The organism is Tropicimonas sp. S265A (assembly GCF_049800835.1).
In the GTDB taxonomy this organism is placed as follows: domain Bacteria; phylum Pseudomonadota; class Alphaproteobacteria; order Rhodobacterales; family Rhodobacteraceae; genus Dinoroseobacter.
Genome location: NZ_JBNAFU010000001.1, coordinates 561,053 through 675,104 on the forward strand (window position 1 = coordinate 561,053; position 114,052 = coordinate 675,104).

Genomic DNA, 114,052 nt, shown 5'->3' on the forward strand with positions numbered 1-114,052 from the left:
TATGGTCGACGTTTCCGACAAGGAGGTGACAGACCGCATCGCCACCGCGAGGGGCGCGGTCATAATGCTGCCCGAAACGTTAACTATGATCATGGAGGGGCGCGCGAAGAAGGGCGATGTGCTGGCCGTTGCACGGCTGGCCGGGATCATGGGATGCAAGAAAACCGCGGAGCTTATCCCGCTATGTCACCCGCTGCCGATCACCAAGGTCGCGCTGGAGTTGCGCCCGGACGACGCCCTGCCCGGCGTCCATATCGAGGCGACCGTGAAGACCTCGGGTCAGACGGGGGTTGAGATGGAAGCCCTGACCGCTGTTACCATCGCGCAGCTGACGCTCTATGACATGGTCAAGGCCGTCGACAAGGGCATGCGCCTGACCGACACGCGGCTGATCTTCAAGGATGGCGGAAAATCAGGAAAGTACGAGGCGGAATGAGCACGTTGACCCCCGTTTCAGAGGCGCTGGACGCGCTGTTCAAACTCGTTTCGCCCTTGCAGGTCGAAGACGTGGCGCTGGCCGATTGTGCCGGGCGGGTGCTGGCCGAAGACGCGGTCGCCAAGCGTCGCCAGCCACCTTTCGATGCCTCCGCAATGGATGGCTACGCCGTTCAGGCCGACGACGCGCGGCCCGGACGGGAGCTGGAGGTTGTGGGCGAGGCCCGCGCCGGGTTCAGCTGGTCGGGCACGGTCGAGGCGGGTCAGGCCGTGCGCATCTATACCGGTGCCCCCGTGCCTGCTGGGGCCGCGCGCGTGATCATCCAGGAAGATGTGCAGCGCGATGGGGACAAGATCACCCTGCTGGACACGCTTGGGGATGCGGACAACATCCGCCCCGAGGGCAGCGATTTCACCGTGGGCGACACGATCAGTGCGCCGCGCCGGTTGCGCCCGGGCGATATTGCGCTGTGTGCATCCATGAACCTGCCGAGCCTGCGGGTCTACCGCCGCCCCGAAGTGGCGATCATCGCCACCGGCGATGAACTGGTGCAGCCGGGGTCGGAGCCCAACAAGGATCAGATCGTTTCGTCCAACAGCTATGGGCTGAAGGCGATGTTCGAAGCCGCGGGTGCGGTGGTGCGGATGCTGCCCATCGCGCTCGACACGGCCGAAAGCCTCGGTCAGGTGCTGGAACTGGCACGAGGTGCGGACGTGATCATCACCATCGGCGGCGCGTCGGTCGGTGACTATGATCTGGTGGGCGAGGTTGCGGCCTCCATGGGGTTGCAGCGGGAGTTCTACAAGGTGGCCATGCGGCCCGGAAAGCCGCTGATGTGTGGCTTGCTCGGCGGATCGCTTCTGGTCGGGCTGCCGGGCAACCCGGTGTCGTCGATGGTCTGCGGACAGATCTTTGTCGTCCCTGCCCTGCGCGCCATGCAGGGCCTGCCCGCGGAACCCGCCCCGCGCCAGCGCGGGCGCTTGGCGTCTGACGCGGGCAAGAACAGCGAGCGCGAGCATTACATGCGCGCCAAGCTGGAGCTGAGGGATGGCGCGGTCTGGGTGCATCCCGAGAGCCGTCAGGACAGCTCCCTCCTGTCGGTCCTGTCCTGGGCGGACTGCCTGCTGGTGCGTGCGCCCCATGCCGATCCGCTGTCCTACGGCTCAGAGGTCGAATACATTCCGCTTTAACCAACACCGGTCGGACTCCTTTCCAAACCGTTGACACAAAGGGAGAACAAGGGTAGAACTTAGCGCGAACGGCGTGCGATGTTCACCTTTTGGTAACTCCTTTTTGGCTCGGTGAGCACGCAGGCCACAGCGACAAGCCGCAGCATCGCGGCGCCGCATGAGGCTGAGGGAGCAGACATGCTGACGAAAAAGCAGATCGAACTTCTGGAGTTCATTCACAAGCGCATGCAGCGCGATGGTGTGCCGCCCTCGTTTGACGAGATGAAGGACGCGCTGGACTTGCGCTCCAAATCCGGGATCCACCGGCTGATTACGGCGCTGGAGGAACGTGGGTTCATCCGACGGCTGGCACACAAGGCGCGCGCGCTGGAAATCGTGAAGCTGCCCGACGCACTGGCCAACAAGCCCGGAGGGTTCCAGCCCAAGGTGATTGCCGGGGACAAGGCGGACCCGCCCAAGGGCGCACTGCCTGTCGATGCCCTCAACGCGGTCGAATTGCCGGTGATGGGCCGGATCGCTGCCGGCACGCCGATCGAGGCGATTTCCGAAGTGTCGCACCACGTCGCCGTGCCCGGCACGATGATGCGGCAGGATGCCGAGCACTACGCGCTGGAGGTCAAGGGCGACTCGATGATCAATGCCGGGATCAATGATGGCGACATCGTCGTGATCCGCGAAACCGGCGTGGCTGACAGCGGCGACATCGTCGTGGCCCTGGTCGAAGGGCACGAGGCCACGCTCAAGACCTTGCGCAAACGCGGCAATGCGATAGCGCTTGAGGCCGCGAACCCGGCCTACGAGACGCGTGTTTTCCCGGCAGATCAGGTCAAGGTTCAGGGCAAGCTAGTCGGGTTGATCCGGTCCTACTAAGGGGCGGCCTGCGCGGCACGCCCGAAGATTTGCACCATCAGGCTGACCGGGCTGTCGCGCCCGGCCCCGCCAGTCCAAAGGCGCGTGCCATCGTCGGCGCGCGCTTTTTCTATGGTCAGGACCCCATCGTTCTTGGCAAGCGCCAGCGCGCCGGTCTTGCGCAAGTCGCGGATGTCGAAGGTTTGGCAGGCCCCGCGCCGGTCCACGGCTTTGTTCAGGATCACCAGATCGGCCTGCGCGCACACGTCGGTGTAGCGGGCCAGCCCGGTCTTGCCGCGCAACTGCACGATGCGCGTGCCGTCCAGATCGAGCACCGTCTCCATCCCGTCGATGACCAGCCCGGCGCGGGCGGCTGCGGCGGCCTGGTCTACGCCGTCGCCATCGTTTTCCAGCCAGACCCGGGCAGAGAAGCCATCGCCGCGCGGGCGGGACAGGACACGCCCCTCGGGCGTCAGGAGGCCCAGTAATCCGCCGGTTTCCGTGACCAGCAGGGCGGGACGCTCCACCTGCGTCCACAGCGCCAGCGCCAGTGCTGCAGGGGCCAGCCCGGCGATGCGCACCGCGCGCCAGGGGCCGAGTGCTGCGAGAATGCCACCGCCGAGGATCAGGCCCAGCACCCAGCCCTGCGGGCGCGGGACACGGCCCACGGCCCCCTCCCACCCGGCGATGGTGCTGGCGACCCAGAGGATCCAGCGGATCCCGTACTCCGTCGCCATGAGCGGCACCCAGTCCAGACCGAAGGGCAACAGGAACAGCGCGAAAATCGCCCCCGGCATCACCACCATGCCCATCACCGACACCGAAGCGAGGTTCGCGATCAGCCCGTAATGCGCGATAATGTTGAACGTCGCCGCCGCAATCGGCGCCGTCGCGGCCCCCGCGACGAACGACGTAAAGAGCAATGACACCGGTCCGCGCGCCCATCTGGGCACCGCCTGCCACGGCGGCCAGTCTCGCAGCGCGTTATACGCCACAACCAGTGCCGTGGTGGCGGCGAAGGACATCTGGAAACCCGGCCCCATCACTGCCTCGGGGCGCATCATCAGCACGATCAACGCCGCCCAGGCCACGGAGCGCAAGGAGATGGCGCGCCGATCCACCAGCACCGCGATGAGCATCATCGCAACCATGATGAAGGCGCGTTCAGTGGCGACCGCCGCGCCTGATATGACCAGATAGCTGGCCGCGGCGATCAGCGCGCCCACTGCGGCGACTTTCTTCTCCGGCACCCGTAGGGCGAGCCACGGGATCGCCGCGATGCCGGTGCGCAGGATCAGGAACATCGTGCCGGTCAAAAGCCCCATATGCAGACCGGAAATGGCCAGAAGGTGCGCAAGGTTCGTCGCGCGCAAATCCTCTACACGCGCGCTATCGATCCCGGCGCGGTCCCCTGTCAGGATCGCGGCGGCAAACGCCCCTGGCTGGCTCGGGATACGCGCCTGGATGCCAGCACTGAGCGCAAGCCGGAACCGGTAGATCTTGAGCGCGAGCCCCGTGCGTTCGGGCTCGGCCCAGAGCAGCACCGGCACACGCGTGTAGCCAACCGCGCCCAGACGCTCGAACCACGCGTGGCGGCGAAAATCAAACCCGCCAGGTTCCGCCGGGGCGGCGGGCGGTGACAGGTGCGCGGTGGTCATCACCTGCTGTCCCGGCTCGAACGAAACAAACCCCTGATCACCGTGCAACGAGAGCCGCACGCGGTGCGGCGTCCGGTGGGGGGCCGTGTTTTCCAGCCGCACCCGATCGAGGGTCAGGCGCAACGCCCCGCCGTAGGAGCGGTCGATCTCGACCAGTCGGCCTTCGACCGGGCCATAATACCGGTATTCGAGCACCGGAGCGGCCAGCCGCGCGGTGCGTTCGGCGGCAAGCCCATACCCCAAGGCAAGCATCCCGATGAACAGTGCCACAGGGCGCGCGCGCCACGGCCCGCCCAGCCCGAAAACGACGCCCATGCCGCCAAGCACCAGCAATCCGGGCACCGCCCAGGGCGGCGGCTCTGCCGGAGCGATGAAATACGCCAGCGCCCCCACCCCCAGCAGAACGGGCAGCCAGGGAAACAGCGCCCGGCGCAGGTCGACAATGAGCGTCACTTGTCCTGTCCCAGCGGGTTGGCTACAGAGCCTCAACCTTATCGAAACCTTGGTTGCTGAAGGGTTAACGCCCGCAAGATGCGCCGCGCCGCAGCAGACCGACAGGAGCCCCTTGATGTCCGATCCGATCGTCACCCGCTTTGCCCCCTCGCCCACCGGTTATCTGCACATCGGCGGAGCGCGCACGGCGCTGTTCAACTGGCTCTACGCACGCGGCCGCGGCGGAAAGTTCCTGCTGCGGATCGAGGATACCGACCGCGCGCGGTCCACGCCCGAGGCCACGGCCGCGATTTTTCAGGGCCTGCAATGGCTGGGACTGGACTGGGATGGCGATGCAATCAGCCAGGTCGCACGCGTAGACCGCCATGCGGAGGTGGCCCACACGCTGCTGGACGCTGGCAAGGCGTACAAGTGTTTCTCCCCCCAGGAGGAGATCACGGCCTTCCGCGAGGCCGCGCGGGCGGAGGGTCGATCCACCCTGTTCCGTTCCCCCTGGCGGGATGCGGACCCGGCCACCCATCCCGATGCCCCGTTCGTGGTGCGCATCAAGGCCCCGCAGGACGGAGAGACGATCATCCGCGACGAGGTGCAGGGCGAGGTGCGCATTCGCAATGACCAGCTTGATGACATGGTGCTGCTGCGGTCAGACGGCACCCCGGTCTACATGCTGGCGGTGGTGGTCGATGACCACGACATGGGCGTGACCCACGTGATCCGCGGCGATGACCATCTGAACAACGCCGCCCGGCAGATGATGATCTACGACGCGATGGGCTGGGATGTACCGGTTTATGCGCATATCCCGCTGATCCACGGGCCGGACGGCAAGAAACTGTCGAAACGGCACGGCGCGCTGGGGGTCGAACAGTACGAGGCGATGGGGTATCCAGCGGCGGCGATGCGCAATTACCTTGCGCGGCTCGGCTGGAGCCATGGGGATGACGAGTATTTCACCACCGAGCAGGCGCTGGACTGGTTCGATCTGCCGGGAATCGGCAAATCCCCCGCCCGGTTCGACACCAAAAAGCTCGAAAACCTGTCTGGTCAGCATATCGCGGCAGCCGCGGATAATGATCTTGTCGCAGGTGCGGCAGGATATTTGGCGGCCGCAGGACAGGACCCGTTGTCGGACGCGCAGGTGGAGGGTTTGTCGCGTGCGATGTATTGCCTCAAGGAGCGGGCAAAAAATTTCCCTGAACTCCTTGAAAAAGCAGAGTTTATCTTAGCCACGCGGCCAATTGCCCCGGATGAGAAGGCGGCAAAACAGCTGGATGATGTATCCCGTGGTATACTGGCAGAATTGACGCCGCACCTGCAAGATGTTAGCTGGACGCGCGACGCATTGGAGGCCGCCATGGCTGCTTTCGGGGAGGCGAAATCCCTGAAATTCGGCAAACTGGCCGGGCCTCTGCGTGCAGCTTTGGCGGGGCGGTCGGTGACCCCCAGCGTATACGACATGATGCTCGTTCTGGGCCGCGAGGAAACCCTCGCCCGGCTTGGTGACGCAGCGGCATGAGGGATCCGGTGCCTGCCAGCGCATGACCCTCGTGCACCCGGATTAACCGGTCGCAAGACCGACATGCCACGCCCGGCCCGGACCTTTCCGCGCCTCGGTTACAAAGAGGGACTGACATGGCTGAACCACGCACCGCGAAGCTGACATTTGACGGCAAGGAGATCGAATTGCCGATCCTGTCACCAACGGCGGGACCAGATGTCCTGGACATCCGCAAGCTGTACGCCCAGGGCGACGTTTTCACCTACGATCCGGGCTTCACCTCCACCGCCGCGTGCGACAGCACGATCACCTTCATCGACGGCGGCAAGGGCGAACTTCTGCACCGCGGCTATCCCATTGATCAACTTGCGGAAAAGTCGCATTACCTTGAGGTCTGCTACCTGCTTTTGTACGGCGAGTTGCCGAGTGCAGCAGCGCTTGAGAAGTTCGAGACCACGATCACCCAGCACACGATGCTGCACGAGCAGATGGGCAATTTCTTCCGCGGGTTCCGGCGCGATGCACATCCGATGGCAGTCATGGTCGGCGTGGTCGGCGCGATGTCGGCGTTCTACCATGACAGCACCGACATCAACGACCCGCGCCAGCGCGAGATCGCATCACACCGGTTGATCGCCAAGATGCCGACCATCGCGGCCTGGGCCTATAAATACACGATCGGTCAGCCCTTCGTTTACCCGCGCAACGATCTTGATTACGCGTCGAACTTCCTGCGGATGTGCTTTGCCGTTCCGGCGGAGGAATACCACGTGGACCCGGTTCTGGCCCGCGCGATGGACCGGATTTTCACCCTGCATGCGGATCACGAGCAGAACGCCTCGACCTCAACCGTGCGTCTGGCCTCGTCTTCGGGCGCCAACCCGTTTGCGTGTATCGCCGCCGGCATCGCCTGCCTCTGGGGACCGGCGCATGGTGGCGCGAACCAGGCGTGCCTCGAGATGCTCAAGGAAATCGGCTCGCCGGACCGTATTCCGGAGTTCATCGCCCGCGCGAAGGACAAGGATGACCCGTTCCGCCTGATGGGCTTTGGCCACCGGGTCTACAAGAACTTCGACCCCCGCGCGACGGTGATGAAACAATCCGCGGACGAGGTGCTGGACCTGCTGGGGGTGGAGAACAACCCGATCCTTGCCACCGCGAAGGAGCTGGAGCAGGCGGCGCTGGCCGATCCGTATTTCTCGGAGAAGAAGCTCTTCCCGAACGTGGATTTCTACTCCGGCATCATTCTGGAGGCGATGGGCTTCCCGACCTCCATGTTCACGCCGATCTTTGCGCTCTCGCGGACAGTCGGCTGGATCAGCCAGTGGAAAGAGCAACTGGAAGACCCGCAGATGAAGATCGGGCGTCCGCGCCAGCTTTATCTGGGCGATACCGCGCGCGATTACACCGAGATCGAAAGCCGCTGATAAGCGGTACGACCTTCACTGGGACAGTGATCGGAAAAGGCCGCCCTCGGGCGGTCTTTTGCGTTTTGCGGGGCGTTGTGCGCGCGCGTTTGTGGCTGGCCCCGGATGCGGGTACAGTGCCGACATGACGAAATACCTTGCACTCTTCCTGACGATCCTTGCCGCCGCAGGCAGCCCTGTGCTGGCCAAGGGTCCGAACCATTGTCCTCCCGGGCTCGCCAAGAAATCCCCGGCCTGCATCCCCCCCGGTCAGGTCGGCAAGGGGACGGTGTTGCGGCCCGGCACGTACGACCTGCTGGACCGCCCGTGGCGTTTTGGGCTGGAGCGCGGGAAGTCCTATGCGCGGTTCGGTGATATCATTGTCGAGATCAACAAGGACACGCGCGAGGTGCTGGATCTGATCGGCGCCGTCGACGCGATCCTGAACTGAGCCTGATCGCCGCGGCCATCTTGACCGACCACTATTCTGCTGCGACGCGGCGGGCGGCCAGCATGGGTTTGAGGTACCGACCGGTATGGCTTTCGGCGACTTCGGCGACCTGTTCCGGTGTGCCCGTGGCCACGACCTGCCCGCCGCCATCGCCGCCTTCGGGGCCGATATCGATAATCCAGTCAGCGGTCTTGATGACATCGAGGTTGTGTTCGATCACGACAACGGTGTTGCCCTGCTCCACCAACTCGTGCAGCACCTCCAGCAATTTTCGAACATCTTCGAAGTGCAAACCGGTGGTCGGCTCATCGAGAATATACAATGTCCGACCTGTGGAGCGTTTTGCGAGTTCCTTGGAGAGTTTGACGCGCTGCGCTTCCCCGCCCGACAGCGTGGTCGCCTGCTGGCCCACCTTGATATAGCCGAGACCCACGCGCATGAGCGCATCCATCTTCTCGCGGATGCTGGGCACAGCCTTGAAGAACTCCTGCGCGTCCTCGACGGTCATGTCGAGCACATCGGCGATGGACTTGCCCTTGAACTTGATCTCCAGCGTTTCGCGGTTGTAGCGCGCGCCTTTGCAGGTCTCACACTCCACATAGACATCGGGCAGGAAGTGCATCTCGATCTTGATGACCCCGTCGCCCTGACAGGCCTCGCACCGCCCGCCTTTAACATTGAAACTGAACCGCCCAGGCTTGTAGCCCCGCGCTTTGGCTTCCGGCAGACCGGCGAACCAGTCGCGGATCGGGGTGAACGCGCCGGTATAGGTGGCCGGGTTTGAGCGCGGCGTGCGCCCGATCGGGCGCTGGTCGATATCGATGACCTTGTCCAGATGCTCCAACCCCTTGATGCTCTCGCAGGGCGCCGGGGTCTGACGCGCGCCGTTGAGACGCATGGAGGCGGTCTTGAACAGCGTCTCAATCGTCAGGGTCGACTTGCCTCCGCCGGACACGCCACTGACGCAGACAAACTTGCCGAGCGGGAAATCAACCGTGACGTTTTGCAGGTTGTTGCCGGTGGCCTTCTTGACCGTGACCTTCTTCTTGTTGCCCTTGCGACGCTCGGCGGGCACGGCAATCTCGCGCCGTCCGGCCAGATAGTCGCCCGTGACCGAGGTTGGCGTCGCCATGATCTGATCGGGCGTGCCGTGCGCCACGACCTGACCGCCATGCACACCTGCCCCCGGGCCGATGTCGAAGACGTAATCCGCCTCACGAATGGCTTCTTCGTCATGCTCGACCACGATGACGGTATTGCCCTGATCGCGCAGGTTCTTCAGCGTGATCAGCAGCCGGTCATTGTCCCGCTGGTGCAGACCGATGGAGGGTTCATCCAGCACATAGAGAACGCCCGTCAGACCCGATCCGATCTGGCTGGCCAGCCGAATGCGCTGGCTTTCGCCGCCCGAAAGGGTGCCTGCCGCGCGCGACAGTGACAGGTATTCGAGCCCGACATTGTTCAGGAACCCGAGGCGTTCGCGGATCTCCTTCAGGATCGCGCGGGCGATCTCGTTCTTCTGGGGCGTCAGGGCGTCCGGCACGGTCTCGCACCAGGCATAGGCCTCACGGATCGACATCTGCACGACCTGCCCGACATGCAGCAGGGTGTCGGGTTTGCCGATCTTGACCGCCAAAGCCTCCTCACGCAGGCGGTAACCGCCGCAGGTCCCGCAGGAGCGGTTGTTCTGGTACCGCTCGAACTCTTCACGAATCCACGCGCTGTCGGTCTCGCGGTAGCGGCGCTCCATGTTCGGGATCACACCCTCAAATGCCCGGCTGACTTGATAGACGCGGCCACCTTCATCGTAGCGGAACGAGATTTCCTCGTCGCCCGAGCCGCGCAGGAAGACCTGCTGCACCTTTTCGGGCAGCTTTTTCCAAGGGGTCTTCGGGTCGAACGCGTAATGCTTGGCGATGGCCTGAATGGTTTGCAGGAAATAGGGCGACTTGCCCTTGCGCCACGGGGCGAGCGCGCCGTCCTCCAGCGTCAGCGACTGGTCCGGCACGACGAGGCGTTCGTCGAAGAAAAGCTCCACCCCCAACCCGTCACAGGATGGGCACGCACCGAAGGGCGCGTTGAATGAAAAAAGGCGCGGCTCGATCTCGGGGATGGTGAAGCCGCTGACCGGGCAGGCAAAATTCTCGGAAAACGTGACGCGTTCGGGGTCCCCCTCTTTCGGGGCGGTCTCAAGGATCGCGATCCCGTCGGCCAGATCGAGCGCGGTGCGGAAACTGTCAGCCAGCCGGGTCTCCAGCCCCTCTTTCACCACGAGGCGGTCGACCACCACATCGATATCGTGGCGGAACTTCTTGTCGAGTGTGGGCGGCGTGTCGAGGTCGTAAAACTCGCCATTGACCTTCACGCGCTGGAAGCCCTGCTTGCGCAGTTCCAGAAACTCCTTGCGGTATTCGCCCTTGCGGTCGCGCACGATGGGGGCGAGCAGGTAGGCGCGCGTCCCCTCCTCCATCGCCATGACGCGGTCGACCATGTCCTGCACTTGCTGGGCTTCGATCGGCTGCCCGGTGGCCGGGCTGTACGGGGTGCCGACGCGCGCGAACAGAAGGCGCAGGTAGTCGTAAATCTCGGTTACAGTCCCGACAGTGGAGCGCGGGTTCTTGGAGGTCGTCTTCTGCTCGATGGAGATCGCCGGGCTCAGACCGCTGATATGATCCACATCGGGCTTTTCCATCATGTCGAGGAACTGCCGCGCATAAGCGCTGAGGCTTTCGACATAGCGGCGCTGGCCCTCGGCATAGATCGTATCGAAGGCGAGCGAGGACTTGCCCGAGCCCGACAGGCCGGTGATCACAACCAGTTCGTCGCGCGGAATATCCACGTCGATGGACTTCAGATTGTGCTCGCGCGCGCCGCGCACTTCGATTTTCTTCAGCTCAGGCATGGGACCCCCGGTAACGGCTCGTTTACAGATAGGCGGTCGCAGCCGAGTCTCCAATCGAAAAGTGAGAACAGAGCGGGAACGCGCTAGCAGGTCCTGCGCGACCGCAGGAGGTGCAATCCCGCATGCGTTGCAAAGCCCATCACCAGTACGGCAGCGAGGGTGATCAACATCGACGTGTAACCCATTGTGGTCGCGACAAAGAACAGAACGGGCGTACCAAGCGTGTTGCCGATATTGCCGGTCTGCGCCATGCCACCATTCGACAGCGCGCGGTCCGCGCCGGTTGCGTTCAGAAAGGGCACCGCGGCAAACCCCGCGCCCTGCGCAAGCCCAAGGGCGGCGGCAAGCGCAAGGCACAAGGCCGGGTGCCCCTGCCACATGCCGAGACACAGCGCCAGAACCGCCGCGCTTAGAAAGCTGAGCTGCACAACGTAAACCGGCGATACCCGCCGCATCAGCCACACCCCCAGCGTCATCGAGGCGACGATGCTGATCAGCGGCATCGCACCCAGAACCAGAGCGCGGGATCCGGGGTCGAGATAGGGCGGCAACAGCGTCAGCAGGCTGACATAGCTGAACGTATAGAACAGCCAGCCTGCCGCGGGCGCGCCGATCCGGGGCGAACTGTAGATTTGCGCATGACGACCAAGGATGGCGCGCAGCTTCGGCACGTGCACATCCCCCCCGGTTTCCCGCGGAAGAACGCGCGCCAGCACCACGGCAAAGCCGGCCATGAATGCCCCGTGCGCTGCAAACAGCACGGGCACCCCATACCGGTCCACGAGGGGCAACCCGCCCCACACCAGCACCGTGAAGGCCACGCCGAAAAATGTGCCCCAGAGCGACAGGGTGACGCCCTGATCCTGCGGGCGGCTTATCCCGGCGATCAGGGTCGGCGCGGCAACGACAATCGCCAGATGGGACAGCCCCTCCACCACGCGGCTGGCCAGAAACAATGGCAGAGCAGGTGTTGCGGCCTGCACAAAAGACATGGCCGCCCCCAGCCACAGGCCCCAGATCATGGCGCGGCGCAGCGTGACCCGGGCGACAACGACCCCGGCGGTCACGCCCAGCACGATGCCCACGCCGCCGACAAGTGACACGGCCCACCCAAGAAGCGCCCCGACCTCGGGGTAAAGTGCCCCGAGCCGGTTGAACACCACGCTGACCTTGCCATACTGCGCTGCCGCGCCCAGCCCGGCGAGCCAGAGCAATCCCACGAGTCTCCAGTCGGTGCGGACGGGGCCAACAATCATGCCCAGCACCTACCGCAGGCCGGGGCAAAACCCCAGCGCCTCTTTTGTGCAGAAATACCTCCGGCGGAGCCAACCTGAGCGCGCCCAGCGCGCGAGGCAAGACCCTTGCGGCCCCGCGGGGCCGCTCTGCTGTCTCAAGCCACAAGTACGAGGGTTAGAAGTGAATGGCGCGTCCGTAGGCGTCGAGCACGCTTTCGTGCATCATCTCGCTGAGCGTCGGATGCGGGAAGACGGTTGCCATGAGGTCTTCTTCGGTGGTCTCCAACTGCCGTCCGACCACGTAGCCCTGGATCAGTTCGGTCACTTCCGCGCCAACCATATGCGCGCCCAGCAACTCGCCTGTGCCCGCGTCGAACACCGTCTTGACCATACCCTCCGGCTCGCCGAGAGCAATGGCCTTGCCGTTTCCAATGAAAGGGAAGCGGCCGACCTTGACCTCGAACCCCTGCTCCTTCGCCTGCGCCTCGGTAAAGCCGACGCTCGCCACTTGAGGGTGGCAATAGGTGCAGCCGGCAATTGCCTCGGGCTTGACCGGGTGAACGTTGTTCTTGCCCGCGACCAGTTCGGCGACCATGACGCCCTCGTGGCTGGCCTTGTGCGCAAGCCAAGGGGCCCCCGCCAGATCACCGATCGCGTAGATGCCTTCGACCCCGGTACGGCAATAAGCGTCCGTCGCAACGTGCGTTTTCTCCACGCGCACGCCGAGCTTTTCCAAACCGAGCCCTTCGGTGTTGCCGACAATGCCCACGGCGGAGATGACCGTGTCGAACTCTTCCGTCGTGGTTTTGCCCGCCTGTTCGATATGCGCGGTGACCTTGCCCTTGCCGCGATCGAGCTGCTTAACCATCGCCTTCTCGCGGATGGTCATGCCCTGCTTCTCAAACTGCTTTTTCGCAAAGCCGCTGATCTCGGCATCCTCGACCGGCAGGATGCGGTCCATGACTTCCACCACGGTCGTGTCCGCGCCGAGCGTATTGTAGAAACTGGCAAACTCGATCCCGATGGCACCTGATCCGATCACGAGGAGTTTTTTCGGCATCCTTGGGGGGACAAGCGCGTGCTTGTAGGTCCAGACCAGATCGCCGTCGGCCTCCAGCCCCGGCAATTCGCGGGCGCGGGCCCCGGTGGCGAGGATGATATTCGGGGCGCGCAGCTCCTCCCTGCCTTTGTCGGTTTTGACTGAGACCACGCCTTTGGCGGGTACGGTCGCCTCCCCCATCAAAGCGGTGATCTTGTTCTTCTTCAACAGATGTCCGACGCCGCCATTGAGCTGCTTCGCGACGGCGCGGGAGCGGGCGACAACGGCGTCGAGGTCATAGCCGATCCCGTCCGCGCTCAGGCCAAATTCCTTGGCGCGGTGCATGAGGTGGAACACTTCGGAAGACCGCAGCATGGCTTTCGTCGGAATACACCCCCAGTTGAGGCATATACCGCCCATGTGCTCACGCTCGACAATGGCGACCGACAGGCCAAGCTGTGCGGCCCGGATTGCGGCCACATAGCCACCCGGCCCCGCACCGATCACCACAAGGTCAAAGGATTTCGCCGCCATATCCGCCTCCCGCAGAGTGCCCGAAGAGATTGGTTTAACCCTAAACCAACCGACTCATGCGGGCAAGGCGCTCTCCTCCTGAAGCCGCCGTACAACTGCGCCATAACCGCCTTCGGACAGGAACCCGGACTCGTCCGGGTCGCTGGGTCGGCCCAAGGCCGCGTTGCGGAACGGAAACCTGCCGAACCGGCGAATGACGTCGCGATGGGCGCGCGCATGAAGCAGCGTCGTGCCGTCGCTTTGCGGCATCCGGTCCATGATCAGGCGCACGGCACGGTTCTGGTCGGTCGGGATTTCGGAGTGTTCCAGCGGAAGGTAGTAGAACTGTCGCTGCGGTTCCGGCACACGCATGTCGAACCCACGCGCGATGCCAAGCTTGGCTGCCTGCAAGGCCATCGGATCGGTCTTGAACGCGCGCGCCGACCCGCGAAACATGTTTCGCGGAAACTGATCGGTCAGGATCAGGTAGGCCAGCGTGCCCTGGGGGCACCAGCACCAGTCCCGCAATCCGCCGGTCGCGGCGGCCTCCCAAGCGGCACCGAAGCGGTCGCGAATGGCCTGGTCCAGCGCATCCTCCTGCGCATACCACCTGTCTTGCCCCACCTCGGTCAGCCAGAACGCGAGCACATCGTCAAATACTGTCATGGATCACCTCCCCCCAGACTAGGTGGGGCGTGCAGGTTATGGGTCAATAGGTCGGGTTCAGGAGGCGGCGGCGGCCTCCTCGTCCGCCTCGTAGGCTGCCTCCTGTGCGTAGACCATGGCGACAGGCGACGCTGCGGGCGAGACGGCGGTGAAGCTGCCGGTTTCCTCGGTGGCAATGGACGGGCGGCGCGACATTCGCCACACGGCGTAGCCTGACAGCCCCAGCATCAGCACAAAGATGTAAACGAAGAAGCCGGACGCACCGACCCAGTCCATCAATGCCGCGGTGACGAATGGTCCGCTGACCGCGCCCACCCCGTTGACGAACACCATGCGTCCGGCGGCGGAAGCCATATCCTCATACGCGAGATAATCGTTCGTATAGGCAACCAGAAGCGCATAGAGCGGGTTGGCCATACCGCCCAGCAGAAAGGCAGTCGCAAGCAGGCCGGGATAGCCCCCGACGCCGATCCCCGCCAGCGCGGCCGCAAAGCAGCCCACACAGGCGACGCACAGGATAAGCACGCGGCGGTCCATCCGGTCGGAAATCCAGCCGATGGGGAACTGCAACAGCATTCCGCCCAGATAGATCGCGGCCACGAAAGTGGAGATCTGCGCCGCCGTCATGCCGGCCGTGGTGCCAAAGACCGAGGCCATGCCAAAGAGCGCGGAGAAGACACCGCCCATCAGGAACAGCCCCACGATCCCGAGGGGGGAAGCGCGAAACACCTCCCAAAGGGAAATCGGGCGGCTCGATTCGAATACCGGCGCAGGGGTCACGGACAACAGGATCGGCGCGAAAGAGATCGAAACGAGGATGGAGGGCAGGATGAACAGCACGAAACCGCTTGCATCCCCGCGCGCCACAAACCCCTGTGCGACGACAAATCCGGCCATCATCACCACCCCGTAGATGGACATGGCCGTGCCGCGCGTTTCGTTCGGCGTGGCATTATTGAGCCAGGATTCGGCGGTCACGAACACGCCGGCAAAGCAGAACCCGACGACAAGCCGCAGGACCACCCACGCATAAGGCTCTGTAAAAACGGGAAAGAGGATCATCGCAGCCGAGATCAGCGACCCAAGTGCAGCAAACACGCGGACGTGCCCGACGCGGCGGATCAACTCAGGCGTAACGCGCGATCCGCCCAGAAACCCGGCGAAGTAGGCAGCCATGACGAACGCCATCGCCTGGGTCGAGAACCCTTCGATCGCCCCGCGCACACCAAGCAGCGTCGCCATGATCCCGTTGCCGATCATCAACAGCAGAATGCCCAGCAACAAAACGCCGGAGGTTCGAAATACGATCAGCATGGGACGGACTCCGCGCGGGACGATGGAACGGGGATGTCAGACATGCGCGGCAAGGTCCAAGTCGGAAGCGACGCACCGGTGACGATTTTTGGCATTGCCATGCGGACTATCGCGGGAAAGTGGCGCGGTTGACGGGGCTCGAACCCGCGACCCCCGGCGTGACAGGCCGGTACTCTAACCAACTGAGCTACAACCGCGCGTGGGGGGCGGGATAGGACAGTTGCGCAGACCCGTCAATGGCAAAACGCGCGAAGTCCCCGAAACCCGGTTTTATGCGTTTCACATCCCCACAAGAGCCAACTGAGAACATCCTGGTTCGGATCGGAACCGCGGGCACGGGGCGCCGCAGCAGGCATTCGGGCTTTGGGGAAGTGGCGCGGTTGACGGGGCTCGAACCCGCGACCCCCGGCGTGACAGGCCGGTACTCTAACCAACTGAGCTACAACCGCGCGTGGCGTGGTGATTACGCCAAGCCTGCTGCGCGGTCAAGCGCGCACGGTCTGGCAAGGGAAGGTTTCGCGCCGCGCCGTGCCATCATGTGCCGGGCCGGGTCACTCCGGGCTGTCGGGGTCCGGCCGGGCAAGGGCCACCGCCCCGCTCAGGGTCACATCGCGGCGCGGAAACGGCACCTCGACCGCATGGGTCTGGAACTTGTCCCAGATGCGCAGCAGCACGTCGCTGGTCACATTGGCCACGCCGTTCTCGGGATCGTTGATCCAGAAGCGCAGTTCAAGGTCGATGGCGCTGTCTCCGAACCCGCGCATCAGGCATCTCGGCGCGGGGTCCTTCAGGACGCGGGGCACCTCTGCGGCGGCCTCCACGCATAGCTGCCGCGCCAGCGGGATGTCCGCAGAATAGGCCACTCCGACCGGGACCCGGCGGCGGATCGGTTTTGACGTATGCGACCAGTTGGTCAGCGGGTTGGCCATCAGGATCTCGTTCGGGATCAGGGTCTCTGTCCCGTCGCGCGTCATCACCGCGACATAGCGCGTGGTCATTTTTCGTACCTGCCCGTAGGTCGGTCCGCTCAGGGTTTCGACCTCGATCACATCGCCGGGGCGCACGGATTCGTCGGCCAGCAGCGAATAGCTGGCAATCAGGTTTTCGATTGTGCGCCGCAACGCCAGACCGACGCCGACGCCAATGGCGCCCGAGAAAATCGCGAACGCCGTCAAGTCGATCCCAACGGCCGAAATGGCAACGATGACAGCGATGAACAGCAGAACCAGGCGCAGCAGACGGATCAGCAGCAGCCGCAGGGCCGAGCTCATCTTGCCGGCCCGCGCCAGCCGCCGTTCGACCGTGCCGGTGATAGCGTTGGCCGCCCAGATCAGGATCGCGGCGAGGATCAGCGCCTTGACGATGCTCCAGGCGCTGATTTCGACCGCGCCGACCGTTAGCGCCGTGGCCTGCAACCATTCAATCACGACATCCAGCAGCCCGACGGCGTTGAGCGCGGCAACAACCCAGGCAGACCACGAAAAAACCCGGCTCCAATAGGCCGACGGGATGAAGATCGACACCGTGTTGATGACGATGAACGCAAACAGCAGGCTGGAGACGAGCCGCAGGAACGGGATCGGCATCCCGAAGCTTTCGAACCCTGTGCGTGTCAGGCTCAGAAAGATCACCCAGACAACGGGCAGCGAGATGGACGCGATCGTGCGCAGCAGCCGTTCGATCCGCAGGCCGTAGGGTTTTTCCGCGCCGAGCCCTTCGAGCAGGCGTTTGAACCGCCGGTGCAGCCCCCATGCCAGAACGAGGGTGATGGCGATGGCCGCGAGCTGATAGGCGGAGGCAAATGTCAGCAGGTTGGCATCGAGCCACTGAAAGGCGCCTTGCAGCCAGGCGGCAATCGCGGCGGCGACGTCTTCGACCTCCTGCTCGATGATTGTCTGGTCGGTTTCGTCCATATCCCAAGCTCCCCGGGGCGTCACGGCGCCCGCGCCTGCGCGGCGCGGTTCCCCAGTTTCGGACCTGCGCGCGCGATAGTCCACCTGTTTGCCCCCCTGCGTGGGGTGGCGGGTGGGCGCGCTGCGGATCGGCGGGACCAAAGCCATCCCTGCAAGAGACCCGGTGGCGGGCCGTTGCGCAAAATACTGCTGGTGCTGCGGCAAAGCCGCGCGCGGCACCTCCCTGGGCCCCGGCGTGTGGTACGCTCTGACGGCTGACTAACGGCTCATTTCCCCAAATACCCCTTTAAACGACACGTTTCTTGAAACGGCCCGTTGCGGGCCTTGCCTGAGCAAAGGACTTGATTGATGCGATTTGTACCCTGTGCGGCACTTGCCGCAACACTGGCGGCTGCGTATTCGCCCGCCTCCGCCACGACCCTGTCCCTCGACTTTCTGCAATCCGTGGCAAACGGCACCCATGTGGCCGCGCCCCTGCCGCCGACCGTGGCGGATGTCGTGACGCCGCTGGCCCGGGTGGCCACGCCGGATTACGGCGGCACGAATGATGACCCGGCGGGGGCGAACCGCCCCAGTCCGCGCGCGCTTTCCAACGCATTGAGCGTGCCGATGAACGTGCAGCCCGACCCCATCCCAATGTCCAATCTCGCGGTGGCGTTTTCGCAACTGATGGCCAGCCACGAAATCGCCCGTTCCCCGGCCGGGGGACCCGACCTGAACATCGAGGTGGCCCCGGACGATCCGGTGGCGACCTCCATCGGCGGGGTGCCGGTGATGCGCCAGACCCGGTCCCTGTTCGTGGGAGGGGGCGCGCAAGGGCCACGCGAACAGCTAAACGACGTGTCGCAAGAGTTTGACGGCAGCACGATCTACGGCAGCGACGCGGCCACGCAGGACCTGCTGCGCCGCAACGATGGCAGCGGCAAGCTGTTGCTGGATGCCGATGGCGGGCTGCCGATCATCGGCGGGCGGCGCAAGAGCGGAGATGTGCGCGCCGATGAAAACCTGGTTCTGCAAAAGCTGCACGAGGTGTTCAACAAGGACCACAACCGCATCGCGGAGGAGATCGCGGCGGGGTGCAGCGCGAACGGGCTGTCGTGCTCGGGCGACGAAATCTTCTACAGCGCGAAACAGATCGTCACCGCGCGCCAGAACACGATTTACTATGACGAGTTCCTGCCGATCTTCCTTGGCACCGATGACCTGATGTCTCTGGTCCCCGACCAGTCGCTGCTGCAAGGCGGGCCGCGGGTGTTGAACGAGTTTACCACAGCTGCGGGCCGGATCGGCCACACGCAGGTGCCCGCGACGATCACCGCGGCCCTGCCGGGCGAAACACCACGCAGCGAGAAGATCGAGGATTGTATCTTCTCGGAAGCCTGTCTGGCGGGCGAGACACTGGGCGCGCTTTTGTTCGGGGCCGCGACGCTGGAGGCCAGCCCGATCGATACGGTGGTGACGGATGGGCTGCGCAATGGCCTGGCATTCGGTTTCGGGTCGCCGCTGCTCATCGACCTGTTCGCGACCAACATCAACCGCGGGCGGGATCACGGGCTGGCCGATTACATGGAAGTGCGCGCCGCCCTGGGATTTGCCGACGCTCCGATAGAGACGCTGCTGAGCCAGGAGATACTGGACCTGTATGGCAACGAGGACATCGATCTGCTGGTGGGGCTGTTCGCGGAAGCCAAGAACGGAGGGTATCTGGGCGAAACCGGCAAGGCGCTCTGGGCCTTGCAGATGGAACTTCTGCGCCCCGACACGCCGGACTGGATGGGGCACTGGACAAGCGGTCTGACCATGGCGCGGCTGATAGCCGACAACACCGAGGTCATGGAAGGCGATTTCGCCGTCTCGGCCTTTCTGGCCCCGGTTGCGCCGGTGCCCCTGCCCGCGCCGCTCGCCATGCTGGGCGTCGGGGTTCTGGGTCTGGCGGCCATGCGGCGCCGCGCGCGGAGTTGATGCACCCACGCTGATCCTGACGCATAAACGGTCCTCCGCCAGCACTGGCGGGGGCCCTTTGCACGCTCGGGACAGGGGCGCGTGCTGCATCCCGGTGGCGCTGTCCTGCGCGGCGGGTTAGTGTGCGCCCAAGCTGCGCACAGGGGCGCGCGCCACGAAGAAAGACGTACCCGGTGACCAACACGCTTCCGACGGTTTATCTGCATATCGGCCACAGCAAGACGGGCACATCCGCCATCCAGAACCTGTTCACGCTGAACCGGGACACCTTGCAGACGATGGGGATTTGCTATCCCGATCACCGGGATGTACGCGAGGCCGAAGCGGGCAAGATCTCTTCCGGGAATATCCTCTGGCGGTCCGGTGATGTGACCGCACTCGCAGAAGAAATCCTCGACAACCTGAAGCGCAACCCCGGGTATGCGCGATACGTCTTCTCCAGCGAATACATGTTCTTGCCGTTTCTGGACGTGCTGCCCTTGCTGCTGAACGCACGCCATGAATATCGCTTGGCAATCCTCCTGGCGGTAAGAGAACCGATGGAAATGCTGGCCTCCTACTACTCGCAAGTCGTGAAGCGGCACGGCTTCTTTGGGGAGATCGAAGAAATAGTTGACCACCAGACCTTCCTTCTGCACGCATCGAATGTTCTACAGGCGTGCACGTCCGAGGCTGTTGCTGTCCATGTGTTCAACTACTCGATGCTGCGCAGCAAGATCACCGAATGTATCTTCGAGGCAATTGGGGTCGATTGGTCAGAGCTTTCCGAGTTCGGCGGGAATGAAAATCGCATTGTGAACCGCTCCCTGACACACGAGGAAACCAAGCTCATCAAGGCCCTGAACAAGGGATTGGGGGCCGACATCGGATCTTTGTGTTCGGATGCACTGGTTGAGCGTCACCCTGACATTCCCGCCGAGGCCGAACCGATCCCCCCCAAGATCGCAGCCGCTTTCGCGGCCAGGAACATGGACGCGGCAAACCTGATCAACGCGTTTCTGCCGGCTGGCCATGAACTCAGACCTGACCGGGCCGCCACCGGGCACGACGCGACGTTCGCACCGCTGTCATCCTGCCAGCTGGAAACTGTGTGCGAGGTTCTCAAGCCTTTCGTGACGCGCGTTGATGTCGAAAAGCTGTTGGAAGACAGACGAAGACTGCAGGAGGACCTGCAGCAAGCGCGCGAAGAGATCAATCTTCTGAGCGGCGACTTGAAGCACGCGCGCAAGTATCCCTGGAAATATGTGCGGCAAGCAGCGGCGATGCGGCTGCGAACGCCCGACTAGTCCCCTAGGGGTCCGGCGTGTATTCGAGCAGGTCGCCGGGCTGACAGTCCAGTGCCGTGCAAATCGCATTGAGGGTGCTGAAGCGGACGCCGCGGGCCTTGCCGGAGCGCAGGACGGACAGGTTCTGTTCCGAGATACCGATCATGGCGGCCAGCTCGCGCGAGGTCATCTTGCGCTGCGCAAGCGCCACGTCGAGGCGCACGATGATCGCCATCTCAGATCACTTCCCGGTGGTCTTGCCACAGGGCGGCGCCCAGCACGAAGGCGTGCGCCGTGAAAGTCGCCAGGAGCGCGGCGATGATCGTCGAAATCTCCGCCGACCCGACGGAGATCGCGAGCGCGCGCTGGCCGTCGGGGAAGTGCCAAGTGGCCACCACGGACCCGAGGGCATGGGCAAGCACGCCCCAGATCAGCATGATCCACAGCAGCCGCGCCGCAATGCGAGCGGCGCGCGTGGCCGCGACCAGATCGGGCGTCCCCAGAGCAGCAAAGATCTGCCGCCCCTGCCAGACGACAGCCGCCCAGATGCCGATCTGCACCAGCACAAGCGCCGCCAGCCCATGGGACTGCCAGTCGCGCAGCTCCGCCATGCCATAGCCGATATTGCCTGCGAGCATCTGCCCGAGGGCCGGGGTGTCCACGATCATCCAGACCGCGACCACGCCTCCTGAGAGGAGCACGACACCAAAAATCACGCGCAAGGCGCGCTCCAAGAGCGCGGCGGAGCGCAGGAAGGGCTGCGTTTCGACGGACATCAACCTGATCCTCTATTGATTCATGTTAAACATTAATATCTACATGTATAAGAACAACCTCAAGGGGGTCAATCATCATGATGTTGAAGTCTTATGCCGTTGCCCTCGCGGCCAGCGTGATCGCGGCGGGATGCGGCAGCGTGGCGCCCACGGGCATGCTGGCAGCGGCGCGCCTTGATCCGCTGACGACGCCGCCCGGCAAAATCTCGGTTGCGGTGCGTGTACCGACGCAGGTTCGGCTGGCGGAGGGCGATGCGGGCCTCTATCTGGCCTTTGCACCAGATGACCCCCAACAAGCCGCGCCGATTGCAACGACCGTGCCGCTGCGTGTCCTTGCGGACACTTCTGGCCCGCGCGCCGCGACTTCGGAAGACGTTGTTTACGTGTTCGGGTTCAGCCCGGACGCCGCGGCTGAGATTGCAGCAACGCAAGCAGAGATCACCGCCCTGCGGGAGGGCGGTGTCATGGGCACAGGCACGCTGAGCGTTGCGATCACCGGCGGATGCCTGACCGCGCCGCTGCCGGAGGGGGCGCTGCCGGTTGCAACATGGCTGCGCACCGATCCGGCCAATGGGTTCGTGCCGCTGACGCGCAGCACGGACATGCGGGACATGCTGACCGGCACCCGGTTGCCGCCGTGCTGATCGCGATGTTTACCGGTCCGGCAGCGGAATGAACTCCGCATCATCACCGGGCGGCAGGTGGAAGCGGCCATGTTCCCAGTCGCCTGCGCGCCAGGCCTCTTTCGCCTCCTCTATCCGCTCCTTCGACGAGGCGACGAAGTTCCACCAGATGTAGCGCGAGCCTTCCAGCGTTTCACCGCCGAGCAGCATGAGCCGCGCGCCCTGCCCGCCTGCCGTCACGGAGATACGGTCGCCGGGGCGAAAGACCATCATGCGGCCTGCCTCGAACGTGTCGCCCGCCACGGTGATGCTGCCTTCGACCACGTAAATCCCGCGATCCTCGTGATCGTCCGGCAGGGGCAGTTTCGCACCGGGTTGCAACACCGCATCCGCATAGAACATCTCGGACGCGGTCTTGACCGGCGCGCGTTCGCCGTAAGCCGAGCCGAGGATCAGGCGGACCTCTTTCCCCTCCCCCTCCATCATGGGCAGGGCGTCGGCGGGGGCGTGTTCGAACTCCGGCGCGCGGTCTTCGTGGTCCTTGGGCAGCGCGACCCATGTCTGGATGCCGAAGAACGGCATCGGCTCGGTCTGGGTTTCATCATCAGTGCGTTCGGAATGGGTGATGCCATGCCCGGCCACCATCCAGTTCACCGCCCCCGGTTCAATCCAGGCATCCGTGCCGAGGCTGTCGCGGTGGTGCATCCGGCCGCGGTAAAGATAGCTGATCGTCGCGAGCCCGATATGGGGGTGCGGACGCACATCAAGGCCCTTGGTCGGCAGGAACTCTGCCGGGCCCATCTGGTCGAAGAAGATGAAGGGTCCGACCATCTGCCGCTTGGGTGCGGGCAAGGCGCGGCGCACCTCAAGCGCGCCGAGATCGCGGGCGCGCGGGATGATCAGCGTTTCGATCGCATCTACGGCATCGCCGGTTGGGCAATCGGGGTCGAGGGTGGGATTCCAGCTCATTGGGACATCTCCGAAAGGTTCAGGTTGCCCCCAACCTACGATGTCCGGCGCGCAGATAAAGACCGGTGATTACGCAGACTTCGTGCGTGGTTGCACAAAAGCTTGGAGGTTTTCGCCCTCGGCAACCTCGGGTTCGGGGACGCCGATCTGCTCGCGCAGCCCCTTCAGCGCGCTGCGCAGCTTGGTGGGCAGGGGTTTGTTCTGCGCCTCCAGCGTCATTTCCAGCAGCACGGCCGCGCGGTCGAGCGCGAGCGGGGCGGCGATGCCCTGGGGCAGTTCGTTGAGCGCCATGCAGAAGAGCACGAAGTAGGTTTCCGCAAGGCCGGCGGGATCGGGTGTACCGCCCGGGTGGGAGACGGCTATCGATGTGGGTTTCATGAGTGGACCTGAGAACGAAAAAACAAACAAGGCCTGCTAATTATTGCGCTGGCGTCATTCTGTCTGTCCCGTGGTCACGCCACGTTGCGCCCGTCAAGCGAGATGAGACCCGCCCCCACGCCGCGGATCGCCGCCGTGGTGCGGTCCGAGACGTCCAGCTTGCCATAGATGCGGCGAACCAGCGTGTCGACCGTGTGCGGGGACACCCCCAGGATATCGGCAATGACGCTGTTGGATTTGCCGCGCGCGATCCAGGACAAAACCTCGCGTTCGCGCTGGGTCAGGGCCTTCTGATCGCGCAACGGAACCAGTTCGCAATAGCGCAGATGGGCGAATTGCGCGGCGAATTGCAACTCATGCACCTGCCAGGAACTCAGCGCGGTCGCCTCTGGCGTGAAGCCGAGGCCCACATAGCCGTTGCGCATGCTGGGGCCGAACACCTGCAACGCCAGCCCGTCGCCAAGGTTCTGCTTGGCCAACCGGTTCAGAAAGGCCTGCTCGGGCTTTGTGATCTTCGCAAGGCTGGCGACTTCGGACCATTTGAAGGGGCGCGTCGCGCGCGCGGCGAGATCGGGGATCGGATCGACGAGGTAGAGCTGCTCGCCGATATATTCGCGTACCCAGTCCTGCGGAAAGCCGCGCGACAACACCTCGGTCGTGACCTCGCCCGCGCCGCCGATGCCCTGCATGTGATGGTAGCTGACCCGGTCAATGCCGAATGTGTGGACATACGGAAGCACCACGTCCCACATCGCCACGGGCGTTGGGGCCTTACTGATCCCGGAAATATAGGACTCGAGCGCTGACAAATGCGGACCCCGGTTGGAACATCGCCGAAATAGGGACGACAGGTTGACCCGATTAGGCCCTCAGAGTGCCGTTGCGTCAACCTAAAGGATATCGTATCGCCGCGATCGCAACCGGTTGAGCAGTCACAGGACGAGCATTTGAAGAGTATTCACAAAGGCTTCCGGCGCGCGGCGATGGCGGGTGCGGCCTGCCTGATCGCGCTGGAACTGACCTTGCGGTTTGCCGTCGGGCTGGGCGATCCGGTGCTGGCGCGACTGGATGAAACGGTGGAGTATCTGCCCCTGCCCGGCGACTATAGGCGTTTTGGCAACCGGACGCGGATCAACGCGCAGGGGCTGCGCGCGCCGGATCTGGCCGCCACTGGCCCGGCGGCGCGGCTGCTCGTACTGGGCGACAGCGTGATCTACGGAAACCACTTCATCGACCAGTCGGACATCGTGACGGCGCATCTGACCGCGCGGGATGCCTGCGATCTGCCGGTTCTGCCGATTGCCGCATCGAGTTGGGGACCGGTCAATCAGGCGGCTTATCTGGCCGCGCAGGGCACGTTCGGCGCGCGCGCAGCGCTGATTGTCTTATCGGCCCATGACCTGTTCGATATCCCGACGCGGTCGGGACGCGTGGCGCCCTACAGGCTGCGCCCGAGCCTGACAGCCACGGGCGACGCGCTGCGCGCCGTGCGCGAACGGCACCCACCCCCTGCCCCGGCGGATTTCCCGAATGCAGAAACCCGCGCCGAGATGACGCTGGACGCGCTGGACCGGATGCTGGGGCAGATGCGTGGCGACGGCATGAGGGTCGCGCTTGTCTATCATCCGACCCTGCCGGAATGGGATGCGGGCGCGCGCCCGGCAGCAGGTCATTTCGCCGCGTGGGCAGCGGATCGGCGCGTGCCGTTCGTTTCTCTTCTGGACACCATGGCGCGCCCCGGCCCCGGTGCGTACCGAGACGCAATCCACCCCGCGCCAGACGGGGCAAGGGCAGTGGCGGATGCCTTGTGGGATATCGCGGAGCCACTCTTGCCGGTTTGCGAGATCGCTTCGGAAAAGCGTGGTGGGTGATGAGAGACTCGAACTCCCGACATCTTCGGTGTAAACGAAGCGCTCTACCAACTGAGCTAATCACCCGCTGCCCGCCTCCTAGCGCAGCTTGGCCGGCGGGTGCAAGCGTGGTTTTTCGCATAGCCCATTGGAAACCGCAAAAATGGTGACCCGGGCCATGTCGGCGCGCCCGCCGCAACTTGCCGCACCACTGGCCCTGTGCAGGCCGAAGACTGCATATCCACCGATCAGGTAATTTATACATTCAATATCATATACTTAATGAAGTATTCTCAAGTTTTATCTCAGTGTGATCGCAGCGCACGTCGGCACGCAATTCGCGCTGCAGGACCGGGCCGTGGTTTGATGTGCGCCGTCAGACCGGCTAAGACCGGAGGGGATCAGGCACTTGCGACTGAAAGGCCCCGATGTCGTTTAAGGATACAGCTATCTTTGTGCTCGCGGGCGCGGCCTCCCACGTGTGCGCGCCTTTTTCTTCGCGCACGGCCCGGCGGTTCAAAAGCTCTGCCGACAAGCGCGACCCACGGCGCCGCGACAGCACGCCCGCCATCGACGCGACGCCGGTCGGCTTGGACGCAACGCGGGCCGTTCAAGGCACACACGAGTTCGTACCGTATGCTCCGCCTGCTGCAAGCACCCCGGCCGTCCGTCTTATCGCACATTACCTGCCGCAGTTTCATCCGTTCGCGGAGAACGACGCGTGGTGGGGCAAGGGGTTTACCGAGTGGACCAACGTCGGCAAGGCGGTGCCGAACTTCCCGGGCCATTACCAGCCACACTGCCCGATCCATCTGGGGTATTACGACCTGCGAATTCCGGAGGTCATGGAAGAACAGGCCAAGATTGCACGTGAGTACGGGATCGGTGGGTTTTCCTATTATTTCTACTGGTTTGGCGGCAAGACCTTGATGGAGAAGCCCCTGCGGATGATGCTGGAGAACCCGGTGGTCGACATGCCCTTCTGCCTGATCTGGGCGAACGAGAGCTGGACGCGACGGTGGGCCGGGCGCGCGCAGGAGGTTCTGATGGCACAGGAGTATTCCATCGAGGATGCGCAGGCCCTCGTGCGGCACCTCAAGGATTACATGGACGATCCGCGGTATATCCGGATCGATGGCAGACCGGTGCTGGTGATCTACCGCGCGGACATCATCCCGGATGTTGCCGGGATGGCGCAGGCCATGCGGGCAGAGGCCGAGGCACAGGGTTTCGCGGGACTGTACCTGATCGCAGCCCAGAGCTTCGACGTCGGCGCGCCGGAAAAGATCGGGTTCGATGCCGCGATGGAATTCCCGCCCCACCAGATCAAACGCAAGGACATCACCGACACGATGGGGGTCACGAACCCTGATTTCACCGGCGCGATCCTCGACTACGACGTGGTTGTTCAGGCCGCACTGGAGAAGCCGGAGCCCGACTACAAGCTGTTCCGGTCGGCAACGCTGTCGTGGGACAACACCGCACGCAACCAGAATGCCCCGCGCATTCTGGCGAAATTCTCGCTGGACCGGTACAGGCAATGGCTGAGCCACCTGTGCCAGAACGTTCTGAAACGGGACAAGTATGGACCGGACGAGAAAATCGTGTTCATCAACGCCTGGAACGAGTGGGCCGAGGGCACCCATCTGGAACCGGATCGGAAATTCGGCTTCGGCTATCTTGCCGCAACGCATGAAGCCGTGCCAAAGACCACCGAGATGACGTGACACCAAGACAGACCCATCACGCGCGGGCGCGGCCGCGCCCTCCCTTTCCCACAACACTCACGCAAGAAAGCCATTATCCATGACCAAGGACGGTGTCGGAAAACCGGCAGACCTGATCCCCGACGGGGAACGCTACCTGCCGCAGTTTCAGGGCACCATCGAACTGGAGCACCTGCATCGCTATCAACTCGCGCGGCGGCTGGCTTCGGGGTTGGACGTGCTCGACATCGCCTGCGGCGAAGGCTACGGGTCGGAAATTCTGTCGGCGAGTGCAAAATCCGTCATGGGCGTCGATATCAGCGCCGATGCGGTGGCTCATGCCAAGTATCACTACCGCGCCCCGAACCTCTATTTCCGGCAAGGCAGCGCGACGGATATTCCCGTTCCGGATGCATCGGTGGACATGGTCGTGTCGTTCGAGACGATCGAGCATCTGGAAGAGCATGACCGCATGATGCAGGAGTTGCGGCGCGTGTTGCGACCGGGCGGATTGCTGATGATTTCCAGCCCGAACAAGCTCGAATATTCGGACAAGCCGAAATACGACAACCCGTTTCACGTCAAGGAACTTTATACCGAAGAGTTCGTCGCGCTGGTTGGCGGGTACTTCAAGAACATCTCGCACTACGGGCAAAGGCTGAGTGCTGCGTCGCTGATCGCCAACACGGAAAACGCGCCGTTCCAGGTGTTCGCCGGAGGCGGCGTGCGCGACGGGGTGCCGAATGCCCGCTATGATCTGGTGCTGGCCTCGGATGGCGACCTGCCGAAGCTGCCCAATTCTGCCTATGAAATCCCGGGCAGTCCGCTGGAACCCTACGCGGCAGAGGTCACGCTGCAAGACCTGGAAAAGTCCTTCGACGAACTCGACAACGCGCGCGCTACCTCAAACGACATGGCCGCGCAGATCGAAAGCCTGATGGACTACATTCGCCAAGTCACGGAAACGGCCAACTTTGTCCTGCAAGACAAGTGGTGGCGCCGCACCAGACCGCTGCGCAGGATTTCGAACAGCCTTCGCAAGCGCAAGGGAAAACCCAAGAAGGTCTGGCCAGAGAAAATCGAAACGCCCGAGTTTGTCGACGGCAAACTGGTCGAAGGCATGACCGCCCGGGCCGGAACGGAATGGCCTGGCTACTCCGAAATCGATGGCGTTATCCCGCCCTTTGGGCGCTACGGCAATGGTCCGGATGTGCCGGTCGTCAAGTATTCTGACGTGAGCGAAGGTTTCGTCGAGCATATCCCGCACGACACGCTGGACACGGTGGTCAAGACCATTGCGTTCTACCTGCCGCAATATCATCCGTTCCCGGAGAACGATGCGTGGTGGGGCAAGGGCTTTACCGAGTGGACCAATGTCGGCAAGGCACGACCGCTTTTCCCCGGCCACCACCAGCCGCATTGCCCGATCCACCTTGGATATTATGACTTGCGCGTGCCCGAAGTTATGGAGGAACAGGCGCGGCTTGCACGGAATTACGGCGTGTCCGGCTTTGCCTATTACTTCTACTGGTTTGCTGGAAAGCTGCTCATGGAGACACCGCTGGAGCAGATGCTGGCCAACCCGAAAATGGACCTGCCGTTCTGCATGATCTGGGCGAACGAGAACTGGACACGCCGCTGGGATGGCCTGGATCAGGAGGTTCTGATCGCGCAGGACCACTCGCTGGCGGACTCGCGCGCGATGCTGGAATACCTGCGGCAATACATGGAGGACCCGCGCTATATTCGTGTGAACGGCAAGCCCCTGTTCATCGTGTACCGCGCGCACCTGATCCCGGAGTTCAAGGAAACAGTGGAGATGTGGCGCGCGGCGGCCGAGGAAATGGGTCTTGGTGGGCTCTATGTCGTGTCTGCACAGACGTCCGATACCGGCACACCAGAGGCGCTTGGGCTGGACGCATTGCTCCAGTTTCCGCCGCATGCCATCGACGCCAAGAACGTGACCGAATTCGTGGACGACCTCGAGCAGGGGTTCAACGGGGGCGTCTACGATTACGACGATCTGACGGCGAAGGAAGTGTGCCGAAAAACCTCCGATCATCTGGTGTTCCGCACCGCGATGATGTCGTGGGACAACACGGCGCGTCGGGGTCTGAGTGCCTCGGTTTTCACGAATTTCAGCGTAACGCGCTACAACCAGTGGCTGGCCGCGAATGTGGAGCATGCGGCCAAGGATCCCGACCGATCCGACGATGAGCGGCTGGTCTTCGTGAATGCCTGGAACGAGTGGGCGGAGGGCACGCATCTGGAACCGGATCAGAAGCATGGCTACGGATACCTTGAGGCCACGCACAAGGTGATGGCGAATTACGACGTGGCAGCGGGGCCCTTCCTGCGGCCCGACATACCCGATCAGACCGAAGCCAACTACGCTGTCGTGGCCCATATCCACTACCCCGACACCTGGGCCGAGGTGCAGGCGCTGATCGAGGCTCTGCCAACCGGGTCGGTGGATGTCTACGCAACAGCGACGTCGCTTGAAACTGCGCAGATGATCTCGGCCGCGATGCCGTCCGCATATGTGGAGTTGGTCGACAACCGGGGGCGCGACGTCCGGCCGTTCCTGATGACGATGCAACGGATCGCGCATCTGAACTACCGCGCCGTATGCAAGGTACATGGCAAGAAGTCGGTCTACCGCACCGATGGCGACAAGATCCGAAAATCAACGCTGAGCGCATTGATCGACCCTTCGGCAATGGACGCCTTCGATGCGGACCCCGGGTTGGGCATGCTTGCGACGGCGAAATCCGTGATCCGCCATGACAAGCGCAATATGGCGAATAACCGCGCCAACGTGGACGCCTTGGCCCAGGAGATGGGGTTCAGGTTCCGCAATGACCGGTTCGTGGCGGGGACGATGTTCTGGGTCGATCCGGCGGCGATTGCCCCGCTCCTGAAACTGAGTGTGCAGGATTTCGACGTCGAACGCGGTCTGGCCGATGGGACCCGCGCCCATGCGATTGAACGCGTTCTGGTCAATCTGGTCGAACACACTGGCTACAAACTCAAGGCGCTCTGACGCGGCCCCGCGCAAACTGGCCTAGGCAGGGGGTTTGCGCCCCATCAACGCGTGCGCCGCGGGATACGACACGACATGCATTCCGATCTCGGTGAACCCGGCGCGCGCGAGGTGCGTCCAGGCATCCGCCCCGTATTCGGTGTGCACGATATAGTCGGCGCGCCCCATCGACGGATCGCCGTGATAGCTGGGCGGCATGCCAGCCCGTGACCGCGTCAGCCGCTCCACCACCATGGGCACGGTATAACAGAGCCACCCGCCGGGCCGCAGGACCCGCATGCACTGGCGCAATCCGTAGAGCGGATTGGGCACGTGTTCCAAGGTGTCCGAATGCAGGATCACATCGAAACTGTCATCGGTATAGGGCAGGTTCTGGAGATCCACCTCTGGGTAGTCGCCCCGGGTGTAGTTCGGCAGCCCGGCCAGCACATCCGAGATCACCTCCGCCCCGTTCACGTCGAGGATCGTGGCCTCAATCTGGCTTTCGACAAGATCCTTGACCGTTTGCCGGGTTCCCAAAGCCGCGCGGAGCGCGTTGCCAAGCGCGATATGGCGCAGGCTGCCGTGGCAGGCGATGCACCGCTCCCCCTGCTGGCGGTCGATATAGTCGACCTCGTTCGGGGCAAGACCCCATTCCGCGATCAGTGCCGGCCAGAGCACGCGGTTGCTTTCGAACGTCTGCCCACCGCAAATCGAGCATGTCACATGCATGGCTAGGTTCCTTTTGCGAAGATACGCTTCAGTTTCGAGCGCTGTTCGACGGGCTGCGCGGCCAAGGCGTCATTCCGACCGTATTTGGTCACGACGAATACCTCCCGAAACTTTCCGATCACGCCGAGTCTGGGGTCATTCAGGGTAACCATGTTAACCCCGCATCCGGGCGCCCAACCCTGAATAAGCTCTGCAAAATCAGACCCATAGTGAAAGGTCACCAACGCGCCTTCGTCATTGATCGGGTTGCCGTGATATTCCGGCTCCGCCAGATGCTCCACCCCGGTGTCGGTATAGCGGGCGCGGCGCTCGGTCTTGAGCTTTCCCTCGTAGACCGGCGTGGTGAAAATCATCATGCCGCCCGGCTTGAGCGTGCGCTCCATCTCGCGAAAGCAGAGTTCGGGCTCGTTCACATGCTCCAGCACGTCCAGATGACAATGCAGGTCAAAACTTTCGTCCGCAAAGGTCATGCATTCAAGGTTCTCGCATCGGAAGCCGTTATGCATTTCCCCCAAGGCGGCTTCGGGATAGAAATGTGTGCCGACATAGCCTTCCGCCTGTCGCATCATGATGCCCGAAATCGATCTGTCGACGGGAGAGCTTTCGTGCAGCTTGACCGCGCGCCAGTTCGGCGCAAACGTGTTCAGACACCACGCGAAGGCGCGTTCGCGCGGGATCGACTTGCAGTGATCGCAGAGCAGGCCATCTCGGAACCAGTCGGTCTTACTCCGGTATGTGGTGGATTTCTGGCAGACTGGACACTGTCCGTCGAATACATACATGCCGGGCTCGTACCGTTGCGTCAGGTGGGGCGGTCTCAGGCGCGCAGTACGCCCCGTCTGCAGCGCGCTGTCAACGCGATGGACATTCGGGCGGCGCCAGCCTGTGCAGACCAGCGGTATCTGTCCCGGGAAGGCAACACACCGGGGACCAAGTTTCGCCTTGGCACCGATGCGGGCCACCGCTAGGCGTGAGGCATGCACAAGGATCCTGCTCAAGCCCCGCCGCTGATCGTCTTCACCGATCTTGATGGCACGCTTCTTGACCATGACAGCTATTCCTTCGCCCCGGCCCGCCCGGCGCTGGCGGCATTGGCAAAACTTGGCGCGCCGGTTATTCTGGCGAGTTCCAAGACGGCTGCCGAAATCGCACGGTTGCGGGAGGCGCTAGGGCTGTCGGCGTACCCCGCGATTGTCGAAAACGGCACCGGAGTGCTGGCCGCCCATGCCGCGCCCGACGCAGATACCGCCGCCTACGCGCGCCTGCGGGAGGCGTTGGAGACCGTTCCAGCGCACTTGCGCGCCTGTTATCGCGGGTTCGGGGATCTGAGCGTGGCGGAAGTCGCCGCGACCACCGGCCTGCCGGTGGCCGAGGCAGACCTGGCCAAGACCCGCGCAGCCTCGGAACCGGGCATATGGACCGGCGACGCCGCCGGTCAGGCGGCGTTCCTTAAGGCGTTGCGCGTGCAAGGGGTGACGGCGCGGCGCGGCGGGCGGTTCCTGACCCTGTCGTTCGGCGGCACCAAGGCCGACCGCGTGGCCGAGATCACAGGGCAGTACGGCAAGCCGTTCAGCCTCGCACTCGGCGATGCGCCAAACGACGTGGAAATGCTGGAGACCGCCGATTTGGGCATCGTCATTGCAAATCCCCACGCGCCCCCCCTGCCCCCGCTGGCCACCGAGACGCAGGGGCGGATACGCCGCAGCGAGAAACCCGGCCCGGACGGTTGGAACGCGGAGGTTCTACGGGTACTGAAGGACCGGACGTACGAGAGGGGGGGCCGACCGAGTGGCTGATTTTCACCAGAACGGCAACATCGCGACACTGCACAATCTGCGCACGCGCTCGTTGGAAGAACTGACCTACGAGATCGAAGCCTTCTCACACACACGCAAGATCACGTTGATCCTGCCTTGCCTGTACTCCGAACTCGAAGGCCCTGCGCTGCAGAACATCCTGAACGAATTGGCACAGGTGCCGTATCTGCACCGCATTATCATCGGGCTGGACCGCGCGGACGAGGCGCAGTTCCGCCACGCGCGCGCGTTCTTTGCGCAGTTGCCGCAAACCAACGTCGTGATCTGGAACGACAGCCCGCGGATGCTGGAACTGGGCGCGCGGCTGGACGAGATGGGGTTGGCACCGCAAGAACCCGGCAAGGGCAAGAACGTCTGGACCTGTCTGGGCTACCTGATGGCCTGCGCCGACAGCGCGGTCATGGCGATCCACGATTGCGACATCACCACATATGAGCGCGGGATGCTGGCGCGGCTGGTTTACCCCGTGGTGAATCCGACCTTCCCGTATCAGGTGGCGAAGGGGTTCTATCCGCGTATCGGTGACAACAAGATGAACGGCCGGGTCACGCGACTGTTGGTCAGTCCACTGCTGATTGCGTTGAAACGGGTGATCGGGGACCGCGATTACCTCGATTACTTGCGCAGCTTCCGCTATCCGCTGTCGGGCGAATTTGCCATGCGCACGGGGATCCTGCCGGACCTGCGCATCCCGTCTGACTGGGGCCTTGAGATCGGGGTTCTGTCCGAGGCCTGGCGCAATCTGGCGCCCAAGGCCGTCTGCCAGGTGGAGATCAGCGACGCCTACGATCACAAGCATCAGGACCTGAGCGAAGAGGACGCCTCCACCGGGCTGTCGCGCATGTCGACCGATATCTGCAAGTCGATCTTCCGCAAGCTGGCCGCCGATGGCACGACGTTCACGGGCAACACCTTTCGCACACTGAAAGCCACCTACTATCGCAGCGCACTGGACCTGCTGGAGGCGTATTACAACGACGCCAAGATGAACGGTCTGGCCGTGGACAGGCACCGCGAGGAGCAGTCGATCGAGCTTTTTGCAGAGAACATCATGCGCGCGGGCCAGATCTTCATCGACAAGCCGTCCGAAGCGCCCTTCATTCCGACCTGGAACCGGGTGCATGCGGCCGACCCCAGCTTCCTGACAGACTTCAAAGCCGCAGCAGCGGCCGATCTGGACGACTTTTCTCCCCAGGGGTGAACAGGTTAAACCTGACTCGCGTAAGCGGCTATCCGCTCATAAACCGAAAAGCCGCCGCGCCCGGATGGGCAGCGGCGGCTCCACTCGTATAAAGTACTTTAAAAATTCCGCTGCAACGGATACTCGCACAAATCCCACGGTCCATCACCGAACCATGGGTATCGTTAAAATGGCATTTGAGGGCGGTGTCACCAAGTACGCCCTCATTTTACAACTCACGGTAGCAACAATCGCAAGTTCTGCTGTATATTGTGGCAGAAAAGCGGCAAATGCCATCTTGTGGTTCCGTGTCGGCGCCCTGTCAGAACGCAGACCTGACCCTGAAATCGCTCGTTACGGACGGAGATTCGCGTCCCGCTGCGGGGCTATCCCGCGCGATTGGTGATCCAACGGCACTGGTAGGGGGCCATGGGAATGTCACCGCCTTCGACGCGAATATGCTCCCCGGACAGGACATCAACCCAATCCGCGCCTTCGATCAGGTTGATCTCGTGGGGCTGGATCACCACACGCTCGTCACTGACATTGTGCAGCGCAAAAATGGATTGCGCCCGATCGAGGCTTTGCCGCCAGACCCCGAAAATACGCGGATCGAGCGATAGCGTGAACTGCGTGGCATTCGGGTGGAACGCGATCTGGCGGGATCGGGCGCGCAGCCGGGCGGAAAGCGCAGACAGGACCAGCGCGTGCTGGCTGTCGGGATCGTCGAGCTTTGCCTTCAACGCCGGGTATTCCCAGTTGTGCCGGTTGATCGCGCGGTTCATGCCACGCCGGGCCACCTGGTCATGGTCGTTCTGCGTGGCCAGCATGGAGTGGATGTAGAAAGCAGGAATTCCTTCGAGGGACATCACGATTGTCTGGGAGCAGATGAACCGCGCGATGTGGTAATCGTCGCGCCCTTTGAACGTGCCGCCCATTGCCTCGAAAAACGTTATGTTCAACTCATAGGGGCTTTCACCGCCATCGGGCAGCGCGCGCATGGAGACCAGCCCACCCAGATCACGCACCGTCTGGATCACGCGGGCTTTCTCCTCCTCCGGGAGCACGCCTTCGGCCGGGCGCATCCCGATCCCGTCATGTGAGGCCGAGAAATTCAGATAGGCGCAGCCAAGCTGGGCGGGCGGCATACCCCGCTGCCAGCGGTGCAGATACTCGGCAGAGCCCGACATCATTGCGTGCAGCAACAAGGGCGGCAGCGTGAAGTTGTAGACTGCGTGGGCTTCGTTCCGGTTGCCGAAATAGCTGAGGTTTTCCGCGTTCGGAACATTGGTTTCGGTCAACAGGATGATCGGTTCCTGTGCGAAATCGCACAACAGCCGCATCAGCCGGACAATCGCATGGGTCTCCGTCAGGTGGATCGATGGGGAGCCGACGACTTTCCAGATGAACGCCACCGCATCCAACCGGATGATCCGAACGCCATTGTCCACATGCAGGCGCATGATCCGCAGGAACTCAAGCAGAACTTCCGGATTTCGGAAATCCAGATCGATCTGGTCATGGCTGAAGGTGCACCAGACGTGGCGCGGCCCATTGGAGGTTTCCACCTCCTGCAAAAGCGGAGTTGTCCGGGGGCGGACGACCATGGACAGATCGTCTGCCGGGTCCGCCTCGAAAAAGAACCTGTCATAGGGCGCGTGCCCCTGCCGGTAGGCATTGAACCATGCGCCCTGGCTTGAGACATGGTTCAGCACCAGATCAGACATCAGCAGGAAATCCGCGCCAATGCGGTTGATGTCGGGCCAGTCGCCCAAGGCCGGGTTCACCGCGCGGTAGTCGGTGACGGCAAACCCGTCATCCGACGTAAACGGGAAGAATGGCAGGATATGCACCCCGTTGACCACGCCCTGCATGTATTCCAGCAGGAAATCATGCAGAAGGTCGAGCGGCTTGTGCGTGCCATCGACAATCGAATTGCCATAGGTGATGAGCAACGCGTCCTTTTCCGACCACAGGTTGTTGCCGGGCGCGCGCGGGCGCTTGCGGCGCGGGGTTTCTTCGGGGAAGAACGCCTCGATCACCTGGGAGGCCAGAATATCGGCATTCATCTCGGGATAGATCTGGGCCAGAAACTCGGAAACGCGCTGGCTGAGGGAGGTGACAGGCTTGGTCATTCAGGCGGACTCATTTCCGTGCACGGGGGGCCGAGGCCCGTGCGACTCGGGACTTGGGGCGTAAACCCCACCCGCTTAGGAAAAAACCGGGACTGAGAAAAGAGGATCGCGGTCGATTGGGGACGAAAGGAGCACAGAAATGAGCAAGAGCCTGAAAAGGGTGCGCGCCGCGCTGCAATCGGCCGGGCTGAAGGACACCGTGCTGGAAATGCCGTCCGAGACGCGGACCGCAGCCCAGGCGGCCGACGCGGCGGGCTGCACGATCGATCAGATTGCCAAGTCGATCATGTTCCGTTGTGCCGCGACAGGTACAGCGATCCTGTTCGTCACCGCAGGAGGAAATCAGGTGGACGCCGCCAAGGCCAGCGCGTTCGCCGGCAGCCCCCTGGGCAAGGCGGATGCCGCCCTGATCCGTGCCCAGACCGGATTTGCCATTGGCGGAGTGGCCCCCATCGGGCACCTGACACCGCCGCGCGCGTGGTTCGACCCGCGTCTGTTGGAGTTCGACCTGATCTACGGCGCCGCCGGCACGCCCAGACATATCTTCGGAATTGCCCCGGAAACACTTCGCAGCCTGGCACGAGCGGAGCTTGCGTCGTTTACCGTCTAGCGGCGGGGTGGGATGCTCATGCCGGGCCAGAGGGTCGTGCATCATGGTCAATATGGTGGAAACGACCGGAACCGTTTCGTGCATCGCGACCAATGCGCCACAATTATGCCTCTGAAATAACGCATTAATTTTGCCGACTTCGATACACCTGTGCTACTGTTCCGGCTCTTTCAGGAGACGCTCCATGACCCCGCTGATTTCGCCAAAGTCGCTTACGTCCATTTTTACTGCCGCTGCACTTGCGCTTGGGACAGTATCAGTTGCGACGATTACGCTGGCCCCGGATGCGGCCTTTGCCAAGAATGACAAGGGCAACGGAAATGGTAACGGCGGAGGTCGCGGTGGCGGAAGTGACAAATCCGACCGCGGCGGAAAAGGACATGATAAGGCGGAGCGCGGGAGCGGCAAGTCCGGCGGCAGCAAAGGCAACGGGAACCGGAGTGCGAAAGCGAACGGGAAACATGACCCGGCTGGGGCGTGGCGTGAGCTGAAAAAGGAATTCAAGAAAAACGGATCTTCGAACGCATCGCGGAACACCAAGGGTCCGAAAACGCTGGCGGAGGCCGGGCGGCAGTTTCAAAAGGACCTGAAGTCGCTCTTCACCGGCACGACCGACACGCAAAGGCCGAAACGCGCGACCGTCAAACGCGCCACTTTGGTCGACACATCGCCCCGCCCTGCTCCGCGCTTCACGCGCGTACGTGGTGCGCCGGAGGGTAACCTACCCAAGGACAGGGTGCGGACGCGCGACCCGCTGGTTTCAGCGATTACGGACCCTGGCGGGTCCCCCAAGCTGCGCAACCTGAGCGCTTCCGGAGCCGCGGCGGCAGCATTCGCAAACGCGTCGGCGAACAGCAATGTCGGCAAGATCGCGACCTATCAAACAGCGGCCTCGGAATACTACGCGCTGCGCGACGAACTGGCCGAAGCCCGCCGCGAGCTGAGGGCGTTCAACGGCGCTTACGAAGGACGTACCAGCGCCGAAATCGAAATCGATATTGCGAGCCTTGATCCGACGACGCCCGAGTATGCCGAGACTTTGGCCACGCTTGAGGATGAACTAGCAAGGGCAGAAACCTTTGAGACGGAACGTCAGGACCTCAAGGAAGACGTGATCGACCTGCGGCGAGAGACATATGATGCGCTGGAGAGCGCTGAGACCGCTTTCTTCGATGCCTCCAAGGGGCGCGAACTGACACCAGACGCCTTGGGTGATTTTCATGACAACCTTGGCCTGCCCGACCCGACTGCGTCGCGCGCATACAATGACCCCAATCTGACAGAGCCCCAGCGGCGCGACATGCTCGTGGCGCCCGGATCGGAGGGCACAGTCGCCTCTGCGCGCACGCAGGGAGCGCGCTCGAAAGACCGATTGCGCGATCCGTTGGTGGCGGCGATTACCGCTCCGGACGGATCAGACAAGTTGCGTAATCTGAATGCATCTCGCGCCGCCGCCGCTGCGTTTGCCAACGCCTCTCCGAATAGCAACGTCGGCAAGATCGCCACGTATCAGGAGGCGGCCACAGAGTACTACGATACGCGCGAAGACCTGATGGACGCGCGGAGCGCGTTGCGCGACTTCGATCAAAGCTATGACGGGCGGGGCAGTGATGAAGTGCTGCAAGATATCGCTGATCTCGATCCGACAATCCCGGGTTACGAGGAAACGCTGTCAGCACTGGAGCAGGAACTGGCCGTCGCGGAAGCCTTCGAAGACGAACGCGACGGGCTGCTGGACGGGGTGAGAGACGTGCGCCGAGACTTCTTGATTGCAGGCAAGGAGGCCGAAGCCGCGTTTTTTGACGCGTCCAAGGGTGGCGCACTGACGGTTTCTGCGCTCAACGATCTGCACGCAAATTTGGGGCTGCCGACCGCCGCGGACCGCTAGTCTGCGCAAGTGCATCGGTGGCATTCCGCTCGGAGGGATGCGGCCCGCTACAGGCAACACAAGATACAAACCACAACCAAGCCGGTCGCGACCCGCGGGTACGGAGCGCATAAAGTAAATCTTTTTTACATTGACCCCTTGTGTGGCCGGATTGACGCCCCATCTGATGTGATGTGAAACGAATTCACATTCATTGAAACGCACATGGAGCACCAAATGTCATCCGTCGCCACCTGGCCCACGCAAGCCGAAACATGGCTCGACAGCAAAGGCAAACCTGCCTGGATTATCGCCATGGTTCTCGGCTTTATTTTCTTCTGGCCGATTGGCCTCGCCCTTCTCTTCTACATGATCTGGAGCAAACGCATGTTCAGTTGTTCGTCGACCCGCAGCCGCCATATGGACAAGGCCATCGGCTTCAAATCCTCCGGCAACACCGCGTTCGATGCCTACAAGGCGGACACGCTGCGCCGGCTGCAGGACGAGCAGCACGCGTTCGAGGCGTTTCTGGAACGTCTGCGTGCGGCCAAGGACAAGTCCGAGTTCGACCAGTTCATGGAGGACCGGGCGAAGTCCGCGAAAGCCGAAGGTGACAAGCCCGCCGAGGCATAATCCGCCCATCCAATATCGTTGGCCGCCCCAAACGGGGCGGCTATAATTTGTTCCACGACCTGCACCGCCCGAGAGACCATGACCCAGACAACCGCCCTCCCCGACCCGTATACCCATGCCGATCTGTATCGGGATGTCCCCACCAAGCGGCTTGTCGCCTGGGGCGTGGACCTGCTGGCCATTCTGGCGATGACAGTCGTGCTTGTTCCCTTCACCTTCTTCACCGCGCTCTTCTATCTGCCGTTTCTGGCGATGATGGTCAGCTTTCTCTATCGCTGGGTGACGATTGCCCGGGGATCGGCAACGTGGGGCATGCGGTTCACCGCAATCGAACTGCGCGCGGCGGATGGCGGGCGGATGGATGCCAGTCAGGCGTTTCTGCACACGCTTGGCTACCACATCAGCCTTGCAGTTTTCCCGCTGCAACTTGTGTCAATTGCCCTGATGCTGATGAGCGAACGCAAGCAGGGACTGACCGACCACGTGCTGGGCACGGCGGCACTGAACCGTGCAGCCAGCCCGGCCTAGTTCAGCCTGCCTAGAAGGAAATGCCGAGGCCGACCCCCCAGCCTCGGTAATCCTGGCCGAAGTAGTACCGCGCCATCAGGCGCGCTCGGGTTGTCCAGATGAGCCGTGTGTCGGACACATCGAGCTCCAGCCCCGCACCAATACCTGCAAGCCACTCGATCCCGGGAAAGACTGTCGGCCCGCCATCGTAAAGCCCCAGTGATCCGTCAACGACCCAGCGTACCGGTTGGCCGAACGCCCGCCAGTCGCGGATCGGTTCACGGTAACGGGTCCAGAAGCTGGCTACCGATGCATCCGAGGACGCATCGACGTCGGAGGAACTGCCGACAGTCTCGATCTGGAGATGCGTAAACCGACCGGACAGCTCGAATTCATATGCCTCTGTCTTTTTCTCGTAAAGGCCGGACAGTGAGGCCCCGTAGCCTGCGGCAGTCAGCCCGCCATTCACCAGAAAACCCACGTCACGATCAAGTTTGTTCCCGACAAAGAGCGCACCCAGTTCAAGATCGCTGACGATGCGGCCGAAGGTCAGGTGTGCCATGGGACGGATCGTGAAGTTCTCCGTAATGTCGAAATCCCACCCGACACCACCGGTCAGCGCAACCGCGTTCCAGCGCGCGCGGATGTTCGCGCTGTCGGTGCCATTGGAAAAGACGAAGATCGGGTCATAGCGCTGGTACCCGGCGAAGCCTTCGAGATAGAGAGGGAAATCCTCGCTCACCCGAAACCCGCCACCGGTCTGCACGCTGAGCAGATCCGTCGTACCCCCGGTGCCGTCGAGGGAAATCGTGGAGGCCGCGTCGTTCGGTACGGCTATCAGTCCGAAGAGCGCAAGCGCCTCGGAGGCCTTCTCCTCCACCTGGCTGCCAAGGACGTTGACCTCAGGCGGTTGCGCGCGGGCAGGCGCGCCGAGCAAGAGCGCAATGGCCACCGTCATGCCGCCGCACAGGTGCACCCGTCGTCCCGAACCGTTCACAGACTTCATCACTGTCCCGCAATCGCACCCGGTCTTGAGCCGGGCTGTCATTGCCGGGCACCGTGCTCAGAATGGGGCGCGTCGGTCAAGCGACGCGCGGCGTGGCAATTCAACCGGCAAACGGGGTTGGCGGACGCGATTTGGCTTGTTACCGTCCTGTCAAACGCATTCTGTATAGGTGATATGCGCCATACTCTTCCGATAGCGCCGCAATTCTACGTGACGGCTCCGCAGCCTTGCCCCTACCTTGAAGGGCGCATGGAGCGGAAGCTTTTCACTGCATTGCAAGGCGAATACGCCGAAACTCTGAACGACTCCTTGTCGAAACAGGGCTTTCGCCGGTCCCAGAACGTGCTCTATCGGCCGTCCTGCGCGGAGTGCATGGCGTGCCTGTCGGCACGGATAAACGTCGCGGAGTTCACGGCGAATCGCAGCCAGCGTCGGACACGAAATCGCAACAATCACCTCATCCGGGAGGCGACCTCTCCCTGGGCGACGGAAGATCAGTATGCGCTGTTCCGGAAATACCTCGACAGTCGCCATGCCGATGGCGGGATGGCCGACATGGACATCTTCGAGTTCGCCGCGATGATCGAGGAAACACCGGTGCGCTCGCGCGTGATCGAATATGTGGAACCGGGCAGCGATGCCGCCACTCGGCGCGCGGACCGTGCGCTGGCAGGCGTGTGCCTGACGGACGTCCTCGATGACGGGCTGTCGATGGTGTATTCGTTCTATGATCCGGACATGCATGCCAATTCGCTTGGCACTTACATGATCCTCGATCATGTGGAGATCGCGCGGGAGGCAAAGCTGCCTTACGTCTATCTGGGTTACTGGGTGCCCGGCAGCCCGAAAATGGGCTACAAGGCGAGCTTCTCGGGGCTTGAGATTTACAAGGGCGGTGCGTGGCAGCCGATTGGTGATCCGGCCGACCACGAGGAAGAAACCCATCCCCTCTCGGTCGATCCGATTGCCGAACAGGTCGCAAAGATCACCCTGCCCGACAGCCTGCCGACCTCCGACCGCAAGCGCTGAGCCCGAGTCAGGTCAGGTAATTCGACCGGCTCAGGCCGTATTTCGCCATTTTCTCATTCAGTGTTCGGCGCGGCAAACACAGCTCGTCCATCACGGCGGCGATGGAGCCCTTGTGACGACGCATGGTGTTGTCGATCAGCATCCGTTCGAACGCCTCGACATATTCCTTGAGCGGCTTGCCCTCGGTCGTCACGGCAGGTCCGATCTCTGCCCCGACCTCGGCATTGTCGGCCATCAGCAGCGACGCGATGGACCCTGTGCCGCGGCGGGATTGCAGAACCGCGCGTTCGGAAAGGTTGATCAACTGGCGCACATTGCCGGGCCACGGAGCCTGCAACAGTTGCGCGGCCTCCTGCGCGGTGATCTGCGGGGCCTCGCAGCCGTATTCGTCGCAGAACTCCTCGGCATACTGGGTGAACAGCGTCAGGATATCCTCGCCGCGCTGGCGCAGTGGTGGCAGCGTGATCCGCAGCGCGGCCAGCCGGTAGAACAGGTCCGGGCGCAGGCAGTCTTCGATGGTGCGCCCGTCCTGTGCGAGGTTCGAAACCGCGATGATCCGCGTCTCAAGCCCTGCGACCGTGTCGTTCATCAGCGCCAGAAGCCGGGTCTGGCACTCTGCGGGCAGTGCTTCGATATCCTCAAGACACAGTGTGCCGCCGCGGGCCTGCTCGACGAGCGGCAGCGGCATGCCTTCGGCGGCGGGTCCGAACAGCCGTGCGGGCAGGTCGTCACCAGCCGCACAGCTTTGGATGATGAACGGCTTGCCGGCGCGCGGGCCAACTGCATGGAGCGCGTGCGCCACGAGCGTCTTGCCCGTGCCTGTCTCACCGTCGATCAGCACGTGGCCATCCGCCTGACCAAGGTCGAGGATATCTTCGCGCAGGCGCGTCATCACCGGAGAGGCACCAATGAGCTTCTTCATCATGGTGGAGCCGTCGCCCAACTCGCGGCGCAAAGCGCGGTTTTCCAGCGTCATGCGGCGCGCGTCTGCGGCCTTCTTGGCCAGTTGCGTCATCCGGTCGGGATTGAACGGTTTTTCCAGAAAGTCGAAGGCGCCAAGGCGCATCGCCTCCACCGCCATGGGCACATCGCCATGCCCGGTGATCATGATCACGGGAAGCGCGCTGTCGCTGCTCATGAGCTTTTTCAGGAACACCATGCCGTCCATGCCAGGCATGCGGATGTCCGAGAGCACGATGCCGGGATAGCCTGCGTCCAGCGATTTGAGCGCATCCTCTGCGCTTGGGAACGTCTCAGTATCGAAGCCCGACAGGGCCAGCCACTGGCTGATCGACTGGCGCATATCCTGTTCGTCATCGACGATGGCAATTTTCATGGCCTTGGGCATGGCCCGGCTCCTTTTTTCATCTGGCGCTATTCTGCCGCTTGGGGCTGCGCCGTCCAGAGGGGCAGTCGCATCTCGAACGTCGCACCGCCGCCGGCGCGGTTGCGGGCCAGAAGCCGCCCGCCGTGGTCCGATACGATGCCGGACGAAATGGCAAGGCCAAGCCCCACCCCATCACCCGGCTGTTTGGTCGTGTAGAACGGTTCAAAGAGCTGGTCAAAATTCTCGATCCCCGGACCATTGTCGCGCACGGCGAGCTTCGCGCCATCGCCCTCGCTCAGGTCAATCTGGACCGTCGGCTGCTCTGCCCCGCCGGAGGCATCCATGGCATTGCGCAACAGGTTTATGATCACCTGCTCCAGCCGGATCCGGTCGCCCATGACGGTGACGGGTGTTTTGGGCGTCGTTCTTTCAATCTTTACAGAGCCTTGCTTGAGCTGCGGCTCCATGATCGCCAAGGCCGAGGACAGCGCCTCGCGCAGGTCAACGGGCTGAAACGCATCCTCACCCTTGCGTGCGAAGGATTTGAGCTGCCGGGTAATCTTGCCCATCCGGTCGATCAGATCGTCAATCCGCGCGAAGGAACTGATCGACTCGTCCACGCGCTTGCGCTGCATCAGCAGGCGCGCGCCCGCGAGATAGGTTTTCATCGCGGCCAAAGGCTGGTTCAACTCGTGACTGACCGCAGCGGACATCTCGCCCAGAGCCGCGAGTTTCTGGGACTGCGCAAGGGTCTGTTCGGCCTGTTCAAGCGTCTTTTCCACGCGTTCGCGCTCGGCGATTTCCTGCTGTAGCCGTTCATTCAACTGGCGGAGTTCTGCCGACTCGCGCTGGAACAAAAGCGAGGTCGACACGGCCCGGCGGCTCAGCGCGTAAAAGCCCAGTGCGATCAGAATCGCGAAGACCATGATCTCAAGCGCGAGCACCGCATTGACCCGTTCGCGCACCGACGAATAGGTCACGAAAGATGTCAGGCGCCACCCGCGAAACGGCACCAGGGTTTCCAGCCTCAGCACCGCCTCGCCCAGCAGGTATGTCTCCGGTCGGCGGCCCGCCCACTCTTCCGTCGCCTGAATGGCGCGCGCGATGGCCGAGGGCGGGGATTGCGCGCTGAGCGCTTCGTCGAGCATTCGTCCACGCCAGCGCGGCTCTGTCGCGACGATGACCCGACCGGTGCTGTCGGTGACGAGGATCGCGTCGGACCCGCCCGACCAACGGCTTTCCAGCTTGCGCAGGTCCACCTCGACCACCATCACGCCGAGCACGCGCTGGTCATCCTTGATCAGCCGCGAAAACGCGAAGCCGAACGCGCCCGCCTCGGTTTCCGAGATGGTAAAAACCGTCCCGTTGGACCGCAGCGCCTCAACAAAATAGGGCATGTTGCGGTGCTGGGTGCCCAGTTGCGTCCGGTCGGTGGCGGCCACCGTGCGTCCGCTTTCGTTCAAAAGCTCCAGCGAGGCTGCACCGATTTCCTCGCGCAGGGAAATCAGCCGCTGCGAGGTGGCGGCATAGTCGTTCTGGTTCAGTGCGTTGACGATCACCGGGTCGCGCGACAAGAGCAGCGGCACCACCGAGTTGCGCTGCAGTTCCGACACGATGGAGTTCGAATAAAGCGATAGGCGCAGCTCGGCGCGTTCGCGGGTGGTTTGCGTGAACCGCTCGGTCAGCCAGATATTGGTGACGTAGACGACCCCGACCGCCACAAGCGCCAGAAACACCGCGAGCACCCGCGCCGCCACGGTGGCGCGCGACAACGAGTTAGAAAGGTCTGAGCGCTGATCAACCATCGCTGTCAGGGTACGCGCTTGCCCGCGTCCTCACAAGAACGCGGCTCAGGCGGGGCTGAGCGCATCCAGCAGCCCGGTGAAGAGCCGCGCGCCATCCGTGCCCCCGTGCAAGGGCTCATAGGCGCGTTCCGGATGGGGCATCATACCGAGCACACGGCGATTTTCCGAGACGATCCCGGCAATGTCGCGGTCCGATCCGTTGGGATTGTCGACATAGCGGAACGCGACGCGAGCTTCCGCCTCAAGCATATCGAGAGTTCCCGGATCGGCGCGGTAATTGCCGTCATGGTGCGCAATCGGTACCGTAATCTCGTCGCCCTGCGCATAGGTGCCGGTATAGGGCGTGTCAGTCGTCTCGACACGCAAACCCACGGAGCGGCAGATATACTTGAGCGAGGCGTTGCGCATCAGCGCGCCGGGCAAAAGCCCGGTCTCGCACAGAACCTGAAATCCGTTGCACACCCCCAGCACCGGCCCGCCCTTCTCGGCGAAGGCCTTGATTGCCCCTGCCACCGGGGATTGCGCGGCAATGGCCCCGCAACGCAGATAGTCGCCAAAGGAAAACCCGCCCGGTATCCCGACAATATCGATGCCGTCCGGCAGGGCGGTTTCCTTGTGCCAGACCATCACAGGGTCGATGCCGCTGGATTTGCGAAAGGCCTCGGCCAGGTCACGGTCACAGTTGGAGCCGGGAAAGACGATGATGGCGGCTTTCATGGCGCGCGCTCCCTCAGTTGACGAAATCTGTGATGACGGCGACACCCGGCGGGGTCGGCCCGTTGAAGGCGCGCAATTCGGCACTCGTGCCCGAAAGCGGGATTTCCCGCGCGATCAACGGGCTCATGTCCACCCGACCGCTTTCAATCAGGCTCAACAGGCTCGGATAGCGCCACGACGGCATGCCGCGCGTGCCATAGACCGCCAGGTTGCCCTGATAGATTGCCGACATGTTGACCTCCATCCGGGCGGTGTGGCCGATCGGCATGCCGACCTGCACGTGACGTCCCAGCGGGCGCAGACACTCAAGGGAGGCGTTGACGGTTTCAGGAATCCCCAGCGCCTCGATCGCGACATGGGCCCCACCGCCGGTCATCTCTTTGATCCGGGCTGCCACGTCACCCTCCCGCGCGTTCAGCGTGATCTCTGCCCCGTGCTCGGCGGCATGCGTAAGCTTTTCATCGACCACGTCCACCGCGATCACCCGCGCCCCGAGCGCGTTGGCCAGAATGACGGAACTGAGGCCGATCCCGCCGGTGCCGTGCACCGCGACCCATTCGGACCCTTGCAGTGCCGCCCGTCCGGTGAGCGCGTGCCACGCGGTTGTTACCCGGCAGCCAAGCCCGGCCGCCACAGTTGGAGAGAGGGTTTCCGGCAGCCGCGACAGATTGTGGTCAAACGGCACAGCCACGTATTCCGCAAAAGCGCCTGGTTCAACAAACCCGGGCAAACGCTGGTTCGGACAGGTGTTTTGCGCCCCTGACTGGCAAGACGGGCATGTGCCGCAGGCCAGAATGAAAGGTGCAACGACAACGTCGCCGACCTTGTGAGTGGCGCGAGGTCCGGCCTCCACCACCTCGCCGCAGTATTCGTGGCCGCCGATCTGACCGGGTTTGACGCGGGGGTGCTCCCCGACCCAGCCATGCCAGTCGGAGCGGCACACACCGCAGGCCAGTACCTTGAGGACAACGCCATCCTCGGGGCAGACCGGATCGGCCACATCCTCAAGGCTCAGATCGGCGTTGTACGCGCGCAGAACCGCCGCGCGCATCACAGCATCTCCACGCGGTAGCTTTCGATCACGGTGTTGGCGAGCAGCTTTTCGCACATTTCGGATACGGTCTGCTCGGAGGTGCCATCGGCCAGATCAAGTTCGATCACCTTGCCCTGCCGCACACCATTGACGCCTTCAAACCCGAGCGTGCCAAGGGCATGGCGCACGGCCTCCCCTTGCGGGTCCAGAACACCTTGCTTGAGCATCACATGAACACGGGCTTTCATATAACTGATTTCCTTTAGTTAATCAGGGTCGGCTTTGTGATCGGAGTGGCGGATTGTGGCAACACGCCCAGTCGGCGGGCCACTTCGGTATAGGCATCGGCCAGGTTGCCGAGATCGCGACGGAACACGTCCTTGTCAAGCTTCTGGCCGGTTTTCACATCCCACAGGCGACAGCTGTCAGGGCTGATTTCGTCAGCAACGATCAGGCGCTGGTAGTCGCCTTCGAAGACGCGCCCGATCTCGATCTTGAAATCGACAAGCTGGATGCCGACCGACAGCATGCAGCCGGACATGAAGTCGTTTACCCTGAGCGCCAGCGCCACCATATCGTCGAGGTCCTGCTGGGAGGCCCACTGGAACGCGATGATGTGTTCTTCGGACACGATCGGATCGCCAAGATCGTCATCCTTGAAGTAGAACTCGACGATCGGTCGGGGCATCGGTGTCCCCTCTTCGATGCCGAGACGTTTGCAGATGGACCCGGCCGCAACGTTGCGCACGACCACTTCCAGCGGAATGATCTCCACCGCGCGGACCAGTTGTTCGCGCATGTTCAGACGGCGGATGAAATGCGTGGGCACGCCGATGGAGTTCAACCCGGTCATGAAAAACTCGCTCAGGCGGTTGTTCAAAACGCCCTTGCCGTCGATCACGTCCCGCTTTTCGGCGTTGAACGCGGTGGCGTCGTCCTTGAAATACTGCACGATCGTGCCCGGCTCGGGACCTTCATACAGGATCTTGGCCTTGCCTTCGTAGATTTTCTTGCGGCGCGCCATGGGGAGTTCTCCGGATCGCAGGGACACTGGGCCGCGTCCGTTTCGGGGGTGCGCTCGCTATAGGCCAAGGCGTGCGATGCTGCAAGACGCCGCAAGCGGGCTTTGCGCACTTGCAGCAATCCGTCCACGAGGTCATATGAACAGGACGAGACCAGCGCTAGGGGACCACATATGACCACATTCGACGACCGCGAAAGCGCCTTTGAGAACAAATTCGCCCATGACGCGGAAATGCAGTTCAAGGCGGATGCGCGCCGCAACAAGCTTCTGGGCCTGTGGGCCGCCGAACTGATGGGCAAGACCGGGTCCGAAGCCGATGACTATGCCCGTGAGGTCGTGAAGTCGGACTTCGAAGAGGCCGGGCACGAGGACGTCTATCGCAAGGTGTCCGGCGACCTTGGAACGCTTGCTGACGAGGCCACGATCCGCGCCAAGATGGCGGAGCTTCTGGTAGAAGCCAAAGCGCAGATCATGAGCGAAACAAGCTAAGGCCCGCGCGGCGACGCCGCGGCACGCATTAACCACACCCCAACTTGGCGGCCGCCGTTTAACGTGGCCGCAAGTTTCAGCCTGTAGCACGGACGTCCCGGTGGGATGGACCCGCGCCTTACAGGAAAAGGCCCAGAATGACACAGACGCCCCGACCCGACGGCCCCGATGGGCGCCGCGCATGCGCGCGCTTACCCGGTTTGCGCCAGATCCTGCCATTCGGTCTGGGCGCGCTGTGTTTGTGGCTCGTCGCGCAGCGGTGCGAAGGGGTCGGGCTGGCACAGATATTGACTGCGTTGGAGGCGTTGCCGATCACGGCCTGGATCCTTGCGGCGCTGGCCACGGCAGTCAGTTTTTGGGCTATAGGGCGCTACGACGTCGTGTTGCACCGTCATTTCCGCACCGGCCACGACCCGCGCGAAGCCGCCCGCGCCGGACGTGCAGCCATTGCCATCGGGCAAACCGTGGGGTTCGGTCTGGTCACCGGCGCGCTGGTGCGGTGGAAGTGGTTCGAACCACGCATGAGTGTTTGGGACGCCGCACGGTTGACGCTGGCTGTAACGGTTCTGTTCTTGCTGAGTTGGGGTCTCGTGACACTTGTGGCGCTGGCCTTCGTGCCGGTCTTGCCCGGCGGTCCCCTTTGGGCGCTGGCCGCAGCGGCGGCAGCTCTGGCCCTGTGCGCACTCAGCCTTGTGCAGCCGGCGGGCAGCCGGATGAAGTTTCGCTGGCCGTCCCTGCTTGCTGCCGCGCGCCTGCTGGTGCTGACCTTTGTAGATACTGTTTTCGCGGCACTGGCGCTTTGGGTGTTGCTGCCGGGCGCGGTCGATCTGGGCTTCGCACCGGTGTTTGCCGTCTATCTGCTGGCGCTTGGCGCGGCCCTGATCACCGGTACGCCCGGTGGGGTGGGCCCGTTCGAGGTGACCTTGCTGGCCTTTCTGCCCCAGGTCGCCGAGGCGGACCTGCTGGCAGCCTGCTTGGCGTTTCGCCTGATCTACTACGCCCTGCCCGCAACGGTTGCCGGAGCCAGCTTAACCTGGCGGCACCTGCACCCCATGGCCCCCGAACAACAGCCCGACACGACAGAGGCGATGCGGGCAGCCCTTGCGCACCCGCATGCCGAACTGCAACTCGCGCGTCAGCCGGAAAAGTACTTTGCCTGGTCACCCGAGCACCGCACGGGATGGGTGACTGAGCAGGCGGATCAGACGCTGATTGCCCTTTTCGACCCGCTGACCCCTGCCCCGGCAGCCACCCAGTTGGCGGTGCTCGCGGCAGCCGCTGCGGCGGCGGACCGTATACCGGTGCTTTACAAATGTGATCGGCGCATGGCTTCCGCAGCGCGCAATACGGGCTGGTCGGTCACGGCCGTCGCCGAGGATGCGCTCCTTGATCCGGCGACCTTCGATATGTCCGTGCGCGGCTGTAGGCAGGCACGGCGCAAACTGCGCAAGGCCGAACAGGCCGGGGTTGTTGCAAAGGGCGCACATGGACCATTACCGCTGACCGAGATGGCGCAGGTCGCCCGGACCTGGGCGGAAAGCGCAGGCGGCGAGCGCGGCTTTTCAATGAACCGCTTCGCAACCGCGCCGCTGAACGCGCAAAGGGTATTCCTCGCCAGATGGGAGGGGCGACTGGTGGCATTTGCGACGTTTCATGTCACGTCTACCGGTTGGGCGCTGGATCTGGTGCGCCAGACCGACACCGCCCCCGATGGGACGATGCACACTCTGATCCGCGCGGCGCTGGAGGCGGCGAAGGCTGCCGGTGTGACCCGGTTCTCGCTCGCGTCGGTTCCTGTTCAACCGGCGCCGGGGCCCGGTTTTGCCAAGCGTCTGCAACGCCTGCTGGTCGAGAAGAGCGGTGGCGCTGGCCTGCGCCAGTTCAAGGCGAGCTTCGGCCCCCGGTGGGAACGGCGGTACATGGCCGCACCTTCCGCCCCTGCCATGGCGCTTGGGGCGTGGGACATTATCGTTCGCGTGCGGCCGGGCCGCGCGCACCACACTGCGGGCCCCATTCTTCCCATCACGCAGCCCCGTCCCGCGAGCCTGCGCGCGCCTCATGAAGAACATGAGAATTATGAAATTGCCTGAGCCGCGCACGCGTGGCAGAAGGCACCATGTTCCAGACCCGCTCTGATCCCAGGGCGGGATTTGCCGTTTAGAGAGAAGGCCCGCACATGACCGCCGCGTCCCAAACACCGCAAGACCCGCTCTCCGCCCTGCTGGCGGACAAGGGGTATCTTCTGACCGACGGGGCCACGGGGACCACGCTGTTCAACATGGGGCTGTCGTCAGGCGACGCGCCGGAACTGTGGAACACGGATCACCCTGATCGGATCACGGCACTCTACCAGGGGGCGGTGGATGCCGGCTCCGACCTGTTTCTCACGAACTCGTTTGGCGGCAACGCCTCGCGTCTGAAACTGCATGACGCCCAGGACCGCGTGGCGGAGTTGAACCGCGCCGCCGCCGAGATAGGGCGCGAAGTGGCTGACAGGGCCGACCGCACCGTGATCGTGGCCGGCTCCATGGGCCCGACCGGCGAGATCATGGCGCCGATGGGCCCGCTGACCCACGAAATCGCAGTGGAGATGTTCCACGAACAGGCCGAAGGCCTGAAGGCCGGCGGCGCGGACGTGCTGTGGGTCGAGACGATCTCAGCCCCCGAGGAATACGCCGCAGCCGCGGAGGCCGCAAAACTGGCCGACATGCCCTGGGCCGGCACCATGAGCTTCGACACCGCCGGGAGGACGATGATGGGCGTGACCTCTGCCGATATGGTCCGCAACGTCGAGAAACTCGCGCATGGTCCGGTGGCGTTCGGGGCCAATTGCGGTGTCGGTGCGTCCGACCTGCTCCGCACGGTCCTGGGCTTTACCGCCGCCGGGCCGGAGCGTCCGGTCATCGCCAAGGGCAACGCAGGCATCCCGAAATATGTCGATGGGCACATCCACTACGATGGAACGCCCGAACTGATGGCGGAATACGCCCTGCTGGCGCGCGCGTCGGGGGCGTCGATCATCGGCGGGTGCTGCGGCACCACCGTCGAGCATCTACGTCACATGCGGGCCGCTCTGGACAGCAACCCGCTCCGCGCACGCCCCTCGCTTGAGGAAATCGCGACCGCGCTCGGGGGTTTTTCCTCCACCGATGACGGAACCGGCGAGGGTTCCGGCCCGACACGCACCCGCGCGCGCCCGGCCCGCCGCCGCCGCGCGTAGCCTGCAAACCCGTACAGAAGGTCGAAAAACCCGCTCACGATGTCGCAAACCACCGCGTTGACTCGTGTTTTTTCCGTTCACTCTGGCCTAGTGCCGACTGACCGAGCCGAAAGGTAAACCATGGCTGACGAAGAAGACGATATCATCCTGTCGGACCTGTCGGACGAAGATCTGACCCTGCAGATGCATGACGACCTTTATGACGGTCTGAAAGAAGAGATCGAGGAAGGCGTCAACATCCTGCTGGAACGCGGCTGGGCCCCTTACAAGGTCCTGACCGAAGCGCTTGTTGCGGGCATGACGATCGTCGGAAACGACTTCCGCGATGGCATCCTGTTCGTGCCCGAAGTTCTGCTGGCCGCCAATGCGATGAAGGGCGGGATGGCCATCCTGAAACCACTTCTGGCCGAAACCGGGGCGCCGCGTATGGGCAAGATGGTCATCGGCACGGTGAAGGGCGACATTCACGACATCGGCAAGAACCTGGTGTCCATGATGATGGAGGGCGCCGGGTTCGAAGTGGTCGATCTGGGCATCAACAACCCGGTCGAGAATTACATCGACGCCGCCAAACAGGAGGAAGCCGATATCATTGGCATGTCCGCCCTGCTGACGACGACCATGCCCTACATGAAAGTCGTGATCGACACGATGAAGGAACAGGGCATTCGCGAAAACTACATCGTAATGGTCGGCGGCGCCCCCCTGAACGAGGAATTCGGGCGTGCCATCGGCGCGGATGCCTATTGCCGGGATGCGGCGGTCGCGGTGGAAACGGCCAAGGACCTGATCGCGCGCAAACATAATCAGATGGCGGCGCATTAGGGACTTTTCCCGCCCCCGCCCCGTCCCCATATCCTGCAGGAGACATCTGGAGGTCACTCTTGCCACGTTCCCTGCTCTACACCCTGATCCTTGCGCCGCTCGCTGCGGCCGCGCTGACGGTCGCGATCGCGGCGGGGCTGTCTGATCGCGTTGCGCCCGGCGCTGGCGGCGGCCTGATGGCCTTGTCGCTTTTTGCGATGATCGCGGCGGTGGCGATCTGGGTACTGCGCCGCGCGCGGTGACGCCGGATGGAGCTGGATGACGCGCGCCTGACGGAAACCGGCCTGACCAGCCCGGAAACCGGGCAGGTTCTGCTGATTGCCTGCGGGGCACTGGCGCATGAGATCCTGGCGCTGATCCGCGCGAACGGCTGGGACCATCTGAGCCTGTCCTGTTTGCCCGCCAAGCTTCACCTGACCCCTGACGCACTGCCAGATGCGGTGGAAGACGCCGTTCGCCTAGCCGAGGACCGGTTCGACACCATCTTTGTCGTTTATGCCGATTGCGGCACTGGCGGGCTGTTGCAGGCGCGCTGCGCCGCGCTCGGCGTGGAAATGATCGAAGGGCCCCATTGCTACAGTTTCTTCGAAGGCAATGCGGCCTTCGCCGCCCGCGCAGATAGCGAGATGACCGCGTTCTACCTGACCGATTTTCTGGTGCGGCAGTTTGATGCCTTTGTCTGGCGTCCCCTTGGACTGGGCCGGCACCCGGAACTGCGCGACATGTATTTCGGGCATTACGACAGGCTGATTTACCAAGCGCAAACCGAAGCGCCGGAGCTCACGGCCAAGGCGCGGGACTGCGCGCGGCGCCTCGGGCTGCGCTTCGAACGGCGCAAGACCGGCTACGGAGACCTTGAGACTGCACTCGCGCAGCTCTGATCGCGCCAAAACCCGACCTGATACGGAAAAACCGATGTCTCAATCACCGCACGTTTCCCGCGAAGAGCTGTTGTCACTCAGCGGGCTGGAGTTCATGCAAGGAATGCAGGAAGGCACACTCCCTCCGCCACCCATTGCGGTGGAGATGGGGTACCACCTAACGGCGGTCGCCCCGGGCGCGGTGACATTCAGCGGGGCTCCGACAAGCGCCTACACGAACCCGATGGGCGGCGTGCATGGCGGTTGGTACGGCACATTGCTCGACAGCGCGATGGGCTGTGCAGTAATGACGGTTGTCCCGAGAGGGCGAATCTACACGACACTCGAATACAAGATCAACATCACCCGCGCGCTGCGACCGGGCGTCGAAATCAACGCCACAGCCAGCGTTGATCACGCGGGTCGGTCCACCGCGATTGCCCGAGGTGAAATCCGCGGCGTCGCGGACGGCAAGCTCTACGCCACCGGCTCGACCACCTGCATCATCATGGATGCATCCGCCCCCTAGGCGCCTTGCGGCGCATCGGCCACGTCGGCCCAGGGCACCGTAACGCGCGTGTGCTTGCGTGGCACCAGGGCACTCCTATCAACCAGCCGCCCCGACACCTCAAACGTTTCTGAGATGCGCACGATCAGCAGCTTGTTGAAGTGTCGGTCAAGCCGGACGGTGCAGGACTGCCGCGTGTTGTGCGGAACGAGGGTCTTGATCTCGACAAAATCCTTGCCGAGGCGCCCGTCCGACCCCATCGCGTAGCGTTTGTGCAACCGGATCCCGTAAGCCACGGCACCGTAGAGCTCGCCAATATCACCATAGAGGTTCAGATGCTGTCCCGTGGCCTCGAAATAGTCCCGGGCGAGCGAAAGCATGTCCAGAAAGAACGGCACGAGCGCGATGTCCGCCTTGGGAAACCGCTGCCTCAGATCAGCGTCCCTCTCCAGTTCGGCAAGTCTGCTGAAACTGTGGTCTTCCGCGTCGCCGAATTCCTCCCAGGAGATCCACTCATCATCGATCCAGATCGCATTGTGCGGGCCGAGGTCATCCAACAGACATCTCCTTTGCGCCCTGTCTGGCAGACGAGTTGGGGCAAATTGCGGCAGCGCAGCCCGATTACTGGGAAACGCGCCCCCGCGCGCGCAGGACCGAGGTCAAGACGCTTCGCCGCCCTTCTTCGCGCGCGGGCCCGCGGGCCGGATCCGTGTCCGGAACGCTGGGGTGAATGTGCTCGGACCGGTCCGAGCACACCACCCGCCTGCTTCGGTTCAGAAACAGCTTGCCCCAGCCCCGGTTCACCCCCACCGAGGGTGCCGTGACATCGCGGGGGTAGTCCGCGCGCCAGCCGCGCGGCAGATCGAGCCCACATGCCTCCGCCCGCTCCATCATCCAGACAAACGGAATGTTCGACAGCGGGCGCGCCGCATGGCAGCCGGTCAGTTGGCCGCCGATGTCGCCGTGACTTCCGCGGAACCAGACCTGCTCGGCATGACCCTCCCAGCCGGGCGGGCAGCGCCACAGAACCGGTTCGAACGCGCGACGCGTCTCGTGCAGGGCAAGCGCATGAAACCCGTGCCTGACAGCGTGCCCCAGCTGATCCGAATGAAACTCCGTCGCCATGGGAGCGATGCGCCAAAGGCCAGGCGCGCGGAGCCCCAAAGCCTTTACGGTATCCCACACGCCGACCATCTGAATGTCGACATCCCGCTGGCAATACTTCGCGGCAAACCGGTCCCCGTAGCGGCTGGACCGGTGCGCCTGATAGTAGCTGTAGACATATGAGATGAACCGGTCGGAGGCGATGTCGGGGCGCAGCAGCCCATACCGGTCGATCACCCCCGCCAGCGAGCGCACCGCGTACGCCCCGCGTGAATACCCCAACAGGAAAATCCGGTCGCCCGGGCGCCACCGGTGACACAGGAACTGATAGGCCCGCCGGATCTGCCGGTTGATCCCGATCCCGGCCATTACCTCCACCGTCTTGGCCCAGGACGGCCACTGGATACCCGGCTCGTAGAAGATCGTGGTGGTCCGACCCCGGCGCGCACGGATCAGCTTGTAGGCGAGACCGGCATTGGTTTCCTCCCCCGGCATGAGCGAGCTCAACGTCCCGTCAAGGATGACGATGTGATCTGTGCCGTGCTGCGTGTGGCGGTCGAATGCCATGGGGCTCCTCCAGAGGCCACGAGTGTGGACCGGGGCACGCGGCCTCTCCTAACACTATGGGGTCAGACGTGAATTTTCCGTCATCAATCCGTCACACGCGGCAACAAAGCCCCGTGAACCACTGTCATTGATCGCGACCGCGCCCATTCAAGCCTGCACGTCTCCGCGCCGCTGGCAGCGCGCGGCAGCGCGGTTTGGCCACCTCTCAGGCCGCGGTGCGCAGCATCTGCCAGACCCTGTGCGGCGTAAACGGCATGTCCACCTGCCGCACGCCCAGATCCCAGACCGCGTCCTGCACCGCGTTCGCAACAGCCGCCAACGCCCCGACGGTGCCCGCCTCGCCACAGCCTTTCATGCCGAAGATGTTGTTCTTGGACGGCACCGGCTCCGTGAAAAAGGCAATCATCGGAACGCCGTCCGCACGCGGCATCGCATAGTCCATGAAGGAGGCCGACAGAAGCTGCCCGGTTTCGTCGTAGACCACATGCTCCGTCACCGCCTGGCCGATCCCCTGCGCGACGCCCCCATGGACCTGCCCTTCGGCCAGACGCGGGTTCATCAAAGTGCCGAAATCATCGACCACCGTGTACCGGTCCAGCGTGAGCGTCCCGGTCTCGGGGTCGATTTCCAACTCCGCAACATGGGCACCATTGGGAAAGGACCGCCCCGGCAACGTTGCGCGGGCCTGCTGGTGCAGCAAGTCGGTCTGACCGGACGCGCGCGCAAGATCGGCAGCCTCCACCATTGTCAGGAACCTGTTGACCCCGGGCGCACGAAAGGCGCCGTCCTCGAACTTCACGGCGTCCGCATCCACGCCCAACTCACCGGCGACCAGCGGCGCAAAGGCCGCGATTGTCTCGTCCACAACCGCGCGCAATGCCGTGCCCTGCACGGTGACGGAACGCGATCCCCCGGTCCCGCCGCCCTGCGCGATCAGCGCGCTGTCACCCTGCACGATGACCACGCGGTCCGGATCGATCCCGGCCAATTCCCACAGGATCTGACGATAGACGGTTTCATGCCCCTGCCCATTCGACTGGGTTCCGACGCGCAGTTCGACCATCCCGTCATCCCGAAACAGCAATTGCGCGCCTTCACTCGGATCACCGAGGATCGCTTCGATATAATAACAAAGCCCCAGGCCGCGCAGCTTGCCGCGGGCCGCACTCTGCGCGCGTCGACCCGCGAACCCGGCCAGATCGGCTTCGACCTCCGCCCGGTCGAGCAGCCGCCCGAATTCACCGACGTCGTAAGTTTCGCCAGAGGGCGCGGTATAGGGCATGGCGTCGGGCGCGATGAAGTTCTTGCGCCGTAACGCCCACGGGTCGAGCCCAAGCGCGCGGGCCGCGTGGTCCATCGCCCGTTCCAGCGTATAGATCGCCTCGGGCCGCCCCGCGCCGCGATAGGCATCGACCTGCGTGGTGTTGGTATAGATGCCGCGCACACGCATATACGCCGTGCCGACGTCATAAACCCCCGTCATGACCTTGAGCGCAAGGTTGGTCTGGATCGCCTGCGCGAACTGCGAGTTGTACGCACCGAGGTTGTTCAGAACATCGGCGTGGAACGCGACGAGCTTGTGGTCGCCATCGAACCCCAACGTCACGTCGCTCACCAGATCACGGCCCGCATTGTCAGACAGCATCGCCTCCGTGCGCTCGGAAATCCACAAGCACGGACGGTTCAGCAGGCGCGCGGCGGCGGCGGTGACGAAATACTCCGGATAGCCCATCGATTTCATCCCGAACCCGCCGCCCACATCCGGCGTGGTCACGCGCACGGCGTCCTCGGCAAGTCCCAAATGGTGGCACAGTTGTCCCTTGATCGGCCAGACACCCTGCGCGCTGAGGCTGAGATGCAGCACCTCGTCCTCCATCTGCGCCCAGCACCCGCGCGGCTCCAGCGAATTGGCTATGATCCGGTTGTCCTCGACCCTGAGCGTCACGACATGGTCCGCCGATGCCAGCGCCGCCTCCGCCGCGCGCGGATCGCCGTGCGCCCAGTCATAGGCGACATTGTCCACCACGCCCGCATGCAGGTCTGCGCCCCCCGGCGCGCAATCGAGTTTGGCGTCGAGGTCGTCGATCTCCAGCACGATCGCCTCCGCCGCGTCCTGGGCCTGTGCGCGGGTGGTCGCAAACACCATCGCGACGGGTTCGCCCACGAACCGTACGCGCCCATCAGCCAGCAAGGGGCGCACCGGCCCCGCTCCCTTGGAACCGTCATGGTTTTGCACGCGCGTGCCAACCATTGGCAACTTGACACCGGCCTCAGACAACCGGTCTGCCGTCAGGATCAACGCCACACCCGGCATCGCCTCCGCAGCCGCGAGATCGAGGGTGGTCAGAGCCCCGTGCGCGACAGGGCTGCGCAGGACCACACCCCACAGTGCTTCCGACGGGGCGGTATCGGCTATGTATGCACCCTGCCCGGTCAAAAGGCGCTTGTCCTCAACCCGTGCGACAGACTGGCTGATCCCGAATTTTTCCATGGTACTGCTCCAGAGCTTCTTGGCTCGGACAGTAGGCCCGGGCGCGGCCCTGTCCAGTCGTCTCTCCCCTTCCCCTCCGGCCCGGCTTTGGGTATCCCGCACCCAAACCAAGGGGACACCGACAGATGCCGATGGAAAAGACCTTCGATGCCACCAGCGCCGAGCCGCGGATCACCAAAGCCTGGGAAGACGCAAACGCCTTTGCCGCAGGGGCGAACGCGTCGCGCGAAGAAACTTTCTGTGTAATGATCCCGCCCCCAAACGTGACCGGCAGCCTTCATATGGGGCACGCCTTCAACAACACCTTGCAGGACATTCTGGTGCGCTGGCACCGGATGCGCGGCTTCGACACGCTGTGGCAGCCCGGCACCGATCACGCGGGCATCGCGACCCAGATGGTCACAGAGCGGGAAATGGCCGCCAATGGCGAGCCGACCCGCGCCGAGATGGGACGCGCCAGGTTCCTGACCCGCGTGTGGGAGCAGAAGGTCAAATCCCGCGGCACGATCATTGGCCAGCTCAAGCGGCTTGGTGCGTCCTGCGACTGGTCCCGCGAGGCGTTCACCATGGGCGGCGCAGACGGCGACCCGGACGCGGGCAATGGCGCGCCGAACTTCCACGATGCGGTCATCAAGGTCTTTGTCGACCTGTACGACAAGGGGCTCATCTATCGCGGCAAGCGGCTGGTGAACTGGGACCCGAAATTCGAGACCGCAATCTCCGACCTGGAGGTCGAGAATATCGAGGTGACCGGCCACATGTGGCACTTCAAGTACCCGCTCGCTGGGGGGCAGACCTACACCTATATCGAGAAGGACGAGGACGGGAACGTCGTGCTGGAGGAAGAGCGCGACTACATCTCGATCGCAACGACACGGCCCGAGACGATGCTGGGGGACGGTGCCGTTGCCGTGCACCCGTCGGACACACGCTATGCGCCGATTGTCGGCAAGCTCTGCGAGATTCCGGTCGGGCCCAAGGAACACCGCCGCCTGATCCCGATCATCACCGACGACTACCCCGATCCCGACTTCGGCTCGGGTGCCGTGAAGATCACTGGCGCGCATGACTTCAACGACTATGGCGTGGCCCAACGCGGGGGCATCCCGATGTACCGGCTGATGAACACGCGCGCGCAGATGCGCGACGACGGTGCGCCTTATGCCGAGGCCGCAGCGGTCGCGATGGAGGTCGCTGAAGGCAAGCGGACGCTCACCGTGGCTGAAGCTGACGCGATCAATCTGGTCCCAGATGATCTGCGCGGCCTCGACCGGTTCGAGGCGCGCGAGGCCTTGGTGGACCAGATCACGTCCGAAGGTTTGGCGGTGATGATCCCGAACCCCGATCTTGATGAGATCGAAGCGCAGAGCGGCGACCAGCACGATGCGCCCAGCCACATCCCGATGGTAGAAAACAAGCCGATCATGCAGCCCTTTGGCGACCGCTCAAAGGTCGTGATCGAGCCGATGCTGACCGACCAGTGGTTTGTCGATGCCGAGAAAATCGTCGGCCCGGCGCTGGACAAGGTGCGCGATGGCTCTGTCAAGATCCTGCCTGAGAGCGGCGAGAAGGTCTATTACCACTGGCTGGAAAATATCGAGCCGTGGACGATCTCGCGCCAGTTGTGGTGGGGGCACCAGATCCCGGTCTGGTATGGGTTTGACCTGAGTGGCGAAGGATTTGTCGACGACGAGGGCGATGGCGCGCTCGACGAGGTGGAGATCATGCGCCTCTTGTCCGAACAATCGCTTTTGAACGGCGATGAGCGTCACCATTGCGCGCCGGATATCGATGCGGTGCGCGCGCAGTTCGACGATGTTCTGGCCACGTTGCCGACACCGCTGAACCATGCCCGCGTGGTCGAGGTCGACGATCGCAATGCAGCACTGCATGCGATTGCCGAGGCGTTGGCGAAATATACGCTCAGCCAGGATCCGACCGACCTGATCTATCCGATCTGGCGAGACCCGGACGTGCTGGACACGTGGTTCTCCTCCGGTCTCTGGCCCATCGGCACGCTCGGCTGGCCCGAGGACACGCCGGAACTGGCCAAGTACTTCCCGACCTCCACCTTGATCACCGGGCAGGACATCCTGTTCTTCTGGGTGGCGCGGATGATGATGATGCAGCTGGCCGTGACAGGTCAGGTGCCGTTCCACGAAGTGTATTTGCACGGCCTTGTCCGCGACGCCAAGGGCAAGAAGATGTCCAAATCCGTCGGCAACGTCGTCGACCCGCTGGAGGTGATCGACGAGTTCGGCGCCGACGCGCTGCGGTTCTCGTCCGCCGCGATGGCCGCCCTCGGCGGTGTGCTGAAACTCGATATGGAGCGGATCAAGGGATACCGGAACTTCACGACGAAGCTCTGGAACGCCACGCGTTTTGCCGAGATGAACGGTGTGTTCGATGCCACCGCCCCGCGCACAGCCGCGGCGCGGTCGAAGGCGGACGCAACGCAGACCGTCAACCGCTGGATCGTGGGCGAGACGGCCAAGGTTCGCGAGGTCGTCGATGATGCCCTGGCGCATTACCGCTTCAACGATGCAGCCAACGCGCTCTACGCGTTCGTCTGGGGCAAGGTTTGCGACTGGTACCTGGAACTGTCCAAACCGCTCTTCTCGTCCAAAGATGCCGCTGTTGTTTCTGAAACGCGCGAGACGATGGCCTGGGTTCTGGACCAGTGCTTTGTCTTGCTGCATCCGATCACGCCTTTCATTACCGAGGAACTCTGGGCCCTGACTGCCAAACGCGAAAAGATGTGCGTGCATGCCGACTGGCCGACCTATACCAGCGCCGATCTGGTGGACCCGGCAGCGGATCGCGAGATGAACTGGGTGATTGACCTGATCGAGCAGGTCCGGTCCGTGCGCGCGCAGATGCGCGTGCCGGCGGGGCTCTACGTGCCGGTTGTTCAGCTTGAGCTTGACGACGCGGGCAAGGCGGCCTTCGCCAATAGCGAGACGCTGATCAAAAGGCTTGCGCGGATCGAAGGGGTCACGGAGATGTCCGAACCGCCCAAGGGGGCGCTGACCATCGCGGTGGATGGCGGCACATTCGCGCTGCCGCTTGCGGACATCATCGATGTGGCCGAGGAAAAGGCGCGGCTGGAGAAAACCGTGGCCAAGTTGCAAAAGGAACTGGGCGGGCTGCGCGGGCGTCTGGGCAACGAGAAGTTCCTCGCCTCCGCCCCGGCGGAAGTGGTGACCGAGAACCGCGAACGGCTTGCGTCGGGCGACGAGGAACTGGCAACGCTCAAGGCGGCGCTCGCCCGGTTGGCTGAGGTGGGCTGACGCGCGATGCTGTTTCAACGCGCCCTATTGAGGCGCAAGCCTCTGTTTCTTTTGTGCAAAAATACCTGAGACACGGCGCTTGCCACACGCGCCGCGCCCCCATTGCGCGCTCCCGCCTCGCAGGCTTTACTTGGGCCCATGATCGACCAACCGCCCCTGACACCGCTTGTCGCCGGCCTGCCTGCCACCGTCCCGTTCATCGGCCCGGAAACGCAGGAACGCGCATCGGGACGCGCGTTCGTGGCCCGGCTTGGCGCGAACGAGAGCGCGTTTGGTCCGTCCCCGCGCGCGATCGCGGCCATGCACCTGGCCGCAAACGAGGTCTGGATGTACGGGGACCCCGAAGGTTTTGACCTGCGCGCGGACATCGCGGCGAATCATGGGATCCCGCGTGCGCATGTCGTGCTTGGCGAAGGGATCGACGGGCTGCTCGGCACGCTGGTGCGGATGCTGATCGCTCCGGGCGACGCGGTGGTCACATCTGCCGGGGCCTACCCGACATTCAACTACCATGTCACGGGTTACGGCGGTGCCCTGCATAGCGTCCCCTACCGTGCCGACCACGCGGACCCGGACGCGTTGGCGGCAAAAGCCCACGAGGTCGGGGCAAGGCTTGTCTACCTTGCCAACCCGGACAATCCGATGGGCAGCTGGCACTCCGGTGCGCGGATCGCGACACTGCTTGATGCGCTGCCCGAAAAGTGTCTGCTGGTGCTGGACGAGGCGTATATCGAGTTCGCCCCCGGGGGAACATCGCCGCACGTTGCTGCGGATGACATGCGGCTGGTTCGGATGCGGACGTTTTCCAAGGCGTACGGGTTGGCTGGGCTGCGCATCGGCTATGCGCTGGGGGCCGCACCGCTGATCTCCGCTTTCGACCGGGTGCGCGCACATTTCGGGGTCGGGCGGCTGGCGCAGGCCGCAGCCCGCGCGGCGCTTGCGGATCAAGACTATCTGGCTTCAGTGGTGCGCCGAACCGAAGCCGCCCGCGTGCGGATTGCCGACATCGGCGCGGCCTCGGGTCTACAGGCTCTGGCCTCGGCTACCAACTTTGTCACATTGGACTGCGGCGGTGATGGCGCCCTTGCGCGGCGCTGCGTATCGGAACTGGCCGCCCGTGACGTCTTTGTCAGAATGCCGGGCATCGCGCCGCTGGATCGGTGTATCCGCATCTCTGCGGCGCCACCTCCGATGCTCGATCTGCTGCAAGACCGGCTTGCGGAGGCTGTGCATGCCGCAAAATCGAGCTAAGCTCTCATTTGCGGATGCATATTGTCGCAGATACACGCCAGCACCGCGCACCGAATTGCTAGTCTCACACCGGTGAGACCGACTGCAGACGACAGGAGACGCGCCATGTCCGAAAACCGAAAGATTGGCCGGGTAGAGGATTTTACCACCCCGTTCCTCGTGGCGTTCTGCATCGTGCTCTTTTGCGTGCTTGGGTTTGTCTGGGCGCTTTACGGGTTCCTGCCCGCACTCGCGGTTGCCTATGTCCTTGATCAGATCTTTCGTCGCAAACCGCTGCATCAGAATGGTCTCAAGCCGACCGATTGGAGCCCCCCGCACAAACCCGAGTAGCGGCCTCTAGCGCGCCATCGCCATGGGGCAGGCCAAGGGCCTTGAGCCCGGCGTCGATCGCCCCGAGCCCGCCGATGACCATATGCGTGTTCACGTGCCCCATGTGACCAATACGGAAAAACCCGTGCCATGCCGGATCGCCCGGAGGGGCCATGCCCAACCCGATCCCAAGCGTCACGCCCGCATTATCCGTGACCCAGTCGCGCAGGGCGGTCGCATTTGGGGCCTCCATCCGCACCGCCGTGACCGCATGGCTACGATGCGCACGGTCGGTCATATTGCACGCAATGGCACCCCCCTGTCCCCATGCCTCCAGCGCCGCCCAGACGGCCCGTGCGAGGGTCGCATGACGGGCCAGCACGGCCTCCAGCCCCTCCTCTTCCAGGATCATCGTCAGCGCCTCGCGCAGGCCAAAAAGGTGATGGGTCGGCGCCGTGCCACAGAAATACTGGTAGAACGCCTCGGGGTTGCTGCGCGGGATCCAGTCCCAATAGCTTGAGACCCGCGCCAACTCCGCCCGGCGGGCGGCGGCCTTGTCGTTGAAAAAGACAAAACACATGCCCGGCGGCGTCATCAGACCCTTCTGGCAGCCGGCAACCATGACGTCGACGCCCCAGTCGTCCATGCGAAAATCATCGCAGGCCAGGCAGGCGATACAGTCGACTATCAAAAGGCCCGGATGACCGGCGGCGTCCATCGCCGCGCGGATCGAGGGAATGTCGTTACGCACCGAGGTTGCGGTGTCGACCTGTACGGTCAGCACGGCGCGGATCTCGCCACGCGTGTCAGCGCTCAAGCGGGCCTCGATCTGCGAAGCGTCAACCGTGTCCCGATCCCCGAAGTCGAGGATCTCTGCCTCGACCCCCAGCGCCTCGGCCATCGCGGCCCAGCTTTTGGCGAACATGCCCGTCGCCAGCACGAGCGCCTTGTCGCCCGGGGCCAGCGTATTCGCGAGGGAGGCCTCCCACGCCGCGTGCCCGTTGCCGATGTAGATCGCGACCCTGCCGGACGATTTCGCCACGCGGTTCAGATCCGGCACGACGCTTTCGACAAGGTCGACCAACGCGCCGGTATAGATGTTCGGCGCGGGCCGGTGCATGGCCTGCAAGACCCTGTCGGGCATGACCGATGGGCCGGGGATGGCAAGGTAGTGACGACCGTTGGCGAGGGGCATTAAGAGGCTCCGGAACAGGGCAACGTCCCGAGACGTATCAGGCCGCGCCGCCGCGTCAATCCTGTGGGGGGCGCGAGCGCCCGGAATAGGCCGCCGCAAGCTGTGCCGGGTCCGCACCCGCGAAAAAACGCGCCAGCAACGAGAGATTCCGCACCCCGCGCCACAGCCACCCCTCGCGCTGGTATCGATCGGCGGATGTTCTTGCCACGACCCCCAGCGGGGCGAGCCGCCCCTTGAGCGCCCGCGACAGCGCGACATCCTCCATCAACGGCAGGTCTGGATACCCCCCCACTTTCTCCAGCAGGGTCTGGTGCACAAGCAGCGCCTGATCTCCGTAGGGCAGCCCGAAGACGCGACTGCGCAGATTGGCCCACCGTGCCACGATCCGAGGCGCAGGCCCACGCGCATCGAAAGACAGCGTCCCGTAGCGCGCAATGTCGGGGGTGGCAAAGGCCTCCGCCACAGCGAGCGACCACCCCGGCGACAGAACCGTGTCAGCGTGCAGGACAAGAATCCACGGGCAGTGCGCGGCGGCAATGCCCCGCGCAACCTGCCCGCCGCGCCCGGGCGCCCCGGTCAGCCACACGGCCCCGGCGGCATCGGCCACGCGTTTCGTTTCGTCCGTGGAGCCGCCATCCGACAGAATTAGTTGCGAGATCACGCCGTTCTCCAACCCTTCTGCCAGCGCCGGCAAACTGCGCGCCAGGCCGGGGGCTGCATTCAAAACCGGCATCACGATGGAGAGCGGGGCGGGCATTGGGTCAGCCTTTGCGAAATCTGGAACAACGGATTGCATCGCGCCCGCGAACCTATATGTGAGCCTAGGACAGGATGGGAGGCAAAAGTGCCACAAACCGAAACAACCACCCCCCCCGAAGCCGCCCCCGACCGCAAGATCATCGCCCTGTCCGGCACGGACGCGCGGAAGTTTCTGCAAGGCATGATTACCAACGACGTGTCCGGTGACGCAGACGCGCTTGTCTACGCAGCACTCTTGTCTCCGCAGGGCAAGTATCTGGCGGATTTCTTCGTCGTTCCGGCAGGGGACGACATCTGGCTGGATGTGGACGCGGACCAGGCCGACGGGCTTCTGAAGCGGCTGACAATGTTCAAGCTACGCGCGGACGTGACGCTTGAGTTGACAGACATACCGGTGGCCATGGGGCTTGGGCCGGTGCCGGAGGGCGCCTATGCAGACCCGCGGCACGCCGCCCTCGGCTGGCGCATGTACGGCGTTGACGGTGGCCCGCAAACCACGGATTGGGCCGCGCTCAGGGTGGCGCACGCGGTGCCACAGGCCGGGGTGGAGTTGATCCCGAACGACAGTTTCATCCTTGAGATGGGGTTCGAACGCCTGCACGGCGTGGACTTCAAGAAGGGCTGTTACGTCGGCCAGGAGGTGACTGCACGGATGAAACACAAGACCGAATTGCGCAAAGGCCTTGTGCGGGTCTCTGTTCAGGGCAGCGCTCCTGCGGGAACAGAGATTATCAACAACGGCAAGCCAGCGGGCACGCTGTTCACGCAAGCGGGGGACGCCGCATTGGCGTTTCTGCGCTTCGACCGGGCCGAGGGGGAACTGACAGCAGGCGCTGCCACGCTGTCCCGCCTGCCCGACCCGGACTGACCCGCGTTATTCCACGGTGACGGTGATCACCTCGGTCATGATGGGCGGATCATGGGGCACATGGTTCATGTCGCCCAGAACCAGTTGCATCGTGTGCGTCCCCGCAGGCAGGTCGAGCGTCACCTGCGTCTGCCCTCCGCCGAAATGGATGTGATTGTCATCGGCGGGCAAACCGTACAGCAACTCCTCTGCGCCATCGGGGCCTTCGCCAAGCGGCGGGCGGTTCAGCAACAGGTGATGGTGGCCGGTCTTGGCGTTTTCAGTCCCGGCAGGGGCCACCCCCATACCTTCGAGGCCAAAGATGATGGTCACCGGCGTCGAGACGGTGTCCCCGTCGCTGAGGTTGACGAAATAGACCGCGGCGCCCTCGGGCGCGGGCGTGTCCCCCGCCAGAGCCGCTACTGGTGCGAGCGCAACAAGGGCTGCGAGTGCAAAAGATTTCATGAAATATCCTCCCAGAGCTGGGCGCGCGAGCGCCGTCTGAAAGGAATGATAGGTGCAGAGCGGGCCAAGTCACTAGAAACCGGCCCGTTTCCGCGCAGCCTTTACGCGCGTTCGGCGTATTCCATGGCCTCGGTGTTGACGACAATGTCCTCATCCTGCCCGACGAAGGGCGGCACCATGACCTTGATCCCGTTGTCCAGGAGCGCGGGCTTGAAGCTATTGGCTGCTGTCTGGCCTTTGACGACGGGTTCCGTCTCGACCACCTTGCAGACGACTTTCTGGGGCAAGGTCGCACTGAGCGCCTCTGACTCGTAATACTCGATGACAATGGTCATCCCGTCCTGCAGGAACGGGCGGCGCTCACCCAGGATATCGGCAGGAAGTTCGATCTGTTCGTAGGTCTCATTGTCCATGAACACGAGCATGCCGTCATTCTCGTACAGGAACTGCTGGTCCTTCTGTTCAAGGCGGACCTTTTCCACCTTGTCGGCGGACCGGAAACGCTCGTTCAGTTTGGACCCGTTGCGCAGGTTCTTCAGCTCGACCTGGGCAAACGCCCCGCCCTTGCCCGGTTTGACATGCTCGACTTTCACGGCGGCCCACAAGCCGTCGTTGTGCTCCAACACGTTGCCGGGACGAATTTCGTTACCGTTGATCTTTGGCATGAGGCAAAACCTGGGCAAAAGGTTGATAGAAGTTTGCCGGTTCCTATATCTGGCGGACCGCCACGTGACAAGCCGCAGCAATTTGGGTCGTTGCAGATTTAGCTATGCGCCAAGCGCATATCTGGTATTCCTAAATCGCACCCCAGAATCGTTTCGAAATCGTCATATTCGGCGCTACGCCAAAAAGACAAGAGCAATAATAAGGAAACCATATGGCCGACTTCGTCGACGCATCAGCGTTCAACTACGAACAGGGCCAGCGGGCACGGAAGCTTTTTGCCGCCGTTGTTCTCGCTGCACTGGACGATGCGATTGCTGATGACAAGAAATACGGGAATGGGCCCGAACAGATCGCCCGATGGGCGCGCTCGCGCGACGGGCGCGAAGTGCTGTCCTGTGCCGGGATCGACCCGAACGAGCGGGTTGTGAAGGGTCTGATGGAATTCGTTGGTCAGGGTGTTCGCACCTCTGTCGCGTTGTCGCGCGAAGAGAGCGAGCGTCGCAACGCCGCACAGCAGGCAGAAGCCGCTTAAGCATTCCCCTGTTTTTCCGGATAAAAACGCGCGCCACCACTCGGCGCGCGTTTTTTCTTGCGCATCAGAAAAACAGCAACCATTGCCGGATCACCCATAATTCCGCCGCCATCAGCACGCTGAATACGAAGCGCGCGGTCCAGCTGCGAAATCTGCGCCACAGCAAGACAACGAGGGCGAGGCACGCTGCCCCTTCGATCGGCGCGACGAGCCGGGCGTACCGGGTACTGTCCCAGTAACTGACTGGGCTTTCGAACACCCACATCGAGAACGGCCAGAAATGCGGCCGCCCGTCATCGTGATGCAACGGCAAGTCGAGCAGCAGATGCAGCAAAGCCGCCCCGGCGAATGCGAACACCTCGGGCCTCTTTGCCCAGAACCCGGCACAAGCGACCAATGTCCAGAGCGGGATCGAGTTGTCGATGGCAAACACCTGCCGCCATTCGGGTGAGAAGTAGAGGTCATCAAAAATGATTTGCGGCGGAACCTGCTGCACCAGCATCGCCCATGCCACCAGCACATAAAGCGACAGGTCCGGAAACAACGCGCCAGCCAGCGCCGCAAGCGTGATGCTGCGGGCGTGGGGTTTTGCAAAGAACCCGGCCCCGAAAATCAGATGCGCAGGTGTGTTCATCCGCTCTTGTCCTTTGCCTGCCTCACCGTTTAGCACAGAGCTAACGCGCGGAGGCTTCATGGCAAAAACCATTATGATTCAGGGTGCTGGATCGAATGTCGGCAAATCGCTGTTTGTTGCGGGCCTGGCGCGGGCCTTTGCGCGGCGCGGGATGGCCGTGCGCCCGTTCAAACCGCAGAACATGTCCAACAATGCCGCCGTGACCGTCGATGGCGGAGAGATCGGGCGGGCGCAGGCCTTGCAGGCGCGGGCAGCGGGCGTGCCCGCTGTCACGGACATGAACCCCGTGCTTCTCAAGCCCGAAACCGATACCGGAGCGCAGGTGATCGTCCAGGGTAAACGCTTCGCCACGCTACGGGCACGAGACTACGCCAAGGCCAAGCCGCACCTTCTGGCCCCGGCTGTCGAGAGTTTCCGTCGCCTCGCGGCGCAGGCGGATTTGGTCCTGATCGAAGGTGCGGGCAGCCCGGCAGAAATCAACCTGCGCGCGGGCGATATCGCCAATATGGGATTTGCCGAAGCCGTCGGCGCGCCGGTTGTTCTGGTCGGGGACATTGATCGCGGGGGGGTGATTGCGCAGCTTGTGGGCACACAGGTGATCCTGCCCAAGGAAGATCGCGATCGCATAAAAGGCTTTGCAATCAACAAGTTTCGCGGCGACGTGAGCCTGTTTGATGACGGCATGAGTGCGATTGCCACGCAGACGGGCTGGGCGGCAATCGGTGTGCTGCCCTGGTTTGCCGACGCGTGGCGGTTACCGGCTGAGGATGTGATGGACCTCAGGTCGCGGCCCGGGGTCGGCCTCAAGGTCGCGGTGCCAAGGCTGAACCGTATCGCGAATTTCGACGATCTCGATCCCTTGACCGCAGAGCCCGGCGTGGACGTGCAGATCATCGAGGCCGGACGCCCCCTGCCCGGCGATGCGGATCTGGTTCTGATCCCGGGCTCGAAATCCACCATCGCCGATCTGGCCCATTTTCGCGCGCAAGGCTGGGACGTTGACCTGCAGGCCCATGTGCGGCGCGGCGGGCATGTGATTGGCCTTTGCGGCGGGTACCAGATGCTCGGGGTGCGGTTGCGCGACCCCGACGGGATCGAAGGAAGTGCAGCGGACGTACCCGGCTTGGGCCTGCTGGACATCGAAACGGAAATGCGCCCGGAAAAACATGTGCGCGCGGTCTCCGGCCACGACATCGAAAACGACACCCCGGTCGCGGGTTACGAAATTCATCTGGGGGAGACCTCTGGTCCGGATTGCGCCCGCCCCTGGCTTGAGATTTCAGGACAGCCAGCAGGCGCGACATCCGCCACAGGACAAGTGCGTGGATGTTACGTGCACGGCCTGTTCGCCTCAGACGCGTTCCGGGCCGCGACCCTCAAGCGCTTGGGCGGCAAGACGCAGCTTGACGGGTACGAGGCCAGCGTGGACGACACGTTGGACGCTTTGGCCGAGCATATGGCACAGCACCTCGACCTTGACGGGTTGCTCAGCCTCGCATCCGCGCCGGTTTATCGATAACCCATCTGCTCCACCTGAAGCGCACGGTTGATTTCCTGTCGAACGAGTTTGCGCACGCGGGAAGATATCTGGCTGCCGAGTTCGCCGCGCAGTTCTTCGTGGACGATGCCGATAACCAGTGCACGCAGAGTTTCCGCATCGATATAGCCATCGTCGTCCAGAATATCGGCCTCGTCCTCGGCACCAACCGCACCGTGCAGCGCATTGCGCACAGAGTCGGCCACAGCATCACGCACGACTTTTTCCAAAGTGGGTTTCGCGTCCGCTTCGGAAAGATCCGAATCCTCCGAATAGCCCTGCCGTGCAGCGGGCGCGGCCGGGTGCGCCACGCGCCCCGGATCAGGGGCGCGAACACGAAAGTCTTCGGTCAGTAGCAACTTGCACAGGGTCGCCCCAGAACCCGCGTTCGCTGAAGCTACGGCGCGTGGCTCGGCAGCAGCGATCGGCGCGGTCAGCAGCTTTGGCTTTGCAGCCTCTGCTGCGGCCGCGTCGGCGCGCTCTTTCATTTGCTTTTCAAAACGCTCGCAGGCCTCAAGCAGAGCCGCTGTGCGGCGTTCGCGCGCCGCTCGGGCCTGCGCTTGATGGGCTGAGTAGACCGGGGGGCGTTCCGCCGATTGCGCACCCGTCACCCTTGCCGTGGACGCCTCATCGACACCGTTTTCTTCAGCAACGATCCGACGGATCGACGCCAGCACGTCTTCTGTAGTTTCACCAGGGAACGCAGTGGACATCATTACCTCATTCTCACCACTAGATAGAGTAGGAGGAATGACCCGCGCACACAAGACTAACGTAAGGAATGTTTATTGCTGACCAATGCTCTCCAACACCCGGTCCAGACGCGCGCCCTGTGTGCTCGTCGCCGGTGCATCCTTGACCGCATTGAAGTAGACGCTCGGATCGTAGGTGGGTACCGGCAAGCCCAAGTAATCAACCGTCAAAAGCCCCATGGCCCGCAGCAGGTCATACACGGACTGGACCGCTGCGATTTCGGCTGACACCTGCGTTGTACGCGCATCCAGCAGTTCCTGTTCCGCATCGAGGACATCAAGCGTTGTCCGTTCGCCGACCCGTTGTTGCTCCTGCACGCCTTCGAATGCGATCTGTGCCGCCTCGACCTGGCGAACCGAAGCTTCGATCACGGCGCGCGCAACCTGTACATTGGCCCAGTTCGTTCCAACCGAGCGACGAATATCCAGAACCGCCTGATTGAGTTGGGCGCGTTCAACTTCCGTACGGGCAAGCGCCTGGCGATACTGCGCACTGATCGCGCCGCCCTGATAGATCGGACCACGCAGGTTAAGGCTCAGTGCGCTATCGGTCGAGTCGCTGGCGTCGTCGCGCCAGTTGCGCGTGACGTCCGCCTGCAGGTTGATCGTCGGTGTGATGCCGCGCTGCGCCGACTCGGCTGTCAGTTCCGACGCGCGCACACTGCGTTGCGCCGACAGGATGGACGGGTGCCGCGTCACGCCGATCGACGACGCTTCCTCCACCGAGCCGGGGATGCTCGGGGCCGCCGGTGGGCGCGCCAGATTGACGGGAAATGCGCCTGTGACAGCACGGTAGAATTCGCGCGCTGCCGCGAGGTCGCCAAGCGCCAGCGAGAGGTTGGAATTGGCCTCGGCGAGACGGGCTTCGGCCTGTGCAACGTCAGTGCTCGTCCCCTCGCCCACTTCGAACCGGTCACGAGCGGCCCGCAACTGCTCGGAAATCACGCGAACGTTGTTGCGGCGCAGATCGACGGTCTCAAGCGCCAGCCGCACGTCGAGAAATGCCTGCACGCCAAGCTGCAAAACATCCTGTTCAATGTCGCGCAGGGCCTCGCGTGTGGCGAGCACAACTTCCTTCGACGCCTCGATATCAAGTCGCGACCGACCGAAATCATAGAGCAGCCACGTCGCCGACAGCCCGATCCCGGTATTGTCCGTTTCGATATCGCGGTTGTCCGACCAGGTATATGACCCGATGTAATCGAGGACCGGGCGCAGCCGCGACACCGCCAGCGCAACATCTTCATCAGCAGCCCGAAGCAACGCCCGGTTCTGCTCAAGCAACTGGCTGGTCTTGTATGCCTCCACCAGCGTGTCTGTCAGCGTCTGGGCCGGAGCGGCCAGCGCGTTGGTGGCCACAATGGCAAGGCCCAGTCCTGCGGCGCGAATGGTGCGGATGAACACTGCGTTTACCTCTGCTGCGATGCATGGTTTTTGATGACTATGCCGTCAGCATACAGAGGCTTAAAGCGAAAAAGCAGCGCTCTTCTCGAAACCGGGCAGAATTGGCGCGGCTGCGTTAAATTCGTAACGCCAGGTGACATTTCCGTCGAGCTTGTAGCCGATGCGGCAGGTGCCGAGCCCGTCCTCGATGAACAGGCACGCGATCCGGCCACCGGGTTTGAGCTGATCGAGAAGCGCCGCCTGGACATCGCCCACGCCCCCCTGAACCATGATCACGTCATAAGGGCCGTGCTTTGCAGCGCCCTCGGCCATCGGACCGGTCAGCACGGCGGCGTTGTCGACATTCTGCGCCAGCAGACGGGCTTCCGCCTCGGCCGCCATGGCCTCATCCTCTTCCACGGCAACGACAGCATCGGCCAGCCGCGCCAGGATGGCGCTCGAATAACCGAAACCGCACCCCAGATCGAGCACGAGCTCGTCCGCCTGTATGTCGAGCGCGTCGAGCATTTTGGCAAAGGTGCGCGGCTCCAGCATCACCCGTCCGGGCGTCAGGACGATGTTCTCACCCGCGTAGGCCAGTTCCTGCTTGTCATCCGGCGTGAAAGCCTCCCGCCGGACATGAAGCATGGCTTCGATGATCGGGAATTTCGTGACATCGGAAGGGCGGACCTGGGTGTCCACCATCATGGTGCGGCGGGTCGCGAAATCTGTCATAGGGCGCTCGTTTCAGATCGGTCTGCATGTGCGATGCCACAAAGCCGCAGATTGGGCAATGCGACGTGGTGCGACACCTCGGCCCGCCTGCCAGTTTTCCTCAGACAAACACGGGCGGCCCTGCGCCCTCGCACGACTTGCGGACGACCCGGCGCGTTGCTATAGCGCTCAGACACCATCGGTCGGCGAGTTGGCGGAGTGGTGACGCAGCGGATTGCAAATCCGTGTACACCGGTTCGATTCCGGTACTCGCCTCCATTTAAAATAAATGACTTAGCGGATTTTGGGCTCGAAGCGGATCGAGAGTCTAAACATTTGTCTAAACATTCTGTTTTTGTTCCGTTCTTGTTTCGGTCTCTCGGAGACAGCAAAAAACGCGCTGTGAAGGAGCGCGTTTTGGGCACTGTAGGTCTGGTTTGGGGGAGCGTCGAAGTGGGTGGCAGAAGCGCCGCTATGCCGCTCTAGGGTGCGTTTTCAGGATCTACTTTGTTCAGTGCGCATCTGTTGCGCTCGGACTGCCCTGATCTTCTGCCGCACCTTTTTGGTGTAGTGCTGGACCATTGCAGGGCTTTGACCGGTCACAGACGCGATCAGATCATCCCCGCAGCCTGCTTCCAGAAGCTCACAGGCGGCGTTGTAGCGCCAACTGTGGATGTCGTAGTCGAGCGCCCCTATCCGGTCTCTGACCTTCCTGATGGCGGCTGATGCCCCTCTGTAGGACCAGCGGTTGGTTCCACTCTCTTTGGTCAGGAGGAACACCGAGTGTCTGCTGGCGGCGTCCAGCGCCGCTTGGAGCTCGGGGAGAATCGGAACCCAGAGTTCCTTGGAGGTCTTACTCTGGCGCAGCCAGACGGAACCGTCTTCGATGTTGGACCATCTCATGTTCAGAACGTCGCCGATCCGCTGGCCGGTGCCAACGCAGAGCTCCATCACGAGCCTTTCTCTGGTGCCGAGCGGGCAAGCCTGCCTGTAAGCGTCCAGGAGGTCACGCGGCCATGGCTCGCGCTCGGGCCGCTTTTGGGTTTTGAGCTCGGGGACACCCCTCGCTGGGTTAGTGTCACGCCAACCAAGATCAACGCAGTGCTCCATCAAGATGCGGAGCACGCGTAGGGAGTAGTTTGCAAAGTAGGCCTTATGGGCGTTTGAGTCGCGCAAGCGGATCACATCCTTGCGCTGCATCTTTGCAGGATTGGTCTCGCCCATGATCTCTTTGAAGAAATCGAGATGTTTATCGTAGTCGAGGCCGGTGCGTGGCATGAGGTTCCGATAGCGTGGCGACTTGCGATAGCTGTCTATGAGCGCGCCGAAGTTCCGAGAGACAACCTTTCGCGGTTTGTCCTTTTGAGTGAGAATCCCTGCGTACTCCCGCCAGAACTCAGGGGTTCCAAACTCATTTTCGAACTTCTGCGACGGCCACCCACGCCGCTGAAAATAGATACCGTTCCTCTGCCGATACACGTGTTTTGGAAGCTCACGCTTTGCCATGCTGCATATCTATCCCCGCGAACTCATCTTCATCGTCACTTGGTTGGGCAAGCTCCAGTTCGATCCGGCGACCTTCGACGATGACCCGACATACCGTCTTTCCCGCCTTTTCGAACGCGTTGAGCAGCGCGAGTGCTTTCTGTTCCTGTTGTTGCGCTGCCATATCTTCACCTAGCGTCCCGTTTTCGCGCTGTTTGCGCATCCTTGCGGCTGAATGAGAAACCCTCATGTAAACTGCTTACAGGACTGAATCTAGGCGAAGATTCCGGCTATCGCAAACTCTACAAGCGCGCTGAATCACAAGTGGTGTCACTAACTGCATATACAAAGCTGTAATACTTGAAACATATCGTGATAAACTTTTCGCCGGTTGAAGGTCTGCCTGTTTCCTGTAGGTATCAAGCCAACCCGCTTTTAAAGGTTGGCGGTGTCACTAACTGCATATCCCAACAAGGAGGGAGGGAGTGGATGAGACGCCCCCTGCCCCCTCCGATCCATGAAGTCTTCGGGAGCCGAGGGCTGGTGGCTAACGACAATGACACAAGGTTGCAAGTCGGGTAGCTCTGCTTATTGCCCTGATGTAAAAATGGACCTGGTTTGCTTGATCATCCTCCATGCTAACAACGGCGCGCTTGGGCGCATCGACGCTTTTGTGTAGTTGGGCCACGGAAAATGCTGAAACAGCCAGAAACAGGCAATGGTTCTTCAGGCGTAACGCTCAAGTGAAAGCTGTGAAGAAGAAAGCTTTATAGCGGCTGTCGCGCACATTTGCTTGCGTGGTGATGCGAGCAGTGACTTCAATAACCGACGGCAACTCTGCAATAGAGCTTCAAGTCAAGAAAGCGTAACAAGCTGCCCCGAAGGTCTACTGGTCAGGTTAAGTGGTTTCCGCGCGAAGCGATGCTTGTCGCGCGCAGCTTAATGCCCTGAAAGTACTGCGGCACATAGGCCCACCTAAGGGAAATCTTGTACGCCTAAAAAAGATAGCTCTGCCCTCGAACCAGCTATTGCAAAAGAACGAGGGAAATGATATAATAAAATTTTTAGTTGTGTTGGACTTATATATTTTTTAAATGAGGTAGATATGCGCCAAACGCTATTTATTGTGTTACTTGGGAGCTTTACGACCATAGTGTCATCAAGTTTGCCTGTAGACGCTAATTCGTCGTGTAATCCCAGATATCAGAACTGCAGATAGCAAGTCACGTGCAAGCACTGAGTTGTAATATTTACGATGGAGCACTCATTTGGACAGCTATGCGATCTGGGCCGTCGTTCTAGGAGCAGCAGTTTTACTTTTTGAAGCGCATAAAGAATATTCATCCGCAGACGCGGTAGACAATCTCAAGTCGAACAATCAGCCCACACGAAAAGAGCTTGAAAACGTCAGAATGACAGCGTTGACCACCGAGGCGGAAAACCGTCGCGGGCGAATGATCTACATGATGGCGTTTGTCGCGCTCTACCTTATTTTGCTAGCTTCGCCGGAACTGATACCGATACTCGTACCAGAAAATGCTGGGCCGGCCGATGCCGTTGCTGGTGGGGCAGACCACATCGTTCGGTCGATTGTGAACCCCTCCTTAGAAGGTGAAAGTGCTTCACCACTTGATCAGCCGGATAGTCTTCCATTCTGGCTAGCTGTTTCAATTGTTATTGGCGCAGCCTCACCAACGTTCCAATTTCTTGAGCGAAAGGTACGCTCCATCGCTTATTTCTTTGCCGGCGTGCCGCGCAACATTTTCCGAGTCATAAAAGCCCTTGAAAGCCTCAACTACAACGACTTTGGTGATGACTCCCAAATGTCACTCTTCAAAGCGTTCACTGAAAAATTGACAAGTTCCCCGCCCGATCCGATTCTGGGCAATACGACAGAAGCAATCAAAAGCTCTTTACGTTGCATTGATCTATTGCAGGGCCCCATCATTGGGCCGCAACGTGCAGCCTTTCGAGAACTATTTAATGATGAAGCACCACTGGCAAGGATTGAAGAACTGAGCGCACGATATGGGAGCATCCGCAGCAGCATTCGCGACAGCGAGCTCAAAGACGAAGCGATGGCCAAACTACTTGAGGACTCAGTTGCTCTTGCCGGTTCTATGCAGTGCCTCTTTGGTCTGTTTGCAATCCGCTCTCGTGGAACTCCTGATGCACTGCGCGGGACCCCAGCAGCTGAAATCATCAAGAAAGTAACCGAGAGCAAAACTGCCCAGTCGCTCCATGACATTGCACTAGCAAGCGTTGTTGGCGCTGTGGTCAGCTACTTGGCCTTCGAAAGACTTGCATGGTTGCTACGCGATCCCTCAGCTCAATCTACGTTTAACGAGTTGCAAAATGCTTGTGCCGACATGCTCTGGCCCCTCTTGCCATCGCTGGTACTGCTTTCCGTCGTCACTATAACCACGCGGCATTACAAGATTGATCAAGGCGATTGGGTCCCACCAGTTCTGGGGCATATTCCATTTTGGGATTATGCGAAACTCGCGTGGATCCCGGCAGTGCTAGCAACACTCCTATATGGATTGATCACTTGCCTACGAACAGAGGCTGTTTTTGCGCATTTAATGCTACTCGAATTCACTGAAATGACCGAGGTTAGCGTTAGCTTCCTAAAAGAAGAGCTTGCACAGTTTCCGCGAATCCTCCTCATGTCATTTTTCGCTGCTTGTGCTATGCTGTTTATAGCTGATCATCACGACAACATGCGTTGGTATGCCACCGTCGCTGCAAGCGTGATTGCTACTATATTTTTGTGGATGGTTGCTCAATTCTCCGCGAGTCTAGCCAAGATGCCGCCTCCCACTTGGGCAGGGCTAACATTAGACGACATGGCAATTCTTATCACACTACCTTTTGGAACTTTTCTAGTACTCTATGCCAGTACGTCCGAGTTAGCCGAATCCGGATCGATGACGAAGGTATTTTCATCTGTCGCTGACGTAGTCACGTTCAATCGGTCGCAGAGTTAGTGTACACTATGGGTCAGATCCGAAACTTTTTGGCTTCCGCGACTATCGTCTTCGCAGCTATGCCCTCCTCTACGAATGCAGAGCAAGAAACCGAGTTAGTCGTTGGATACCGCGCGGAAGTACCGCCTTTTTCCTATCTTGCGGCAGCCCGACCAGATGGAAGACTGACTAGCGAAGTCGAAAGTGAAGAAGCGGGCCGAGTTATCACTGGATTTATGATCAACGTTTGTTATAGTGTGATACAAGAAATGAAGAAGCATAATAGCTTCAGAGTCAGATTTAAGGAGATAGCCTCGGCACAGAAGCGCTTCGAGTTTTTGGAAGCGGGTGAAATCCACGTCCTTTGTGATCCAGCAACTATCAATCAAGAGCGCTTGGCTATACCTTCAGTCATGGTTTCACCGCCGGTCTATCTCTCGGGGATCGGTGTTGCAGAATACGACGGTCGGCAATGGCCTTACTTTTGGCCGTGTATTGGCTCAGTTGTAGGCGTCGTGCAGGGTACAACTGCGTTTGGGGCAGTCAAGACGATCGCCGAAGCCAACGGTTTTGGCCCGACCTTTTCACCTTTCGTAGAAAGGTATCTATATAATGACGTTGCAAGCCCTTTCCAATTGCCAGCTGAAGAGGTCCCAAATTGCAACGCACAAGCACAAGCCGACAGTGTCGCCCTACAAAAATTAGACGATATGGCGACTGCTTACGCCGCTCGTACTGCTCCACCAGTTGTTCGTGATTTTTCAGATCACAAGTCTCTAGCAACAGCTTTGTGCAAAGGAGAGATATATTATTCTGTTGGTGATCTGGAAATCATTGCCAGGGCATTGAGCTCAGTCAAGAATTCGGGACAGCAAGACTGCGCTGCAAGTGTAAACTCACTAGTCTTTACTGAAGAACGGTACGGTATATTTGCGCACGTTTCAAAAGAGATGACTGAAACCGACAGATTGGTTTTGAGCTTTCTCCGCCAGTTGTCCATCGAAATTCACAAAGGAGAAGATTCCGTGCTAGTGCGCAGCTTTATTGATAATTTCAAACGTTCTGAGATTTCGCGATCCCTCGATGTTTTTTTCTGGAGCGTTGTCGCAGGTTCGAAGTAGCCTCCTAGGTCGCTCTAGTTTCTTAAAATTAAAGAATTTGCGCTTGAAAAATCAATTCTTTAGTGGCCGCTAAGTTCAAGTTTTGCATTCAGAAAACCTGTACTGGTCAGACACGAAACATAGATAGTAGAGTTTAAAACCGAAGCTACTATGTACGGTCAACCAAGGTTCGTTTTGAGCCTCGTGCGGAGCTACACCGCGCCAAGTCGATGTATGGCAATCGAGGCGCAACAAAAAAAGACTGCCAAAGTACGCAACAACCAACATGAACCTCGTCTAAACAATCACGCTCTGTTCCGCGCATCTTGAGCCAGAGTCTAAACAAATTATCTTTCTAGTTCATAAAGTTACCCGATCTTGCAAATCCGTGTACACCGGTTCGATTCCGGTACTCGCCTCCAATATTTTCAATAACTTATGATCTGCTGTGCTCATTGGGGTATCACCTCGGGTATCAGTTTCTCGTTCTGTGCCGGTTCTGTTCTTGGCTATTTCCGTTTGGCCGCAGCCTGACGCGCTCGCATGACTTGGCGCGCTTCACCGGCATATTTGATGATCATCTTCTTGGAGGTGTGACCGCTATAGCTGGCGATCTCGTCGTCGGTGTAACCCGCCCAAGCAAGTTCCATGACGCCTCGGTAGCGTAGCGCGTGCTGGTCAAAAGCCATCAATTCCAGACGCTTACGCTCTTTCACCATGACACGCGCCATGGTGTGATAGCTCATCGCCGAACCATCTGAGCGGGTGAGAATGTGCCGTGATGGGTGCAGGGAGAACCCCAGATCACTTTTTGCTCTATCCAACGCAGTTCTTAGCGCCTTGGTACAAGGCAACTGAAGCGCCTTGCCCGTCTTATTCTGGCGCAGCTTCAGCGTGTCGCCGTCATAGTCACCCCATTGGAAGTCTACCCAATCACCGGGGCGCTGGACGCTGCCTACGCCAATCTCAAAAATGAGTAGCGGTAGCGGCTCCCCTTCTTCTCGCATCTTTTTGACCGCCCCGTCTGTCCAAGGAAGGTGCGGCTTCTGTCGATCTTTCGGAACCTTGAGCTGCTCGATGTCGGTCGCCGGGTTGTCTTTGCGCCAGCGCTTCCGGATCGCCAGCTTCGACAACATGCTGATCGCAGTTGGGATGTAGTTTGCGAACCGAACCCGGTGGCGGTTCTTGTCCATCGCATCATAGATGTCCGCCTGGGTAAGGCGTGCGACATCTGCCTTGCCAATCTTTTCGACAAGATACTCAGAGACTTCCTCAAGGTCGGCCCGGTAGCGCGGGGAATAGTTAGCCCACTTGTCGGTCTGCATCATCTCATCAATGAGCAATGCCCATGAGGTCTTTGAAACGGAAGACCTTCCGCTCACAATCTCCCAATACTGGTGGTCGAACGCAGCCGTTCCAACATCCGCCGTTATACGCCCCAGATAGATCATCTTGCCGTTGACGCATTTGCGAACGTACCAGCGCCCTGAAGGATGCTGCCACAGGTACCGTTTTCGATGCGCTACCACTGAATTCGATCCCACATTTCGGCTCCCTCACCCTTCAATAGCCTCTTCAGGGTTTCGGTATCCCAACGTACGACACCGGGCGCAATCTCGCGACCCGGCGGCAAATGACCGTCATCGACAAGCTTGAGGAACTGAGGCGTCCTCAGATCGAGGAGACGCGCAGCTGTGGTTTCGCTCGCCATCATCGGCGCGGGCGAGCTCATTGCCCTGCCGCTTTCGGTTCAGGTTGTCCGCTCGTACTCGGCGAAGCGGCAGCACGTACCGTGAATTTCGCCAGGTATTTCTCCCAAGCCCCCTGAGGAATCTTTGGATTGCGTCGTCCTGGTGCGGTGTAGATATGATCCAGCATGTCCTCGCGGATCAAGTAGCGCACGTTGGTTACCGGGATACCGACGCGCTCCGCCAGTTCTTTCGGTGTTTCCAGTAATTTCGTCATGGGTCACCTATGTCTGCTGCGACCACGAAACGAAGCGCTCGATTCCCTTTTGCTTTCAGAATGAAACAAAAGTACGCTCAACATGTGAGAAACGAGCGCATCGCCGCAATTCATGGTCATATGATGCATATTTGACCACATTTGTGGTCTTTGCAACAAGAATCAAGGTTGCGCATGACAGAGCAAGGCATTGGACACCGCTTATCGGCGGTAAGGCGCCAAGAAAAACTCTCTCAAGAAGAGATGGCTGAACGCCTGCAAGTCAGTCGTAGCGCTTACCAGTATTATGAACGCGGCGAACGCGACCTTCCCGGATCGCTCCTTTTGAAGTTTTTTCAAGAGTTCGAGGCCGATCCGCTGTGGGTGCTGGAAGGCGACGTTGAGCCAGGATTGACTCGACGCGAACGCGAAATGGCTCGTGCCTATCGCAAGGTCGGCATGGCTGTAGAACATCGGATTAAAGAACGTGGCTTGTCAGTCCCTGATGAGAAGAAGTGGGACGCAATCGATTTCCTCTTTGCTGAGTTCCTGAATCAGGACCCATTGAACAAGGCTGAAAATGCACCCGACACCCAACGAGTAGACCGCATCCTGGGGCTAGTCGCGTGATGTCTGAGAAGCAGCTGCCTTCAAACGTCCACGTGCTGAAACCGCGCATGATGTCGCTCGCTGATCGGCTTGATCGATTTCTTGAGAGACATGCTCTCACACCAAGCGAAACACCGATCCGGCGCGATCCAACACGACCCAAGGCACCTGGGATCAACGCGATCAGGTGCGCCGCTTGTGAACAGGCGGAGTACCTGACGAGGGACCATTGCCGCTGCGGACACTACCTTCGAGGACAATTGGAAGACGAGTTTCTGGCACGGGAAGGCGAGATCGCGGTGGAACACCAACGTCTGGCGGAGACTGTCGCGCTCAGAGTGAAAAAGCTCCGGTACCTTAACCTGCTCGGCCTGCCATTCGTTGTCATTCCGCTTCTATTTCTGACCTTTTTTTCAGAAGGTCTTTCCCTCACGCCCTTGGTCTGGATGGCCGTCGGCATTGCTGTGATGGGCGTCTGCGCAGGACTTGAACAGCGCCTGCAGAAACCCCTTCAAGCCAGCCAACAATTTCTCGACACCTACACCCTTGAAACCTTTTTAGAACAACGCGTTTTGCCCCGAAAAGTGATTGACCAGTAAATGACCAAGGAAGAGCAGATCGGCGAATTTATCGCCCGTTGGAAGCCGTCTGGCGGAAGTGAACACGCCAACTACCAGCTGTTTGTGATCGAACTGACTGAGCTGCTCGGCCTCCAACGCCCCTTCCCGGCAACGGATGATGACGCCAACGATCACTACCGGTTCGAGCGGCCCGTCACCTTCGCGCACACCCACAAGCGCAGCACTGGTTTTGTCGATGTTTATCGCGCGGGCCACTTCATTCTGGAAACCAAACAGGGCGTGAACCAGAAGAAGAATCGGCAAGGCGACCTGACCAAGGGTACCGCCGAGCGGAAACAGAAGCGCACCGGACATGGTGTGCGCGGTACTGCCGCATGGGACGACAACATGCTCAAGGCGCGCAATCAGGCGGACAATTACGCCCGCGCGGTCGCAAAGGAGGACGGTTGGCCCCCGTTCTTGATGGTGGTGGACGTGGGCCATGTGATCGAACTCTACGCCGATTTCTCCAAACAGGGCCAAGGCTACAACCAATTTCCGGACGGAAACCGCTACCGCATCGCGCTTGATGAGCTTCACGACGAAGACATCCGCGAACTGCTGCGCACGATCTGGACCGAACCATATAGCCTCGATCCGTCCCTGAAAGCCGCCGAAGTCACGCGGGACATCGCCGCCCACATGGCTGAATTGGGCAAGAGCTTCGAAGGCCAGGGGCACGATAGCCAGACGGTGGCAAGCTTCCTCATGCGCTGTCTGTTTTCCATGTTCGCCGAAGATGTGGACCTAATCCCACGCGGCAGCTTCACGGAACTGCTCCGCAAGCTGCGCGGGCACCCGGAACACGCCGAACCCGCGCTCAAGGGCCTGTGGGAGACCATGAACACTGGCGGTTTTTCCCAAGTCCTCATGCAGGACCTCAAGCGCTTCAACGGTGGCCTCTTCAAAGAAGCCGATGCGCTCGCACTAAACGAACTGCAACTCGGCCTACTGATCGAAGCTGCCGAAGCCGATTGGAAACAGGTCGAACCGGCGATCTTCGGCACGCTCCTTGAACGCGCGCTTGATAAGCGCCAGCGCCACAAGCTGGGCGCGCATTACACCCCGCGCGCCTATGTGCAGCGGCTGGTCACACCCACGATCATCGAACCGCTGCGCGAGGATTGGCGCGACGTGCAGACCGCCGTCCAGCGCCTGACCGAAGATGGCAAAACAGACGACGCGCTCAAGCTCGTCCGCGACTTCCATGCCAAGCTCTGCGAAACCACCGTGCTCGACCCCGCGTGCGGCTCGGGCAACTTTCTTTATGTCGCACTTGAGATGATGAAGCGGCTGGAGGGCGAGGTCACATCGCTGATGCACGATTTGGGCGACACACGGCCCCTGATCACCGTGGACCCGCACCAGTTCCTCGGGATCGAGCTGAACCCCTGGGCCGCCAACGTGGCCGAGCTGGTACTGTGGATCGGCTACCTGCAATGGCACTTCCGCACCTATGGCAACGCCGCCCCGTCCGAGCCTGTGCTGCGAGACTTCAAGAACATCCGCCAAGGCGATGCCGTGCTGGAATGGGAGGATCGGACGGAGCGTGTAGACGAAGACGGCACGCCCGTCACCCGCTGGGACGGCGTGACCACCATGCGCCATCCCGTCACGGGGGAGGAAGTGCCTGACCCCGACGCGCGCGTGCAGGTCTATGACTATGCCAAGCCTAAACCGACCGTCTGGCCGAAAGCCGATTTCATCGTCGGCAACCCGCCCTTCATCGGGGCGTCACGCCTGCGCGACAATCTGGGTGACGGCTATGTCGAGGCGCTGTGGAAAGCCTATCCCAAGATGCCGCAGAGCGCCGATTTGGTGATGTTCTGGTGGGAAAAGGCGGCGCTGGCTACGCGCGCGTTCAATGCCAAGACGGGCAAAGGTACGCGCCGCTTTGGCCTGATCACCACGAACTCCCTGCGCCAAACCTTCAACCGCCGGGTGCTGGAACCGCATTTGAACGACCCGAAAAAGCCGCTCTCGCTGCTCTTCGCGATCCCGGATCACCCTTGGGTCGATACGCTCTATGGCGCTGCGGTGCGCATCGCCATGACGGTGGGCGCGGCGGGGAACCGGGCGGGGCGGCTGCTGACTGTGGCGACCGAGAGCAAGGAAAAGAACGAAGCAGATGGCCGCCAGGTGACGTTTGAGCATCAGATCGGGAAGGTTTTTGCGAACTTGCAGATCGGGGCGGATGTTGCAGGGTCAAAGCCCTTGCTGGCGAACGAAAGGCTTGCCTACCGTGGCGTTCAACTGATCGGTTCTGGATTTATCGTTTCACCTGAAAAGGCCAGGGAGCTGGGACACGGTAGCATTGATGGAGCAGAGCGGCGCGTCCGCGAATACCGCAATGGTCGCGACCTGACAGCAAGCCCTCGCGGGGTCATGGTGATCGACCTTTTCGGTCTAAGCGAAACGGAAGCGAAGAATGGTTTTCCGGTTATTTATCAACATGTCTTGGACAACGTTAAGCCGGAGCGCGACCAAAACAATCGCGAAGGCTACCGCAAGAATTGGTGGATACACGGTGAACCGCGACGTGACTTGCGACCTGCTCTCGATGGTTTGCCGCGCTACATCGCAACCGTCGAGACAATGAAGCACCGCGTTTTTCAGTTTCTAGACGCCTCAGTTCTGCCTGATAACAAACTGATCGTGCTTTGCCTTTCGGAGCCTGAACGTCTCGCCATCCTTTCTTCGCACCAACACGTATGTTGGGCGCTGGCCGCTGGCAGCTGGTTAGGTGTTGGAAACGATCCAGTTTACGCAAAGACGAAGACCTTCGATCCCTTCCCCTTTCCAGAACTCAGTGACGATCAACGCACCCGTCTGCGCGCCTTAGGTGAAGAGCTAGACGCCCACCGCAAGCGCCAGCAGGCCGCTCACCCCAAGCTGACCCTGACCCAGATGTACAACGTGCTGGAAAAGCTCCGCGCTGGAGAGACCATCGAGGGCAAGGACCGCGAGATTTATGATCAGGGCCTGATCGGCATCCTCAAGGACCTGCACGACCAGACCGACGCCGCCGTGGCCGAGGCCTATGGCTGGCCGGTGGACCTGAACGACGAAGACATCCTCTTCCGCCTCGTCGCGCTGAACAAAGAACGCGCCGAGGAAGAAGCGCGCGGCCAAATCCGCTGGCTCCGCCCCGACTATCAGAACCCCGAAGGCAGGCAGGCCGCCAAGGGCAAGACCGAGGACATGGACCTGGGCGTCACGGTCAAGGTCGAAAAAGCCCCCTGGCCCAAAACCCTCCCCGACCAGATCGCAGCGGTCCGCGAGGCGCTCACCGAAATGGGCGAAGCCACCCCCGACCAAATCGCCCGTCGCTTCATGCGTGCTCGGACGACAAGCGTGCAGCCGCTCTTGGAGAGTCTGGCCGCGTTGGGACAAGCGGAGCTGGTTGAGGATGGAAGGTATGCGGCATGACAGCTGGTCTGCCCGACGGGCGCAAAATGTGGATACGCGCCTTCTATGACTTCAACCCCGAAGAAGCGGGCTATGTCGGCTGGACCATGGAAAGCGGTCAAGCCCGCGCGCTGCGGGAACTGAACGCCGGCGACCTGATGATGATCTACGGTGCATCAGCGGGTCAAACGAAGAAGACCATGCGCTCCCACATCCTCGGGTTTGTCGAGATCGAGGCCCGCCCGATCCGCGACGATGAGAAGGCATCTGGAGCGGCGCAGGAAGCCAAAAAGGCGAACGGCGATGGCGGGAAGTGGACCTATGGCCTGCCAATCCGTCGCGCATGGAGGGCACTCGACAAGATGTCGATCGAGCGCATCGCACCCGACACTTACGACAAGGATGCGGGCCAAGGTATCGGCGTTTGGAGCCGTGCCCTAACTCCCGCCGAGATCGATACTGCGCTGAAGATCAAAGTCACCGAGGTCAACGTCTTTGGTGAAGCGCCGGTTGGGGATGGCGGTTTGACGGACAGCCCCTTCAGGGAAGAGTTCTTTCCATCGAAGGCGTTTCCCGGGTCGAGCGGTGAACGGACCTCGATCTACACCGATGGCGAGACGTTTCTGTACCTGGCGAAATTCGACGGTGACGGTGCTGCACTGCTGGGTCGCCCGAAGGCATTTGGAAACAAGTCCGTCGCGCTGAAGATTGGTATCTCGAACGATCCAGCATCACGTTCTGTCCAACTGAACGCCGGCATTCCGCCCGCTGCCAAGGGGCGGTGGCGGATTGAGCTGCAAGCGCCCTTCCCAGATCGGAAAGCGGCTGAAGCGGCAGAGCAGATTTTCAAGGACAAATCTGCCAAGCTGGAAAGCCTGGGCGGTGAGTTTTTCTGGGGTGACAGCATGGAAGCAGTACTGCTGTTTTCGTCGATCCCCAGCGTGTCGCGATTTTGAATGAGAGATTTTTATGAGGCGATTTGAGATAGATGCAGAGACCCTCCCGGACCTTCCCGGAATGATGCTAGTCACGGTCGAGGCGCTGAAAGACCTCGGCGGGTCCGCTACGATTCAGGAACTCGATGAAAAAGTGATCGAGCTGGAGGGCGTGACCGAAGCCGAACAGGCCTTCACCATGCCCCGCGACGAAAACCGCACTCGGGTGAACTATTACCTGGCCTGGGCGCGGACCTACCTGAAACGCGGTGATGCATTGAATAACTCCAAGCGCGGGGTTTGGGCGCTGACCGAGACGGGCTCCGCATTCTCCGACTTGAACGCTACACAAGCGATCTATGACCAGGTGACTCAGGAAGAGCGTGAGCGCGCTCGACTGAAGCGTTTGGCCGCAAAGAAGGCCGACGCGGATAGAGGCGAAGAGATCGAGGTCATGGCCGATGACGGCCCTGCAGACGAGGAAGACTGGAAATCGGCTCTTCTGGCCGTGCTGGGCAAGATGACTCCGGATGGGTTTGAACGGCTTGCGCAGCGCCTTCTTCGCGAAGCAGGCTTCACCAAGGTCGAAGTGCGCGGGAAGTCGGGTGATGGCGGTATCGATGGTGTCGGAGTTCTGCGCGTCAATCTGGTGTCGTTCCAGGTCTACTTTCAGTGCAAGCGTTGGAAGGGCAGCGTCGGCTCAAAAGAAATCCGTGACTTCCGCGGGGCCCTGCAAGGCCGAGCAGACAAAGGGCTCTTCATCACTACCGGTCATTTCACCAGCCAAGCGTCGGATGAAGCCACGCGTGACGGCGCGATTGCGATTGATCTAATCGACGGAGATCGGCTCTGCGAGTTGCTGAAGGAAAACCGGCTAGGGGTAGCGACGGAAATGATTGAACGCGTACAGATTTCCCCCGAATGGTTCAGCGGGATTTAGGAAGCGACCAAGGTCTTGGCGCTAACCCTCAATGTCGAGGTCAAGTCGCCTAAAACACTCAAGTTCCTAACAGATGAGCCAGTTCGACGATTTCTGCCGCGTCAGCGCCTGTAGATACCCGATTCCCCATCATCTGACCGATTACAAATCGCAATCGCTCAACGTCGCCTGCCTTTGCAGCCTCTACGCCCGCTTCCAGGTGTTGGTCATGCAAAACCTCATCCACTGCAAGATGCCGTTCGGCAGCTAGAACCTTGAATATTTCAATAAGAAAATCAGGCGTTTCCGCGAGGACTTTCATGCGAATTCCGTGCATTTCACCAAGTGATCGGCGCGCTGAGTCGAAGTTCTTTTCTCGTATTGCTCGACGCGTGGTTACCAGCAACTTATCGTGCCGTTCACTATCAACTGGCTGGGCCAAGTCTCGCAGCTCGTCGAATGATAGTTCTGCTTTGCTTGCTTCGTCTTCAAGCACGCGTTCTTCATTTTCCGGAGACATCTTCAAGAGCGCGACGTCCTGGCGCAGCTTTCTAGCCTCTTCGGCCACCGATCTGTGTGTATCGGCATCTACAGATGTAGAGAGTGCCGCCTGCTGGCGTTCGATGCGTTTGCGAATGTCGCCAGCTGAATCAGGATTATGACCGAGTGCGCCTTCAAGTTCTTCAAGATCACTTTCAGCACGGGATAGCATGGTTGCGGCAACTTCAGCCCCTCGCTCGCCGTCATAGTTGATACCGCCATCGTCATGCCGATAGAGATTAGTAGCATCAATAATTCGACCAAGCGCCGGAAGTTCCAACGAAAAGCTCAGTGTTCCGTTGTCGCTCATCTTCCAATCAATGATGAATTCGTCACCTCTGTTGATCCGCTCGCCGCGCTCAAGTTCATCGAGGCTGTTCAGCCGAAAATTGCCGATATGCAGGTTGTGTTCGGGGCTATCGACGTCATCGGCCATATCATAGAATTCGACCGCAATGAAATCGTCTTCGCCGCCCACCAGTGTTTTGCCAGCACGGAACGTTTGTCGGCCTTGAGCAGGAAGAGCTGTTCCCTTCTTGACCAAAGTGTCGAGCTTGTTGCGCTCATAACCTACCATTCCGTGCTGCACCTTGACCGCTAGGTTGTAAGTCATCGGAACACTAGCGGCGCTTGCTTCCGAACGAGTAATGCCGATTTCTCTCGATGCGCTTTCGATCTTGCCGCCAATCTCGTCAAACACATTGACCATAAAGCGGTTTTTCCCGTTCTTCCGCACGCTAACATTCACGCTCAAGGGGCCATTGAGTGCGATACGGCCAGATGATGACCCTTCTTCATCCAAGATTTCGAGCTCGACTCCACTCGGCACCTCACCCGCAGGTTTCACTCTAATTTTTGTGCTTTCTGAAGACACACGTGACTTGAAATCCAGTGATAGGCTTACATCGCCGGTCACTGTTTCTCTCTGCTTGGTTGACTTTTGGACGGAGCTATCACCATCCCATTCGCGGCTTTCTGCAAAAATGGCCGCGCCTGTAGCGACAGCCGTCATCGGATCGAGACCGCTATCGACCGGGATCGCGAGTTCGGCTTCGAGCATCTCACGAATTATCGGCATCTTCGAAGGGCCGCCGATCGGCACGATCTTTGAGATATCTTCCGATTTGTAACCATTCGCTGTGATGATTTTGCGGCATAGTCCAATGGAATCTTCGATCCGATCTCTGATCAAGTCAGCCATTTGTTTGCGCGACAAGTCGATCGACAGGTAAATTTCTTCTCCGTTTTCGTCGGTCGCACGAACCTCATCTTCCGAGGCAAAGATGGACGCTGTATCGGATGCTGATAGCTGAATCTTTGCCTTTTCAGCAGCGTGCTTGCTGACATCAGCAAGGTGCCGATACTTGTCGTCAGCTTGGAAATTTCCAGGAAGTGCAAAATTCGCAGAAAGCCAAGGCCGCACTACGCTGTCAAATATGATACGGTCGAAGTCTCTCCCACCAAGCATGTTGATACCTTCATGGGCAACTACATTGACGACACCGGCGGTGCTCATCACAAGTGCTAAATCAAAGGTACCGCCTCCAAGGTCATAAACTAGAAAAACGCCATCTTTTTGCTTGCTATGCGAAATGGCGGCCAGGGCAGCTGCCACCGGTTCTTGAAGTAGACTGACCCGTTCCAATCCGGCTAGGCGCGCAGCCGCAATCGTGTCTTCGCTCTGCATTTGGTTGAAAGCAGCAGGTGTTGTAATCACAACGCCCTCAATCTGCTGAGAGCCAGCCTCAGTCGCGGCTTGGCCAACCAATGTTTTGATTATTTCTGCAGAGCACTCTACCGGTGTCCAAGTCTCACCAGCCAAAGAAATCTGGTTCTTTGTCCCCATCGAGCGCTTGAAGCCATGGGCCACGTTTTTGGGTGCTGACAACAACCGGTCATAAGCGGTCTTCCCGACAAAGCGATGCCCCCTCTTGTCGAGGTAGATTACGCTGGGCAGCACATCGGTGCCGTCAGCGGTCTTGAAGAGACGGAGCGAGCCATCGACGTGTCCAACGACCGCTGAATTTGACGTTCCAAGATCAATACCCAGGTACAATGCTTACTCCTCTTCGTTCTGTTTCGGCGCAACGATCACTCGTCCCAGCCGCAAGACCGTCATGTCGGACATGACCGTAGGCTCTAAGGTCTTGCTAATTATGAGTTCTTCTTCCTCGTCGTGATCAGCGGGATTATCGACAGATACCGCGAGGCCGGCGTGATAAAGTTCTCCATGGAAATCCACCAACCTAAGCCCAAGCTCTTGAAGGATGACTTCCAGTTGACGCTTTGAATACTTCAACTGCGCTTGCAAGCGCTTTCCGTCTTTGTCTTCCAAAACAGTCAGGGCTCGCTCGGTCGCGGTGGATAGCTTCCAATACTCAACGCAGAGCTGGGCTACAGCTTCAGGACTAATTTCTGAGTTCCGTTGGTTCACCATGAAGCCACGATCCTCCGGGCGTCCGCTATAAATTCACCTGTTTTGCTCGAAGCTTCACGACGAATTGAACTTAATACCCCGCTCCGATACTGATAATTCGAACACCTGGAGTTGTAGTCATCGATAAGCCCATTGAAGCGGTCTATTTGATAATTCGTAGAGGTCATGGACCTCATCGCTTCAAGGCGCTCGCCCTGATAGACACAGTACCGAACCTGAGATCTGTTCAGAACCAAACCCTGCCCTACCGGCGGCCTAGATTCCTCGAAGGTCGCAGTGGCGGTGCTATTTGTCGAAGGACGTGTGGTCGAAGGCTGATAAGTCGTTGTAGGTTGATAGGAAGTGCGGGAAGTTGGCTTGTTCATCTCCTCAGAGAGGACGAAAAAACCAATCACAGCCGCAATACCCCCATATATCAACCACTTGACCTTCTTTCCCGCCTGCTTGCGGTCAATGTTCGACTTTACCTGCAAAAGCTCTGTGCGATTACTCCCTTTGGCGTATTTGAGCATCTCATCGACGGTTTTTGACATAGCCCCTAGATCGCCTGCCTGCTTCTCAAACACTCCCATTTTCCAGTTTCGATGAAGCGTTTCGCGTTCGTCATCTAGCTGATCTGCGATTTTGTCTGACGGCTGACGCCCGCCATACTGAATAAGGCCATCGATCAGCCTGAAAGCCGTCTCTGGATCGCTTCGATCATTATTCACGAAAAGTGCCAAATCACGTACTACCAGAAATGCTGCATCACCTGTTTCGGGAGCTTTGGCGGCAGCATCAAATGCATCATAGATTTCCTTCAGGATGCCTTTTCGCGCGTTCGCGAAACCTGATTTCTGCAACGCAGACTTCACCGCGGGGAGCTGTGTTTTTGCGGCTTCACAGGCTGCTACAAGTGGCTCAACAATTGCGAATTGCTTTTGCTGTTCGTCGAGGTTTTGGAGTGTTGCGACATCGCCCTTGAGCACCTCAGCAACAGATTCTAGCTCTGGAAAAGTGTGGAGCAGAGCCTCCGATAGCCGCCTTGCATATTGAAACTCACCCCGGTCATTCGCCAATTCAAGACACAAAGAACGAACTGCTTCATAGATTTTCTTGGAGCGACCTTCCTCATGGCCTTGGTGCTGCTCGTAGACCTGAACCGGTTGATTCACATCATCCCATCTGCTCAACAGCGCGGCGATCTCGTTCGTCACGCTGTCGAGATTGGGTGAAGGCTCCTTAGCGAGTTCGATCTGATAGTCGATTTCGCTTCTGATTTGAGTGAGCTTTGGCTCGCTCAAACTGTCATACTCGCGGACAAATCGGCCCAAGATGCTGTTCGGCTTGCCAGTCGCCAACTCAGCCTCCACCAAGTGCTCCATGACTTTACCTGGCTCTTCTAGCTGCCAGATTGCCTTCGCCGCACTTCTTGCATGAGCAGATTCGAGCGCAGCGACCGAGGTGCTCATCTGAGAGGCATCAACATTTGGGAAGCCGGAAATGTTTCGGTTGGAGTTGATAAACGCAAGTAGTTCGCCCTGCTCAACGTCATCCCAGCAGCGAAGCCAACTCTGAAGCCTTGAAGCCTCCACCTTTGACAGGTTACTTACATGCGCCAGGACATTTGCTTTTGGAAGATCAGGCAAAAAATTGATGGAATTTAGCAGCTCGTCTGTTTGTCCGGAGTCCAGGAGCGCTCGAATTTCGCCAATTTGTCTTTCGCTTAATCCGGGCAGCCAACCCAGCTCTTGATCAAGGCGGGCGATCGGAGAAACCAGAGCCTGTTGCGAACGCTGTATAAGTTCCTGAGGATGGCTTTCTTCGAATTCCGCATCTTCCGCTAGGTCAACTAATTCAGCGTGGTTAGATTCATATCTAGCTTTCAGCACGCAGAACGCGTTCTCAAATAAGCTAAAAGAGCCATCTGCCATCAAAATTTCTCAGTACTGTACAAAAAACCACAGGTCAGTCGAGATGAAGCCTAACATGGTGCCTTGCGATCTTAACAGGGCAAATCACCCGAAATCTCCCCCACGTGAGCATGTTTTCAGACCACCACGCCGGTAGTGGTGCCGTGAATGTTTGTGCGTGAACTTAGCAATCCCATGAGCCTTCAAAGGCGCTGCTCTATCGCTATGAGAACGCGAATATAACATCGCGATCAGTTAGTTAACCACGACCGTTGCAATAAGATCAACGCCGTGATACTAGCACGACATGCTGGAAATATCGCGATCAGATGTGCTCAAGAGCTTGAGGCGAGACAACCCTTGGTGGAGCGACACTTACGCTGCACCAAATGGTGAAAGCGAAAAATTCCGTTCCTACTTTCGACCGTTCTGCAACCTTGCGCTCGACTGGGACGTAAAACGCTCCACCATCCTCATGGGACCGCGCCGCGTCGGAAAGACCGTCATGCTGCGCCAAATGGTCGAAGAAGCTTTACGAAATGGCTTCGATGGAAGCAGCATTTTATTCGTTTCTATTGATACTCCTCTTTACAGTGGAATGCCGCTCGAACAACTAATTTCTTTGTTTGAAGAAGTTACAGGCCACAACCCAGATGAACGACGGATAATCATCTTCGATGAAATCCAATACCTAAAGGAATGGGAAGTCCATCTAAAGGTCCTAACTGACCGGCACCCAAAGTCACGATTCATCGCATCTGGATCGGCTGCGGCCGCATTGAAACTAAAGAGCCAAGAGTCCGGTGCCGGACGGTTTACAGACTTTTTTCTACCCCCTCTGACTTTTGCCGAATTCCTAGCATTTCGAGGCGTCGAAGATGGACTGATCGAGGCGCGAGAAACGCAGGGCACAATGCGCTATACAACAACCGACATCGAACGGTTGAATGACGAGTTCATCAACTACCTAAATTTTGGCGGATACCCCGAGGCCGTTCTGAACACTTCCATTCAAGCCGATGTTCAACGGTTTTTGGGGCGCGATATCATCGACAAGGTTTTGTTGCGTGACCTACCAAGCCTCTACGGCATCCAAGACATTCAGGAACTGAACCGTCTATTTACGACTCTTGCTTACCATACTGGCCAAGAGATCAGTTTGGATGGGTTGGCACAGAGCTCCGGTGTCGCAAAAAACACCATCACGAAGTACCTCGACTACTTGGAAGCGGCGTTTCTAATCGTTCGGGTCAAGCGGGTTGACGAGACAGGCAAGACCTTTGCCAGGATGCGAAATTTCAAGGCGTACTTGACCAACCCTTCCATGAGAACAGCGCTTTTTGCGCCAGTGCAGGATGGAGACGAGCCAATGGGTGCGCTGGCCGAAACAGCAATTTTTTCGCAGTGGTTCCACTCCAATCGTATGATGAACAACATTCACTACGCGCGCTGGAAAAAGGGGCGCGCAGACCTGGAGGTTGACTTGGTGCGTGTAGACGAGGCACGTCTGAAACCTTCTTGGGCGTATGAGATCAAATGGTCAGACAGATATGCCGAAGACCAACCAGGTGAGCTAAGGGGACTAATCGAACTCGCCAAGAAGCACGCCGACCTTCCGTTACCTGTTGGTGCCACAACGAAAACGCTGACCTGCGAAACCCAAGTTGATGGAATAACAGTCCGACATTTCCCATGCGCTCTGCACTGTTATCAAGTTGGTAAGAACGTTGCGGAAGGGCGTGCTCCGTAATTCACCTTCAATGCCTCAACCCCCTCTCCGCATGCGCCTCTTGGCTGTCTAGCTGTCCCTCAATCTCTCGGCGGCGGCCCTCGCTAAGGTCAAGCTTTGCTGCAAGCTCTCGTTCAGCGTCTTGTAGCTCGCCTCGTCGTTCAGCAATCCGCTCAAGGCCTGCATGGATGCGGCTTGTGAACGAATGAGCAAGGTCACGCAGTCTTTCAAGCCAGCCAGCTCCCTCTCGATCCTGCCGGTCGAGCGTGTCTCCAAGGCGGTCAAGTCCTTCGCGGAGGCTTCTGAGGCCGTCACCAACCGCTCGACGCAGGCGAGCAAGTCGCGTTCCAAGGCTGTCAGTTGGGTCATCTAATCCTCCTCGATCCGTATGCAGGTGACGTGCCTCTCGCCCATCGTGCACGTCCTGAGGCGCGTCTTCGATGGGTCGAGGATCAGCCATGTCCCCTCGGGTCGCTCGATCCGCGTCAGGCCCAGGTCCGTCAGCTCCGAGCGCTTCAGATGCGCTGTCCAGAAGAAGCTCGCGGCCATCATCGAGGCGATCCCCGTCAGCACCATCGCAGCGATCAGCCAGGGCGAGATCGTCAGCCAGAGGCGGATCGACCTCAGCCGCGTCTCGAACAGGCTCGCCGTCTCGGTCTGGAAGCGGCGCGTATCGCTCGCGATGGTATGCTGCGCGGCGCCCACAATGTTCTTCAAATCGATCCTGAAGCTCTTGAGCTGGGACGAGATCGAGGCGACGTGTTCGGCCCTGATCGTGTCGAGCTCCGCGTTCAGCTTCTCGCTCAGACGGGTCGGCTTGCCAGTCTTCATGGAAAATTTCTCCTTTCAGCCGCCAGCGTTCGCCCGTGTCGGGGTCGCGGGCGGTGATGTAGGCCTTGCCCGTGCGCGGCAGGTCGAAGCCTGCAGCGGTGAGCGCGGCGATCATGATCGCCCGGTCGGTGATCAGGCCCATGTCGATCTGGTCCTGTATCCACGCGTGTAGCTCGTCCCGGCCTTGGGCACGGGTCGGGGCCTCAATGGTGTCGCGGACCTCTTGTGCGCGCTGCACGTCCAATGGATCGGCCCAGCCGTGCCGCCGGTTCGTCACGTCCCGCAGGCTGTCATAAGCGTTCTGATAGCCCGGCGGGGCGATGTTGAGGCTCTTGCCTGTCGTCAGCTCCAGGCGCGGGGTGCAGAAGTGAAGCTCGACCCGGCCTTCGTGGCGATGGCGGACCCAGAGCACCTCATATTGCTCGGGGTCCAGCCCCGCGAAGGCCAGCCGCTCGAACTGATCCATGACCTCGGCCTGCTGGTCCTCGGTCGGGTCGTCGCTGTCTGCAAAGCTGATCACGCCCGCGCGGTATGTCCATTGGTGGCGGCTGGCGTCGATCAGAGCTTCGGTGCGCTCGGGGTTGCCGCACAGAATCTCGGGCAGCGGGTCGCGGGTGACTGTCACGTGCTGGCCGTCGGCATCGCGGATCAGATCGCGATTGCCGTCATAGGCCAGCACGCACTCAGCCACGAGGTAACCGACCGGCCCCGCGCCCGCGCCTTTGCCGTTGGGGAAGAACTTGATCAGCACCGACGCGCCTCATCAAGGAGGGCGGCAAGCTGGCGTTCGATCACCACAAGGCGGCGGGCGACGGTCAGCGTGTCGAGGTCTGTGCGCCCGACCTTCATGGTGTGGTTCAGCCAGCGGGCGATCTGGTTGAGGTTGCCGCCGATGCGCCCGACCGCGAGCACCAGAGCCGGATCAACGCGAGGGATCGGCTTGCGGCGGCGCGCCTCGGTCAGGCCAAGAGCCTCGCGCAGAAGCGTCGAGGCTGGCAGGCCAGCGGCCTCGGCCTTGGCGCGCAGCTGGGCTTTCTCGGACGCGGTGCAGCGGAAGACGAAGGTTTCGGTGAGCGGCTCTTTGGCGGGTGCATTGCTCGCGCCGGTGGGGTTCGAAGGGGAGGCGTGCCGCCCCTCGCAAGGTCCCGTGTCATCGGCCAAGCCGTATGACATGGGTCGCCTTGCTGTTTGCGCTTCGGTCGGATCGGTGGCGCTCATGATCTCAGGCCTGCCGCCTGGATTTGGGCCTGTGTCACAAGCTCTGCCGCCAAGAGCGCGTCGATCTGGCCAGGTGTGATGTGACGGCAAAGCGGATGCTTGTCTGTCACCCAATTCGCCAAGCCCGCCAGCATCTCGGCTTCCCTCGCCTTCGTCTCTTCTCAGCTCTTGGCAATGCCTTCGAGGTAGGCTCGCCATCGCCCGGACTTGAACCAGTTGTCCGAGAAACAGACCTTGGTTCGGGTGAAACCCGCGCTGTCGGTCGCGTAGGTCTTCACGGCCTGAAGCAAGTGCTCCGGCCTGATCCCTTCCTTCACGGCCTCTTCGATCCGGGCAATGCAGGTGGCTTTGCCGCGCAACCGGTCGGGTGGATAAGCCGCCAAAATCTTCTCAGCCTCCTCCGCCTCGCGCCCGCGCGAAAGCGGTTCATTCTTAGGTTCAATGGTAAGGTTCCTGTCCCGATTTGAGACTACCCCCGTCTCACTTCCGGGACTTTTCTCCCGCTTTTTTGAGACGTTTCCCCCCGTCTCATTTTGAGACGCAACCCCATCCCGACTGCTGCATCCACCCTTTGGTCGGGCGCTAGGGCCAAGAGTGATATCGAGGTGCAGCTCATAATGGTTGGCCCCGCGCCCGCCGTCGCCATCTCCCCGAGCATGACGCGTGACGAGACCGCATTCTTCCAACGTTGCCATATGACGAAACAGCGTAGCCCGCCCCATTTCGCATTCATCCGCCAATCGTTGTGCGCTTGGGTTGCACTGGCCGGTTTCCTTGTTGTGGAAGTCCGCCAGTTGGATCAGCACAATCTTCGCCGCTGGCTTGAGGCCTTTAACGTTCGCGGCCCAGATCAAGGCCATGCCACTCATGTTCTTAGTCCAGCGAAAACATGGGTATCAGGTTCATCCCTTGTTCGGCATATGTCCTGATACCATTTTTTGGCTAAGCGCTTGTTTTCACAGAAAAGGAGACTGGATTGCAAATCCGTGTACACCGGTTCGATTCCGGTACTCGCCTCCATTTCCTTGTATGAAACGATATGAGCCTGTCCGGTTGAGGTTTGATCGTGGGTGCGCGGTTCGGGGGCCGACGCAAGCATTGGCGGTTTGCGAGGTTTCACGGTGGGTAAGCCGCTCTCCGCGAACATAGTCAGTCCGCGTGAGAAAACGCCCCACGAAAGGGGCGGTTCCGGAGTGTGCAGTAGTGTCTATCGCTGAGATGCGAACGCGACCACGCCAAGCGCAAGACACGCCCGCGGGTGGTCTCCCTACCCGGTTTTTGTCTTGGTGTGGGGCCAGATCCAGTTCGCCATGTACTTGTGGCCAGGCACGATGTGGTCGAACGGGAATTTGGCGTAATGCTTATGCCCCGGTACGATATGGCCGAACGGAAACTTCGCCATGAACTTCTGCCCCGGCACGAGAAGACCGATGGGGAAGCGCCCGTAGCGTCGATTGTGCGAAACCTTGTGCCCGATGGGCTTGTCGGCCATGTATTTATGCCCCGGCACGATGTGTGCAAACGGGAACTTCGCCATGTACTTCTGGCCCGGCACAAGCGAGTTCTGCCCCTGCTTGCCATTGATCAGCAGCGGGAAAGGCCAGTTTGCCATGCGCATGCCTTTGGGCACCAGATGTCCAAACGGAAACTTCGCCTGGAACTTGTTGCCCGGAATGAGAAGGCCAAACGGGAATGCGCCATAGCGTTTGGCATGCGGAACAAGGAAGCCGAAAGGGAACGCGCCATAGCGTTTGTCATGCGGCAAAAGCAGGCCGATCGGTTTATCTGCCTGATGCTTGTGGCCGGGGATCAGGAAATCGAACGGGAAGCGACCGTAACGGATCTTGGACGGCGCCAGCAGGCCGATCGGCCAGCTCGCAAAACGCCCGTGTGGCTTTATCACTGACACAGTCGTCGGTTTGCGGCGACTGATCAGGCCGATCGGCCAGTCCGCCATGTGAACATTGTCATAAAGCGGGTCGCGGGGCCGGAACAACATGTGCCGATGATCTTGCAGAACGCTCAGCTTTCTGCCCTTCTTCTCCGGCACGAAGTTTTCTTCGTTGAGGCCTTCGATCGCAGTCGCGCCCATCTCTGCCAGCACTTCGCGCGTCGTCCGGCCCACGGAGAGCGGTTTGTACCCGGCACGTACCAAGAGGACGGAGCCGCTTTTCTTGACCCGTTTCTGGTACTCCTTGGCCGTTTCCGGATGGACATCGGCCTTTGTCAAAGCCTCGGCCAGGCCGTCTGCGCTTTCGTAGAGGCCAACGATCTTGAGCGGAAAGCGTCGCCGGTGGATCAGTTCGAACCGCACGGCACGCGCGTCGGCCGGATCCTCGAAGTACCGCGTGATGATATCTGTCATTGTGCCTCCACCGGGTTGGACTGAGCAGCACTGGAAGGTCTGAGACCTCGTGTTGGGCCGAAGCGGGCCGCGAGCGGAACCGCCAACAAAATCGCCAGCGCAAGAAAGCCGATTTCTATCATGAATACCACGTTATAGGGCGTGTGGGCCTGAAGTCCCGAGAACGCGGACATGCCCACCAGCACATCGCGCACGACGCCCGCAAGCGCCACGCCGATGCCGGCGCAGGTGGCCTGAACTGCCCCCCAGGCCCCAAGCGACAGGCCGATCTTGCCCTTCGGAGCGTTGCGAATGGTCGCGGTCAGCGTGCCGTGGCCAAAAAGCCCCGCGCCAACGCCCGTCGCCAGGGTTCCGACGATGAACAAAGACGGACCGAGGATTACGGAGGAGGCAATCACGGCCATGAAGCCAGGAATACCGATCACGGCGCCAAATGTCGCAAGGCGCACGGGCGAGCCGCCAATGGACAGCGCGCGCGAGGCGATCCCGAACCCCAGAAGCGTTCCACCCGCGAGAATGGCCGTAAGCCGCGTCGTCTGCGCCACCGTGAACCCGAGCGCCTGCCCGCCATAGGGCTCCAGCAGAACGTCCGCCATCCCGAAGCCAAAGGTTCCAAGCCCGATCACCGTCAGCAGCCGAATGGTTCCGGGGCGTGCGACCAGCTCCGCCCAGGCATCGCGGAACCGGACCTGCGGTGCCACCTCCATCTCGCGGGCGCGATTGCGGTCCCTCGATTCCTGTTTCCACAACGCCAGAAGGTTCAAAGCCACCGTGACCACGGCAGAGCCCTGGATCACCTGGATAAGACGCCCCGGCGTATAATCGGACAGGAGCGCGCCATAGATCAGCGCGCTCAGGACCATGCCGAACAAGAGCATCACGTACATCAGGCCCACGACCTTTGGCTGGTCTTCATCCCGGACAAGATCCGTCGCAAGCGCAAGGCCGACCGTCTGCACCATATGCAGGCCCGCCCCGACCAGAAGAAAGGCCAAGGCCGCAGAGGACATGCCAACCCACCGGGGGGCGTCGACCGCCTCTCCGTAGCCCGACAGGGCCAGAAGCGCGAAGGGCATCACGGCAAACCCGCCGAACTGGTACATCGTGCCCTTCCAGATGTAGGGCACGCGCCGCCAGCCGAGGGCGGAGCGGTGGGTGTCGGATTTGAACCCGATCAGCGTGCGAAACGGCGCAAAGAGCAGCGGCAGGGCCAACATGCACGCAACGAGCGTCGCGGGGACGTCAAGCTCGACGATCATCACGCGGTTGAGCGTACCCACCAGCAGGACGAGGGCCATGCCGACGGTGACCTGGAACAGCGACAGACGCAGCAGACGTGACAATGGCACCTCGTCGGTCGCGACGTCTGCAAACGGCAGGTAACGCGGCGCGATGGAGGTGATCTTACGCAAGGCAAGGGCGCGGTAGTCGAACATCTCTCGTCTCGAATTTTCAGGTTCCGGGACCGCCCCAAACGCGGAGCGGTCGCGGAATTCCGGAGAAAACGCCCACGGGCGCAAACGCCCGGGGCAGCGGACCGCCTGGGCAGGCGGTCAGAGATTTGGTGGTGGGGCGGCTGAGGCAAGCACCTCTTGACCCTGCACAATCGCTTTCGCAACGGTGCCATCCGGAAGGATGACCAACAGTTCCTGAGAACCGTGCTCCCCGTCGATGACGAAGGACGCCTTGGCTGTTTCCAGTTCCGACGCGGCAGCAGCAGCTGCCATTTCGTCACCGGTTCCAAGTTCCTGGCCGGACAAGAAGTCCGACACCCACGAGGTGTTGCTCAGAACAGCAACGTGGACCGAGAACGACCCCACGGCGACTGCACCAAGAAACAGCGGAACCCCCAATGCGGGGGGGACCACGAGCCACATTTTTGCATTGTTCATACTGTTACCCCCTTAGCCGAGCCAAGGCGTTGTAAACGCAACAAGAAAGTGGGCGAGAAGCGCGAGGGCACCGAATACACGCGTGCCGTCGATGAGGTAGCTGTGAACTTCCTCCGCCTCTTTGAGGTTAAGGCCGGTTGGCCAAACCTTATCTGGATCGTCGGACATGTCCGATCTCCTCCTTAGTTGGTCATGAGGAGCGGAGAATGGCAATGCGGAGACATTGAACGCCATACTCTCGCGTCCACGACAGCCCTGCAAAACAAAGCAGCCGATTAAAAAAAGATGTCAACTTTGCATTACAAAGTAAACAGTAAATTTAAGTTGACAGCTTGTCGGTGCGTTCTAATTCGACACCCTAGGGCCGCGTGGATGTCCGTGCACAGACGCGTGCGTGCCGCGCAAACCACTGCTGGGCAAGGCATTGAAAGCCCCGCGTTCTCCGCCAGAGACGCTTTTGCGAGCCCGCGTCGTGTCATGATTACGATCAAGTCGGCGGTGCTCTGCGTGAGGCTCGGCAGCCACTTTTTTAGGCACCCGCTCTCAGCGAGTCGCGCAAAGCCCCCTGCCCGGCTAGCTGATGATCTCGAACCGGGTCACATCGACCATCCCGCGATCAGTGATCTTGAGCGCAGGGATGACGGGCAGAGCCAGAAAGGCCAGTTGCAGGAACGGTTCGGCCAATGTCACCCCAAGGGACTCGGCCGCCGATCGCAACGCGATCAGGTCGTCACGCACGTCCTCGAACGGCGCATCACTCATGAGCCCCGCGACCGGAAGCGCCAGTTCGGCCAGAACCGACCCGTCGCGGACAACGACAAAGCCACCTTCAATCTGCGACAGTCGGTTCGCCGCCAGCGCCATATCGGCATAGTCCGCTCCGACGCAGGCAATGTTGTGGTGATCATGACAGACGGTGGAGGCGATGGCTCCTGTGGTCAGGTTGAAGCCCCGCACGAACCCCGTCGCGATATTGCCGTTCCTGCCATGCCGTTCCACCACGGCGATGCGGATCAGATCGCGAGAGGGATCGGGCCGCTTGTCTCCATCTTCTATGGCGATGTCTTCGCGCAGGTGATCGGTCAGGATCTGCCCCTCTCGAATGCCGATCACATCGGTCTGCGTGCGGTTTGCGCGCGTCCGGAAATCTGCGGCGGTCACACGCGGCGCGCGCACGGAGGCGCGCCCGACCAGTGGTGTTTCCTCGCGGGTCGCAAACGCCGCGTCCGTGACCTTGCGCCCGCCGGCGATCACGTGTTGCACGTCGCAAGCCTCGAGTTCGCGGATGGCGACAATATCGGCGCGCTTGCCGGGCGCGATCATCCCGCGATCCTTCAGCCCGAACGCCTCTGCCGCCGACAGCGTTGCCGCGCGGTAGGCCGCCAGCGGCGGGGTGCCCAGCGCGATCAGCGTGCGGATCATGTAATCCAGATGGCCTTCCTCCGCGATATCGAGGGGGTTCCGGTCGTCGGTGCACAGGCACATGTACGGCGCCGTGCGCTCCGTCAGCAGTGGCTGCAAGGCATGCAGGTCCTTGGAAACGGACCCTTCTCGGATCAGCATCCGCATGCCCTTGCGCAGCTTCTCCAAAGCCTCCTCCGGGTTGGTCGCCTCGTGCTCGGTCCGGATACCGGCAGCGATATAGGCGTTCAGATCGCGCCCGGACAGCAGCGGGCAATGCCCATCGACATGACCGCCTTCGTACAACGCCAGCTTTGCCATGGCGCCCGCGTCCCGGTGGATCACGCCCGGGTAGTTCATGAACTCGGCCAGCCCGATCCCCGATGGGTGCCCCATAAGCGGCGCCAGCTCCGCAGCCTCCAACCGCGCGCCGGACGTTTCCATGTCTGTCGACGGCACGCAGGACGGAATCTGCACGCGGATATCCATCAGCGTCTCGCGGCTGGCAGCCTGGAAGTACCGGATACCCTGTGCGCCGATGACATTCGCGATCTCGTGCGGGTCACAGATCGCCGTCGTCACGCCCTTGGGGGTCACGCAGCGGTCGAATTCGAACGGTGTGACAAGTGAGCTTTCGATATGCAGGTGGGTGTCGATGAACCCGGGCACGAGGATCAGGCCGGACACATCGAGGATCTCTGCCCCCTCATAGCTGTCGAGCGTGCCGACGATCGTGTCGCCGACTATGGCAATATCGCCCTCCAGCAGCTCCCCGGTGATCAGATCCAGCAACCGCCCGCCCCGCAGCACCAGATCAGCGGGTCGGTCACCGCGACCTGCGGCGATGCGGGTTGTCAGATCGGTCATGTACGCCTCCGCCGGTTGTTCGGTCAGAGGATGACAAGCTTGGTGAAAAGCGCAATGGCGCTCAGGAACGGAACCATCGCCACCAACACCCAAAGCCCGTCACGGGTCAGCATCGCCAGCGAAATCAGCAGTACCGTCATACCCAGAAATGACGAGGTGAAGGGCAACAGCTCCAGAAATGGCATGGCCCCGCCCGCAAAGGCACACAGGATCGGCAGCAGGAACCAGACCGGTGGATAGAAAAACAACCCAAGGCGCGAATGGGCATGGCGATCGAGCCACGCCGCGAGCGGTTTGATCCGCATGAGCCCGCGTTCCAGACGCGGCCCCGCGATATGGCGTTGCTGCAACCATTGCGGCAGCCAAATGCACTGCCGCCCCACCAGCAACTGCACTGCGATCAAAAGGATCATGATCCCGCAGATACTGGAAAACAAAGGAATCCCGCTCAGTGGGGAAACAACTGCCGCCGCTGGCAGCATCATCAGGGGAATGAAACTCGCACGCCCGAAGGCGCTGGCGAGGTGGCCGATGCAAACGTCATCGCGACCGGCCTCCCGCATGGCGCGGTCGATGATCGCGGTCATTGACCCAAGGGCGGGGTCTTCCATCTCTTCGGTTGGCGACAGGTCGGTCATGGCTCCCTCCGCGGTCGGTTTGACACGACCTTGTCCCAAGGATGTTGCTATTCACGCGCGGTAATCAAGGCCTGCTGGCGTGATCAGACTGTTTCGGCGGCCTCGTGCTGCTGCAAACGTCCGGCCATGACCCAGCTCAGCGCCGCCATGGTCGCTGCCGTCGCAAGACAAAGCGGCAGTCCGCCGACCTGGAAACTCACACCCGACAGCAACGTGCCGACAAGACGCCCCGCCGCGTTGGACATGTAGTAGAACCCGACATCCATCGTGACCCGCTCGGACTTGGTGAATGCAAGGATCAGATAGGAATGCAGCGCGGAATTGATCGCAAACACCGCGCCGAACACCAGCAACCCGACAACCAGCATCCCAGTCAGCCACGGAGCGGGGTCACCCGCGATCAGCGCTGCGGTGGCGAGTGCGGCAGGTATCAGGGCAAGCGCCCCGACCCAGGCCTTTGCCAGACCCGTGATTTCGGCGTCTGACTTATCGCGGGCACGCAGCAGTTTCGGCGCAAACCCCTGCACTGCGCCATACAGGATGATCCAGACGGCCATGAACGTTCCGATCTGGAAAAATGCGGCCCGGTTCCCCTCGACCGACCCGTCCGACAGGACAGAGTAGAAATAGATCGGGATGCCTACAACGAACCACACATCGCGCGCCCCGAACAGGAACATGCGCGCCGCCGACAGCCAGTTGACGCGCGGATCCATTGAGAACACCTCCCGGAACTTCGCTCCTTTCTTGCCGCGCGGCAGCCCGGACGGCATGAAGAGCGCAATCGCACCCAGGATCAGCGCCAGCGCACCCGCCATCGCCAGCACCGACGCCGTGAACCCGATCAGGCCCAGCAACGCCGCACCAAGCAGAAAGCCCAGCCCCTTGACCGCGTTCTTCGACCCGGTCAGCGCAGCCACCCACCGAAACAGCGCGCCGTCCCCCTCGGGCGCCAGGAGCTTCACAGCGGATTTGGAGCTCATTTTGGCCAGATCCTTGGCCACACCCGATGCGCCCTGCACCGCCATCACGAACGCGACCGAGGCTGCGATGGTCCATGTCGGATCAAGCTGTGACAGCGCCACAAGGGCGACGATCTGAATGCCAAGTCCGGCGTAGAGCGTAAACGTCAGCCCGAACCGCGCGGCGATCCACCCCGCACTCAGGTTCGTGACCATGCCCATGAACTCATAGAGCAGGAACAGGTACGCCAGTTGGATCGCGCTGAACCCAAGCGTATGGAAATGCAGCAGAACCAGCATCCGCAATGCACCGTCGGTTAGCATGAACGCCCAGTAGGCCGCCGTGACCGCGATATAGGCCGGAAGCCCGTTCTGGCGCGGATCGCTGCTCATAGCTTGGCCAACACAAGCCGCGTGACGTCCGCCAGACGCCACGCATAGCCCCATTCATTGTCATACCAGGCATAGACCTTCACCTGGGTGCCATTGATCACCATCGTGGAGAGTGCATCGACAATCCCCGAGCGCGGATCGTTGAGATAGTCACAAGACACGAGCGGGCGTTCCTCGTACCCCAGAATGCCGTCCAATTCGCCTTCGGCGGCGGCTTTGAACAACGCGTTGACCTCCTCGACCGTCGTGGGCCGGTCCACCTCGAACACGCAATCGGTCAGCGAAGCGTTCAGCAGCGGGACGCGGACGGCATGTCCGTTCAGGCGCCCTTTCAGTTCGGGGTAGATCAGCGTGATGGCCGTGGCCGAGCCGGTCGTGGTCGGGATAAGCGAATTCAGCGCAGACCGCGCGCGCCGCATGTCCTTGGCCGGGCGGTCGACGATGGTCTGGGTGTTGGTGACGTCATGGATGGTCGTCATCGACCCGTGTTTGATCCCGAGGCCTTCGTGCAGCACCTTCACCACTGGTGCGAGGCAATTGGTCGTGCAACTCGCAGCCGTGATGACATTGTGACCGGCTGGATCGTAGATTCCGTGATTGACGCCGTAGACCAGGTTGACCGCGCCGCCGTCCTTCACCGGGGCGGAAACGACGACCTTCTTCACACCCGCCGCAAAATACGGGGCGATCTTGGCTGCGGTCTTGAAGACACCCGTGCAATCTACCACCAGATCAATGCCCATCTCGGCAAGCGGCAGGTCCTCCAACCGGGGCTCCTGCGCAAAGGTCATCCTGTGTCCGTTAACTGTCAGGCTGTCCGCGTCATGGGTGATATCGGCATCCCAGCGGCCATGCACGGTGTCGAATTCCAGCAACAGCGCGTGCTGTTCCGGTGTGGCGACCGGGTCGTTCAGCAGAACAATCTCCGCATCCAGCCCCTCGTCAAAGAAGGCGCGCAGCACGAGTTTTCCGATCCGGCCAAGGCCGTTCACGGCAATTTTGTAAGTCATCAGGTGTCCTTGCTTGCTAGTCTTCGGCGTTGGCCGTCTCACGCGCGAGATCGTCAAGACGCCGTTGCGTTGTCTGCCTGTCCAACGTGTCAAGAGGCAGCGCCACGAACGCCTGGATGCGCGATCGCAACTGGCGATAGGTTTCTGCGAAGGCGAGCGCCTTCTCGCCATCGGTCCCCGTCACCTTGACCGGATCTGGTTGCCCCCAGTGCGCGGTCAACGGTTGGCCGGGCCAGGGCGGGCACTCTTCGTTCGCCGCCAGGTCACAGACGGTAAAGACGAAATCCATTTCCGGGGCGTCTTCGGTCGGAAACGTCGAGAGCGTCTTGGCGCTCAGGCGCGAAACATCATGGCCCTGCCGGGCCAGAACCTCGACCGCGAAAGGGTTGAGTTCCGAGAACGGGCGTACCCCGGCTGAATGGGCGTTGAACCGGTCCCCACCCAGATCGCGTAGCAGGGCCTCGGCCATGATTGAGCGCGCGGAGTTTCCCACGCAGATGAACAGCACGTTGAAGGGTTTGGTCATCACAGTCTCCGTTGAGAATGGGGCCGACGCCCCGCACATGGGCCGATAGGCGCTGCGGCCACGGCAGCAATCGGCGACAAGGTACTGGACCAGCGCGTCCAGCGCGCCGACCTCCGCGCGGTAGTGCAGCGCGCGCCCCTGACGCGTGACACTGACCAGCCCCGCGCCTTGCAGGGCGGACAGGTAGACCGACAGCGTGTTGGGCTTCAGCCCCAGCGTTGCGGCCATGTAGGACGGGCGCAGACTGTCGGGCAGATGCCGGATCAGCAGCCGCAGGGCGGACAGGCGCCCGGGATGGCTCAGCGCCAGAAACGAGTCGGATGCGGATTCTATTTCCATAATTCATGAATACTGGAATTATACTCCCAGGCAATTGCCAGATCGAATATTTCATCAGAATTTTGCAAACCGGCCTTTGGATGATATGGTGCGTGTCTACGCCCAAGATGTGGCAGTTTTGCAATGAAGTATGCGCGCTTTTCGATCTGCATCACGCCAGACCCTGACAGCGATCTTGCGCGTCTGGGCAAGCACTGGCTTGGGTGGGATATCGATCAGGCGGTCGAGCTGCCCTTCCTCAAGGTCGATAACCTGAAAGTGTCGGCCCTGAGCCTGACCGCGCGAGTGCGCCGGTTCGGGTTTCACGCCCTTCTCGCACCGCCCTTCCGTCTGGCGAACGGGCACAGCCCCCTCGACCTGCATCACACGGCGCAGGCCTTGGCCGCGCATCTCGAAGCGCTGGAGTTTCCGGGGCTGTACCTGTCGGCCGAGGACGACCAGCTGGCCCTGCGCCCGATGGGCGATCTCGCCCCCCTTCATCGACTGCAACACATCGCCGATCAGGTGTTCGACGAATACCGTGCCCCGCCGCCGCCGGATGCCGCGCCGCAACCGCGCAGACGCTCGGAGCTGAGCGCGCAACAGATGCAGGTGGTGATTGGAGAGAGCCTCGATCCGACGAAATCCGAGCGCCCGTTCGAGTTTGTCCTGACAGAACCGCGCCCGAGGGCGGAGGTGACGCAACTGCGCCAGAAGCTGCTGCCGATCCTGTCCCCGAACCTGCCGCGCCCGTTCCACGTTCAGTCGATTACCTTGTGCGGAGAGGACCAGTCCGGCTGGTTCAGGGTCATCCAGCGGTATCCCCTGACGGGCGGGCTACGTACCCGCGCGCCGGACGCGCCGCGTCTGCACACCTTGGTTCCGCAAGTGCCTCTCTGACGCGGTGCCACCTGTCGCCGGGTGGTTCCGCCGAGAAAAAAGGCAACACCTGCATTCGTTGAGGGGAGGAGGAAGGTCACGAACGCAGGTGTTGCATACCGAGGTTGCGACCGAACATCCGAAACCGGCCACATCAAAACCGTAACGCTGTTCTCATTCTGCGGTACAGCAATTCGGTGCTGCACCTGCAAAAGCCGCAGCAGAGCAGGTCATTTCGGCAACGCCTGCGTGAAAGGTCACCGAAGGTCTGGCAACCTGCATAGTTTTTGCGCGCTTTCAAAACGCTTCGGATGTGAAGCGGATCCGGGGAAGACAGAATCGCGTCTGCGGATCGGATCAGATCACCGCCCGCAGAGCATGGTGGGGAAGCCGGGACCGCAAATGCGAGATCCGGCTCACCACCTCTGCCCGCAGCGGACCGGGGCGCGGCGCATCCCGCAGGGTCGTGAACAATACCTCATCCGGGTCCGACCCGCGCTTGTGCCCGCGCCACGACAGATGTCTTTGCACCGCCTCCGCAGCCGCGGGCAAGCGGTCTGGAACCGGATGATCGTTCAGCGTGGCCCAGACCCCGGCCCACAGGCGACCGACCGTCCAAGGGTTATACCCCCCGCCCCCCAGAACGAGGTAGCGGTCGGTCAAACCGCGCAAGGCCGACACAACCGCCCAATGCGCGTTGTTCGACAGCGCCAGCCGCGACAGGGGATCCTCAAGTACCGCATCGGCCCCGCATTGAACGACAATCGCGTCGGGACGAAACACCTCCAGCGCAGGGACGATCAGCCGGTCGCGGATCGCCTCCATCTCGGTATCGTTGAACCCGCGCGGAACCGGCATGTTCAGTGAAGACCCCTGCCCCGTATCCGTCACGGCACCGGTGAACGGCCAACGCTTTTCCTCGTGCACCGAGATCATTAGGACATCCGGATCACCCGCAAACGCCGTCTCCACCCCGTCGCAATGGTGCGCGTCAATGTCGACATAGGCGATGCGGTGGATGCCCATGCGACGCAGGCTCAGCATCGCCAGAACCGGATCGTTGAGATAGCAAAACCCGTTGGCCCGGTCGCGCAGGCCGTGATGGGTGCCACCCGCAGGATGATAGACAACGCCGGGTTCTGCCAGCAGCGCCCCCGCCAGCATGGACCCGCCAGCGGCCGTAGCAGGTCGCCGGAAGACCTCGGCAAAGACGGGATTGGACGGGGTGCCGAGATTGTGCCTGAGGCGCACCTCGGGGCTGACCGCGCCGTCGGCTTCGGCGCGCACGAGCGCCTCTATATAGTCGGCATCGTGCCAGAGCGTCAGCGCTTCGGGCTTGGCGCGGGGCGAGGTTCGAAACTGCGTGCGCGGCAGCCAGCCCAATGCGCGGGACAGGTCCATGGCCGTCGAGACGCGCGGGATACTCAGCGGGTGCCAGTGGCCATAGGTCGACGCGCGGTAGATTTCCGCCCCGATGAAGACAGGCGCATTGGCCCGGGTCACGAAGCGAGCAAAGCCTCGATCTGCCTTGTGAGTACCGGGGCGGTCGGCCGCGTCGTCGATCCGAAATGCGCCACGTATTGACCGTTCGCGTCCAGGAGAACCTTGGTGAAGTTCCACCGCGGGGCCACGCCGTGCACATCATTGAGCCAGCGATAGAACGGGTGCGCCTGCGGCCCGCGCACCGGTGTAATCTCCGTCATTGGGACGGTCAGGTTGTAATTGAGCTCACAGAACTCGGCGACCTCGGCCTCGCTTGCCAGTTCCTGGTTGAAGCTGTTGGACGGCACGGTGAGGACCACGAGGCCCCGTGCGCTATAGGTATCGTGGAGGGCCTGAAGCCCGTCATACTGGGGCGTGAAACCGCATCTGGACGCCGTATTGACGACCAGCACGGGGTTGCCCCGCAAATCCGCGAGATCGATCATTCCACCGTCGATTGATGGAAAAGACATCGCAGGCACCTCTGCACGCGCAAGCGCGGGTGAAACTACCGAACCGGCCAGGGCCGAAAGGATCATGGTGCGTCGAGACAGGGTCATCGGCCCTCCGAAAATGGTGTGAAGCGATGGTGATCTTGCCGAGTGAGATAGGGAAAATAGTCTCACCTTCAACAGCGCATTGGTCGGTCTTCCCATGAAAACCTGCGCTTCCGACTGGTATTACGCGCGGTTAATGCCTAGTCTGATGGAAACAAGAAAGTGAGCAGGCGGTATGGCATCCCTGAGAGCCAGCGAGATCCAGTCGGACAGCGGCGCGCGCACGCAGGTTGCCGCCTTGCCCTATGTGATGGACAGGGGAAAACCCCGCGTCCTGCTTATTACCAGCCGAGAAACGCGCCGCTGGGTCATCCCGAAGGGCTGGCCGATGAAGGGCCTGTCTGCCCCGGAAGCCGCCCGGATCGAAGCGTGGGAAGAGGCCGGGATCGTCGGCAAAGTGTCTGACACATGCCTTGGGTTCTATGCCTATCACAAATCCCTCGCGAAGGCGGACCCGCTGCCAATCGTGGTTGCGGTGTATCCGCTGCGCGTCAAGGCGTTGAAGGACAAGTACCCCGAAGTCGGACAGCGGCGGCGGAAATGGATGTCATGCAAACGCGCGGCCGAACGGGTGGACGAACCGGAACTGCGAAAAATCCTGCGTAAATTTGACGGCTCCCCGCAAGCCCGCCAGTAACGGACCGCTGACGGAACCTGTGTAAACCGGATTTTATTGTCATGGTAAGGAGTTGCGCCTACGTTACAGGGGTGCCCTTCCCACCAGCCCGCGCCACGCCAGCCACGTCATGGGGTCAGAATGATCCGTTACAGTCTGAAATGTGAACATGGCCACCAGTTCGATAGCTGGTTTCAATCGGCGGAGGCCTTTGACACGCTCGTCGCCGGCGGACTGACGAGTTGTGCAATCTGCGGTTCGACATCTGTCAGCAAGGCCCTGATGACACCGGGAGTCGCAACCGGCGACACGCTGCCCCCACCCCGCACGCAGGCCCCGGGGCCGGATGCGCCGGCACTTGATGATCAGACCGTCTCGCTGACCACTCCGTCCACGCCGCTCGAAAAGGCGATTGCGCAACTGCGCGCGGACGTAGAGGCGAACTCCGAATACGTGGGCAAGTCGTTTGCCCGCGAAGCACGGCGGATGCATGACGGTGACGCCCCCGCCAGAGCGATCTACGGCGAAGCCAAGATCGAAGAGGCCCGCGCGCTGGCCGAAGACGGCGTGCCTGTCGTTCCCCTGCCCTTCGGGCCCCAACGAAAGATAAATTGAAGCGATGTACAGTGTTGTGACAGGGGCCTCCCGCGGGATCGGGCAGGAAGTGGTGAAGGAATTGCACGCGCGCGGGCAGACCGTGCTGGGCACTTACCGCAGCAACGCTCCGGCGGGTGCAGATCGGCTGAGTTGGGCGCAACTGGACGTGCGCGACCCCGAAAGCCACAAGGCCCTTGCCACACGCCTCGACAATTGCCCCGTCTCGCTTCTGGTGTGCAATGCAGGCATCTACCTCGACCGGACAGAAACGCTGGCTGATGGCTATCCGGCGGAGATGTGGTCTGATATGTTTGCCGTGAATGTCACAGGTGTATTTCTGACCGTTCAGGCCCTTCTGCCGCAATTGCAGCAGGCAGGGCATGCAAAGATCGCGATTATCTCGTCCCAGATGGCCTCACACACGCGGGCACCGGGGCGGTCGTATATCTACCGGGCGTCCAAAGCCGCTGTGTTGAATTTGGGACGCAACCTGGCCACTGACTTGCGAGGACTGGACATAGCTGTGGGCATATACCATCCGGGATGGGTGCGCACCGACATGGGAGGAGATGCAGCGGAGATATCGGTGGGGGACGCCGCGCGCGGCCTTGCCGATCGGTTCGAAGAGCTTTCGCTTGAGAACACTGGCTGCTTTGAGACGTGGAATGGACAACAGCACCCATATTGAACCAGCCGTTCTGATCGTCTTTGGCGGACGCCCCGGCACGGGCAAATCGACCATCGCGCAGACGCTGAGCGCGCAGGTCGGGGCTGTCCTGCTGGAGATCGATCAGATCGAAGCGCCGCTCAAGGCCCGGCTGGGCCCCGACATCGGTCCGCTTGGCTACAACGTGTCCTATCAGGTGGCGACGGCCAATCTGGATCTGGGTCATGTGGTGATAGCGGATTGCGTCAATCCGATCGCCGTGACACGCAACGCCTGGATTTCAACCGCCATGGGCTGCGATGCCACGCTGGTACAGGTCAACGTGGAATGCAACGACCCGCATGAACACCGGCGCCGCATCGAAAAGCGCCTGATCGACCGCCCGATGCAGGGCCTGCCGGACTGGAACAGCGTGCAAGCCCGGCAGGTCGATGAATGGCCTGATGCGGATGTGACGCTGGACACCGCGGCGCTGACACCCGGCGAGTCGGCCGCGACGGTGGTTGCGACCCTGCGCCAACTCGTACCCGGGCGGTTCGGCGGCATCCCCGCCCGCCGGAGCCTTGGGTAGCGCACAGGACTTCCCCTTCCCGCGCCTACGCGCCCCGCGACGCCCCGTTCCCTTGCCCTGCGGGACGCCATGCCCTAAACGGCGGCGGACCATGAGGGACACGAGGCGCAAATGCCCATTCTAGTAATGAAATTCGGCGGCACGTCGGTGGCCGATCTGGACAAGATCAGGAACGCTGCCGAGAAGGTCAAACGCGAGGTGGACCGCGGTTACAAGGTGATCGTGATCGTCTCGGCCATGTCAGGCAAGACCAACGAACTCGTGGGCTGGGTCAACCAGACCTCGCCGCTGTTCGATGCGCGCGAATATGACGCCGTCGTCAGTTCGGGCGAGAACATCACCGCCGGGCTGATGGCGCTGACATTGCAGGAAATGGATGTCCCGGCCCGCAGTTGGCAAGGCTGGCAGGTGCCGGTGCGAACGACCTCGGCCCATGCCTCTGCCAGGATCGAGGAGATCCCGCGAGACAACCTGGATGCCAAGTTCGACGAAGGTATGCAGGTGGCGGTTGTCGCCGGGTTTCAGGGGATCTCGCCCGAAGGCCGCATCACCACGCTTGGGCGCGGCGGGTCGGATACCACCGCTGTTGCATTCGCCGCCGCTTTCGACGCGGAGCGCTGTGATATCTACACCGACGTGGACGGGGTCTACACCACTGACCCGCGCATCTCGGCCAAGGCTCGCAAACTTGAAAAAATCGCCTACGAAGAGATGCTGGAGCTGGCCTCGCTCGGCGCAAAGGTGCTGCAAACCCGATCCGTTGAACTGGCAATGCGCTTCAAGGTTCGCTTGCGGGTGCTGTCCAGTTTCGAGGAAAACACGCCAGAGTCCGGCACACTGGTCTGCGATGAGGAAGAAATCATGGAAAACAACGTCGTCTCCGGTGTCGCCTATTCCCGCGACGAAGCAAAAATGACCCTGATCTCGGTCGCAGACCGACCCGGCATTGCGGCAGCCATCTTTGGCCCATTGTCTGAGGCGGGCGTGAACGTCGACATGATCGTGCAGAACATTTCGGAAGATGGGCGCACCGACATGACGTTTTCCTGCCCGACCGATCAGGTCATGCGCGCCGAGCGCGCGATCAAGGACGCCAAGGAACATGGCGAGATCAACTTTCAGGAGTTCGTCGCCGACACCGATGTGGCCAAGGTCTCTGTCGTCGGGATCGGCATGCGCTCTCACGCGGGTGTCGCGGCGCAGATGTTTCAGGCATTGCGCGACGAAAACATCAACATCCGCGTCATCACCACGTCCGAGATCAAAATATCCGTGCTGATCGAACGGAAATATATGGAACTTGCGGTCCAAGCACTTCATGATGCGTTCGGGCTGGAGACGGCAGCCTGATCGGATACGTCCCCGGGGGTGCATGACCGAACGACTGGAAACGGAAAGCCGTAAACTTCTCAGCCGGTTGCAGGCCACTCTGGCCGAAGCAGGTGCAGGGCAGGAACGTCTTGACCGGATAACGCATCTGATCGCGGACAGCATGGGCACGCATGTGTGTTCAATCTATCTGTTCCGGGACGCCGACACGCTTGAGCTGTGCGCGACCGAGGGCCTTAACCCCGAAGCCGTGCACCAGACCCGGATGCGCGTTGGCGAAGGTCTGGTTGGGCGCGTGGCGCGCAGCAAGCGCGCCTTGAACACCGCAGATGCCCCGAACACGCAAGGTTTCCGGTACATGCCGGAAACCGGCGAAGAGGTATTTTCCAGCTTTCTGGGTGTACCGATCCAGCGACTCGGCGAGATGCTGGGCGTTCTGGTCGTGCAGTCCCGCGACAAGCGCGAGTATTCCGCCGACGAGGTTTATGCTCTGGAAGTCGTGGCCATGGTCGTCGCGGAAATGAAGGAACTGGGCGCCTTCACAGGCGAAGGCGCCGCACTGGCCGCGCCGCACAAGAACCCGGTCATGATCAAGGGCACCGTCGCGCAGGAAGGCGTCGCGATGGGGCATGCGTATTTGCACGAGCCGCGCGTTGTTGTCACCCGGCTTGTGGCCGACGATACAGAGGCCGAAATCGCGAAACTGCGCGAAGTGGTCGACAAGCTGCGCGTCTCGGTCGACGAGATGCTGGACACCGCTCAGGGTCAGGACAAGGAACAGCTACAAATCCTCGAAGCCTACAGGATGTTCGCCAATTCACGCGGGTGGATGCGCCGGATGGAGGAGAGCATCTCCTCGGGCCTGTCCGCCGAGGCCGCGGTCGAGAAAGAACAAAGCGCTGCCCGTGCGCGGCTCGAACAGGTCCCCGACCCCTATCTGCGCGAACGGCTGCACGATCTGGACGACCTGTCGAACCGGCTGTTGCGGATGTTGACCGGTCAGGGGTCCGAAACCGGGGCGGAAATACCGCCCAGCCCAATTCTGGTCGCCCGCAACATCGGCCCCGGAGAGTTGCTGGAATATGGCCGGTCCCTCAAGGGGATCATTCTGGAAGAAGGATCGGTCGGCAGTCACGCGGCAGTCGTGGCCCGCGCCCTTGCAATCCCGCTGATCGTTCATGCCAAACGCATCACGACCGATGCGCTGAACGGGGATCTGGTGCTGGTGGACGGCGAACAGGGGATCGTTCACCTGCGCCCCGATGACACCGTACAGGCGCATTTCTCGGACAAGATGGCGATGCAAGCCAAGGCGCAGGAACGCTACGCCTCGCTGCGCGACAAGCCGGCTGAAACGCTGTGCGGGAATGTTGTTTCGCTGCAGATGAACGCGGGCCTGATGGCGGACTTGCCGTCCCTGCCGACCTCCGGCGCGGAAGGCGTCGGGCTGTTCCGGACCGAACTGCAATTCCTTACACGCTCCAAGGTACCGCGCCGCTCGGAACTCGCGACCGTGTACGCGCGGGTGCTGGATGCAGCCGAGGGACTGCGCGTGGTTTTCCGCACGCTGGATATCGGGTCCGACAAGGTCCTGCCCTACATGAAGCCGCAGGACGAGCCCAACCCGGCGCTTGGCTGGCGGGCGATCCGTGTCGGGCTCGACAAGCCCGGCGTGATGCGGATGCAGTTGCAGGCGCTGATCCGCGGCGCGAATGGGCGCCCATTGACCGTGATGTTTCCGTTCGTGGCACAACTGGACGAGTTCACCAGAGCACGCGACGCGCTCCTGCGCGAAATGGACCGCGAGGCCGCTTTGGGACGCGTCCTGCCGGAAACGCTGGAAATCGGCGCAATGCTGGAAACACCGAGCCTTGCGTTTTCTCCCAACGCGTTTTTCGAGATGGCGGACTTTATCTCCATCGGTGGCAACGACCTGAAGCAGTTTTTCTTCGCCGCGGACCGAGAGAATGAGCGCGTGCGCCGCCGGTATGACACGCTGAACGTCAGTTTTCTGAGTTTTCTGGAACTGATCGTCAGCCGCTGCCGGGATGTGGGAACGCCGTTGAGTTTCTGTGGCGAAGATGCAGGCCGCCCGATCGAGGCGCTGTGTTTCGCCGCGATGGGTCTGCGCACGTTGTCCATGCGCCCGGCCTCCATCGGGCCGGTCAAGCACTTGCTGCGCCGGAGCGACCTGCGCGAGGTGCGGGCCGTGATTTCAGAGGCGCGCGCAACAGGCGTGATGACTGTTCGTCCCGCCGTGATGGAGTGGCTGCGCCACCAGACCTAGCCGCGTGGCAATGGGCCCACGCGCAATCCCCCGATCAGCTTGCACCCAAGCGTGTCCTGCAAGGCCGCGACCAGTTCATCCACCGTTTCGGTGCTGACATACTTGCCCCCGGTCTGGTCGGCCAGGCACTGCGCAATCGTGGTTGTTTCGGTGTAGTCGGAGCCG

General features: G+C 61.4%; 104 protein-coding genes and 4 tRNA genes (2 of these 108 cut by a window edge). 48 read left to right on the forward strand and 60 right to left on the reverse strand.

Going from position 1 to position 114,052, the window contains the following annotated elements:
- The 3 genes from moaC to lexA form a co-directional block, all read left to right on the forward strand.
- Positions 1-436: the 3' portion of a cyclic pyranopterin monophosphate synthase MoaC gene (moaC, locus tag ACP15N_RS02785; protein WP_425090690.1), read on the forward strand. 41 nt of this gene lie to the left of the window's left edge; the window shows 436 of its 477 coding nt (coding positions 42-477); its start codon lies off the left edge, out of view; the stop codon is at positions 434-436.
- Between the two features lie 5 nt (positions 437-441).
- Complete coding sequence (gene glp, locus ACP15N_RS02790) at positions 442-1,626, forward strand: gephyrin-like molybdotransferase Glp (RefSeq protein ID WP_425091597.1); 1,185 nt, start codon at positions 442-444, stop codon at positions 1,624-1,626.
- Between the two features lie 177 nt (positions 1,627-1,803).
- Complete coding sequence (lexA, locus tag ACP15N_RS02795) at positions 1,804-2,496, forward strand: transcriptional repressor LexA (protein ID WP_425090691.1); 693 nt, start codon at positions 1,804-1,806, stop codon at positions 2,494-2,496.
- On the opposite strand, the gene ACP15N_RS02800 is transcribed toward lexA, so the two are convergent.
- Entirely contained in the window at positions 2,493-4,586 is a 2,094-nt protein-coding gene (locus ACP15N_RS02800; RefSeq protein ID WP_425090692.1) for a ComEC/Rec2 family competence protein, read from the reverse strand. The genes lexA and ACP15N_RS02800 overlap by 4 nt on opposite strands.
- A 115-nt stretch (positions 4,587-4,701) precedes the next feature.
- On the opposite strand from ACP15N_RS02800, the gene gltX reads away from it, so the two are divergent.
- The 3 genes from gltX (at position 4,702) to ACP15N_RS02815 (ending at position 7,941) form a co-directional block, all read left to right on the forward strand.
- Entirely contained in the window at positions 4,702-6,102 is a 1,401-nt protein-coding gene (gene gltX, locus ACP15N_RS02805) for a glutamate--tRNA ligase (protein ID WP_425090693.1), read from the forward strand.
- A 116-nt stretch (positions 6,103-6,218) separates the two neighbouring features.
- Positions 6,219-7,511 (forward strand): citrate synthase, encoded by a 1,293-nt coding sequence (gene gltA / locus ACP15N_RS02810; protein ID WP_425090694.1) that lies wholly within the window; start codon positions 6,219-6,221, stop codon positions 7,509-7,511.
- 124 nt (positions 7,512-7,635) lie between these two features.
- The gene (locus ACP15N_RS02815) at positions 7,636-7,941 is read left to right on the forward strand and encodes an excinuclease ABC subunit A (protein ID WP_425090695.1); all 306 of its coding nucleotides are present in this window, start codon (positions 7,636-7,638) and stop codon (positions 7,939-7,941) included.
- Between the two features lie 31 nt (positions 7,942-7,972).
- On the opposite strand, the gene uvrA is transcribed toward ACP15N_RS02815, so the two are convergent.
- From uvrA to ACP15N_RS02855, 8 genes are all read right to left on the reverse strand, one after another.
- Positions 7,973-10,843 carry an excinuclease ABC subunit UvrA gene (gene uvrA, locus ACP15N_RS02820; RefSeq protein WP_425090696.1) on the reverse strand — a complete coding sequence of 957 codons (2,871 nt, stop codon included), beginning with the start codon at positions 10,841-10,843 and terminating at the stop codon, positions 7,973-7,975.
- A gap of 83 nt (positions 10,844-10,926) precedes the next feature.
- Entirely contained in the window at positions 10,927-12,099 is a 1,173-nt protein-coding gene (locus tag ACP15N_RS02825; protein WP_425090697.1) for an MFS transporter, read from the reverse strand.
- Between the two features lie 154 nt (positions 12,100-12,253).
- Entirely contained in the window at positions 12,254-13,651 is a 1,398-nt protein-coding gene (gene lpdA / locus ACP15N_RS02830) for a dihydrolipoyl dehydrogenase (protein WP_425090698.1), read from the reverse strand.
- Between the two features lie 54 nt (positions 13,652-13,705).
- Positions 13,706-14,296, reverse strand: coding sequence for a DUF924 family protein (locus ACP15N_RS02835; protein ID WP_425090699.1), 591 nt, complete (start codon positions 14,294-14,296; stop codon positions 13,706-13,708).
- Positions 14,297-14,353: 57 nt separating this feature from the next.
- Positions 14,354-15,610, reverse strand: coding sequence for an MFS transporter (locus tag ACP15N_RS02840; protein ID WP_425090700.1), 1,257 nt, complete (start codon positions 15,608-15,610; stop codon positions 14,354-14,356).
- Between the two features lie 120 nt (positions 15,611-15,730).
- Positions 15,731-15,807, reverse strand: a tRNA-Asp gene (locus tag ACP15N_RS02845).
- A gap of 175 nt (positions 15,808-15,982) precedes the next feature.
- Positions 15,983-16,059, reverse strand: a tRNA-Asp gene (locus tag ACP15N_RS02850).
- A 102-nt stretch (positions 16,060-16,161) separates the two neighbouring features.
- The gene (locus tag ACP15N_RS02855; protein ID WP_425090701.1) at positions 16,162-17,670 is read right to left on the reverse strand and encodes a mechanosensitive ion channel family protein; all 1,509 of its coding nucleotides are present in this window, start codon (positions 17,668-17,670) and stop codon (positions 16,162-16,164) included.
- 201 nt (positions 17,671-17,871) lie between these two features.
- On the opposite strand from ACP15N_RS02855, the gene ACP15N_RS02860 reads away from it, so the two are divergent.
- Complete coding sequence (locus ACP15N_RS02860) at positions 17,872-19,485, forward strand: peroxidase family protein (RefSeq protein WP_425090702.1); 1,614 nt, start codon at positions 17,872-17,874, stop codon at positions 19,483-19,485.
- Positions 19,486-19,658: 173 nt separating this feature from the next.
- A complete protein-coding gene (locus ACP15N_RS02865; protein ID WP_425090703.1) occupies positions 19,659-20,771 on the forward strand; it encodes a hypothetical protein in 1,113 nt (370 codons plus the stop codon).
- A gap of 4 nt (positions 20,772-20,775) precedes the next feature.
- Here ACP15N_RS02865 and ACP15N_RS02870 read toward each other — a convergent pair whose 3' ends face one another.
- Entirely contained in the window at positions 20,776-20,985 is a 210-nt protein-coding gene (locus ACP15N_RS02870; protein ID WP_425090704.1) for a helix-turn-helix domain-containing protein, read from the reverse strand.
- A gap of 1 nt (position 20,986) precedes the next feature.
- Positions 20,987-21,526, reverse strand: coding sequence for a hypothetical protein (locus ACP15N_RS02875; RefSeq protein ID WP_425090705.1), 540 nt, complete (start codon positions 21,524-21,526; stop codon positions 20,987-20,989).
- Between the two features lie 77 nt (positions 21,527-21,603).
- On the opposite strand from ACP15N_RS02875, the gene ACP15N_RS02880 reads away from it, so the two are divergent.
- Positions 21,604-22,170 carry a hypothetical protein gene (locus ACP15N_RS02880; RefSeq protein ID WP_425090706.1) on the forward strand — a complete coding sequence of 189 codons (567 nt, stop codon included), beginning with the start codon at positions 21,604-21,606 and terminating at the stop codon, positions 22,168-22,170.
- Positions 22,171-22,179: 9 nt separating this feature from the next.
- Here ACP15N_RS02880 and ACP15N_RS02885 read toward each other — a convergent pair whose 3' ends face one another.
- The 3 genes from ACP15N_RS02885 to ACP15N_RS02895 all read right to left on the reverse strand — a co-directional run bounded on the left by ACP15N_RS02885 (position 22,180) and on the right by ACP15N_RS02895 (position 24,305).
- A complete protein-coding gene (locus tag ACP15N_RS02885) occupies positions 22,180-23,118 on the reverse strand; it encodes a pirin family protein (RefSeq protein WP_425090707.1) in 939 nt (312 codons plus the stop codon).
- A gap of 69 nt (positions 23,119-23,187) precedes the next feature.
- Positions 23,188-23,496, reverse strand: coding sequence for a hypothetical protein (locus ACP15N_RS02890; protein ID WP_425090708.1), 309 nt, complete (start codon positions 23,494-23,496; stop codon positions 23,188-23,190).
- Between the two features lie 74 nt (positions 23,497-23,570).
- Positions 23,571-24,305, reverse strand: a complete 735-nt coding sequence (locus tag ACP15N_RS02895) for a helix-turn-helix transcriptional regulator (protein WP_425090709.1) — start codon at positions 24,303-24,305, stop codon at positions 23,571-23,573.
- Between the two features lie 138 nt (positions 24,306-24,443).
- On the opposite strand from ACP15N_RS02895, the gene ACP15N_RS02900 reads away from it, so the two are divergent.
- Positions 24,444-25,367: a hypothetical protein gene (locus ACP15N_RS02900; protein WP_425090710.1), complete on the forward strand. Its 924-nt coding sequence runs from the start codon at positions 24,444-24,446 to the stop codon at positions 25,365-25,367.
- Here the strand turns inward: ACP15N_RS02900 and ACP15N_RS02905 are convergent.
- A tRNA-Val gene (locus ACP15N_RS02905) sits at positions 25,358-25,433 on the reverse strand. The genes ACP15N_RS02900 and ACP15N_RS02905 overlap by 10 nt on opposite strands.
- A 341-nt stretch (positions 25,434-25,774) precedes the next feature.
- Between ACP15N_RS02905 and ACP15N_RS02910 the strand changes: the two genes are divergently transcribed.
- Positions 25,775-27,073 (forward strand): glycoside hydrolase family 99-like domain-containing protein, encoded by a 1,299-nt coding sequence (locus tag ACP15N_RS02910; RefSeq protein WP_425090711.1) that lies wholly within the window; start codon positions 25,775-25,777, stop codon positions 27,071-27,073.
- Positions 27,074-27,152: 79 nt separating this feature from the next.
- Entirely contained in the window at positions 27,153-30,095 is a 2,943-nt protein-coding gene (locus tag ACP15N_RS02915) for a glycoside hydrolase family 99-like domain-containing protein (RefSeq protein ID WP_425090712.1), read from the forward strand.
- Positions 30,096-30,116: 21 nt separating this feature from the next.
- Here ACP15N_RS02915 and ACP15N_RS02920 read toward each other — a convergent pair whose 3' ends face one another.
- A complete protein-coding gene (locus ACP15N_RS02920; protein ID WP_425090713.1) occupies positions 30,117-30,806 on the reverse strand; it encodes a class I SAM-dependent methyltransferase in 690 nt (229 codons plus the stop codon).
- A 2-nt stretch (positions 30,807-30,808) separates the two neighbouring features.
- Positions 30,809-31,588 carry a class I SAM-dependent methyltransferase gene (locus ACP15N_RS02925; RefSeq protein WP_425090714.1) on the reverse strand — a complete coding sequence of 260 codons (780 nt, stop codon included), beginning with the start codon at positions 31,586-31,588 and terminating at the stop codon, positions 30,809-30,811.
- Between the two features lie 195 nt (positions 31,589-31,783).
- Here ACP15N_RS02925 and ACP15N_RS02930 point away from each other — a divergent pair, with 195 nt between their 5' ends.
- Positions 31,784-32,602, forward strand: coding sequence for an HAD-IIB family hydrolase (locus ACP15N_RS02930; protein WP_425090715.1), 819 nt, complete (start codon positions 31,784-31,786; stop codon positions 32,600-32,602).
- A complete protein-coding gene (locus ACP15N_RS02935) occupies positions 32,595-33,824 on the forward strand; it encodes a glycosyl transferase (protein WP_425090716.1) in 1,230 nt (409 codons plus the stop codon). The genes ACP15N_RS02930 and ACP15N_RS02935 overlap by 8 nt, the downstream gene beginning before the upstream one ends.
- 365 nt (positions 33,825-34,189) lie before the next feature.
- On the opposite strand, the gene ACP15N_RS02940 is transcribed toward ACP15N_RS02935, so the two are convergent.
- A complete protein-coding gene (locus ACP15N_RS02940) occupies positions 34,190-35,938 on the reverse strand; it encodes a sugar phosphorylase (protein WP_425090717.1) in 1,749 nt (582 codons plus the stop codon).
- Between the two features lie 139 nt (positions 35,939-36,077).
- Between ACP15N_RS02940 and ACP15N_RS02945 the strand changes: the two genes are divergently transcribed.
- The 4 genes from ACP15N_RS02945 to ACP15N_RS02960 all read left to right on the forward strand — a co-directional run bounded on the left by ACP15N_RS02945 (position 36,078) and on the right by ACP15N_RS02960 (position 39,576).
- Complete coding sequence (locus ACP15N_RS02945) at positions 36,078-36,548, forward strand: YbaK/EbsC family protein (protein WP_425090718.1); 471 nt, start codon at positions 36,078-36,080, stop codon at positions 36,546-36,548.
- A gap of 184 nt (positions 36,549-36,732) precedes the next feature.
- Positions 36,733-38,436, forward strand: a complete 1,704-nt coding sequence (locus ACP15N_RS02950) for a hypothetical protein (RefSeq protein WP_425090719.1) — start codon at positions 36,733-36,735, stop codon at positions 38,434-38,436.
- Positions 38,437-38,652: 216 nt separating this feature from the next.
- The gene (locus ACP15N_RS02955) at positions 38,653-39,048 is read left to right on the forward strand and encodes a DUF2852 domain-containing protein (protein ID WP_425090720.1); all 396 of its coding nucleotides are present in this window, start codon (positions 38,653-38,655) and stop codon (positions 39,046-39,048) included.
- A 78-nt stretch (positions 39,049-39,126) separates the two neighbouring features.
- A complete protein-coding gene (locus ACP15N_RS02960; protein ID WP_425090721.1) occupies positions 39,127-39,576 on the forward strand; it encodes an RDD family protein in 450 nt (149 codons plus the stop codon).
- 10 nt (positions 39,577-39,586) lie between these two features.
- Here ACP15N_RS02960 and ACP15N_RS02965 read toward each other — a convergent pair whose 3' ends face one another.
- Positions 39,587-40,561, reverse strand: a complete 975-nt coding sequence (locus tag ACP15N_RS02965) for an autotransporter domain-containing protein (RefSeq protein ID WP_425090722.1) — start codon at positions 40,559-40,561, stop codon at positions 39,587-39,589.
- Between the two features lie 174 nt (positions 40,562-40,735).
- Between ACP15N_RS02965 and ACP15N_RS02970 the strand changes: the two genes are divergently transcribed.
- On the forward strand, positions 40,736-41,590 hold the full coding sequence (locus ACP15N_RS02970; RefSeq protein WP_425090723.1) for an arginyltransferase: 855 nt from the start codon (positions 40,736-40,738) through the stop codon (positions 41,588-41,590).
- Positions 41,591-41,597: 7 nt separating this feature from the next.
- On the opposite strand, the gene ACP15N_RS02975 is transcribed toward ACP15N_RS02970, so the two are convergent.
- Genes ACP15N_RS02975 through purC form a run of 6 tightly spaced genes read right to left on the reverse strand, consistent with a single transcriptional unit; the run spans position 41,598 to position 47,496 of the window.
- On the reverse strand, positions 41,598-42,938 hold the full coding sequence (locus ACP15N_RS02975; protein ID WP_425090724.1) for a sigma-54-dependent transcriptional regulator: 1,341 nt from the start codon (positions 42,936-42,938) through the stop codon (positions 41,598-41,600).
- A gap of 26 nt (positions 42,939-42,964) precedes the next feature.
- On the reverse strand, positions 42,965-44,722 hold the full coding sequence (locus ACP15N_RS02980) for a sensor histidine kinase (RefSeq protein ID WP_425090725.1): 1,758 nt from the start codon (positions 44,720-44,722) through the stop codon (positions 42,965-42,967).
- A gap of 45 nt (positions 44,723-44,767) precedes the next feature.
- Positions 44,768-45,439 carry a phosphoribosylformylglycinamidine synthase subunit PurQ gene (purQ, locus tag ACP15N_RS02985; protein ID WP_425090726.1) on the reverse strand — a complete coding sequence of 224 codons (672 nt, stop codon included), beginning with the start codon at positions 45,437-45,439 and terminating at the stop codon, positions 44,768-44,770.
- 13 nt (positions 45,440-45,452) lie between these two features.
- On the reverse strand, positions 45,453-46,490 hold the full coding sequence (locus ACP15N_RS02990; RefSeq protein ID WP_425090727.1) for a zinc-dependent alcohol dehydrogenase family protein: 1,038 nt from the start codon (positions 46,488-46,490) through the stop codon (positions 45,453-45,455).
- Positions 46,490-46,720 carry a phosphoribosylformylglycinamidine synthase subunit PurS gene (purS, locus tag ACP15N_RS02995; RefSeq protein WP_425090728.1) on the reverse strand — a complete coding sequence of 77 codons (231 nt, stop codon included), beginning with the start codon at positions 46,718-46,720 and terminating at the stop codon, positions 46,490-46,492. Before purS ends, ACP15N_RS02990 begins: the two co-directional genes overlap by 1 nt.
- Before the next feature lie 14 nt (positions 46,721-46,734).
- Positions 46,735-47,496, reverse strand: coding sequence for a phosphoribosylaminoimidazolesuccinocarboxamide synthase (purC, locus tag ACP15N_RS03000; protein WP_425090729.1), 762 nt, complete (start codon positions 47,494-47,496; stop codon positions 46,735-46,737).
- A gap of 171 nt (positions 47,497-47,667) precedes the next feature.
- Here purC and ACP15N_RS03005 point away from each other — a divergent pair, with 171 nt between their 5' ends.
- From ACP15N_RS03005 to ACP15N_RS03035, 7 genes are all read left to right on the forward strand, one after another.
- The gene (locus tag ACP15N_RS03005) at positions 47,668-47,985 is read left to right on the forward strand and encodes a DUF1476 domain-containing protein (RefSeq protein WP_425090730.1); all 318 of its coding nucleotides are present in this window, start codon (positions 47,668-47,670) and stop codon (positions 47,983-47,985) included.
- 137 nt (positions 47,986-48,122) lie between these two features.
- Positions 48,123-50,075 (forward strand): phosphatidylglycerol lysyltransferase domain-containing protein, encoded by a 1,953-nt coding sequence (locus ACP15N_RS03010; protein WP_425090731.1) that lies wholly within the window; start codon positions 48,123-48,125, stop codon positions 50,073-50,075.
- Between the two features lie 86 nt (positions 50,076-50,161).
- Entirely contained in the window at positions 50,162-51,205 is a 1,044-nt protein-coding gene (gene bmt / locus ACP15N_RS03015; RefSeq protein WP_425090732.1) for a betaine--homocysteine S-methyltransferase, read from the forward strand.
- A 120-nt stretch (positions 51,206-51,325) separates the two neighbouring features.
- On the forward strand, positions 51,326-52,030 hold the full coding sequence (locus ACP15N_RS03020; protein WP_425090733.1) for a corrinoid protein: 705 nt from the start codon (positions 51,326-51,328) through the stop codon (positions 52,028-52,030).
- 59 nt (positions 52,031-52,089) lie between these two features.
- Positions 52,090-52,272: a hypothetical protein gene (locus tag ACP15N_RS03025; RefSeq protein ID WP_425090734.1), complete on the forward strand. Its 183-nt coding sequence runs from the start codon at positions 52,090-52,092 to the stop codon at positions 52,270-52,272.
- Positions 52,273-52,278: 6 nt separating this feature from the next.
- A complete protein-coding gene (locus tag ACP15N_RS03030) occupies positions 52,279-52,911 on the forward strand; it encodes a DUF1638 domain-containing protein (protein ID WP_425090735.1) in 633 nt (210 codons plus the stop codon).
- A 34-nt stretch (positions 52,912-52,945) separates the two neighbouring features.
- On the forward strand, positions 52,946-53,419 hold the full coding sequence (locus ACP15N_RS03035; protein ID WP_425090736.1) for a PaaI family thioesterase: 474 nt from the start codon (positions 52,946-52,948) through the stop codon (positions 53,417-53,419).
- Here ACP15N_RS03035 and ACP15N_RS03040 read toward each other — a convergent pair.
- From ACP15N_RS03040 to ACP15N_RS03050, 3 genes are all read right to left on the reverse strand, one after another.
- Complete coding sequence (locus ACP15N_RS03040) at positions 53,416-53,955, reverse strand: hypothetical protein (RefSeq protein WP_425090737.1); 540 nt, start codon at positions 53,953-53,955, stop codon at positions 53,416-53,418. The genes ACP15N_RS03035 and ACP15N_RS03040 overlap by 4 nt on opposite strands.
- A gap of 64 nt (positions 53,956-54,019) precedes the next feature.
- On the reverse strand, positions 54,020-55,069 hold the full coding sequence (locus tag ACP15N_RS03045) for a DUF2235 domain-containing protein (RefSeq protein ID WP_425090738.1): 1,050 nt from the start codon (positions 55,067-55,069) through the stop codon (positions 54,020-54,022).
- A 205-nt stretch (positions 55,070-55,274) separates the two neighbouring features.
- Positions 55,275-57,560 (reverse strand): xanthine dehydrogenase family protein molybdopterin-binding subunit, encoded by a 2,286-nt coding sequence (locus ACP15N_RS03050; RefSeq protein WP_425090739.1) that lies wholly within the window; start codon positions 57,558-57,560, stop codon positions 55,275-55,277.
- A 125-nt stretch (positions 57,561-57,685) separates the two neighbouring features.
- Between ACP15N_RS03050 and ACP15N_RS03055 the strand changes: the two genes are divergently transcribed.
- From ACP15N_RS03055 to ACP15N_RS03065, 3 genes are all read left to right on the forward strand, one after another.
- Positions 57,686-60,850, forward strand: a complete 3,165-nt coding sequence (locus ACP15N_RS03055; protein WP_425090740.1) for a valine--tRNA ligase — start codon at positions 57,686-57,688, stop codon at positions 60,848-60,850.
- 141 nt (positions 60,851-60,991) lie between these two features.
- A complete protein-coding gene (locus tag ACP15N_RS03060) occupies positions 60,992-62,101 on the forward strand; it encodes a pyridoxal phosphate-dependent aminotransferase (RefSeq protein WP_425091598.1) in 1,110 nt (369 codons plus the stop codon).
- A 105-nt stretch (positions 62,102-62,206) separates the two neighbouring features.
- Positions 62,207-62,431 (forward strand): hypothetical protein, encoded by a 225-nt coding sequence (locus tag ACP15N_RS03065; protein ID WP_425090741.1) that lies wholly within the window; start codon positions 62,207-62,209, stop codon positions 62,429-62,431.
- Here ACP15N_RS03065 and ACP15N_RS03070 read toward each other — a convergent pair.
- On the reverse strand, positions 62,391-63,605 hold the full coding sequence (locus ACP15N_RS03070) for a pyridoxal-phosphate-dependent aminotransferase family protein (protein WP_425090742.1): 1,215 nt from the start codon (positions 63,603-63,605) through the stop codon (positions 62,391-62,393). The two genes, ACP15N_RS03065 and ACP15N_RS03070, sit on opposite strands and share 41 nt — an antisense overlap.
- Before the next feature lie 55 nt (positions 63,606-63,660).
- Positions 63,661-64,362 (reverse strand): glycosyltransferase, encoded by a 702-nt coding sequence (locus tag ACP15N_RS03075; protein ID WP_425090743.1) that lies wholly within the window; start codon positions 64,360-64,362, stop codon positions 63,661-63,663.
- Positions 64,363-64,449: 87 nt separating this feature from the next.
- Between ACP15N_RS03075 and ACP15N_RS03080 the strand changes: the two genes are divergently transcribed.
- Positions 64,450-65,232, forward strand: coding sequence for a YgfZ/GcvT domain-containing protein (locus tag ACP15N_RS03080; RefSeq protein ID WP_425090744.1), 783 nt, complete (start codon positions 64,450-64,452; stop codon positions 65,230-65,232).
- A 6-nt stretch (positions 65,233-65,238) separates the two neighbouring features.
- On the opposite strand, the gene ACP15N_RS03085 is transcribed toward ACP15N_RS03080, so the two are convergent.
- The gene (locus ACP15N_RS03085; protein ID WP_425090745.1) at positions 65,239-65,676 is read right to left on the reverse strand and encodes a DUF4399 domain-containing protein; all 438 of its coding nucleotides are present in this window, start codon (positions 65,674-65,676) and stop codon (positions 65,239-65,241) included.
- 101 nt (positions 65,677-65,777) lie between these two features.
- A complete protein-coding gene (gene efp, locus ACP15N_RS03090; RefSeq protein ID WP_425090746.1) occupies positions 65,778-66,341 on the reverse strand; it encodes an elongation factor P in 564 nt (187 codons plus the stop codon).
- A 212-nt stretch (positions 66,342-66,553) separates the two neighbouring features.
- On the opposite strand from efp, the gene ACP15N_RS03095 reads away from it, so the two are divergent.
- Positions 66,554-66,874: a DUF6280 family protein gene (locus tag ACP15N_RS03095; RefSeq protein ID WP_425090747.1), complete on the forward strand. Its 321-nt coding sequence runs from the start codon at positions 66,554-66,556 to the stop codon at positions 66,872-66,874.
- Positions 66,875-66,938: 64 nt separating this feature from the next.
- Here the strand turns inward: ACP15N_RS03095 and ACP15N_RS03100 are convergent, their stop codons facing one another.
- Complete coding sequence (locus ACP15N_RS03100; RefSeq protein WP_425090748.1) at positions 66,939-67,508, reverse strand: cobalamin biosynthesis protein CobQ; 570 nt, start codon at positions 67,506-67,508, stop codon at positions 66,939-66,941.
- A 58-nt stretch (positions 67,509-67,566) separates the two neighbouring features.
- Here ACP15N_RS03100 and ACP15N_RS03105 point away from each other — a divergent pair, with 58 nt between their 5' ends.
- Complete coding sequence (locus tag ACP15N_RS03105; protein WP_425090749.1) at positions 67,567-69,027, forward strand: cobyric acid synthase; 1,461 nt, start codon at positions 67,567-67,569, stop codon at positions 69,025-69,027.
- Here the strand turns inward: ACP15N_RS03105 and ACP15N_RS03110 are convergent.
- The 3 genes from ACP15N_RS03110 to ACP15N_RS03120 form a co-directional block, all read right to left on the reverse strand.
- Positions 69,018-69,758 (reverse strand): hypothetical protein, encoded by a 741-nt coding sequence (locus ACP15N_RS03110; protein ID WP_425090750.1) that lies wholly within the window; start codon positions 69,756-69,758, stop codon positions 69,018-69,020. The two genes, ACP15N_RS03105 and ACP15N_RS03110, sit on opposite strands and share 10 nt — an antisense overlap.
- 72 nt (positions 69,759-69,830) lie before the next feature.
- Positions 69,831-71,201 (reverse strand): TolC family outer membrane protein, encoded by a 1,371-nt coding sequence (locus ACP15N_RS03115; protein WP_425090751.1) that lies wholly within the window; start codon positions 71,199-71,201, stop codon positions 69,831-69,833.
- A gap of 60 nt (positions 71,202-71,261) precedes the next feature.
- Positions 71,262-71,915 carry a protein-L-isoaspartate O-methyltransferase family protein gene (locus ACP15N_RS03120; protein WP_425090752.1) on the reverse strand — a complete coding sequence of 218 codons (654 nt, stop codon included), beginning with the start codon at positions 71,913-71,915 and terminating at the stop codon, positions 71,262-71,264.
- A 184-nt stretch (positions 71,916-72,099) separates the two neighbouring features.
- Between ACP15N_RS03120 and ACP15N_RS03125 the strand changes: the two genes are divergently transcribed.
- Positions 72,100-72,173: transfer RNA gene (locus ACP15N_RS03125), tRNA-Cys, on the forward strand.
- A gap of 216 nt (positions 72,174-72,389) precedes the next feature.
- On the opposite strand, the gene ACP15N_RS03130 is transcribed toward ACP15N_RS03125, so the two are convergent.
- The gene (locus ACP15N_RS03130) at positions 72,390-73,400 is read right to left on the reverse strand and encodes a tyrosine-type recombinase/integrase (RefSeq protein WP_425090753.1); all 1,011 of its coding nucleotides are present in this window, start codon (positions 73,398-73,400) and stop codon (positions 72,390-72,392) included.
- Positions 73,387-73,602 carry a hypothetical protein gene (locus tag ACP15N_RS03135; RefSeq protein ID WP_425090754.1) on the reverse strand — a complete coding sequence of 72 codons (216 nt, stop codon included), beginning with the start codon at positions 73,600-73,602 and terminating at the stop codon, positions 73,387-73,389. The genes ACP15N_RS03130 and ACP15N_RS03135 overlap by 14 nt, the downstream gene beginning before the upstream one ends.
- Before the next feature lie 1,045 nt (positions 73,603-74,647).
- Here ACP15N_RS03135 and ACP15N_RS03140 point away from each other — a divergent pair.
- Positions 74,648-76,369, forward strand: a complete 1,722-nt coding sequence (locus ACP15N_RS03140; protein ID WP_425090755.1) for a hypothetical protein — start codon at positions 74,648-74,650, stop codon at positions 76,367-76,369.
- Between the two features lie 8 nt (positions 76,370-76,377).
- A complete protein-coding gene (locus ACP15N_RS03145; RefSeq protein ID WP_425090756.1) occupies positions 76,378-77,469 on the forward strand; it encodes a hypothetical protein in 1,092 nt (363 codons plus the stop codon).
- Positions 77,470-77,957: 488 nt separating this feature from the next.
- On the opposite strand, the gene ACP15N_RS03150 is transcribed toward ACP15N_RS03145, so the two are convergent.
- The 3 genes from ACP15N_RS03150 to ACP15N_RS03160 all read right to left on the reverse strand — a co-directional run bounded on the left by ACP15N_RS03150 (position 77,958) and on the right by ACP15N_RS03160 (position 79,413).
- Complete coding sequence (locus tag ACP15N_RS03150; RefSeq protein ID WP_425090757.1) at positions 77,958-78,899, reverse strand: tyrosine-type recombinase/integrase; 942 nt, start codon at positions 78,897-78,899, stop codon at positions 77,958-77,960.
- Between the two features lie 71 nt (positions 78,900-78,970).
- Positions 78,971-79,180 carry a hypothetical protein gene (locus tag ACP15N_RS03155; protein WP_224815671.1) on the reverse strand — a complete coding sequence of 70 codons (210 nt, stop codon included), beginning with the start codon at positions 79,178-79,180 and terminating at the stop codon, positions 78,971-78,973.
- Positions 79,177-79,413, reverse strand: coding sequence for a hypothetical protein (locus tag ACP15N_RS03160; RefSeq protein ID WP_425090758.1), 237 nt, complete (start codon positions 79,411-79,413; stop codon positions 79,177-79,179). The genes ACP15N_RS03155 and ACP15N_RS03160 overlap by 4 nt, the downstream gene beginning before the upstream one ends.
- Before the next feature lie 174 nt (positions 79,414-79,587).
- Here ACP15N_RS03160 and ACP15N_RS03165 point away from each other — a divergent pair, with 174 nt between their 5' ends.
- From ACP15N_RS03165 to ACP15N_RS03185, 5 genes are read left to right on the forward strand one after another with little or no spacing between them, the layout of a single operon-like run.
- Positions 79,588-80,022 (forward strand): helix-turn-helix domain-containing protein, encoded by a 435-nt coding sequence (locus ACP15N_RS03165; RefSeq protein ID WP_425090759.1) that lies wholly within the window; start codon positions 79,588-79,590, stop codon positions 80,020-80,022.
- Complete coding sequence (locus ACP15N_RS03170; RefSeq protein WP_425090760.1) at positions 80,022-80,600, forward strand: hypothetical protein; 579 nt, start codon at positions 80,022-80,024, stop codon at positions 80,598-80,600. The genes ACP15N_RS03165 and ACP15N_RS03170 overlap by 1 nt, the downstream gene beginning before the upstream one ends.
- Entirely contained in the window at positions 80,601-84,050 is a 3,450-nt protein-coding gene (locus ACP15N_RS03175) for a class I SAM-dependent DNA methyltransferase (protein ID WP_425090761.1), read from the forward strand.
- Entirely contained in the window at positions 84,047-84,985 is a 939-nt protein-coding gene (locus ACP15N_RS03180) for a GIY-YIG nuclease family protein (RefSeq protein ID WP_425090762.1), read from the forward strand. Before ACP15N_RS03175 ends, ACP15N_RS03180 begins: the two co-directional genes overlap by 4 nt.
- 13 nt (positions 84,986-84,998) lie before the next feature.
- Entirely contained in the window at positions 84,999-85,904 is a 906-nt protein-coding gene (locus ACP15N_RS03185) for a restriction endonuclease (RefSeq protein ID WP_425090763.1), read from the forward strand.
- Positions 85,905-85,962: 58 nt separating this feature from the next.
- Here ACP15N_RS03185 and ACP15N_RS03190 read toward each other — a convergent pair whose 3' ends face one another.
- Genes ACP15N_RS03190 through ACP15N_RS03200 form a run of 3 tightly spaced genes read right to left on the reverse strand, consistent with a single transcriptional unit; the run spans position 85,963 to position 90,773 of the window.
- The gene (locus ACP15N_RS03190; RefSeq protein WP_425090764.1) at positions 85,963-88,479 is read right to left on the reverse strand and encodes an Hsp70 family protein; all 2,517 of its coding nucleotides are present in this window, start codon (positions 88,477-88,479) and stop codon (positions 85,963-85,965) included.
- Between the two features lie 3 nt (positions 88,480-88,482).
- Complete coding sequence (locus ACP15N_RS03195) at positions 88,483-88,860, reverse strand: hypothetical protein (RefSeq protein ID WP_425090765.1); 378 nt, start codon at positions 88,858-88,860, stop codon at positions 88,483-88,485.
- Positions 88,854-90,773, reverse strand: a complete 1,920-nt coding sequence (locus ACP15N_RS03200) for a hypothetical protein (RefSeq protein ID WP_425090766.1) — start codon at positions 90,771-90,773, stop codon at positions 88,854-88,856. The genes ACP15N_RS03195 and ACP15N_RS03200 overlap by 7 nt, the downstream gene beginning before the upstream one ends.
- Positions 90,774-91,059: 286 nt before the next feature.
- Here ACP15N_RS03200 and ACP15N_RS03205 point away from each other — a divergent pair, with 286 nt between their 5' ends.
- Complete coding sequence (locus ACP15N_RS03205) at positions 91,060-92,502, forward strand: ATP-binding protein (protein ID WP_425090767.1); 1,443 nt, start codon at positions 91,060-91,062, stop codon at positions 92,500-92,502.
- Positions 92,503-92,509: 7 nt separating this feature from the next.
- Here ACP15N_RS03205 and ACP15N_RS03210 read toward each other — a convergent pair whose 3' ends face one another.
- From ACP15N_RS03210 to ACP15N_RS03270, 13 genes are all read right to left on the reverse strand, one after another.
- Positions 92,510-94,063 (reverse strand): relaxase/mobilization nuclease domain-containing protein, encoded by a 1,554-nt coding sequence (locus ACP15N_RS03210; protein WP_425090768.1) that lies wholly within the window; start codon positions 94,061-94,063, stop codon positions 92,510-92,512.
- Positions 94,057-94,485: a plasmid mobilization protein gene (locus ACP15N_RS03215; RefSeq protein ID WP_425090769.1), complete on the reverse strand. Its 429-nt coding sequence runs from the start codon at positions 94,483-94,485 to the stop codon at positions 94,057-94,059. The genes ACP15N_RS03210 and ACP15N_RS03215 overlap by 7 nt, the downstream gene beginning before the upstream one ends.
- A 41-nt stretch (positions 94,486-94,526) precedes the next feature.
- Positions 94,527-94,664 (reverse strand): hypothetical protein, encoded by a 138-nt coding sequence (locus ACP15N_RS03220; protein WP_425090770.1) that lies wholly within the window; start codon positions 94,662-94,664, stop codon positions 94,527-94,529.
- Positions 94,665-94,691: 27 nt separating this feature from the next.
- A complete protein-coding gene (locus ACP15N_RS03225) occupies positions 94,692-95,390 on the reverse strand; it encodes a helix-turn-helix domain-containing protein (protein WP_425090771.1) in 699 nt (232 codons plus the stop codon).
- A 407-nt stretch (positions 95,391-95,797) separates the two neighbouring features.
- A complete protein-coding gene (locus ACP15N_RS03230) occupies positions 95,798-96,895 on the reverse strand; it encodes a PucR family transcriptional regulator (protein ID WP_425090772.1) in 1,098 nt (365 codons plus the stop codon).
- A complete protein-coding gene (locus tag ACP15N_RS03235) occupies positions 96,892-98,331 on the reverse strand; it encodes a PucC family protein (protein WP_425090773.1) in 1,440 nt (479 codons plus the stop codon). Before ACP15N_RS03235 ends, ACP15N_RS03230 begins: the two co-directional genes overlap by 4 nt.
- A gap of 117 nt (positions 98,332-98,448) precedes the next feature.
- The gene (locus ACP15N_RS03240; RefSeq protein ID WP_425090774.1) at positions 98,449-98,787 is read right to left on the reverse strand and encodes a light-harvesting protein; all 339 of its coding nucleotides are present in this window, start codon (positions 98,785-98,787) and stop codon (positions 98,449-98,451) included.
- 12 nt (positions 98,788-98,799) lie between these two features.
- Complete coding sequence (locus tag ACP15N_RS03245) at positions 98,800-98,955, reverse strand: light-harvesting protein (RefSeq protein ID WP_425090775.1); 156 nt, start codon at positions 98,953-98,955, stop codon at positions 98,800-98,802.
- Between the two features lie 405 nt (positions 98,956-99,360).
- On the reverse strand, positions 99,361-101,055 hold the full coding sequence (gene ade, locus ACP15N_RS03250) for an adenine deaminase (RefSeq protein WP_425090776.1): 1,695 nt from the start codon (positions 101,053-101,055) through the stop codon (positions 99,361-99,363).
- Positions 101,056-101,078: 23 nt separating this feature from the next.
- Positions 101,079-101,693 carry an exopolysaccharide biosynthesis protein gene (locus ACP15N_RS03255; RefSeq protein ID WP_425090777.1) on the reverse strand — a complete coding sequence of 205 codons (615 nt, stop codon included), beginning with the start codon at positions 101,691-101,693 and terminating at the stop codon, positions 101,079-101,081.
- 83 nt (positions 101,694-101,776) lie between these two features.
- Positions 101,777-103,048, reverse strand: a complete 1,272-nt coding sequence (arsJ, locus tag ACP15N_RS03260; RefSeq protein WP_425090778.1) for an organoarsenical effux MFS transporter ArsJ — start codon at positions 103,046-103,048, stop codon at positions 101,777-101,779.
- On the reverse strand, positions 103,045-104,058 hold the full coding sequence (locus ACP15N_RS03265) for an ArsJ-associated glyceraldehyde-3-phosphate dehydrogenase (protein ID WP_425090779.1): 1,014 nt from the start codon (positions 104,056-104,058) through the stop codon (positions 103,045-103,047). The genes arsJ and ACP15N_RS03265 overlap by 4 nt, the downstream gene beginning before the upstream one ends.
- Positions 104,059-104,074: 16 nt before the next feature.
- Positions 104,075-104,923, reverse strand: coding sequence for an ArsR family transcriptional regulator (locus ACP15N_RS03270; RefSeq protein ID WP_425090780.1), 849 nt, complete (start codon positions 104,921-104,923; stop codon positions 104,075-104,077).
- A gap of 123 nt (positions 104,924-105,046) precedes the next feature.
- Here ACP15N_RS03270 and ACP15N_RS03275 point away from each other — a divergent pair, with 123 nt between their 5' ends.
- Positions 105,047-105,802, forward strand: a complete 756-nt coding sequence (locus tag ACP15N_RS03275) for a DUF1045 domain-containing protein (RefSeq protein WP_425090781.1) — start codon at positions 105,047-105,049, stop codon at positions 105,800-105,802.
- A gap of 336 nt (positions 105,803-106,138) precedes the next feature.
- Here ACP15N_RS03275 and ACP15N_RS03280 read toward each other — a convergent pair whose 3' ends face one another.
- Positions 106,139-107,284 (reverse strand): acetoin utilization protein AcuC, encoded by a 1,146-nt coding sequence (locus ACP15N_RS03280; protein WP_425090782.1) that lies wholly within the window; start codon positions 107,282-107,284, stop codon positions 106,139-106,141.
- Positions 107,281-107,823 carry a glutathione peroxidase gene (locus tag ACP15N_RS03285; protein WP_425090783.1) on the reverse strand — a complete coding sequence of 181 codons (543 nt, stop codon included), beginning with the start codon at positions 107,821-107,823 and terminating at the stop codon, positions 107,281-107,283. Before ACP15N_RS03285 ends, ACP15N_RS03280 begins: the two co-directional genes overlap by 4 nt.
- Before the next feature lie 172 nt (positions 107,824-107,995).
- Between ACP15N_RS03285 and ACP15N_RS03290 the strand changes: the two genes are divergently transcribed.
- From ACP15N_RS03290 to ptsP, 6 genes are all read left to right on the forward strand, one after another.
- Entirely contained in the window at positions 107,996-108,457 is a 462-nt protein-coding gene (locus ACP15N_RS03290) for an NUDIX hydrolase (RefSeq protein ID WP_425090784.1), read from the forward strand.
- 120 nt (positions 108,458-108,577) lie between these two features.
- Positions 108,578-109,051 (forward strand): DUF1178 family protein, encoded by a 474-nt coding sequence (locus ACP15N_RS03295; RefSeq protein WP_425090785.1) that lies wholly within the window; start codon positions 108,578-108,580, stop codon positions 109,049-109,051.
- Positions 109,052-109,055: 4 nt separating this feature from the next.
- Entirely contained in the window at positions 109,056-109,721 is a 666-nt protein-coding gene (locus ACP15N_RS03300) for an SDR family oxidoreductase (protein WP_425090786.1), read from the forward strand.
- Complete coding sequence (locus tag ACP15N_RS03305; RefSeq protein ID WP_425090787.1) at positions 109,699-110,271, forward strand: AAA family ATPase; 573 nt, start codon at positions 109,699-109,701, stop codon at positions 110,269-110,271. Before ACP15N_RS03300 ends, ACP15N_RS03305 begins: the two co-directional genes overlap by 23 nt.
- Before the next feature lie 111 nt (positions 110,272-110,382).
- Entirely contained in the window at positions 110,383-111,621 is a 1,239-nt protein-coding gene (locus ACP15N_RS03310; protein ID WP_425090788.1) for an aspartate kinase, read from the forward strand.
- 22 nt (positions 111,622-111,643) lie between these two features.
- Positions 111,644-113,887, forward strand: coding sequence for a phosphoenolpyruvate--protein phosphotransferase (gene ptsP, locus ACP15N_RS03315; RefSeq protein WP_425090789.1), 2,244 nt, complete (start codon positions 111,644-111,646; stop codon positions 113,885-113,887).
- Here the strand turns inward: ptsP and ACP15N_RS03320 are convergent.
- A protein-coding gene (locus ACP15N_RS03320; protein ID WP_425090790.1) for a vWA domain-containing protein crosses the window boundary here: on the reverse strand, positions 113,884-114,052 show its 3' portion. Its footprint extends 557 nt past the window's final position; the window shows 169 of its 726 coding nt (coding positions 558-726); its start codon lies off the right edge, out of view; the stop codon is at positions 113,884-113,886. The genes ptsP and ACP15N_RS03320 overlap by 4 nt on opposite strands.

What these genes read in the sequence shown, in the direction of transcription:
- ACP15N_RS02835 (WP_425090699.1), bottom strand. Translation starts at nt 14,296, where the DNA reads ATGACAGTATTTGACGATGTGCTCGCGTTCTGGCTGACCGAGGTGGGG.
- ACP15N_RS03145 (WP_425090756.1), top strand. Translation starts at nt 76,378, where the DNA reads ATGGGTCAGATCCGAAACTTTTTGGCTTCCGCGACTATCGTCTTCGCA.
- ACP15N_RS03110 (WP_425090750.1), bottom strand. Translation starts at nt 69,758, where the DNA reads ATGTCCACTGCGTTCCCTGGTGAAACTACAGAAGACGTGCTGGCGTCG.
- ACP15N_RS03175 (WP_425090761.1), top strand. Translation starts at nt 80,601, where the DNA reads ATGACCAAGGAAGAGCAGATCGGCGAATTTATCGCCCGTTGGAAGCCG.
- ACP15N_RS03275 (WP_425090781.1), top strand. Translation starts at nt 105,047, where the DNA reads ATGAAGTATGCGCGCTTTTCGATCTGCATCACGCCAGACCCTGACAGC.
- ACP15N_RS02815 (WP_425090695.1), top strand. Translation starts at nt 7,636, where the DNA reads ATGACGAAATACCTTGCACTCTTCCTGACGATCCTTGCCGCCGCAGGC.
- ACP15N_RS02890 (WP_425090708.1), bottom strand. Translation starts at nt 23,496, where the DNA reads ATGAAACCCACATCGATAGCCGTCTCCCACCCGGGCGGTACACCCGAT.
- ACP15N_RS03295 (WP_425090785.1), top strand. Translation starts at nt 108,578, where the DNA reads ATGATCCGTTACAGTCTGAAATGTGAACATGGCCACCAGTTCGATAGC.
- uvrA (WP_425090696.1), bottom strand. Translation starts at nt 10,843, where the DNA reads ATGCCTGAGCTGAAGAAAATCGAAGTGCGCGGCGCGCGCGAGCACAAT.
- ACP15N_RS02975 (WP_425090724.1), bottom strand. Translation starts at nt 42,938, where the DNA reads ATGCCCAAGGCCATGAAAATTGCCATCGTCGATGACGAACAGGATATG.
- ACP15N_RS03165 (WP_425090759.1), top strand. Translation starts at nt 79,588, where the DNA reads ATGACAGAGCAAGGCATTGGACACCGCTTATCGGCGGTAAGGCGCCAA.
- ACP15N_RS03055 (WP_425090740.1), top strand. Translation starts at nt 57,686, where the DNA reads ATGCCGATGGAAAAGACCTTCGATGCCACCAGCGCCGAGCCGCGGATC.
- ACP15N_RS02960 (WP_425090721.1), top strand. Translation starts at nt 39,127, where the DNA reads ATGACCCAGACAACCGCCCTCCCCGACCCGTATACCCATGCCGATCTG.
- ACP15N_RS03065 (WP_425090741.1), top strand. Translation starts at nt 62,207, where the DNA reads ATGTCCGAAAACCGAAAGATTGGCCGGGTAGAGGATTTTACCACCCCG.
- ACP15N_RS03225 (WP_425090771.1), bottom strand. Translation starts at nt 95,390, where the DNA reads ATGGCCTTGATCTGGGCCGCGAACGTTAAAGGCCTCAAGCCAGCGGCG.
- ACP15N_RS03155 (WP_224815671.1), bottom strand. Translation starts at nt 79,180, where the DNA reads ATGAGCTCGCCCGCGCCGATGATGGCGAGCGAAACCACAGCTGCGCGT.
- ACP15N_RS02940 (WP_425090717.1), bottom strand. Translation starts at nt 35,938, where the DNA reads ATGACCAAGCCTGTCACCTCCCTCAGCCAGCGCGTTTCCGAGTTTCTG.
- ACP15N_RS03005 (WP_425090730.1), top strand. Translation starts at nt 47,668, where the DNA reads ATGACCACATTCGACGACCGCGAAAGCGCCTTTGAGAACAAATTCGCC.
- ACP15N_RS03185 (WP_425090763.1), top strand. Translation starts at nt 84,999, where the DNA reads ATGAGGCGATTTGAGATAGATGCAGAGACCCTCCCGGACCTTCCCGGA.
- ACP15N_RS02840 (WP_425090700.1), bottom strand. Translation starts at nt 15,610, where the DNA reads ATGCTGATCGTATTTCGAACCTCCGGCGTTTTGTTGCTGGGCATTCTG.
- ACP15N_RS03285 (WP_425090783.1), bottom strand. Translation starts at nt 107,823, where the DNA reads ATGACCCTGTCTCGACGCACCATGATCCTTTCGGCCCTGGCCGGTTCG.
- ACP15N_RS03075 (WP_425090743.1), bottom strand. Translation starts at nt 64,362, where the DNA reads ATGCCCGCCCCGCTCTCCATCGTGATGCCGGTTTTGAATGCAGCCCCC.
- ACP15N_RS02885 (WP_425090707.1), bottom strand. Translation starts at nt 23,118, where the DNA reads ATGAGCTGGAATCCCACCCTCGACCCCGATTGCCCAACCGGCGATGCC.
- ACP15N_RS03160 (WP_425090758.1), bottom strand. Translation starts at nt 79,413, where the DNA reads ATGACGAAATTACTGGAAACACCGAAAGAACTGGCGGAGCGCGTCGGT.
- ACP15N_RS03030 (WP_425090735.1), top strand. Translation starts at nt 52,279, where the DNA reads ATGGAGCTGGATGACGCGCGCCTGACGGAAACCGGCCTGACCAGCCCG.
- lpdA (WP_425090698.1), bottom strand. Translation starts at nt 13,651, where the DNA reads ATGGCGGCGAAATCCTTTGACCTTGTGGTGATCGGTGCGGGGCCGGGT.
- ACP15N_RS03010 (WP_425090731.1), top strand. Translation starts at nt 48,123, where the DNA reads ATGACACAGACGCCCCGACCCGACGGCCCCGATGGGCGCCGCGCATGC.
- ACP15N_RS02855 (WP_425090701.1), bottom strand. Translation starts at nt 17,670, where the DNA reads ATGGCTTTGGTCCCGCCGATCCGCAGCGCGCCCACCCGCCACCCCACG.
- ACP15N_RS03170 (WP_425090760.1), top strand. Translation starts at nt 80,022, where the DNA reads ATGTCTGAGAAGCAGCTGCCTTCAAACGTCCACGTGCTGAAACCGCGC.
- ACP15N_RS03230 (WP_425090772.1), bottom strand. Translation starts at nt 96,895, where the DNA reads ATGACAGATATCATCACGCGGTACTTCGAGGATCCGGCCGACGCGCGT.
- ACP15N_RS03235 (WP_425090773.1), bottom strand. Translation starts at nt 98,331, where the DNA reads ATGTTCGACTACCGCGCCCTTGCCTTGCGTAAGATCACCTCCATCGCG.
- ACP15N_RS03100 (WP_425090748.1), bottom strand. Translation starts at nt 67,508, where the DNA reads ATGAACACACCTGCGCATCTGATTTTCGGGGCCGGGTTCTTTGCAAAA.
- ACP15N_RS03050 (WP_425090739.1), bottom strand. Translation starts at nt 57,560, where the DNA reads ATGGAAAAATTCGGGATCAGCCAGTCTGTCGCACGGGTTGAGGACAAG.
- ACP15N_RS03215 (WP_425090769.1), bottom strand. Translation starts at nt 94,485, where the DNA reads ATGTCATACGGCTTGGCCGATGACACGGGACCTTGCGAGGGGCGGCAC.
- ACP15N_RS02925 (WP_425090714.1), bottom strand. Translation starts at nt 31,588, where the DNA reads ATGTATGTATTCGACGGACAGTGTCCAGTCTGCCAGAAATCCACCACA.
- ACP15N_RS02990 (WP_425090727.1), bottom strand. Translation starts at nt 46,490, where the DNA reads ATGCGCGCGGCGGTTCTGCGCGCGTACAACGCCGATCTGAGCCTTGAG.
- efp (WP_425090746.1), bottom strand. Translation starts at nt 66,341, where the DNA reads ATGCCAAAGATCAACGGTAACGAAATTCGTCCCGGCAACGTGTTGGAG.
- ACP15N_RS02915 (WP_425090712.1), top strand. Translation starts at nt 27,153, where the DNA reads ATGACCAAGGACGGTGTCGGAAAACCGGCAGACCTGATCCCCGACGGG.
- ACP15N_RS03240 (WP_425090774.1), bottom strand. Translation starts at nt 98,787, where the DNA reads ATGAACAATGCAAAAATGTGGCTCGTGGTCCCCCCCGCATTGGGGGTT.
- ACP15N_RS03135 (WP_425090754.1), bottom strand. Translation starts at nt 73,602, where the DNA reads ATGCGCAAACAGCGCGAAAACGGGACGCTAGGTGAAGATATGGCAGCG.
- ACP15N_RS03245 (WP_425090775.1), bottom strand. Translation starts at nt 98,955, where the DNA reads ATGTCCGACGATCCAGATAAGGTTTGGCCAACCGGCCTTAACCTCAAA.
- ACP15N_RS02965 (WP_425090722.1), bottom strand. Translation starts at nt 40,561, where the DNA reads ATGAAGTCTGTGAACGGTTCGGGACGACGGGTGCACCTGTGCGGCGGC.
- ACP15N_RS03120 (WP_425090752.1), bottom strand. Translation starts at nt 71,915, where the DNA reads ATGACAGATTTCGCGACCCGCCGCACCATGATGGTGGACACCCAGGTC.
- ACP15N_RS02945 (WP_425090718.1), top strand. Translation starts at nt 36,078, where the DNA reads ATGAGCAAGAGCCTGAAAAGGGTGCGCGCCGCGCTGCAATCGGCCGGG.
- ACP15N_RS03220 (WP_425090770.1), bottom strand. Translation starts at nt 94,664, where the DNA reads ATGCTGGCGGGCTTGGCGAATTGGGTGACAGACAAGCATCCGCTTTGC.
- ACP15N_RS03150 (WP_425090757.1), bottom strand. Translation starts at nt 78,899, where the DNA reads ATGATCTATCTGGGGCGTATAACGGCGGATGTTGGAACGGCTGCGTTC.
- ACP15N_RS03270 (WP_425090780.1), bottom strand. Translation starts at nt 104,923, where the DNA reads ATGGAAATAGAATCCGCATCCGACTCGTTTCTGGCGCTGAGCCATCCC.
- ACP15N_RS02970 (WP_425090723.1), top strand. Translation starts at nt 40,736, where the DNA reads ATGCGCCATACTCTTCCGATAGCGCCGCAATTCTACGTGACGGCTCCG.
- ACP15N_RS03265 (WP_425090779.1), bottom strand. Translation starts at nt 104,058, where the DNA reads ATGACTTACAAAATTGCCGTGAACGGCCTTGGCCGGATCGGAAAACTC.
- ACP15N_RS03195 (WP_425090765.1), bottom strand. Translation starts at nt 88,860, where the DNA reads ATGGTGAACCAACGGAACTCAGAAATTAGTCCTGAAGCTGTAGCCCAG.
- ACP15N_RS02950 (WP_425090719.1), top strand. Translation starts at nt 36,733, where the DNA reads ATGACCCCGCTGATTTCGCCAAAGTCGCTTACGTCCATTTTTACTGCC.
- ACP15N_RS02860 (WP_425090702.1), top strand. Translation starts at nt 17,872, where the DNA reads ATGCGATTTGTACCCTGTGCGGCACTTGCCGCAACACTGGCGGCTGCG.
- ACP15N_RS03255 (WP_425090777.1), bottom strand. Translation starts at nt 101,693, where the DNA reads ATGACCGACCTGTCGCCAACCGAAGAGATGGAAGACCCCGCCCTTGGG.
- purS (WP_425090728.1), bottom strand. Translation starts at nt 46,720, where the DNA reads ATGAAAGCCCGTGTTCATGTGATGCTCAAGCAAGGTGTTCTGGACCCG.
- ACP15N_RS03095 (WP_425090747.1), top strand. Translation starts at nt 66,554, where the DNA reads ATGGCCGACTTCGTCGACGCATCAGCGTTCAACTACGAACAGGGCCAG.
- gltX (WP_425090693.1), top strand. Translation starts at nt 4,702, where the DNA reads ATGTCCGATCCGATCGTCACCCGCTTTGCCCCCTCGCCCACCGGTTAT.
- ACP15N_RS03130 (WP_425090753.1), bottom strand. Translation starts at nt 73,400, where the DNA reads ATGGCAAAGCGTGAGCTTCCAAAACACGTGTATCGGCAGAGGAACGGT.
- ACP15N_RS03305 (WP_425090787.1), top strand. Translation starts at nt 109,699, where the DNA reads ATGGACAACAGCACCCATATTGAACCAGCCGTTCTGATCGTCTTTGGC.
- ACP15N_RS02880 (WP_425090706.1), top strand. Translation starts at nt 21,604, where the DNA reads ATGATGTTGAAGTCTTATGCCGTTGCCCTCGCGGCCAGCGTGATCGCG.
- ACP15N_RS03200 (WP_425090766.1), bottom strand. Translation starts at nt 90,773, where the DNA reads ATGGCAGATGGCTCTTTTAGCTTATTTGAGAACGCGTTCTGCGTGCTG.
- ACP15N_RS02955 (WP_425090720.1), top strand. Translation starts at nt 38,653, where the DNA reads ATGTCATCCGTCGCCACCTGGCCCACGCAAGCCGAAACATGGCTCGAC.
- arsJ (WP_425090778.1), bottom strand. Translation starts at nt 103,048, where the DNA reads ATGAGCAGCGATCCGCGCCAGAACGGGCTTCCGGCCTATATCGCGGTC.
- ACP15N_RS03085 (WP_425090745.1), bottom strand. Translation starts at nt 65,676, where the DNA reads ATGAAATCTTTTGCACTCGCAGCCCTTGTTGCGCTCGCACCAGTAGCG.
- ACP15N_RS02980 (WP_425090725.1), bottom strand. Translation starts at nt 44,722, where the DNA reads ATGGTTGATCAGCGCTCAGACCTTTCTAACTCGTTGTCGCGCGCCACC.
- purQ (WP_425090726.1), bottom strand. Translation starts at nt 45,439, where the DNA reads ATGAAAGCCGCCATCATCGTCTTTCCCGGCTCCAACTGTGACCGTGAC.
- ACP15N_RS03105 (WP_425090749.1), top strand. Translation starts at nt 67,567, where the DNA reads ATGGCAAAAACCATTATGATTCAGGGTGCTGGATCGAATGTCGGCAAA.
- ACP15N_RS02870 (WP_425090704.1), bottom strand. Translation starts at nt 20,985, where the DNA reads ATGGCGATCATCGTGCGCCTCGACGTGGCGCTTGCGCAGCGCAAGATG.
- lexA (WP_425090691.1), top strand. Translation starts at nt 1,804, where the DNA reads ATGCTGACGAAAAAGCAGATCGAACTTCTGGAGTTCATTCACAAGCGC.
- bmt (WP_425090732.1), top strand. Translation starts at nt 50,162, where the DNA reads ATGACCGCCGCGTCCCAAACACCGCAAGACCCGCTCTCCGCCCTGCTG.
- ACP15N_RS02930 (WP_425090715.1), top strand. Translation starts at nt 31,784, where the DNA reads ATGCACAAGGATCCTGCTCAAGCCCCGCCGCTGATCGTCTTCACCGAT.
- ACP15N_RS02875 (WP_425090705.1), bottom strand. Translation starts at nt 21,526, where the DNA reads ATGTCCGTCGAAACGCAGCCCTTCCTGCGCTCCGCCGCGCTCTTGGAG.
- ACP15N_RS03290 (WP_425090784.1), top strand. Translation starts at nt 107,996, where the DNA reads ATGGCATCCCTGAGAGCCAGCGAGATCCAGTCGGACAGCGGCGCGCGC.
- gltA (WP_425090694.1), top strand. Translation starts at nt 6,219, where the DNA reads ATGGCTGAACCACGCACCGCGAAGCTGACATTTGACGGCAAGGAGATC.
- ACP15N_RS02920 (WP_425090713.1), bottom strand. Translation starts at nt 30,806, where the DNA reads ATGCATGTGACATGCTCGATTTGCGGTGGGCAGACGTTCGAAAGCAAC.
- ACP15N_RS03310 (WP_425090788.1), top strand. Translation starts at nt 110,383, where the DNA reads ATGCCCATTCTAGTAATGAAATTCGGCGGCACGTCGGTGGCCGATCTG.
- ACP15N_RS03205 (WP_425090767.1), top strand. Translation starts at nt 91,060, where the DNA reads ATGCTGGAAATATCGCGATCAGATGTGCTCAAGAGCTTGAGGCGAGAC.
- ACP15N_RS03045 (WP_425090738.1), bottom strand. Translation starts at nt 55,069, where the DNA reads ATGGCATTCGACCGCCACACGCAGCACGGCACAGATCACATCGTCATC.
- ACP15N_RS02825 (WP_425090697.1), bottom strand. Translation starts at nt 12,099, where the DNA reads ATGATTGTTGGCCCCGTCCGCACCGACTGGAGACTCGTGGGATTGCTC.
- ACP15N_RS03035 (WP_425090736.1), top strand. Translation starts at nt 52,946, where the DNA reads ATGTCTCAATCACCGCACGTTTCCCGCGAAGAGCTGTTGTCACTCAGC.
- ade (WP_425090776.1), bottom strand. Translation starts at nt 101,055, where the DNA reads ATGACCGATCTGACAACCCGCATCGCCGCAGGTCGCGGTGACCGACCC.
- ACP15N_RS03020 (WP_425090733.1), top strand. Translation starts at nt 51,326, where the DNA reads ATGGCTGACGAAGAAGACGATATCATCCTGTCGGACCTGTCGGACGAA.
- ACP15N_RS03180 (WP_425090762.1), top strand. Translation starts at nt 84,047, where the DNA reads ATGACAGCTGGTCTGCCCGACGGGCGCAAAATGTGGATACGCGCCTTC.
- purC (WP_425090729.1), bottom strand. Translation starts at nt 47,496, where the DNA reads ATGGCGCGCCGCAAGAAAATCTACGAAGGCAAGGCCAAGATCCTGTAT.
- ptsP (WP_425090789.1), top strand. Translation starts at nt 111,644, where the DNA reads ATGACCGAACGACTGGAAACGGAAAGCCGTAAACTTCTCAGCCGGTTG.
- ACP15N_RS02910 (WP_425090711.1), top strand. Translation starts at nt 25,775, where the DNA reads ATGTCGTTTAAGGATACAGCTATCTTTGTGCTCGCGGGCGCGGCCTCC.
- ACP15N_RS03070 (WP_425090742.1), bottom strand. Translation starts at nt 63,605, where the DNA reads ATGCCCCTCGCCAACGGTCGTCACTACCTTGCCATCCCCGGCCCATCG.
- ACP15N_RS03300 (WP_425090786.1), top strand. Translation starts at nt 109,056, where the DNA reads ATGTACAGTGTTGTGACAGGGGCCTCCCGCGGGATCGGGCAGGAAGTG.